Here is a 114,981-nt window from a genome sequence, read left to right as displayed (position 1 = left end):
TGGTTTCTACCTCGGTTTCTTGGGTTAAGAAATATGTAAAGGCGGAGAAAGCGAGTGTTTCTTCCACCGGAAGTTATAAAATTTCATTCTAAAAATACAAAAGCACTTTATTTTATTCAAGTGCTTTTTTTATTTCATTGATTCTATTGATAATGGGAAGTGCGAAAATTCCGCTGGTTTGAAGGTATAATTGATAAAAAACGATGGCTTTTTCTGAAAAATCTTTGTTTTCAGTTTCCTTTGCTTTCGCATAAAAAAGATGACCTAAAAGTTCAAAATACGGAACATGATGATTGCTTTCTTTTTCATGAATTGATTGTGTAATTTCTTCAGCAGATTTTGAAGAAAGTTCATCAAAACTCATCTTAAAAGTGTCGTTCATATTGGTGTCGAAAATTCTTTGCTGATCGGAAATTTTTTCTTCATTTTCACCTAAAATTCTTTTAGTAAGAAATTCAGAAAATTGTTTTACAATACGAAGAATGTAGTCTTTATCGTGTATCATATTTTTTTATTTTTAAATTTAAGCAAAAAACAAATATGCCAATCCAATTGCAGTAATCACACCCACCAAATCAGCCAAAAGCATGGCAATTACCGTGTATCTCGTATTCTTCACGGCTACAGCTCCGAAATAGATAGCAATCACGTAAAACGTCGTATCTGAGCTTCCCTGAAGAACGGCTGCCAATTTCCCTTGAAAACTATCTGCGCCGAAAGTCGCCATGGTATCAACCATCATTCCTCTTGCTCCTGAACCGGATAAAGGTTTGATTAAAGCGGTTGGAAGTCCGTCTACAAAACGTGCATCGAGATTTGCGGAATAAGCTACCCACTTCATCCCGTCAATTATCACATCAAAAACTCCTGAAGTTCTTAGTAAAGAGATTGCGATCAGCATTCCAACCAAATATGGAATAATTTTTACACACGTCCAGAAACCTTCTTTTGCACCTTCGATAAACGCATCGAAAACATTGATTTTTTTATAAACCGCTCCAAGAACAATCGCTACGAAAATGAATAAAATCAACCCGTTACTTAAAACCTTACTGAAATCATCGAGTTCATTTTTACTCAATTGAACCAAATAAACAACCAGAAGTGCAATCAATGCTGAAATTCCGCCTACATATGCAAGAACAATTGGTTTTAAAAGATTGATTTTTTGATATAACGAAACGATAATCATGGCTGCTAAAGTTGCCGCAAATGTCGCAATCATACACGGAAGGAAAATGTCGGTCGGTGTTTTTGATCCCATTGAAGCTCTGATTGCAATAATAGAAACGGGAATCAAAGTCATACCACCTGCATGAAGACAGAGAAACATAATCTGAGAATTACTCGCAGTATCTTTATTCGGATTTAAGGTCTGTAAGCTCTCCATTGCTTTTAAACCAAACGGAGTTGCCGCATTATCTAATCCCAAAAGATTGGCACTGAAATTCATCAGCATATGTCCGAAAGCAGGATGATTCTTAGGAATTTCAGGAAATAGCTTGGAGAAAAAAGGCTGAATAAATCGACTGAGTAAATTTATTCCGCCAGCTTTCTCTGCAATACTCATGAATCCCATGAAGAGCGTCATGATCCCGATCAAACCGATACATATTTTTACGGCAGTTTCTGAGGTACCAATTACGCCGTCTGCTTCCTGAACACGATAAACCGTTACATTCTGTTTTAAAGAATCGGTTTTGTAATGAATTCTACTGTCTGCAAAATCATTTTTTTTCATCAAACTGTCTCGGATAATAGGAGAGAGGGCGCTTGTTTTTTGTGTTGCAATCTGCACAGTATCACCACCTTTTCCAACAACCATATCATTGAAAATAGTTTTGTAGTGGCTTGACGAAATGTATTTTATACTTGCAATGGCAATGGCGATGATAATGAAAGCCGACCAAATTCTGCTGAGAACCATTTGATTAAATTAATTGTTTAAACTTAGTTAAAAAATACTATAAACTGCAAAAATTTAGAAAGGAAGAGTGAATAAGCAATCATGTTGTCATTCCGTAGGAATCTAGACTGTTTACTTTAAAAGAAAATTGTGCTGAGATTCCTGCAGAATGACAAACTATGCGAATAAAAAAGTTACTTTTCATCCAGATAAACCAACTCTCCTTCAAAATCATCCTCCAAGTTCTTCAAAATCTTTGCATTGGCTGTTTTCTTTTTCAATTCTTCAATAAAGAAGTTTTTTTCAAAAAACTGACGATGAATTCCCGGTAAAAGTTCCATGAAATAATCCATCCCGATTTTATTGTTGTGAAGATCCATTTTGGTTTCCAAAGGCTCATTGGGAAACAATTCTTCATGAAGGTCTGTGATTTTTTTGCAGAAATCTAATGCTTTTTCGGGCGAGGAAATTTTACAGCAATACATCATGATCAGACAACACCAAAGCGAATGTCTGAAAGCATTACCTTCACCGTTTTTGGATGCCGTTTTCGGATATAATTTCTGTGCGATAGAAAAAGCTTTTACTGTCGCATAGAAACTTAATACCGAAAACAGAGGATGAGGTAAAACAGCAGATAAGAGTTTAAGAATTTTCTTAAAACTCATGCTTCTGATGGTATTAAAAATTACTTTGAAAGTCCTCATAAAATAAAAATCTCTCCCGAAATAGAGAGAGATTGTATGCTTTTAGTTTAGATTTTACGCTTTTACGGTCAATAGATTCACTGTTTTAGAAACAATCTCTTTGATCTCAGTTCTTTTCACAATAAAATCTACGAAACCTTTTTCCTGAAGGAATTCTGATGTCTGGAAACCTTCCGGCAAATCTCTACCGATGGTTTCACGGATCACTCTTGGTCCTGCAAATCCGATCAAAGCTTTTGGTTCAGCCATGATGATGTCTGCAGTCATCGCAAAAGATGCAGTAATTCCGCCAAAAGTTGGGTCACAAAGATAAGCGATATATAAAAGCCCCGCTTCTGAAAGCTGAGCCAGTTTTGCCTGAACTTTTGCCAACTGCATCAGAGAATAGGTTGCTTCCTGCATTCTTGCGCCTCCGGATTGACAAATAATCATGTATGGAAGTCTTTTTTCAATACAGTAATCAATCGCTCTTCTGATTTTTTCACCCATCACAGAACCCAAAGATCCTCCGATGAAAGCAAAATCCATACAGGAAACTACCATTTCGGTTCCGTTTACGGTTCCTACTGCGTTTCTGATAGAGTCAGTCAGTTTTGTTTTAGCTTTTACCTCTTTCAGACGGTCTGTGTACGATTTTGTATCTTTAAAACTAAGGATGTCAATACTTTCAACATTCGCATCCAGCTCTTTGAATTTTCCTTCGTCAAAAAGGATGTCAAAAAATTCGGCACTTCCAATCCTTACATGAAATCCGTCTTCAGGAGAAACATAATTGTTTTTCTTAAGTTCTTCGTGTTCCACAACTTTTCCTGACGGAGTCTGATGCCAAAGTCCTTTTGGTACATCTTTTTTCTCGTCAGTAGAAGTGGTAATATTTTGTGCTTTTCTTTTAAACCAGTCGAATGCCATTTATGAAATTTTAGATTTTAGATTTCGGATTTTAGATTAAAACAATTTAAAATCTATAACCCGAAATTTATAATTTATTTAAGCGTATTTACGTTATTTAAATCCTCAAATGCTCTTACCAATCTTTTAGAGAAAGTTTCTTCACCTTTTCTTACCCAAACTCTTGGGTCATAGAATTTTTTGTTAGGCTTTTCTTCTCCTTCAGGATTTCCGATCTGAGTTCTCAGATATTCTACGTTATCTACCATGTAATCTCTGATTCCCTCTGTATAAGCGAACTGAAGATCGGTATCAATATTCATCTTAATTACCCCATAATCAATCGCTTCTCTGATTTCTTCTAAAGTAGAACCTGAACCACCGTGGAATACGAAATTGATCGGCTTATCAGCAGTCCCGAATTTCTCCTGAACAAATTTCTGAGAATTATCCAGAATTTTTGGAGTCAAAACTACGTTTCCTGATTTGTAAACTCCGTGTACATTTCCGAAAGCTGCTGCGATAGTGAAATTGTCAGAAATTGCTTTCAGTTTTTCGTAAGTGTAAGCTACGTCTTCAGGTTGAGTATATAATTTAGAATTGTCGATATCAGAGTTGTCAACACCATCTTCTTCTCCTCCTGTTACCCCGATCTCAACTTCTAAAGTCATCTGCATTTTTGCCATTCTTTCAAAATATTCAGCGGAAATCTCAAGGTTTTCTTCCAAAGATTCTTCAGAAAGGTCAAGCATATGAGAAGAATAAAGAGATTTTCCTGTCTGCTTGAAGAATTCTTCGTTAGCTTCCATCAAGCCGTCGATCCAAGGCAACAATTTTTTTGCAGCATGATCGGTATGTAAAATTACTGTTGCTCCATAAGCTTCAGCAAGGGTATGAATATGTCTTGCTCCTGAGATACCACCTAAAATAGCTGATTTCTGAGCGTCATTGCTTAGTCCTTTTCCAGCGTTGAAAGATGCTCTACCGTTAGAAAACTGAATGATGACAGGTGAGTTTAATTTTGCTGCAGTTTCCATTACTGCGTTGACGTTGCTCGAACCAATTACGTTCACTGCAGGCAATGCAAATTTATTTTCTTTTGCATACTGAAAAATATCTGTAACTAACTGACCTGTGGCAACTCCTGCCGGGAAAATTCTGCTCATGTTTTACTTTATTATTATATTAGGATGTTTTTTGAAAATTCTTGTAAAGATAATCAATTTTGAGAAATTACTAATTTCTTTTATCTCGTCCCCAAAGTAGCTTTTGGCGGATGGTTTCGTAGAAACTTAAATTATTTGGCTGTACCAACAGCAGCTGGAAACTTGCTCTTCTGATCACAATTTCTTTATCCGTTTCGATATGAATTAATCTTGAATCCAGTGAAAGGGAATACTGTGGAACTCGGCTTTCTACTTTAAATTTAATTTCTACTTTATCGTTGACAACCAAAGGTCTTACATTCAGGTTGTGCGGTGCAATCGGTGTGATGACAAAGTTTTCGTTGTTCGGAGAAATGATGGGTCCTCCACAGCTTAAAGAATAAGCCGTAGAACCTGTGGGTGTAGAAACAATCACGCCGTCACCCCAGAAAACATTCAGAAATTCATTATTGATATAAGAATCTACCGTCACCATTGAGGTGGTTTCTTTTCTTGAAATCGTCACATCATTTAAAGCGTACGGGAAAAATTCGTCAGATTTTGGTGAAACAACTTCGATCACTGATCTCCGGCTGGTCTTCACATCCCCTTTCAAAATAGAATCAAGTTCTTTAAAGGCTTCTTCTTTGGTAAAACTTGCCAAAAAACCAAGTCTTCCGGTGTTGACGCCTACAACGGGAATTTCAAGATCTTCAATGAAAGTCAATGAGTTGACAATCGTTCCGTCGCCTCCAAATGTGAAAAAAAGATCAACTTCTTTGTCGATGAGATCCTGTTTATTGCTAAAAGTCTCAAATATTTTTGAAAATTGAAGAGCTTCAGCCATTTCGCCAAACAAAACAGATTTTACGCCTCTGCTTTCCAGTTCAGAAATAAATTTGCTTAAATATAAAAAAGTATCAAGATCTTTTTTCTGAGAATATATGGCTGCCTTCATATTATATTTCGATAAATTTTTGTAAAAAACCTAAACGGTCTTTGAAAAGGTCTGTTTTCTCATCAGAATAATATTTTTCTACGATTCTGTAATCATAACGGTCAAAAGTAGCATCAATGGAAGCTAAGTTTTCGTTGCTGATTTTAATAGTGATGTGGATAAACTCATCTGACATGAAACTGATAAATCCTCCATAAAACTTAGAATTATTGCTCTCAACGATGTTGGCAATTTCGGTCATAGAATATTTTCTTGCCGGAGTTTCTATCGTAAGGATTGCGCCGGTTTCCGAAAACAGAGGGTATTTTGAAAAGGTCTGAAAAACATCATCACAACAGATATATCCCAGATATTTTTCACTTTTATTGATTACCGGGATCACATTGGCATTGAATGTATAAAACAATCGGATGCTGTCCATGATATTATTATCTTCAAGAATGGCAAAACGCTCGATCTGATGTTCGAGATTCTTCAGGGTTCCTTCTTCCTCGTAAAGAAATTCTTTGGCGATGGCTCCGTAAAAGTGGTGAGATTTTTTGATGAAAATATGCGTATATCCAAATGCTTCTAGGGTTTCTCTAGCTGATTCGATAGAGTCAGTCAGATGAAAACACGGAAAATCTTTCGAGATATAGTCCTTGATAAACATTGTGCTAATTTATAAAATTTTAAACGAAACCTTTCTCTAAAAATCAAGTTATTTTCATGAAAAACGAAAAAAAAGATTTAAAAATTTGTTTGTATAAAAATTTAAAGTATCTTTGTCGCCTTTCATTTTTACTTTTTATTAGATTTATTTCAAACTGCACTGTCTTTTGACAGACGCAGTTTTTTTATTTCAGGGCTTTTGCAAACTCCCACATTACAATTCCACCGCATACACTTACATTTAAAGAATGCTTCGTTCCAAGCTGCGGAATTTCAATAAAAGAATCAATATTCTGCAAAGCTTCATCGCTGATTCCTTCTACTTCGTTTCCTAAAATCACAGCATATTTTTTTGAGCTGTCAATCTTAAAATCAGTAATCATTATGCTGTTGGTGGTCTGTTCGATTCCCACGATATCAAATCCCTGACTTTTTAGATCATTGATGGTGATATTAATATCTGCTTCGTGCGACCAGTCTACACTTTCTGTTGCGCCTAAAGCCGCTTTGTGAATTTCGCGGTGTGGCGGTTGCGGCGTGATTCCGCATAGAATAATTTTCTGAACCAAAAATGCATCTGCCGTTCTGAAAGTCGCACCCACATTGTGCATACTTCTGATATTATCTAAAACAACCACCAACGGAATTTTCTCAACTTTTTTAAAAGTTTCTACATCAATTCTGTTGAGTTCTTCCAGTTTTAATTTATTTACCAAAATTTATTTATTTCTTATTACAATTTACGAATTCTTCTTTATGAACGGATTTAAAACATAGTCATTTATTTTTACCCCATGATCTGATATACATTTTTCTCAATATTCTGAGCAATTGTTTCCATCGGAATGTCATTTTCATCATTATTAAAAGGGTCTTCAATTTCTTCAGCAATCAATTCCAGACTCATCAAAACGTAATATACAAAAACCGTAAGCGGAATCATGAACAATCCTAAGTTGATGACATAGGCTATTGGTAGAGCCACCACATAAAGAATGATGAATTTCTTGATAAATGACGAATATGAATAAGGAATAGGAGTGTTTTTTATTCTTTCACACCCTCCGCAAACATCCAGAAAACCGGAAATCTGTGTATCTAAATACAGCATTTCGGTATCAGAAATTTTTCCTTCTTTTTTTAATTGATATAATTTATGAGTGAGAAGAATCACCAAGTCTGTCGGACCGTGATCTTTCAGAGATTTTTCGATTTCAGAATAATCTTCATCTAAGGCAAGTCTTGTTGATTCCTGCGAAAGATGTTTGGCTAAAAAATGCGGGAAATATTTCAAATAGCGGGCAATCTGGTTTGCAGATTGTCTGTCATCTGTAAGAATTGTATTGATTTTTACTGCGAAATTTCTCGTATCATTCACCAGTTTTCCCCAAAGTTTTCTTCCTTCCCACCATCTGTCATAAGCGGTATTTGTCCTGAAGACCAGTAGTAAAGACAAAACAAATCCTAATAAAGAATGGATAAGTCCGACATTACTGACTTTAGATTTTGCGGTTAAATGAAGATATTCAACTTCCAGATACAGGATTCCGTAAGAATAAACTGCCATCAAGACCATCGTTGGAAAAAGAATTTTCAGCGTATCACTTTTGTGTAAGCTGACCAATATTTTCAGGAAATTTTTGGTGTTGTAAACCCTCATGGCTGATTCGCTTTTTGCAAAGATAAAATATTCAGATTATTATTGTTCTTAGAAAGTTTTAATAAAACTTAATTGAGGGCTTTAAGCGGGCATTGCTTGTTTTTTTAAGTTTAAGAAAGATCTATGTGAATTAATTCATTCATAAAATTTCAGTAAAATTCAAAAAAACACTATTTTTATTTCGCATTAAATTACAAACTTATGATTCTCGAAAACGTAGATGTTGTCAATGATATCAGTAAAGAAGATTTTCAGGAAAATTATTTCAAAAAACAGAAGCCGCTCCTGATCAAAAACTACGCAAGCCGATGGGAAGCATTTGGAAAATGGAATTTTGATTTCATTAAAGAAAAAGCCGGCGAACAGGAAGTTCCTTTGTACGATAATAAGCCTGCGGATGCTAAAAAAAGTTCAGATGCACCGGTTACCAAAATGAAAATGAAGGATTATATTGACACGATAAGATCTAAACCTTCTGATCTGCGTATTTTCTTTTATATCATTACCGACCGGCTTCCGGAGTTACTCAAGAATTTCACCTATCCCGATTTGGGAATAAAGTTTTTTAAAAGACTTCCTACTTTATTTTTTGGCGGAAGTGATGCGCATGTCCTGATGCATTACGATGTGGATCTGGGAGATTTTATGCATTTTCATTTTGAAGGAAAGAAAAGAATTCTTTTGTTTGATCAGAAACAGTCGAAGTTTTTATATAAAGTTCCGTTGTCGGTTCATACGGTTTATGATATTGACTACGAAAACCCTGATTATGAAAAATTTCCGGCTTTAAAATATGCAAAAGGGATCGAGATTTTCATGGAACATGGTGATGCGCTTTTCATTCCCGGAGCATTCTGGCATTTCAACAGATATCTGGAACCCGGTTTTTCAATGTCGCTCAGAGCTTTACCGAATAAGCCAAAAGTTTTTGCCAATATGCTGTATCACGTTTTTATTATGAGATATACGGATAAGATTTTACGCAAATTATTTAAAGCTGAATGGGTTGATTATAAACAAAAGTGGGCGTATGAAAAAGCAACTGAAGCTTTGGAAAAGCACAATAAAAAGAAGAATTGAATCAGGGAATATTTGAATTTGCAATTTCCTGTTTCAGTTCACGACTATTTTGCAGAAATCAGTTTCCCATTTCTGTATATTTCTATTTTGTCCAGCGTTCCGTCTTGTTTGTAGGTTTTTCTTTCTCCTTCACGTTTTCCTTCTACAATATTTACCTCGGCAAATAATTTTCCGTTTTTATGAAAACCCTGCCATCTTCCGGTTGCAGCACCGTTTTTATAAAATCCTTTTTCTTCTACTTGTCCTGTGGGGTAGTAGAAAATATTTTCTCCTTCTAGCTTGCTCAAATTATTTTTATATAAAAAAGTTTCCATAGAGCTCATACTGCCGTCTTCTCTATAATAAGTCCATTTTTTATTTTTAAAACCTCTTTTGTATTCTCCTTCTGCTTTTTTCACTTCATTGGGATAGTAGTATGTGGTATGTCCTTCAAGTTTCCCATTATCCCAGTTAGATATTTCTTTGAGCTTTCCGTCGTTATAAAAAAACTTACAGGTACCCTCTTGCAAACCATTTTTAAATCCGCAAGGCTTGTTTTGGCAGGCGTAAAATGACGATATTAAAATAAAGGCGAATGTTATTTTTTTCATCAGAGTATTTTTTAATCTTCAAATTTACTATTTTAGTGGATAAAATATAAATAAAGCACAATGAGAACAAGTTTTTTTTTAATCATCTTCCTATTCACGGGAATTTTTTCTTTTGCACAAAAAGACACTTACTATCCACAGACTTTCTTCGACAAAAAACAGGCTCAGGAAATGATTTCTTACGGAAAAGCCACTATTGAAGGGGTAGCTTCTACCAAGCAGAAAAACGTATACGGTTTTAAAGCACCATTAGCCAAAAAGCAATATGCACGAGAAGGTACTGTGGTTATGCTTTTTCCGTGCACAGAGTATTTTAATGAATGGTACAAATTGAGAAGTAAAAAGGAAAACAGAAAAACACAGGTTTTAATGTCTGAAGATGCTTTCAAATATAGAATAGAAGCAACAACTGACGCTTATGGAAGATTCAAATTTGAAAAAATGAAACCCGGAAAATATTATTTAGAAGCAATTGTAAATTTTACAGCAACATGTTCTTACAGGCAGCAAACAGCAACTGAAACAGGCTATAATGCTTATGGACAGGCACTTTATTCTACGCCTGTGTACAGCACATTTTTCTATAATTATGATTCTGCAAACAGAGAAAGTAAATTTGTAGAAATCAAGGAAGACGGGCAACTTTTAGAAATAAAACTTTAAGAGATTCCACAAAACTTTGAAAGCCTAAATTTAATACATAAATTTGGGCTTTAATTTTTATATGGCAAAAGCGACGAAGAAAGAGACCCCGTTAATGACGCAGTACAACACCATCAAGGCGAAATATCCTGATGCGCTTTTACTTTTCAGAGTTGGGGATTTCTACGAAACTTTCGGGCAGGATGCCGTGAGAACTTCCCAGATTTTGGGCATTGTCTTGACGAAAAGAGCCAATGGTGACGGACATATCGAATTGGCGGGTTTTCCGCATCATTCGGTGGATTCTTATTTACCTAAATTGGTAAGAGCCGGAATTCGCGTTGCCATTTGCGATCAGTTGGAAGATCCGAAAACCGTCAAAGGAATTGTAAAACGTGGAGTAACTGAATTGGTAACGCCCGGAGTTACATTCAGCGATCAGGTTTTGACTTCCAAAAAGAACAACTTCCTGCTTTCTCTCCATAAAGAAAAAGAAAAATACGGAATTGCTTTGGTTGATGTTTCCACAGGAGAATTTTTGGTAAGTGAAGGAAATTTAGACAAAATCTTACACATCATCAATACATTTGATCCAAGTGAAATTATTTACCAGAGAAGTGTACAAATTCCGGATCAGCTGAAAAACAGGAATGTTTTTAAACTCGAAGACTGGGCATATCAATACAATTTTGCTTACGAAAAATTAACGAATCAATTCAGAACCAATTCATTAAAAGGTTTTGGTGTTGAAAATTTACCTTTGGCAATTACGGCTGCAGGAGCCATTTTCGCTTATCTTGTTGAAGATACCCATCACAAATTACTGGCGCACATCACCAAAATTCAGATTATCCCGCAGGAAGATTATCTGATGATGGATCATTTTACGCTGAGAAATCTTGAAATAGTATATCCAAGCAATCCAAAAGGAAAATCTTTGCTTGATATTATCGATAAAACTTCCACACCAATGGGCGGAAGATTATTGAGAAGAAGAATTATTCTTCCTTTAAAATCTGTTGAAGAAATCGGAAGACGACTTTCTTTAATTGACTTCTTAAACGAAAATGATCAGCTTAAATATGAAATTTCCCAATTACTGAGAGCGATTTCAGATTTAGACCGACTGATGGGAAAACTGGCGGCAGAAAAGATCTCACCAAAAGAATTGGGATATTTGCGTCAAAGTTTGATCAATATTCAGAAAATTAAAGGCTTGCTTCATCCACATGCCGATGTTTTAGCCTGGTTGGAACCATTAAATTCTCTAGATGAATTAATTGAATTGCTTGAAAATCATTTGAATGAAGAACTCCCGGTAAATCTTGCGAAAGGAAATGTCATCAAACAAAATATTTCTGAAGAACTCGACTATCTGAGAGGTTTACAAAATAAAGGTCGTGGCTTTCTTGACGAAATGTGTCAGCGTGAAGTTGAACGCACAGGAATTACCAGTCTGAAAATTGATTTTAATAATGTTTTCGGATATTTTATTGAAGTAAGAAACACTCATAAAGATAAAGTTCCGAGTGATTGGATCAGAAAGCAAACACTTGTGAATGCTGAAAGATACATCACGGAAGAATTAAAAGAATATGAAAGTCAGATTCTTGGTGCTGAAGAAAAAATCAGTGTTCTGGAAAATCAATTGTATCGAAAAGTCTGTTCGGATACGATGATTTATATGGACAGAATTCAGGAAAATTCGAATATCATTGCGCAGCTTGATGTTGCGGTTGGATTATCTGAGCTTGCGGTTTCTGAGAGTTACACAAAACCTGTTTTGAATGATGGTTTCGCCATCGATTTAAAAGAAGCAAGACACCCGATTATAGAAAATGCACTTCCTTTAGGTGAAAAATACATTCCGAATGACATTTTTTTAGATAAAGATTCTCAGCAGATCATTATGGTTACCGGACCCAACATGGCGGGTAAATCGGCGATTCTCCGTCAGACGGCAATTGTTTGCCTGATGGCGCAAATCGGAAGCTTTGTTCCTGCAAAACATGCCGAGATCGGAGTTTTAGATAAAATTTTTACAAGAGTTGGGGCAAGTGATAATATTTCAGCCGGAGAATCTACTTTTATGGTGGAAATGAACGAAGCTGCTTATATTTTAAATAATATTTCAGATCGCAGTTTAATTCTCTTAGACGAAATTGGTCGTGGAACTTCTACCTACGATGGTGTTTCTATAGCTTGGGCAATTGCTGAATACCTTCATCAACACCCAACGCAGGCAAAAACATTATTTGCAACGCATTATCACGAACTGAATGAAATGACCGTCAATTTTGATCGAATTAAAAATTTCCATGTTTCTATTCAGGAAAATAAAGGAAATATTATTTTTCTAAGAAAACTGATTCCTGGTGGAAGTGAGCACAGTTTCGGTATTCACGTTGCAAAGTTAGCCGGAATGCCGTCAAAAGTGGTCAACAGAGCCAATGATATTCTGAAAACGTTGGAAGCCAGTCGCTCACAAAGCGGTTCTTCTGAAAGCATCAAAAAAGTTACTGAAGAAAATATGCAGCTCTCATTTTTTCAGCTGGATGATCCTGTTTTAGAAAATATAAGAGAAGAACTGACTAAAATAGACATCAATACGTTGACGCCGATTGAAGCTTTAATGAAACTGAATTCGATTAAAAAAATGATTGGGAAGTAATTAAAACTTATTAGTCAAAGGAAAATACATCAGATAACGTACCGGTTCGCCATTGACGGTTGCGGGTTTCCAGCGGGCAAAAATTCTTTTTAAACCAAGTTCGGCGGCTTCTGCATGTTTTTTATTGGTTCCGACTGCTGCTACATTTCTTACATAACCATTTTTCTCAACGATGAAATAGAGCCGTGTATCTACTTTTTCTTTTATTTTCACATCCAAAGTTTCTATGCTTTCAAAATATTTTCTTTTAAAGGCTTTAATTCCACCTGGAAATTCCGGAACGGTATCTGCATTTGTGACTACGTCTTTCAGGCTCATCCTGGTCTGTACGACAGAATAATCAGGATAAGTTGTATTTTTCTGAATCACGGTTTTGGTTCCTGAAACCTGACAAAAAAGGGGATTGGTTAAAAACAATCCAAGCAATAAACAAGCTCTTTTCATTAATTTAATTCTTTATAATACTGATTCTGAAAAAGTTTCAGATATATAGCTATTCAGAAAATCAGCAAACATAATACCACAAATTACTATTATTTTGCGAAGTTTTGATGATGAAAAATTAAAACGATATATTTATTAACAAAGTTTAACAGATTGTCTTTCATGAAGTTGTTAATGCTTTTGCTAAATTTGAGAATGAAGAACTTTTTAGGATTTTTAATTTTACTGTTCGGATTGTCTTTCTACAATGCGCAGACACAGAATGATGTGATATTGGTAAATTATGAACAATTAGAAACGATGATTCAAAATAATAAAGATGAGCTTTTGGTAGTGAATTTCTGGTCAACAACCTGCGCTCCGTGTGTAAGAGAGCTTCCGGATTTTATGATCGTCAATGAAAAGTTTAAAAATAATCCGAAATTTAAAATGCTCTTGGTTTCATTAGATCGTGCAAAGGATAAAGAGAAAGTGATTCAGTTTATTAAAAAGAAAAACCTTACTGCTGAAGTGATTTTGCTGGATGACATCAAGCGGATGAATACCTGGATTCCGAGATTTGATAAAAATTGGGATGGAAATATTCCGGTAACAATATTCTATAAAAAGGGTGAAAAAATACATTTCAATGATGGCGAAATGAGTAAAGATGAACTTGAAAATACAATCAACAAAAATTTATAAAATAATATGAAAAGATTTAAAACATTATTGACCGCTTTTGTGATAGGCTTCAGCATAATGAGTTTTGCTCAAGCGGGAAAAGCTGCTTCAGAAGAAAAGGAAAATACCGATAAGAAAGGTTATGAGGTGGGAGACAGGGCAACTGATTTTCAGCTTAAAAATATTGATGGTAAAATGGTTTCGCTGAAGGATTTTAATGATGCAAAAGGTTTTATCGTTGTTTTTACGTGTAACCATTGCCCATACGCAAAGAGTTATGAAGAGAGAATCGTAGAACTAGACAAGACATATAAGCAGTATGGATATCCTGTGATTGCCATCAATCCGAATGATCCTAAAGTGCAGCCACAGGACGGTTTTAAGGAAATGATCACCAGAGCAAAAGAGAAAGGTTTTACTTTTCCTTATTTGGTAGATGAAGGACAAAAAATCTATCCTCAGTATGGGGCTACCAAAACCCCTCATGTATTTGTTTTGCAGAAGGAAGCTGATAAAAATGTTGTGAAATATATTGGTGCAATCGACAATAATTACGAAAATGCAGCTGAGGCAACTGAGCATTATGTGAAAGATGCAGTAGATGCTTTGATCAAAGGAGAACCCATAAAAACAACGAAAACTGTGGCAATCGGCTGTACAATCAAAAAGAAATAATATATTTGTAATAACACAATTCTCAATCGGGCAGGCTTTAGTCTGCTCTTTTTTTAGGCACAAAAAACAATGGCTTTAGCCAAAACTGAATAACATGAAATTTAAATTTAACCTAAAATATTTTCTTTTAACAATACTTCTTTTCTTAGTTGAGGTTTTAATTGCAACAGTTCTAAAGGATCAGTTTTTTATACGAGCTTATCTGGGAGACGTGATTGTGGTGATCTTGCTGTATACGTTTGTAAGAAGTTTTTTGATCATCAATGACGCCAAACTTATTCTTGGAATTTTTGTTTTTTCATGTCTGATAGAATTTGCCCAGTTTTTCAACATTGCAGAAAAATTAGGCTTCCAACCGGGAAGCCTGATGTATATCGTAATCGGAAATTCTTTCTCTTGGGTCGATATTTTATGTTATGCAGCTGGATGTTTGTTAGTATATCTTTTTGTGAAAATTAAATTTAATCAAAAAAATATGCGAGGTTCTACTAATCTGCAATAATGACTACCTTCCAAACTGGTCATATTTATCCTCTGCGTATTTGATAAAACGGTTCAGCAGAGCCACATTTTCTTTTTCCATCGGTGAAAGCTCACTGTCAACATTATTTGAAACCGGAATATACCAATCTGTCTGTTCAAAAAAGTGTCTGTAAGTTGCTTTTTTGAATGAATACCCATGTCTTGCAAAAACTGAATTCTTAATGATTTCCATATCCAGTTTTCGAAGATTCTTAAGATCTTTTTCTGTTAATCTCTGTTTAGAAGCATTAATTCTGAAAACGGCATCAGAAGCCACTCTGTTTTTAGAAGTAGTGTAAGTTTCTGTCTTTCCGGTTTCCTCATCGGTGTATTTTTCAACAAAATCTTTAGGATTTTCCCAGTCGATCAGATCATTATTTTCATTAAGCATGAAGTTTGGGTTGTACACAAACTCTTTTTTAATTAGTTTTAAAGTCTTATTGGGAGCTTTTACCGCTGATTTGTTGAATGCACTCCAGTTTCCGGTAAGGCTGTCATTGCTTAATCTGACTTCAAATCTCCCGTCTGTCTTATCATTTCCAGGTTCATCAAGAATAAATGATTTTGAAGATTCATTAAAGATTCCGCGAAATGGTCTTTGGTTTCCATCTACAATACTTTGTCCGTAGACGCTATCTCTTGTAATTCTATTGATTTTCAGGGCTATTCTTTTGTAAATGTCACCTTCATATTCTTCACCATCTTCGAATGTTATCATACCTTTCCCGGCAAAATCTCCCATATAAATTCCGTAAAATTCTTTATGAACTTCCGGCACAGTCACAGAATCATTTTTAGTGATCAGAGAATCTTCTGATGCTTTGGCAGTTGTTCCATCTTTTTTACAACCGGAAAGAATAAGGGTCAGCAGAGAAACAAAAGTAAATTTTAAAATTTTCATACGTTTTATAAGTGTTTTTTTGTGATTAAATATTCAATTAAAAGGATATTCGGAATCCAACCAAGCCATGCAATGATCTGATAAACATCCATCGGATTCGGTTGGAATAAATATACAATAAAAACTTTCCAAATTCTCAAAGTGATGGCAGAAACTGTAAATGCAAAACTCCTCCACATCCATTGCTTGTGTTGTTTAAATTTTGTCTGTCGGGCAAGTTGATATGCTTTATAAGTAGAAAACCACCACAAACAGCCTAAAATAACAAATGAAAGCTTAGATAAAAATCCACCATTTGCAAAAATCGCCATGTAAATTCCTGATGGTGCTGCGAGAAATAGAATCAGAAAAATATAAATTTTTCCAGCCGTTCGATGAAAATTTTTGAGTCCGAAATCTTTTCTGATTATTGCTAAAAACCCTGTAAATAAAACAAAAATGCTTGTGTAAACATGTGTATAGAAAAAATAAAGATATTCCGGTCTTTCAACAACTTCAGTTTGTTTGATCATTAAAAAACTGATATTGTTATCTGGAGGGATGTATTCTAAAGTGATTTTCAGCATGAGCCAAAAGAAATACCCGAATCCGATGATTAAAAGGATTTTAATTGTGTTCGAAATATTTTTTTTGACAGAAATCATTTATAAGATATATTTCTAATAATAAGAAATTACATAAAGTTTGTCATTCCGCAGGAATCTAAATTTAGTTTTTGAAAATGCGTTGTTGAGATTCCTGCGGAATGACAAACAGTGTATAATATTATTTCAAATTCAAATCCTGCGCAATCAACCACGCCTCGCTCCAGCAAGCCTGAAAATTAAATCCGCCGGTCACCGCATCAATATTTAATACTTCTCCGGCAACGTAAAAATTTGACAACAATTTCGAAGACATATTTTTAAAATTAATTTCCTTTAAATCTACGCCACCTGCTGTTACAAACTCATCTTTAAAAGTTGATTTTCCGGTTACCTGAAATTTCTTTTTACATAAATTTTCCAAAATCGTTTGCATTTCTTTTCCAGATATATTTGCGATCTGTTTATTTAAATCGACTTTTGAAACTTCCAAAATCCTTTGCCAAAAACGGTTCGTGACGTCAAAGATTTTCGATGATCCAATTAACTTTTTAGGATTTGAAATTTTAAAATTCTGGAATAATTCCTCGGCTTCGTCAATATCTTTTGAAATAAAATTTACCTGAATTTCAAAATTGTATTTCACTTTCGCCAAATTAATGGCTTCCCAGGCCGAAATTTTCAAAATAGCTGGTCCCGAAAGTCCCCAGTGCGTGATCAATAACGGTCCGCTTTCTTCGGTTTTCAATTTTGGAATCGAAGTTTCTGCCATTTCAAAACTTGTTCCCAAAAGATCTTTCAGCAAATCATCTTTGATATTAAAGGTAAAAAGAGAAGGAACCAGATCTATGATTTTATGCCCCAAACTTTCAATTAAATTTAAAGATTTTGGAGAACTTCCGGTTGTGTAGATGATATAATCTGCCAAAAAATCTCCCAGGCTTGTTTTTACCAGATATTTTTCATCCTGCTTATTGATTTCTTTTACCGAGCATTTGGTTTTTACATCAACATTTTTCTGCTGAATCTCATTTTGAAAAGTATTGATAATCGTCTGCGAAGAATTGCTTTCCGGAAAAACCCTGTTGTCATTTTCTGTCTTTAACGAAACTTTTCGTTTTTCAAACCAGTCCATCATGTCACCTGGCTGAAATTTAGTAAAAACACTCAGTAATTCCTTGTTTCCACGGGGATAAAACTGAACCAGTTCTTTAGGATCGAAACATGCATGGGTGACATTGCAACGTCCGCCTCCGGAAATTTTCACTTTCTGAAGGACATCAGAATTCTGTTCAAGAATGGTAATTTTATATTTCTTTTCGTCAAGATTTGCAGCGCAGAAAAATCCTGCTGCTCCACCTCCGATAATGATAATTTGCTTCATAAATATTTAATCTTATGCTGAAGATTATTTTTACAAAACTACAATTTTTATAAACCATCTTATTTGAGTAATTTTGAGGATTATAATTTTTGAACTTCAAAGCTCAAAATAACCATAAAAAATAACTTACTTTTTAATCCTTAACATCAATATTCAGTTAGTTTGTCATTCCGTAGGAATCTCAGCTGAGTTTTGATAACACTGTTTACATTCCTACGGAATGACAAACACGAGGTTAGATTTTTTAATTTTTTTGGTTAAAAAAAGAGTTCAAATTAAAACTATTATTAAAATGATTTTTTACCATACATTTGAAGTACGTTGGAGCGATCTTGACGCCAATAAACATCTTGCCAATTCGTCTTACGTGCAATATTGTGCACAAACCAGAATGGCTTTCATGAAAAAAGAAAAAATGGGAGTTACGCAAATGAGCCGATGGGGAATTGGCCCTGTAATCATGCATGAAAGATTTTCTTTTTTCAAAGAAATATTCGCAGACCAAAAAGTTATTGTGAGCCTTGAAATTGATGGATGTGCAGAAGATGCTTCAATCTACCGTTTTTTGCATAAATTTTATCTACCGGACGGTTCACACTGTGCTACTTCAGAAGCAACCGGAGTTTGGATCGATACGATGTTGAGAAAAATGACTTCGCCACCGGATGATGTCGTTGAAGCAATGAATAAATATAAAACTGCGGAAACAATCTTGATGACGAGAGAAGATTTCAAAAAACTCCCTTTCCGTCCGGAAAATATTGATCCGGCAATATTGAATGTCTAAAGTTTTTGAGTTCAAGTCTAAGATTACTCATTACCAATTACCCATTACTTATAATTAAAATATGTTTGAAGATAAAGAACCAGAATTGACACCCATTTCCAAATTAGGAGAATTTGGACTGATAAAACACTTAACGGAATTTTTTCCATTATCCAATGAATCTTCGGAGCTTGGAGTGGGAGATGATGCAGCCGTAATCAATCCGGGAAATAGAAAAGTAGTTTTAACGACTGATGTTTTGGCAGAGGGAGTTCATTTTAATTTGGGATATGTTCCATTGAAACACTTAGGTTACAAAGCAGTGGTGGTGAATCTTAGCGATATTGCAGCGATGAATGCAACACCAACACAGATTTTGGTTTCTCTTGCAGTTTCAAATCGTTTTCCGGTAGAAGCTTTAGAAGAATTATATTCAGGAATTCAGGCGGCTTGCGGAAGATATAAAGTCGATTTGATTGGTGGAGATACTACAAGTTCAAACGCTGGTTTGGTCATGAGTATTACCGCAGTCGGAATTGAAGATGAAGAAAATATTGTCAAAAGAAGTGGTGCAAAACCAAACGATTTGCTTGTTGTTTCAGGAGATTTGGGCGGTGCTTATATGGGACTTCAGATTTTGGAAAGAGAGCACGCTGTTTTCTTGGCAAACCCAAATATGCAACCCGAAATGGAAGGTTTTGATTATATTTTAGAAAGACAATTGAAACCGGAAGCAAGAACGGATGTAAAAGGGATTTTGGCACAGTTGGATATCAAACCAACGTCTATGATTGATATTTCAGATGGTTTGGCTTCAGAAATCCTGCATCTTTCTGACCAGTCAAAAGTAGGTTTCAGATTGTATGAAGAGAAAATTCCGATGGATAATCTGACGATTACAACTGCGGATGATTTGAATTTAAATCCTGTCATGACGGCATTAAGCGGGGGTGAAGATTATGAATTGTTATTTACAATTTCACCAAATGACTTTGATAAAATGATAAACCATCCTGATTTTACGATTATCGGTCACGCCGTTGAAAAAGAAGAAGGTAATTATATGGTGGCAAGAGGTTCTAACCAATTGGTTGCGTTGACCGCACAAGGTTGGGATGCTTTTTTAAGCAATCAGCAAAATGATTAAAATTTAATTTTAAATATTGTGAAGCCACTGCATTTTTTGTGGTGGTTTTTTGATTAAAAAAATGATTAAATTAGGACTGTGAAATTTTATAATTATTTAGCGTTTTCGATTTATCAAATTTTCCATAGAACCATAAAAAAAGATGGTCAATTCGCATTAATCATTAAGACATCATTTGTTTTAACTTTGATAATCACATATGTATTTTATTGTATATTATTCTATTTAGATTTAAAAGGATATCACCATAAGTTATTACCTAAACTGTATTTGTTTCTCATCATGTTAATAATTTGGTTGCCAAATTATTTCTATTTAAAAAAAGCAAAATTTTTAAATAGTGATTTTCTTTTTAGCTATAAAAATGTCCTTTGTTTTTTATTAATAATCTTCAGTTTAGGAAGTGTTTTTATATCTATATCAAACAAAAATAGGGAACGGATTTTCAGAGAGAGAGGTTATTCCCAGGAGATAATTGATAACGGAGGTGCAGAACCTTTTGATCCAAACAAAAAGTCAGAATCTCTAGAAGGGGATATCCGACTTTGGTATTATAATAATTTTAAAAAATAGAAACCCACTACAATCGCAGTGGGTTTCTATTTTTTAAAATCTTATGCTTTCACAATATTCACAATCACCTCCAGCGCCTTCTCCATACTTTCCAAAGCAACATATTCGTAAGGTCCGTGAAAGTTCATACCGCCCGCAAAAATATTCGGACAAGGCAATCCCATATACGATAACTGCGCTCCGTCTGTTCCGCCTCTGATCGCTTTGATTTTCGGCTCGATTCCTGCTTCTTTCATGGCTTTTGCTGCAAGATCAACAATGTGCATTTTGCCTTCAAACTGCTGCTTCATATTGCGGTATTGTTCTTTAATCTCCACTTCAGCGGTTTTTTCGCCGTGTTTCTGATTAAATTCAGCTACTTTTTCTTCCATGAATTTCTTTCTTGCTTCAAATTTTTCTTCGTCATGATCACGGATGATATATTGAAGTTTACACTCTGAAACATCAGAAGTTACATCCATCAAATGATAAAACCCATCAAAACCTTTTGTAGTAGAAGGAGTTTCATTCGCTGGCAAAGACTGAATAAATTCTGCTGCCAAAAGACTTGCATTCACCATTTTTCCAAAAGCATAACCGGGATGCACGCTCAATCCGTGGATTTTCACCACAGCTCCTGCTGCGTTGAAGTTTTCGTATTCCAATTCTCCAACTTCACTTCCATCCATTGTGTATGCAAATTCAGCCCCGAATTTAGCAACGTCAAATTTATGCGCCCCTCTTCCGATTTCCTCATCTGGAGTGAAACCGAGCGCCATTCTTCCGTGCTTGATTTCAGGATGAGCGATTAAGTATTCTGCTGCGGTTACAATTTCTGCACAACCGGCTTTATCATCAGCTCCGAGAAGCGTATTTCCGTCAGTTGTAATTAAAGTCTGACCGATGTGTTTTTTTAAACTTTCAAATTTTGAAGGAGAAAGAGTGAAGTTGCTTTCTTTGTTTAAAATTAAATCTTCGCCCTGATAATTTTCCCAGACCTGTGGTTTTACATTTTCACCACTGAAATCAGGTGAAGTATCGTAATGAGAAATAAATCCTATCGTTGGCTGACTGTCATTTTCCAAGTTAGAAGGAACATAAGCCATGATATAACCGTGATCATCAATCGAAACGTCTTCCAAACCAATCGTTTTCAGTTCTTCCACGATGTAATTGGCGATATCCCATTGTCTTTCTGTAGATGGTGTAGATTCGCTTTCTGCGTCACTTGTTGAATATATCTTTACATAGCTGAGAAAACGGTTCAGTAATTTTTCTCTCCACATTTCGTTGAATTCAATTGTACTCATTAGATGTCTAAAATTTTAACAAAGTTAGCAAATTTGATGCTGAGAATAGGTTTTTTGTATTTGAATATGAGGTATTGAAATTATAAATCAAATATAAATTATTGGTTATCAAAAGAATCTTAGCTTTGTTTTGTACAAAGAACTAATTGTTTTAGTTTTATTATATTTGAGAAAATCAAAAGTAAAAAATGTTTCTTACAGAATGTCCTAGAGATGCCATGCAGGGTTGGGGAGAATTTATCCCAACTGCCAAAAAAATCGATTATATCAACTCGCTGATGGAAGTGGGTTTTGATGTTCTGGATTGTCTGAGTTTTGTATCTCCGAAAGCAATCCCGCAAATGGCTGATTCTGCTGAGGTTGCCGAAAATATTGACAAATCTTTATCCAACACCAAAGTTTCTGCCATCATCGGAAATTACAGAGGAGCCGAGAAAGCTTTGATGCACCCGTCTGTAGATATTTTAGGCTTTCCGTTTTCTATTTCTGAAACTTTTCAGCACAGAAATACCAACAAAAATCAGGAAGAAGCTTTTAATGATGTGGTTAAAATGCTTGAACTGACGAGAAGTGAAGGCAAAGAATTAAATCTTTATTTCTCAATGGCATTCGGAAATCCTTATGGAGAAATGTGGAAATGGGAAGATGTAGATTTCTGGGCAAAACGTTTTTCTGAAATTGGTATTAAAAATATTTTATTATCTGATACTACGGGAGTTGCAACGGCTGAAACGATCTCTGTTTTATTCGAAAAAATTCCTTCAAAATATCCGAATATTGATTTCGGAGCGCATTTTCATAACCGCTACGAAGATTCTTATTCTAAATTAAAAGTTGCTTACGATAAAGGTTGCAGAAGATTTGATTCCGCGATTAAAGGAATTGGAGGTTGCCCTATGGCAAAAGATGACTTGGTAGGAAATATGCCGACCGAACAGGTAATCAATTTTATGAGCGTGGAAAAGGCGAAACATAAATTGAACTTACTCAATTTCGAAAGTTCTTATAACAAGGCTAAAGATATTTTTCATTTCTGAGACATTGTCTCTTAATTTTATTTTAACTAATATGACATCAAAAATTACATATATTGGCGGACTCAGATGCTCAGCAGAACATTTACAGTCAGGAACCATCATCGAAAGTGATGCACCAACAGACAATCACGGGAAAGGAGAGAAATTTTCTCCTACAGATATGTGTGCAACATCTTTGGCAGAATGTGCGTTGACAACCATCGCTATTTTAGGCAAAGATAAAGAGATCAATATTGACGGAGCGTATTGTACGCTTCAGAAGATTATGAAAACCGAGCCAAGAAGAATTGGTGAAATCGTTTGTAATTTTGTTTTTTCTGATATCTATACAGATAAAGAAAAGGCATTTATCGAAGAAACCGCTCACAATTGTCCGGTAGCAAGAAGTCTTCATCCGGAATTGGTACAGACGATGATTTTCATTTATCAATAAAAAAAACCGCAGAGATTTTGCGGTATTTTTTATTAATTTATTTTAATTTTAAATCATAAAAATAAGCAGGGTTTTTGTCATTCTGCAGGATCTAGGTTAGGTTTTAATATCATCGTAGAGATTTTCCGGAATGACAAACATTGTTTGACTCTTAAATTTTCAAAGTATTAAAGTTATCAATTAAATCCTTCAAAATGGCACCAATAATTTCACCTTCCGAATTTCAAAACATTCTTTCTGAAAGTTTGGTCATTCTTGATGCAAGAGCAGGGAAAGGTGCTTATCAAAAATATCTCGACAGGCATATTAAAAATGCAAGGTTCATCGATTTAGATAAAGATTTGGCTGAGATTGGTGATAACCCCGCTTTTGGAGGAAGACATCCACTTCCGACAGTTGAAAAGTTTGGTGAAACTGTTGCCCGATTAGGAATATCAGAAGTCTCTTATATTGTAATTTATGATGATAAGAATGGAGCAAATGCTGCAGCAAGAGCTTGGTGGATGTTAAAATCTTTTGGATTTGAAAGGGTGCAGGTTTTGGATGGAGGATTTGAGAATGCTGAAAAAAATAATTTTGAATTTTCATCAGGTGAGGAAAATTTTGAAAAAGCAGATTTGATTAAAAAAAAGAGTTGGCTTCTTCCTGTTTCTTCTCTGGAAGATGTTGAAATTGAAATCATACACAATTACTCAACGGTAATTGATGTGCGGGATTCTTACCGATACAAAGGAGAATCTGAACCTATTGATTCCGTTGCAGGTCATATTCCGGGAGCAATCAATATTCCTTTTTCTGAAAATCTAAATGAGAATGGAGATTTTCTGAACCCTGAGATTCTAAGAGAAAAATATTTAAAACTCTTAGAAAATAAAACTGAAAAATTAATCATTCATTGCGGTTCCGGAGTTACAGCGTGTCATACAATTTTAGCTTTGGTTTATGCTGGCTTCGAAATTCCCAATCTTTACGTCGGTTCATGGAGCGAGTGGAGCAGAAGAGAAGGAAAAGGAATCGCGAAGGATTTAAGATAATTCAGATTTTAGTTTTTTCTTAGCATAGAATCTGAATGTTTTTTTGATTTCTAATAAACAAAATGACCGATATTTTTTAGGTTTTATCAATTTTCAAAGTTTGAGCTTAGAAGCCTCGTAGTTTCAGAACCTGGTATGTTCCTTTCCTGAGCAGTTACGCTATAACAGTTTTCAATGTATTTTTCTGACAATTTGTTCATCATCAAAGATGCTAATTTGCATTAAATTAGGTCAATTTTGGAGATGACTTCTATCCACAATTATAGTTTCACACATAAATTACACTTTTAGGTAGGAGATAAATTCTAATAAATAAGAATAAAAACAAGAAAAATTATAAAAAAGCAGGAAAAACAAAAAATATCACTATTTTTGTAGTTATAAAAATGAATTTAACCTTTGTTTGAAAATTACATCTCTATAAAGTGTAACAAAAAAGCAATCCTAATAACTAATTACTCAAATAATAAATTCTGAAATCGCCGTGATCGGTAAAGTACCATCTTGAATTAAGGTTCTGCGATTTCATATGACCTTTTAAAAAAATAAATATAAACATATGAAAAGAAAAATCTCCTTATTTCTCATGGTGTTTTTTTCAGTTATTGCTTTCGCTCAGAAAACAGTTTCCGGAAAAATTACAGATGAAGACGGTGTTGCGATCCCAAGCGCAAGTGTAACGGTGGAAGAACCAGGAAAAGATGCTATTCTGGCTTATGGAATCACAAATTCTAAAGGGGAATATAAGGTGACCTTTACTTCTGCAGAATCAAATGTAGATTTAAAAGTAAAAGCTTTTAACCAGAAACCTTTAACAAAACAAATCAGCAATAGTGATCAGACATTGACTTTCAAAATGCAGTCTGAAGCAACGGAAATCAAAGAAGTTCAGCTGAAAACCAAAATGATTACCTCAAGAGGTGACACCATTGCATATGATCTGAAAGCTTTTGACAGTAAAAACGACCGTACTTTGGCAGACGTCATGAAAAAAATTCCCGGAATCGAAGTAAATGCAGACGGATCTATTCTTTACCAAGGAAATGCAATCAACAAATTCTACGTCAACGGAAAAGATTTAATGGAAGGTGGTTACGGAACGATCAACAATTCACTTCCAAAAGATGCTGTGCAGAAAGTTGAGGTTCTCGAAAATCACCAACCCGTAAAAATGCTTCAGGGAAAAATTCCTTCTGACGCCGCAGCAATCAATATTAAGCTTAAAAATGCCGTGACGATGACAGGTCGTGGGGAAGTGGGAACCGGTTTCGGAGATCCGTGGCTTTGGAATGTGAAGTTAACGCCCATGTTTTTTGGTCAGAAAAGCCAATGGGTGGTTAACTATAAGGCAAACAATGTCGGTGAGCAGGTAGAAAACGAAGGGAATATCATCGGTTTCGGAAGCAGCTGGGAAGGCAGAAGAGGAAATGCTTCGCAGAATAATTGGCTGAGTGTAGAAAATGCAAGTGTACCTAATCTTCCCGTAAGAAGGTATTTATTTAATAATGTTCATTACTTATCAGCAAATTATTTAACGAATATCGATAAGAAAAAAGAATGGGAATTGAAGGTAAATGCCAATTATACCAATAACTCAGTTGAAAGAGAATCAAATAGTGTTACAACAGATATCCAGCAGGGAACTGAGTATAGTACAAAGTTTCTGAACAATTTTTATACAGATAAATTAAAAGGAGAATTCATTTTCACTAAGAATGCTAAAAAAGGATTTTTTAAAAATACAACAACATTTTCTCAGTTTTGGAATGCAGACCGAGCTTTCGCAGAAAGAAATGACCAAACAGGGTACAGACAAGGAAATGAGAGTCTACAATCTCCAACTTCATCATTTCAAAACTCTTTAAGCACCATTATTCCTTGGAAAGAAAAAATGGTAAATCTGAAATCTTACATCAATTATCAGGACGATAGTCAGACTTTAGAAATCTCTCCTGCGAATTATTTACAATTCCCTTATAAAGAGCCGGGAAGTACAGCGATTTCTACAATTAATTTCGCACCTGGGACTTCAGCATTGCAAAGCTTCAGAATAAAAACATTAGATACATCGCATTCTGCAAACATCAGTTTTACAACCAAAGGATGGACATTTACTCCGCAAGTGGGAATTGATTTCTCAACAGATCAATTAAATACCAATTTTGACGGAAGTACGCTTACAAATTCTCCTGATTTTGCCAGCTTAGCGTATGAGAATGATTTGAAATTTACAGAAATTACACCTTCGGCTTCAGTAGGCATCAACTACAAATCTGACGCTTGGAGTGTATTTGCCAATGTTCCGGTTAATTTTAACAATATTAAAGCTGAGGATGCTTTCAGAACCGTATCTAAATCTTTAAATAAAACGACTTTTACACCGAATGCATTTGTCCAATATAGTTTTGCTTCATTTTTTAAAGCAAGTGTAAATGGAAACATCAGTAATAATTTTGGAGATATTCAAACCGCTTACGCAGGATATATTTTAACAAGTCCGGGAGGATTTAATGTGATGGATCCTAAAAACCCTATTCCACAGACAAACTCTAAGAGTGGAAACGCAAGATTGGAATACAGAAACCCATTAAACAATCTTTTCTTTAATGTAAACTATAGACTAAGTGATACTAAGAATAATTTATTGGCTTCGAGCGCAGTAAACGAATTAGGCTTTAGTGTAGTTGAATATATCGAAAGTGAAAACAAAAGATCAAGCAACGGTTACTATGTAGAAGTAGGAAAATATTTTCCGAAATTTAAGACGAACGCTTCAGTAACTTTTAATGATACAACATCGAAGTCTCAATCTAGAAGAAATGAGCAGGATATCAACACAAAAACAGATGCTAATTCTTTAGGATTTAAATTTAACAATACTTATTTCTCTTGGATGAGTGTAGATTTTAATTTCACAAAAACCTGGAATAAGCAATCAAACGGCATTATCAGCAGCGACCTTGGTAAAACAGAAAACTATACCCATAATCTAAATATATTTTTCTATCCTTTAGAAAATCATACGGTTGGTTTCTATTGGGATCAGATTAACTCAAATTTAGGTGATACCAAACTGAGTAATGGTTTCTTTGATTTGTCTTATCAATACACTTGGGCTGCAAAAAAAGTAGATTTCGAATTGAAATGGATGAATATTGCAGACAAAAAAGTATTTGAAAGAATCAGCGTTGGTGATGCTACGATTAGCAGAACAACAATGCAGTTGAGACCAAGCCAGGTTATGCTGGCAGTAAAGTTCAACTTTAAATAAAAACAAAAAACCAATCTCATGAAGATTGGTTTTTTTATTAAAATCACATATTTAAAAATTTTCCAGATCTGCAGTCGGGCCATAACTTCCGGGAAGCTGAATATCATTTAACCTATAATATACTCCCAATTGCGCTCGGTGATGGGTAATTTGGCTTAAACTATGACGTATTGCGCCATATTTCGTCCACGAAGAAAGCACATGACCATCGTTTTTTAAAGACCATGTTGGCTCAAGATCTTCTTCAGTTGCATTTTCCAAAGCTTCTTTGCTGACTTTGTAATTATCTTCAAATGTTTTGAGCAAATCTTCTTTTGTGGTGAGAAGTTTGGGTTGCATTCCTCCTTGAGCTAAGTCTATTTCAGAACTGTTGAGCATAAACCCAGCCCAGCCAAAAATTTCTGCAATATGAGTGACCAAATGTGCCATTTTCATGCTTTTTGGATGTGGCGCATAATCGTTTTTATCTTCAGGATAAATTTCAAAAAACTTTTTTGTCGTTTGATATTCGGCTTCTAGCTCGTCTCTGAATTGTTTTAATGTGTCCATACAATATTTGTTTTAGGTTACTTTAAATTTAAAAAAAATTGATAAAATAGATGTGAACAAAATTTTAATAAAAAAACTGTAACAAAAATGCACAACTGCTAACTAATTATGTAAACGTTATTAAAATGAAAAATTTATTTTCAATAGTATTGATTGCAGCTTTTGCAATTGCTAATGCACAGGAAACGGCAAACAGATTTTTTTATGAATTGACTTATGCGCCGAATAAAGATTCTTTAGAAAAAAAGAACAAGGAAATGACAATTCTTGATATTACGAAAGATAAATCCATTTATAGAGATTATCTTGCGGTTTCTCAAGACTCAATTTTAAAAGTTGAAGTTGAGGCAATGCAAAAAGCTGGAACATTTAAAGATCTTTCAAAGTCTGTAAAGCAGCCAAAATTCTCTCATATTATTACCAAGACTTACCCATCAATGAATGTTTCTTATGCAGATTACATTCTTCAGGATAAAGTAAGTTATAAAGACGACAAACCTCTGGATTGGAAAATTTCTAGTGATAAAGCTAAAATTGGAGAATACAATACACAAAAAGCAACAGCTTCATTTGGTGGTAGAAATTGGATCGCTTGGTTTACTACAGATATTCCTTTTCAGGATGGACCATATAAATTTAAAGGTTTGCCTGGTTTAATTATAAAAGTGGAAGACGATGCTAAAAATTATTCTTGGGAATTAAAAGGGAATAAAAAAATTGCAGATTACAATCCTGAAAGTTATTCAGAGAAATTGATGAAACAATTCGGTCAAGGAAGAAACAATCTCGAAGTAAACAGAGAAAAGTTTGAGCAAATGTATGCAGCATATAAAAAAGATCCTTTCGGAAGTATCAGATCTCAATTGTCACAAATTCCGGCAGACGCAAAAATGCCCGATGGAACTTCAATGTCTCAAATGATGAGAGACGCAGAAGATAGAATAAAAAAGCAGTTAAGTGAAAATAGCAATTCTATTGAAGTAAGTGCAACAACAGAAAAAACAAAAAGTAAAAAATAACATTCATATTTAACTCAGCTATATTGAAATAAACCCAAATGCAGGAATGTATTTGGGTTTATTGTTTTTCATGATAGTTTCTTTGAATATTTAAAATCACTCTTATTTAGATTAAATTTAAATAGAGTATATTTGCACGTACAAAAATATAGGTATTGAAAGATAACTATTCATATAAATTAAACCGCTTTCCTAAGAATAAGCTTGGGAAAATTTTGGGCTATGATAACGATCAGCTAAAAATGCCCAACAAAATCATAGAGATGGGGCTTTTGCCTGAAACTGTTTTCAGAATTCTGTATCAGGCTCCTTTCAATGGTCCTCTTTATGTAGAATTTGGCGAAGAAAAAAGCCGGATTGCATTACGTAAAGAAGAAGGAGAGTTTATTATTGTAGAAGACTGGAATTGATGCAGGAAAAAAATAAAAAACAGATACTTTTAGTAGGCAACCCAAACGTAGGAAAATCGACACTTTTTAACGCTTTATGCAACAAAAAGCAGAAGACAGGAAATTACGCGGGGGTTACCGTTGCAAGTCATTCAGGATCGTATATTTATAAAAATGAAGAGATTGAGGTTATAGATCTTCCCGGATCGTATAGCATTTATCCGAGTTCGGAAGATGAAGCTATTTTTTCTAAATTTCTTCTGGAAGCTCAAAAAGATTTTGCCGGAGTTGTTTATATTTTAGAGGCTTTAAGCTTAAAAAGAGGATTGCTTTTATTTCAGCAGATTCAGGATTTGGGTGTTCCGATGATTTTGGTCGTTAACCAAATGGATCAGGCTGAAAGAAGAGGAATCAACATCGATATCGAAAAGTTTTCCGAAGCTTTGAATATCAAAATTATTCAGACTAATGCGAAGGAACAGTTAGGAATTGAAGCGATTCAGGAAGCTGTTTTGAGTAATGATTTTGCTAAAACAGAGAAACCATCATTTGAAATTCCTGCCGAACATAAAGATTTTTTAGACAAAGTTGCTGCTCACAAACCGTTTGATAATCAGTATAAAGCATGGATGAGTCTTTCGATTGGCGCAGATCTAAATAAATTAGACTCCGCAACAGAATTAATTAACGATCCTGAATCTAAAAGTCTGGTTCCGAAAAGATTGCAGGTGCAGGAAGTTGTTAGGAGATACCAAAATATTGATAAAATTTTATCAAATGTTATTTCTAAAAAACCGCAGTTTAAAGAATTATTGACTGAGGAATTAGACAAAGTTCTTGTTCATCCGATTTTTGGTTATGTTGTTTTTATTGGGATTTTACTGATTATTTTCAACAGCGTTTTCTTCCTTGCAGAATATCCGATGAATTGGATTGATGAGTTTTTTGCGTGGCTTTCGGCGTTTAGTAAAGAGCATTTACCGGAAGGTCCAATCAATTCATTAATCTCAGACGGAATTGTTCCCGGGTTAGGGGGAATCATCATTTTCGCACCCCAAATCGGGATTTTATTATACTTCCTTTATCTTTTGGAAGATTCAGGATATATGGCAAGAGTTATTTTTCTGATGGATAGATTTTTGCGACCATTTGGGTTAAACGGGAAAAGTATCGTTCCGTTGGTTTCAGGAACGGCTTGTGCAATTCCTGCTGTGATTTCCACAAGAAATATTGAGAATTTCAGAGAACGATTACTTACGATTTTGGTGACACCTTTTATGACCTGTTCAGCGAGGCTGCCTGTTTACAGTATTATCATTGGACTGATCATTTCAGATAAAACTTTTTTTGGAATTCAATATAGAGCTTTGGTGCTTTTGGCAATGTATCTTTTAGGCTTTTTTGTAGCACTTCTTTCAGCAGCGATCTTGAAAGGTTTTATTAAAAATAAAGGAAAAACCTATTTGGTAATGGATTTGCCGACTTATAAAAAACCTCTTTTCGGATATGATCTGAAAATGGTCTTAGGGAAAGTCTGGGATTTTATTACCGGAGCGGGGAAAATTATATTTATCGTAAGTATCATTATTTGGTGTCTGAGTTATTTCGGACCGAAGCAAAATCCGGATCAGATGGTTGCTACAGATGTACATCTCGATCATTCATATTTAGCTAAAATGGGAAAAGCAATAGAACCCGCAATTGCACCTCTTGGATACGACTGGAAAATGGGAGTCGGAATTTTAACAAGTTTTGTGGCAAGAGAAGTTTTCGTGGGCACGATGTCTACTTTATATAGTTTAGATGATGACGCTCCGGAAGGTAAAGTAATCGATAAAATGCGAATGGATGTAAAACCAAATGGCGAAAAAGTCTTTAGTTTTGCGACTGGCATTTCGGTTTTACTGTTTTATGCGTTTGCAATGCAATGTGTTTCTACCATTGCAGTAGTTTACAGAGAAACCAAAAGCTGGAAATGGACTGGCTTTCAGGTGATAATGATGACTGGTTTGGCATATTTTGTGTCATTAATAGCTTATCAAATCTTAAAATAATGGATTCTTCCTTAATTTTTCAATACATAATTATCGTTCTTGTGGTACTTTTTGCCTGCTATTCTTTATTTAGATTAATCAGGAAAAGCTTTGCACCAAAGAAATTTGATTCTAAAAGATCGGGTTGCGATAAAGATTGCGGATGTTCTTAATACTTTTCCAAACCAAAAATTTAACAAAGAAAATGATGCCTTTACAGAAATAACAACTTACTAACGTTAAGCATATTTCATCAATCGATCTTTGTTTTATTCGTATTTTTGCAAAAACATTTTTAATAGTATGTCATTAATAAAAAGTATCTCCGGAATCAGAGGAACGATTGGCGGAAAAGTAAATGATAACCTGACGCCGCTTGATGTTGTGAAATTTGCTTCTGCATTCGGAACTTGGCTTCAAAATAATAAAAACAAAAAAGATTTAACATTAGTTATCGGTCGTGATGCAAGAATTTCAGGTTCAATGGTTAATTCTTTAGTTTGCGCAACTTTGCAAGGGTTGGGAATCCATGTTGTAGATTTAGGACTTTCTACGACACCAACTGTAGAAATAATGGTTCCTGAGCTGAATGCTGATGGCGGAATTATTCTTACAGCTTCTCACAATCCAAAACAATGGAATGCACTGAAGTTATTAAATGAAAAAGGGGAATTCATCAACGGAGAAAATGGTGCTGAGGTTTTAGCATTGGCAGAGGCTGAAGATTTCAATTATGCTGAAGTTGACGATTTAGGAAAATACGAAACAAGAAATGATGCTTTTGATATTCATATTCAGCAGATTCTTGATTTGCCGATGGTAGATGTGGAAGCCATTAAAGCTAAAAAATATAAAATTGTTTTAGATGCAGTAAATTCTACAGGTGGAATTGCAATTCCGATGCTTTTAGATAAATTGGGCTGCGAAACGGTAAAATTATATTGCGAACCAAACGGACAATTCCCGCACAATCCTGAGCCTCTGAAAGAACATTTAGGAGATATTTGCGAATTGGTGATTAAAGAAAAAGCAGATTTTGGCGTTGTAGTAGATCCGGATGTTGACAGATTGGCTTTAGTTGATGAAAATGGAGAAATGTTCGGTGAAGAATATACTTTGGTTGCGGTTGCAGATTATCTGTTGAAAAACAAAAACGGAGTTGCCATTTCAAATCTTTCTTCAAGCCGTGCTTTGAGAGATGTTGCAAAGACTCACAATTCAGAATACTTCGCAAGTGCTGTAGGAGAAGTGAATGTGGTGAATTTAATGAAAGAAAAAAAGGCCGTAATCGGTGGTGAAGGAAACGGTGGAATTATCTATCCTGAACTTCATTACGGAAGAGATTCTTTGGTAGGGGTTGCTTTGTTTTTGACGCATTTAGCAAAAGAAAACAAAACGGTTTCCGAGTTGAGAGCAGGCTACCCAAGTTACTTCATGGGAAAAAAGAAAATAGAACTGACTCCTGAAATAAATGTTGATGATCTTTTAACTAAAATGGAAAAAGAGTATCAAAATGAAGAGGTTTCTACGGTAGACGGAGTAAAAATAGATTTTGAAAACAAATGGGTTCACCTGAGAAAGTCAAATACAGAACCGATTATCAGAATTTATACAGAGGCTTTCTCACAAGAAGAAGCCGACAAATTAGGCGATGATATGATTGAAAAGATAAAAAGTTTGATTTAAATTCAGAATTTTTGTACATTTAATATAGAAAAATAGTACGATGACAATTACCATTAACCCTAAAAACAAGCAAGAACTCGCCAAAATTAAAGAAATTTTGAAAGCGGAGGACATTGATTTTGTAGAAGAAAATTCAGAGGAAGATTGGTATGATGAACTTTCGGATGCTGAAAAAAAATCAATAGAATTGGGATTAGAAGATATTGAAGAAGGTAGAGTAGTTGCCCATTCTGAAGTAAAAAAGCTTTATGAAAAGTGGTTATGAAATCGTTTGGTCTGATCAAAAATTAGATATTCGTAAAGTGGTGATAGCAAAGTTTAATACTTTGTACTATAAAATAGAAAATGAAAAGATTGAAATTATTTCATTTTTTTCAAATCGACAAAATCCTAACAATAGGAAATTTTAATTAAAAAAAGTTTTTTCGAAGTTTATAAAATAATTTTGAACTTTGAAAATAACGCTGAGATACTATATTGGAAGAATATTTTGGAAATGAACTGGTGAAAAAGTTCGAGGAAATGATGGAAAATAATGATGAATTCTACTTCGACACCGAAGAATTAGATGATATTATTGTTTATTATCTGGAGTTGGGAGATTTTAATTATGCCGATATGGCAGTCAATTACGGTCTCAAACTTCATCCCAATTCTTTGGATATCAAGATCAAAAAACTTGAAGTGCTCTTAGAATGGGAAGATTATAATACGGCGAAGGAAATGATCGACGAGTTAAAAGGTTCTTCTATGGAGAATACAGACTTTTTGGTATGCTACGCAAAGTATTATTCGAATTTAGGAAATCCTAGAAAATCTATTGAAATCTGCAAAAAAGCTTTAGAATTAAACGAAGAAGAAAACTTCCTGAATAATTTTATTGCAGACGAATATGTGAATTTGGGAGATCCTTTTAACGCTCTTAAACATTATCAGCAGGCATTGAAAGACGATCCTACGGATGAATATTCTCTGGAGAACGCAATGATCTGTTTCAATGAGCTGAATAAGAGTGAGGAAGCAATCGCTTTCCTGAATGACTATCTAGACAATTTTGCGTACTCAGAAGTAGCGTGGAGCGAGTATGGACAGTATTATTTCAACAGAAAAAACTATGAAGAAGCCATTAAAGGTTTCGACTATATGTTGGCAATCAATTCCGGCGCTGTTGGGGTGTATGCAAGTAAAGCAGCTTGTTATGAAGCTTTAAATCAATACAAAAAAGCAATTGAGGTTTATGAAGAAATGCTTGAGCTGGAATATACAAAAGCGTTTACATTTTATAAAATAGGATTGTGTTATAAGGCTTTAAAACAGCCGACAGTGGCTTTAAATTATTTTCAGAAATCATTGAGAGAAGATCCTCAGTTTTATCTGGCAATGATGGAGCAGTCTTATCTTTATGAAGAAATGGGCGGAATGCCGGAAGCTCTGCACTTCGCAAGGGAAGCTACTTTGCTGAATGACGGAAACCTTGAGTATCAGAAAAGACTGGCGTTCTTGTTTATCGATTCAGGTAAGTTTGAAGAAAGTCTTTCTTGTCTGAAGAAATTGGTAGATGCAGAACCTTCGAGATTTTATAATTGGTATGCCTATACTGAAGTTTTGATGTTGGTTGGTGAATATGAAGAAGCAGTCACTGTTTTGATTGCAGCCTTGGAACATCATGACCGTGCAGAATTGTATTACCAGCTGAGCAATTGCTATTTCAATCTAAAAAATAATAGCAAAGGTACTGAAACACTACTGAAAGCCTTAGAGCTAGATCCTTCGCTGATTACAGATATGCAGAAAAAATATCCATACATCAAAGACGAGGTGAAAAAAGTGAAAGCTAAAGTGAAGAAAAAAAATTAAGGTAGGAGCCTGAGAGCGAAGTTTTAATCTTTGCTTAAAATAGAAAAACCTTAATAGTTCTAATATTTTTTTGAATATCCGTTTTAATCTAAATTAATTGCAAGAATTAAAGTAGATAATCAAAATCAATTAAATAAAATAATCCTGCAGCAATGCGGGATTTATTTTTGAACAATAGTTTTAGCCCTTAAAAAGATCAGACCTGCAATAATGATACTAGCTCCCACAAATTGTAAAATCGTCAGTTTTTCACCGTCTAAAATCCCCCAAATGATCGCAACGATCGGCATCAGCAAAGTAACTGTTGACGCAAACAAGGGAGTTGAAACTTTCAATAAACGATAATTCATCATCATTGCCAATCCGGTTCCGAAAACAGAAAGTAAGCTTACAAACATCAATCCGATCATATTTTCTTTTGAAAAAGTAAATGTTGAAACAAAACCTGTAGATATTAATGCGATAAGTGAAGGTAAAAATAGAATGAAAGAAAACACAAATGCCGACAACACAGTCGAAGAAACCTCCATCAGCTTAGATTTGACCGTCGTTGTGCTGATTGCATAACATAATGTTGCCAAAAGCAAAAGCAAAATAGGAAATATTTTAAATTTGGAATCATCTCCGCCACCGAATGCGAGCAGACAAACTCCGGTGAAACTTATAAAAATTCCGGTCATCTGTCTTTTGGTTGTTTCGAATTTCCAGAATAATGTTCCTACAATAATTACAAAAATGGGCATCATTGAATTGATAATTCCTGCAATACTGCTGCTGATTTCGGTTTCAGCAATTGGAAATAAGAACATCGGGATAAAATTTCCTGTAAAAGCTGCTAAAATAAGCCATTTCAAATGTTTCTTCGGGAAAAGTTTATATTTTGATATTGCGATGGGCATTAGAATAATTCCTGCAATCAAAACCCTCAATGCTCCGACCTGATAAGGAGTGAAATGGTCTAATGATTTTTTGATTAAAATAAATGATGACCCCCAAATAATACTGAGGACGATCAGAAGAATCCATTTTTCTTTATCTGCGTTCATTGTTTTTATGTAGATTTTTTAAAAATTCCTTTTTGGGAATCATTCTTGCTCCTAAACTTTCAAGATGTTCGGTGTGAGATTGGCAATCGATTAAAGCAAGTTTGTTTTTATGAGCTTCCAAGAAATGAATGAATCCTGCTTTTGAAGCATTACTTACTTTGGCAAACATGCTTTCTCCGCAAAAGACATTTCCTATTTGTAAACCGTAAAATCCGCCAACCAGGTCACTGTTTTGCCAGACTTCGATGCTTTTCGCAAAGCCGAGCTCATGAAGTGTAATGAAAGATTCCATCAGTTCATCCGAAAGCCAGGTTCCGTCTTGCCCTTTTCTGTTGATTTCCTGACAGTTTTTAATGACGTCTTTAAAGTTTTTATTTTCGGTGAATGTAAAAACGTTGTTTTTCAAAATTTTCTTCATCGATTTTGAAATCTTCAGTTCGGCAGGAAAAAGAACAAATCGCGGGTCAGGACACCACCATAAAATCTCTTCATCAGGATTAAACCATGGGAAGATGCCATTCTGATAAGCAAACCAGATTCTTTCCACAGATAAATCTCCGCCAAAAGCGATGATGCCTTCATGGCCGTCATAATGAAGCGGATTAGGAAATGAAATTTCGTTTGGGTCCAGTCGGATCATAAGGTGAAAAAAATCCCACTTAAAAAGCGGGATTGTGTTTGATTGTATGCTTTAATTAAAAAGGTAAATCGTCATCGTCGTCTCCGGCAAAAGGATTTTCGTTAGAAACCGGCGCAGCAGATTGTTGAGAAGATGCCTGAGTTGGCTCTGAGCCTGTACCGCCATCCATCACTTTTTCTATTCTCCATCCTGTAATAGAGTTGAAATATTTCGTTTCCCCTTGTGGCGAAACCCATTCTCTACCTCTGATATTGATTCCTACCTTCACATTTTCTCCTTCTTTCAAAGCATCTAATAAATTTATTTTATCCTGTAAAAATTCGATGTTGATTGGCTGTGGATATTGCTCTTGTGTAAGAATAACCATTTCTCTTTTTTGGAAACCACTCGCAAATGTTTGAACATCAGTGATTTTCTTTACCGTTCCTTGTAATTCCATATCGTAAATATTAACTTTGTAAAAGTAGTAAATTGAAATGTAATAAAAACGCCTCCCAAAGAATTTTTGAAAAAAAATAATTTTTTTTGTGAAAACTCTTGCAAATACAAATTATTGCCCTATATTTGCACTCACAAAAACGAAAGAAGTTCTTTAAAATAACTCAATAATAATGCGGATGTGGTGTAATTGGTAGCCACGCCAGACTTAGGATCTGGTGCCGTGAGGCGTGGGGGTTCGAGTCCCTTCATCCGCACAAATTATGCGAAAATAGCTCAGCTGGTAGAGCACAACCTTGCCAAGGTTGGGGTCGCGGGTTCGAGTCCCGTTTTTCGCTCCACACCATGCCCTGGTGGTGGAATTGGTAGACACGCAGGACTTAAAATCCTGTATCCGCAAGGATGTACGGGTTCAAGTCCCGTCTGGGGTACTTAAAAAGACTGATAATCATTGATTATCAGTCTTTTTTGTTTTTAAACGTCTTCATTTTATATATATTGATTTAACGTCTTCATTGAATAATTCTTTTTGAATGTCCGCATCAATAATAATTTAGTCTTAACCGTATTCTTGTCATTGACACCATCGAATATTAGATTTCTGAAAGAATCTTAACATACGTAAATCGTTTAGATCCTTTCGGATGACAAAGAAGCGGACGTTCAGATAATTCTTTTTCCACTACAATATACAATTGAACCTCTTTCTTTTCTAAGTTTTTCATTCTCATACAAATATATTTTCCCACAAATTTCAAAAACAGTGTTTTTCCTCTTTTCTATATATGAAGAGTTAACTACTTTTGTTACATAACCTTATAAAATTTTATAAATGAAAACTCCTTTTTTATTTAAGAATGCAAATGCGTTTTTTCGTGTGCTTGTTTTAAGTGTATTTGTAATCGGCTTTATTCGATGTACACCGCCACCGCCAGAAACTCCTGTTGATAACAGTTATAAAAAGAAGCTGATTACGCATCGCGAAGCGCAGGTTCTTTTTGATGAATATACAAAAACAAACAATAGGATTCTCACAGCATCCAGAAACGGACAGCCCGATTCACGATGGTACTCATTCACTATTGAAGAGATGGAAGGATATATCAAATATGTGAAAGAAAATGCTAAAAGACAGAATCTTAAGAATGTCGGAATCAAAATCTATATGGGAAAATATCCTGCAAATCATCCTGTAAATAAAATGGCAAAACCGGAATATGCGGGTTACCAAACCATTTTTCTTATGCCTACTGCAAAAAAAGAGAGATCTTCTGATGCCAATATGAAAAGTCGTGGAACAACATCAGATGAAAATGAAAAAATAGAGTCTATCCAGCCAATGAATATGACGAATCTGGCTCCTCCGCCTAAAGCTGTTGTTGAGTCAATCAACTAAAATATCTGCTGATGGTTTGGGATGTTGAATTGAGCAAACAAATATCGATGATTATTTTGTTCATTGTGTTACTTCTGATTTGTTTTAAGTACAAAAAAATCGAAAAAGTTAATCTGATTTTTTTTATTGGATTCATTATGATATCTATAATTGATTTTTTTTGCTATTTCTATTATAAAATAACTAAAATATCAACAGATAAGTTTTATGTAATCGGAATATTTGTCATGTTTTTCCTCTATTTAATCTACTATTACAAATTACTGTATGTCTCATTATTAAGAAAGCTTCAGTTAATTATTTTGGTGCTTTTTGTTGTTAATGTGTTGATAATGTTTTGTGTAGAAAATGATATTTTGAAAAATTTTTCATTCAACAGTTTTTATGTAAATATTCTCCTGCTGACATTTTCGATTATATTATTTCTTTATCAGACTTTCAATTCGGATAAAGTATTTGATATTAAAAATTATTTGCCATTTTGGATCTCTGTTGGTTCGCTACTTTTTTATATAGGAATTATTCCCATATTATATTTCAGGGCTACGATTTCTTATGATATTTATTTCTTTTTTTTATTTTTATTAAATCTTATTAATAACGGAGTGATCGCTTTCGGAGTGTTTTGGAACCAACCCGATAAGGCAAAACAAAGTTGACTGTAAAGCATGGAAGAGAACAAATTGGTAATAATTTTTACAGTTACTCTGTTGATTATTGTTTTAACGATGATTTTCGTTTACGTCATTTTCATCCGGAAAAAAACGACACTGTTGATCGAGCAGAAAGAAAAAGACATGCGTTTTGAAAAAGAATTGGCAACCTCACAGGTCGAAATGAAAGAGCAAACGCTTAATTACATCGGGCAGGAATTGCATGATGATTTAGGTCAAAAGCTTTCTGTGGTTCGATTAAGACAAAATCAGCTGCTCACCAGACTCGATAATTCAGAAAAAGAAGAATTAAATGAATTAAATGAATTGTTGGGTGAATGCATTCAGGATGTCAGAAATTTATCTAAAACTTTGATCACCGAGCAGATCATTCATTTTGGATTGGTAGAATCTATTGAAAGAGAAATTCAGAGAATAAAAAAATTGCGTTTGTTGAAAATTGAATTCATTACTCAAAAGCATGACATTGATATTTCGCCAAAACACGGTTTAATTTTGTTCAGAATCATACAGGAAAGCATCAATAATATTTTAAAACATTCCAGAGCCAAAAATGTATCGATTGAGTTGGAAGATGATCATGAAAGATTGAAAATTACCATTTCAGATAATGGAAAAGGTTTTAATACCAATATTATGAGAGACGGTTCCGGATTGAAAAATATGGAATTGAGAGCAAAATTAATTCACGCAGAATTTTCTATCCAGTCAAAACTGGAAGAAGGAACGAAAACATCCATCATATACCATAAAAACTTATCATGAAAACAATTCCCATAGCTATTGTTGATGATCATACCTTAATGTCAAAAGCATTAGAAAACATGATCACAGAAAATCCAAAATATAAAGTAGTGATGAATCAACCCAACGGAGAAGATTTCATTAATGCTTTAGAAAACACTTCTGAACTTCCAGCCGTTGTTTTGATGGATATCAATATGCCCTACAAAAACGGGATCGAAACCACAGAATGGCTTACAGGGCATCATCCCGATATCAGAGTGATCGCACTTACAATGGAAGATGATGAAAAAGTATTAATTAAAATGCTGAAAGCCGGAGCAAAAGGATACTTGCTGAAAGATATGCAGCCTTCAATTCTTTTTCAGGCAATAGATACGGTTTTTGAAAAAGGAAGTTTTTACACCGATTTTGTGGCTCAAAAACTACTGAAAGTACAGACTGAAGATGCTAAAAATGCTTCCTTGCTTTCCGATTTAAAAGAACGGGAAAAAGAATTCATCAAATTGGCGTGTAGCGAACTGACCTACAAAGAAATCGCCGATAAAATGTGTCTGAGTCCAAAAACGATTGATGGTTACAGAGATTCTGTTTTCGTTAAGTTAGAAATAAAGAATAGAGTCGGTCTTGTTCTATTTGCTTTAAAGCATAATTTATGTTGAGATAATAATCCTGAATTCATGATAATAAAACAATGGTCAACTTTGCTCAGTAGGAACAACATTCATTTTCAGTTATAATCTAAAGTGTAATCAGGCGTTTTTCAGAAGCATTTTATTCATTAACATTATATCTATCCTTACCACTTCCGGTGAGGATTTTTTCTTTCAAAATCATTTACAATTTAAATTTCAATCAGACAAAGGTGATTTTCCTGTGATAATTCAGGTATTCTCCTCTGTTTTTATGTTATTGAAAATCAGAATTTTGCCATGTAGAATTAAAGATAATGGCGGAATCCGAAAAGCCAAAACAGAGTAGGGAAATTAAAAAACTAAAACAATGAAAAAAGCATTAATTGTAGGAATCAATGACTACGCACCCATCGGTTCTGGTGGTCCTGATCTTAACGGATGCATCAACGATGCCCGTGATATGGCAAACACTTTGGTGATTTGTGGTTTTGCACCGGCACAAATCAGAATTTTAACCAACCAGAATGCTACAAGAGCCAACATTTTAAAATATTTAAAATCACTGGTCAACAATAGCGTAAAAGGAGATTCTCTTGTATTTTATTATTCCGGACACGGAACACGTGTTGCCAACATCGGTGCAGATCTGGAAATTGACGGTCTGGATGAAGCAATTTGCCCGCACGATTATGCAAGCGCAGGTGTTATTCGGGATGATGATTTTAAAACGGTTTTTAGCAAACTGAAAGCAGGGGTAAATCTCGAAGTCATTTTCGACTGCTGTCATTCCGGAACGGGAACAAGAAAAATGGATTTAGGCTTGGATATGGATTTTTCCTACGAAGCAGCACGTTTTATTCCACCCATGCTTGAAGATGAATTTTATATGACTTATGCAAGTGAAATTCCGTTATCTAAAAGTTCGAAAAAAGAATCCTTTACAACCAAAGCTTTGGTTCCTGTTGCGGGTCTGAATCATACTTTATGGGCTGCATCCAAAGACAATCAGGTTTCAATGGAAGGAAACATGAGCGGACAAGTTCGGGGTTATTTTACCTATCATTTTTGTAAAATACTTCGGGCTACAAATGGAAATATCGTCAGAAAAACGCTCGACAAACAGATTGCTATGGCTTTAGTGGCAATGGGCGCTGCACAGATCAACCAGACAGAAAGCATTACCGCAGAATTTTCACAAAAAATATTTTTATAAAAACATTGGCGGAATCCGAAAAGCCATCCAAAGAGTAGGAAAAAACTGATTAAAACACCAAATAATCATGTCTAATATCGAAAACAACAACCCAATGTCCGCTGAAGAAGTTTTAAAACTTAAAACAATCAAAGCAAAGTCAGCTGAAAAATCAGCACATTTAAAATCAATCGACAAAGAACCTGAAATGGAAAACATCGACGGAAGAGTTTATCCGAAAGGAATGAAATCTGTCGGAATTACAATGAAAGAAAAATCTTTTGATGACGAAATTACGGAAACCGATCATTTTTATCCCACCCACGCAGATTTCGAATATCAGCCGAAGTTAGAGCCTAAAAAAGACCGAAAACCGAAATTTATTGAAAGAGAAACTTTCCTTACGGTTGAAGGTGCAAAAACCATATTCGGAATAGATCAGAGAAAAGTATTTAATTCAACAGCGTACCCGTGGTGTTGCGTAGGAAGAGTTGAAAGTCCTTTGGGAATTGCAAGCGGTGTGATGATCGGTCCGAGACATCTTTTAACTTGTGCCCATATCATAGACTGGAAACCCAATAACCAAACAGGATGGTTAAAATTCACTCCAATGTATTATAATGGAAGCGCACCTTACGGAACCGCATGGGGAATTCAAACCTATTACAAACATAAAGTTGCAGGTCCTACGATTGACGGTACTGAAGTGCAGTTTGATTATGTAGTTGTCGTTCTGGACCGACCAATCGGAAACAGTACAGGCTGGTTGGGTTCAAAGTCTTACTCAGATTCTTGGGACGGACAGGCTTCTTTCACTCACGCCGGCTATCCTGCAGATTTGACAGGAACTCAAAGACCAACTTATCAGACAGGTATTGCTTTAGATGGTGATTTTTGGAGTCCGGATGACAATCAGAGTATCAATCACAAAGCCGATATCTGGCCAGGACAAAGTGGCGGGCCATTCTGGGCATATTGGAATGGGGCTCCTTACGCAGTTGCTACTCAAAGTGCTCATAACCCAAGTATCAATTTTGCAAGTGGTGGTTCAGATTTAGTAGGTCTTGTTACGAGAGCGAGAAATGAATATCCTTAAACATTATTTCGTTTTATAAATGAGAGTCTGGTCTTTAAGATCAGGCTTTTTTTTTGGAATCATCTTAAAAAAAAACAGCACCTTAAAAAAGTGCTGTTCGGTATTATATTAAATTATTTCCTAAACATTTCTGTGTGCGGAATGTTGTCTTCCAGATATTTTTTTCCGGTATCTTCAAAACCAAATCCTGAATAAAATCTCAACAGATAATCCTGCGCAGAAATTCTCACTTCACTTGTGTGAAAACGGTTTTCAATAGTTTCAACTGCGTATTGTATCAGTTGTTTGCCTAAACTTTTACCTCTGGCTTTTTCTGTTGTTAAAACTCTTCCGATGGAAGTTTCAGGATACTTTATTCCTTTGTTGAAAATTCTGCAATATGCTAAAACACTATTTTCTTGTTCAGCCCAGATATGAATGGCTTGTTGGTCGTATCCGTCAAGATCTGGGTATGGACAATCCTGTTCAACCACAAAAACATCAACTCTCGCCTTTATAATTTCATAAAGTTCGGAAGTGCTAATTTCTTCAAAACTTTTTATTTTCCAGATAATATTACTCATTAAAAGTTACGCTGTTATTGGCTAAAAACTCATTTGTTTTTTGAATAAAACTTAAAATCTCATCAGTCCCTGTTTTCTTTTCGGCAGATGTTACATAAATTTCGGGCAGATCTTCCCATGTTTTGTGAAGCTCAACTTTATAATCTTCCACATTTTTTATGGCAATATTTGGTTTTAGTTTATCAGCTTTCGTGAAAACTATTGAAAACGGAACGCCACTTTCTCCACACCACTGGATAAATTCCAAATCGATTTTCTGTGGAGTATGACGAGAATCTATCAAAACGAAAAGATTCACAAGATTGTTTCTGTTTAAAATATAATTGTTGATCAGTTTCTCAAAGTCTCTTCTCATCACTTTTGAAACTTTCGCATATCCGTATCCGGGTAAATCGGTCAGATACCAGCTTTCATTGATGATAAAATGATTGATCAGCTGAGTTTTCCCCGGAGTTCCTGAAGTTTTTGCCAAATCTTTCCTGTTTAGCATTGCGTTGATTAACGATGATTTTCCTACATTTGAGCGTCCGATGAAAGCGTATTCAGGAATAGTTCCTTCAGGGCATTCCTGCCATTTTCCGCTGCTTTTTACAAACTCTGCTGTTTTTATAACCATTTTATCTTGATTTTATTTAGAAAAATAAACCATTAAGAAAGTCTTAATGGTTTAGTCTTAATTTTATATTTTATCTTTTACCCAATTGTAAAGAATTTCATTGAATTCATCTGGTTTTTCCATCATTGCAGCATGTCCGCATTTATCGATCCAGAAAAGATCTGAATTTGGGATAAATTTATGCATATCAATCGCAACTTCCGGTGGTGTCACATTATCCTGTTTTCCCCAGATCAAACACGTCGGACGCAAAATTTTTGGAAGATCATTCAGCATATTGTGTTTGATGGCGCTTCTTGCCAACATAACGGTTTTGATCCCTTTCATTCTGTCATTGACAACGCTAAAAACTTCGTCGACCAAAGCTTCAGTGGCTACAGCGGGATCATAAAAAACTTCTTCTGCTTTTTTTCTGATATAAGAACGGTCATTCTTTCTCGGAAAACTATCGCCGAATGCTCTTTCGTATAATCCTGAACTTCCTGTAAGAACTAAATTCTGTACCAGATCTGGTCTTGCCAATGTCAGAATAAGTCCCACATGACCACCCATAGAATTTCCGACTATGGTGACTGGTTTGCCAATTTCGCTCTCAATAAATTTGATCACATATTTGGCAATAGTGGTAAGATTGGTATTCAGTACCGGCAAATCGTAGATTGGTAATTGAGGCACATAGACCTTAAAACCTTTCTCTGAAAAAAAATTCACCATCTTATCAAAATTACTCAATCCACCCATCAAACCGTGCAAAAGCACCAATGGATGTCCTTCCCCAGCTTCAATGAAGGTATATTTCTTATCTTTTTTTGTACTAAATATCATAAAGTCGCTTTAATAAAGCATTGCAAAAATACAAATTATACACCAAAATTTTTTTGATATCTCTAATTTAAAATAAAAATAATATAATAATAGTAATCCATCCGGTTTTTTCAAAAATCTTTTTATTATTCACTGAATAACAAGGTTTGTAACTGTTTTTATATCAAATATTTAAACTGTGTTTATGAGTGACTGGGTAAAACTTATTAACATTAAGTCAAAAAGTGGGAAAAAGTGGGAGGTTTTAGAATTTTTTGTATAATTTTGTCCCAAATGAGAAATTTCATTGGAACATATGAGTGTAAAATAGACGACAAGGGTCGTCTCAAGGTGCCTTCATCGCTAATCAGGCAGATGGAAGACTTTGAGGACAAAACCTTTGTGGTAAAGCGCTCTGTGTTTCAACCGTGTCTCGAAGTTTATCCTATGAAAGCGTGGGATAAGCTTATGGAAAAAATAAATAAACTAAACAGATTCGTTAAAAAGAATGCTGATTTCATCAGAATGTTTACTGCAGGTGTGAAAACTGTGGAGTTAGACAGCGCCGGAAGATTGCAGATTTCAAAAGATCTTACGCATTTTGCTGATCTTACGAAAGATATTGTAATAACAAGTGCGGGTGAGCTTTTCGAAATTTGGGATAAAGATGCCTATGAAAAGGTAATTGCAACCAATGAAGAAGATTTTGCAAGTCTGGCAGAAGATGTAATGGGCGCTTTTGGTGAAGAATAAATAAGTACACAAATGAGCATATATCACAACCCCGTTTTATTGAAGCAAAGTGTGGATGATTTGGTGACGAATCCGGACGGAATATATGTGGACTGCACATTTGGAGGTGGAGGTCATTCGCAGGAAATTTTGGAAAGACTTTCTGACAATGGAAAATTATACGCATTTGACCAGGATTTGGATGCGCTTAAAAATACATTGAATGATCCGAAATTTACATTGATTAATCAGAATTTCAGGTTTTTAGAAAACTCTCTTCTGATGTACGGAGTTTCTAAAGTTGATGGTGTTCTGGCTGATCTTGGTGTTTCGTCTCATCAGTTTGATGAAGCTGAAAGAGGGTTTTCAACGAGAAACAATGCACCACTCGATATGAGAATGAATGTGATGCAAAGTCTTGATGCCAAAAAAGTGATCAACGAATATGAAGAAGAAGCTTTAGCTGATATTTTTTATTACTACGGCGAATTGAGGGAAGCGAGAAAACTGGCAAGAGATATCGTTCATCACAGAAAAATAAAAAGCATCAATACAACGGAAGACCTGAAAAAATTATTCAGTTTCCTTCCGCCGCACAAGGTGAATAAATTTTATGCACAGCTTTTTCAGGCAATAAGAATTGAAGTGAATCAGGAGCTTGAGGTTTTAAAGGAAATGTTGGTTCAGGCTTACAATATTTTGAAACCGGGAGGGAGATTGGTCGTGATTTCATATCATTCATTAGAAGACCGTTTAGTAAAAAGATTCCTGAAAAACGGAATGTTTGAAGGAGAGCCGCAACGTGATATTTACGGAAATTATGCAAAAGCTTTTGAATTGTTAAAAAGCAAAGCAATCATTCCTGATAATAAAGAAATTGAAGAAAACTCAAGAGCCAGAAGTGCTAAAATGAGAACAGGAATAAAATTATAAATAATAAACAATGGGTAATAAGCAATTTATGAATATTACACATTACCAAGTACATATTATTAATAAATAAAGTGGCAAAAAAAACAACATATCGTCCTCAAAAAAGACTCACTTTTATAGATATTATAAAAGGAAATTTTCTGAATCGTGATGAGTTGAAAATGCATTATAAATTTTTCTTATTAATATTTGTTCTGATGATGGCAATGATCTACTCTAACCATTTGGTAAACAAAAAAATAAAAATTGTAAACGCTTTAAAAGAAGAAACAGAAGAATATAAATCAAGAAATGCTTACGCACAAAGTAAGCTGATCAAAGTAAAAATGGAATCTGAATTGGGGAAACAAGTGGCAGCAGACTCACTAATGACCTTAGAAAGTCACCCTCATAAACTCTTAATAAAATTAGACAGTACAGATGCAAAAGCAAAATGAATACGACAACAAACGTAAAAAAACGTTACGATGGGGCTACCTCTTTGCAGTGGGAGCTTTGTGTGTTTTTGTGCTTTTCATTGCAAGAATTGTCATTCTTCAGAATACCAATGTTCAGGAGATTAAGGATGATTATATCAATAATAATTACCGTACAGCAACTCTAAAAGCTGCCCGCGGAAATCTTTATGCTTCTGATGGATCTATTTTGGCAACAACCGTAATGCGTTACGATGTCTTTCTTGATTTTAAAACGATAAAAGATACGGTTTATACTAACAATATTGGTCCGCTCACAGATTCTTTAAGTAAAATGTTCGGGAAACCGAGAGCTGAATTCAGAAAGAAATTTGATGAGCAGAGGAAAAAGAAAAACCAATATTATTCTTTGGTAAGAGGATTAGATTTCGATCAGTATGACAGGATCAGAAAGTTCCCGATTTTCAGAAGAGGTAAAAATAAAGGCGGTTTCATCATCGACCGAAATTACAAAAGAGAACTGGCAACTTCAGAAATCGGAGCCGGAACAATAGGAATTGATAATGGAGTCGCAAAAGCAGGTCTTGAAGGTGCTTTCTCAAAATTTTTAACAGGAACAGACGGTCAGCGACTTGAGCAAAGAGTCAACTCTTCACAATGGAAACCGATTGATTTCTGGAAAGTTAAAGAACCAACTGACGGACAGGATGTTTACACTACTTTAGATCTTAGGATTCAGGACATTGCCCATTCAGCTTTAGAAAAGCAACTGATCAATTTTGAAGCAAAACATGGAACGGTAATCGTGATGGAAGTTGCAACCGGAAAAGTTCGTGCAATGGTCAACCTGAGACAAACCGAGCCTGGAGTTTACGAAGATGCTTACAACTATGGTTTAAAAGATAATATTGAGCCGGGATCTACTTTCAAAACGATTTCTCTTTTGGCGGCAATGGACGACGGGTTTATCGATGAAAACACAACGGTAAACGTAGGAAACGGAGTCTGGGTTTACGCAAAACAAAGGATTTCTGATGGACACGGTGGCGGAACTTATGACATCAGTGATGTTTTGGCAAAATCGAGTAACGTAGGAACTGCGAAACTAATTACAAAATATTACGCAGACAAACCGGAAATTTTTCTTGACCACTTAAGAAGATGGAAATTATTCGATAAAATGGATATTGAACTTCCCGGAATTACAAAACCGAGAATTTTAACTCCAAAAAGCAAATCATGGAATGCAGCAACATTAGCCTCAATAGGTTATGGATATGCAACGAATATCAATCTGTTACAATTAGCAACATTCTATAACGGTGTTGCCAATAAAGGAAAAATGCTGAAACCGATTTTCATTGATAAAATAATGAAAGACGGAAAAACTATTTTTGAGGCCAAAGAAGAAGTAATGGTTAAAAAAATGGCTTCAGATAAAGCGATTCAGATGATGACGAGTGCTTTGACGAAAGCGGTTGAAAAAGGAACGGGAAGAAGTATTTTTACACCGAACCTGAAAATGGCAGGGAAAACAGGGACCGCAAGATTTGAATACTGGTTGCCTGGTCCGATGAAGTACAGAGCCTCATTTGCAGGATTTTATCCTGCAGATAATCCGAAATATACGTGTTATGTAATGATCAGTGAGCCAAATGTTTCAAAAGGATTTTATGGAGGAACGGTTTCCGCACCGGTTTTCAAAGAAATCGCCGGAAAAACTTTCCTGAAAACCCCTCAGAATGTTGAAAAAGAAATGCTTGTCGACAGAAAGGTGAATCTTAATAAAATGGTTGAGCCTAATGTGAAAGTAGCAGTCAATAATAAACAAATGCCAAGTGTGGTAGGATTGATTGGTAAAAATGCAATCCCACAATTAGAAAATTTAGGATATCGTGTAGACTTTAAAGGAGTTGGGAGAATAAAAGAGCAGTTTCCTCGTGAAGGTACAACAATCAGTAAAAATCAGAGAATTTATTTGACTCTGCAGAATTAAAGAAGAGTTCCGAAGGAACGATTTAATAAAGGATAGGAGGTAATCCTATTAATAAAATAAACATATTCAAATTAAAATAAACCGCATCAAAAAATGCAATTAATTGAATTATTAAACAGAATTCCAGTATTAGAAATTCACGGTGAAAACAACCGCGAGGTTTCTGAGTTGGTTTTTGACAGCAGAAAGGTTTCTGAAAACTCTCTATACATTGCATTGAGAGGAACGGTTGTAGATGGACATTCATTTATTGCAGCTTCTATTGAAAAAGGTGCAAAAACTGTCGTTTGCGAAGAGTTTCCTGAAAATTTGGACGAAACTATTACTTATGTTAAAGTGAAAGATTCTTCTAAAACTTTAGGACACTTAGCTTCCAACTTTTTTGGAAACCCTTCTGAAAAATTAAAATTGATCGGCGTTACCGGAACCAACGGAAAAACTTCTGTTTCCACTTTGCTGTTTGATGTATTTAAAAATTTAGGCTATGATTCAGCTTTATTGTCGACAGTAGAAATAAGAATTGGAGAAAAAATTATTCCGGCAACACACACCACTCCGGATGTAGTTACCATTAATAAAATTTTAGCTCAGGCTGTTGAGGAAGGTTGTGAATTTGCCTTTATGGAAGTAAGCTCTCACGGAATTGCCCAAAACAGAATTGAAGGGCTGACTTTCAAAATCGCAGGATTTACCAATCTTACTCATGATCATTTAGATTATCATAAAACGTTTGATGAATATTTGAAAATCAAGAAAAGATTTTTTGATGAATTAAATGAAAACGCAATCGCCATCACCAATGTTGATGATAAAAACGGAAACGTGATGCTTCAGAATACAAAGGCTGCAAAAAGGTCTTATGCTTTGAAGACAATGGCAGATTATCACGGAAGAACGTTGGAAGTTGATTTCAACGGAATGCTGTTAAATTTCAACGGAAAAGAATTTTGGACGACTCTAACAGGAAAATTCAATGTCTATAATTTGCTTTTAGTTTTCGGAATTGCTTCTGAATTAGGTTTTGAACAAGATGAAATCCTTCAGGCAATCAGTATTTTAAAAAGAGTTTCCGGAAGATTTGAAACGTTTAAATCCGATGGCGGAATTTTCTTCATCGTAGATTACGCCCACACTCCGGATGCATTGGAAAATGTGTTGGACAGCATCAACGACATCAGAACAAAAAATGAAAGACTGATCACTGTTTTCGGTTGTGGTGGCGACAGAGATCATTCCAAAAGACCTGCAATGGGAAATATTGCTTCAAAGAAATCGACTTTGGCAATCATCACTTCAGACAACCCAAGAACGGAAGATCCGAACCAGATTATAAAAGAAATTGAAGCAGGCGTTGAACCTCAAAACTTCAGCAAATACACTTCAATTCCGGACAGGAGAGAAGCTATCAAAATGGCTATTAAATTCTCAGAGCCGAAAGATATTGTTCTCGTAGCCGGAAAAGGGCACGAAAATTATCAGGAAATCAATGGTGTGAAATATCATTTTGATGATAAGGAAGTGATCAATGAGTTATGGAAGTTGATGAGTAAATAGAATAAAATGAAAGTATTAAAAATAACTTTAGCTATTTTTTTGATTCTAGGCTTAGGATTATTAATGCTTTACATTTTTACGAATAATTTTGAGAAAAAGATTAAGATTTTGGATTGTGAGGGAGTATATTATTCAAAAATCTTTAGCGAACCGGATTTTTATTATTTAAATAATGCTAAAGCAGATGTTGCAATGTGCTTGTGCGAAAAGTATATAAGCACTAAAGATAACGCTTATAAAAATGAAGTTTTAAAATGTTACAGTGATAGCACCTATACTCTTTTTAAAATCAGGCAATCTATAATTAATGTAGATAGCATTTGTAAAAATAGAAAAGATATATTTATCAAAGTGTACGATATGTAATCAACCAAAATAAGAGCTAAAATGTTATACTACTTATACGAATATCTAACGAGCCAAGGCATTCACATTCCTGGAATGGGAATGTTGAGATACATCTCTTTCCGTGCGGGGATGGCAGTTTTGTTGTCTTTGACTATAGCACTTATTTACGGAAAAAGCATCATCAATTACCTGAGAGGGAAGCAGATGGGTGAGCTGGTTCGTGATCTTGGTTTAGACGGACAAAAACAAAAAGAAGGAACTCCTACAATGGGAGGTTTCATCATCATTATTGCGACTTTGATTCCGGTTTTGTTGTTTACAAGAATTACCAACATTTATATTGTTCTTCTGATTGTGACCGTAGTTTGGATGGGAGCAATTGGTTTTTTAGACGATTATTTAAAGAAAATTAAAAAAAATAAAGACGGATTAAGCGGAAAATTCAAAATTGTAGGACAGGTCGGTTTAGGGTTAATTGTCGGAGTGACAATGTATTTCCATCCCGATATTACAGTTAAACGAAAATATGCAGATACCAAAGTGGTCAACAGAAACAACGTCGAGCAAAACTTCATGCCTGCCGAGAAAATCACCGTTTCTACCGTTCCTTTTGCTAAAAATAATGAATTTGATTACAGTGGAATTCTGTTTTGGATGAATGATGAAGATGCCCACGAATGGGCTTGGATTGTTTTCATTCCTATTGTGATTTTTATCGTGACAGCGGTTTCAAACGGAGCCAATATCACAGACGGAATTGATGGTCTTGCAGCCGGAACAAGTACAGTTATTTTGCTGACTTTGGCATTTTTTACTTACGTTTCCGGGAACATCATCTTTGCAGATTATCTCAACATCATGTTCCTCCCAAATATGGGCGAAACCACGATTTTTGTCGTCGCCATGGTAGGAGCCGTTATCGGATTTTTCTGGTACAATACTTATCCTGCTCAGGTTTTCATGGGAGATACCGGAAGTTTGATGTTGGGTGGTGTAATAGCTGTTTTGGCAGTTATTTTAAGAAAAGAATTAATGATTCCTGTGCTATGCGGAATTTTCTTAATTGAAAATGTTTCGGTAATGCTGCAGGTAGTTGTTTTTAAATACAGAAAAAGAAAATTCGGGTTAGAATATGCCCAGAATAATAGATTGTTTAAAATGTCCCCATTACATCATCATTATCAGAAAGATGGTTTTCACGAAAGCAAAATCGTCAACAGAATGATCATCATCGGTGTAATGTTAGCAATTGTATGTCTTATTACATTGAAAATGAGATAAAATTAGCAGTAAGCTTTAAATTTTAAAGCCTAATGCGTAAAGCAAATTTGTATGAAAATAGTTGTTTTAGGAGGTGGAGAAAGTGGTTGTGGTGCTGCTTATTTGGCTAAAAAGAAAGGTTTGGAAGTATTTCTTTCAGATAAAGGAGCCATTAAAGATAACTACAAGCAGTTTCTGACAGAAAATGAAATTGAATTTGAAGAAGGAAACCACGATGAAGCAAGAATCTTGAGCGCAGACTGGATCGTAAAAAGCCCAGGAATTCCGAAAAAGGCAGATATGATTCACAAAATTCACATGAAAGGAATCAGAATTTCTTCAGAAATAGAGTTTGCTTCAGAATTTACCAATGCCAAGATTATTGCCATCACCGGAAGCAACGGAAAGACAACGACAACGTCTCTAATTTACTACATCCTGAAAAATGACGGAATGAATGTAGGTTTAGGCGGAAACATTGGGTACAGCTTTGCAAAGCAGGTTGCCGACGAGAATCATGAATATTATGTTTTGGAGGTAAGCTCTTTCCAGTTGGATGATATTCAGAATTTCAGACCGTATATTTCTTTGTTGCTGAATCTGTCGAAAGATCATTTGGATCAGTACAATTACAACTATGAAGAATATGCTTTGGCAAAATTCAGAATAGCTGAAAATCAGGAGAATGATAATTTCTTTATCTACAATAAAGATGACGAAATGAGCAAGAATATTCTCGAAAAATTTGAAATAAAAGCGAAAATGATTCCTTTTTCTACCAAAGAAAAACTGAGTGAAGGAGGTTTTATTGATGATGAGCAATTAATTGTAAAACTGAAAGATAAATTTTCAATGAAATTGGAAGAATTGTCTTTGATGGGAAATCATAATGTTGCCAACAGTTTAGCGGCATCAATTGCAGGTAAGATATTGGAAATCAATAATGAAAGTATCAGAAATTCATTAATGACGTTTCAGGCAGTTGAACATAGATTGGAGTTTGTATCTGAAATTGACGGAGTAAAATTCATCAACGACAGCAAGGCAACCAACGTCAATGCAACGTATTACGCTTTGGAAAGTATGAAAACGCCGACTGTTTGGATTGTTGGCGGACAGGATAAAGGGAATGACTACTCGGAAATTGAAGATTTGGTTAAAAGAAAAGTAAAAGCAATTGTTTGTTTAGGTCTTGACAATCAAAAAATTATAGATTTTTTTAAAAAGAAAAAAGAATTTATTTACGATACTTCGAGCATGGCAAAAGCGGTAGAGATTTCAAAATCTCTGGCAAAAAAAGGAGATACGGTTTTGCTTTCTCCATGTTGTGCAAGCTTTGATTTATTCAAAAGTTATGAAGACAGAGGTCGTCAGTTTAAAGAACAGGTTTTAAAAGTAAATAGCTAATAGCCAGAAGCTAAAAGCAAAAGATATGAACGAACAAGACACAGAAAGCAGATTTGAATTTCTAAAGGGCGATAAAGTGCTTTGGATGGTCATCCTTGTGATCTCCATTTTCTCTATTTTCCCGGTATATTCTGCAAGTTCAAATCTTGAATATATTGTTAATAATGGGACTACAACTGGTCATGTTATCAAGCATATGTTCTTTGTAGTCTTAGGTTTGGGAATCATGAGATTGGTAGGAACGGTAAAATATGAATACATCGGAAAACTCAGCAGTATTTTGCTCGGTTTAATGATTATCTTATTGGTTGTCACTATGTTTACGGGACAGACTATCGACGGAGCGAGTGCTTCCCGATGGTTGAAAATTCCGGGGACACCGATTTCATTTCAACCTTCATCTTTTGCTTTTTTGATGTTGATTATTTATCTGTGCAGATATTTGACCAAGAAAATTACAAGAGAAAGGCTTCCGATTGAGAACATCATGTACATTTTCGGACCTATTTTACTGGTTTTTGTATTGGTGGCAAAGGATAATGGCTCTACAGCGTTGATGATTTTAATGGTTTCTGTTGTGGTTTTAATTATCGGACAACTTCACTGGAAATACATTGCAGGATTCATTTCCTCGTCATTGGTAGCGATTGTTTTGTTTTTAATTATTGCTTTAAACACCAATCTGATTGGCGGAAACCGTGTTCATACATGGATGAGCCGTATCGAAACATTTACATCAAGCAAAGCAAAAACTGCAGATGTAGATGATGAAAGCGTAAAGGCAAAAAACTATCAGGTAATGCAGGCAAAAGCCGCCATTGTTCATGGGGGAATTACCGGAATGGGACCAGGAAAAAGTGCTTTAAAGCAGATGCTTCCGCAGTCGGCATCTGATTTTATTTTTGCAGTAATTGTAGAAGAATATGGTGTGATCGGCGCAACATTTCTGATCAGTATGTATCTCATTATGATTATCAGAATTGTAATGATAGCCAGCAAAATGCCCGCGTTTTTCGGCTCTTTGCTTGTGCTCAGTCTCGGGGTGATGATTTTTATACAATTGGCGGTCAATATTGCAGTGGCAGTCAATCTGATTCCGGTTACAGGACAGCCATTGCCATTGATAAGTTATGGTGGAACATCAATGTTAGTCACCTATTTACAATTAGGAATTATTTTGAATATAAGCTCAAGAATCCAGATATATGATGAAGAAGGAATGGGCAAAAAACAAAGTATCGTCGAAATAAATGATATTGCTTAAAACAAAATACAATGGAAATAAGACAAATTACATTTACCGATAGCAAAAACTTAGAAAACTCAGTGGTTATTGACACAATTGAGAACATTGCCAATTTTCTTGAAACTTTCAGATTGGAAGCAGGTGAAGTTATCGAGCTCAACGATGCAATGTATACCGTGAAAAAGATATCGGAAAAAGAAGTTGATGGTAAAAATGAAATTTTGGTCGAGGTAGAATTTATTGATTTGATCGAAAACCAACCTACAGCTTAAAATTGATACAATGAACAAAAAATTGAAAGTATTATTATCAGGAGGAGGAACGGGTGGTCACATCTTTCCTGCGATTGCTATTGCAGACGAGATCAGGAAGAGATTTCCTGATGCGGAATTTTTGTTCATCGGAGCCAACGGAAAAATGGAAATGGAAAAAGTTCCGCAGGCAGGTTATCAAATCGAAGGAATTGATATTGCAGGAATCGACAGAGGAAATATGTTTTCCAATTTAGGGTTGCTTTTCAAAATTTTGAAAAGCTTATCTAAATCAAAAAGAATCATTAAAAATTTCGCTCCCGATTTTGCGGTCGGAACAGGCGGTTTCGCAAGCGGACCTGCTTTGTACGAAGCAAGTAAAATGGGAATTCCGATTTTTATTCAGGAACAGAATGCTCATGCAGGAGTGACGAATAAAATATTAAGTAAAAAAGCAAAAGCCGTTTTTACATCCTATCCTAAAGTAGAAGGTTTTCCGGCTGAAAAAATAAAGTTTCTGGGAAACCCGATTCGTGAAAATATCGTTTCAGGAATGCAGGAAACTTCTGTGGCAAAGGAAAAAATGGGTTTAGATAAAAATAAACTTACCATTCTTTCAGTTGGCGGTTCTTTAGGTTCAAGAACATTAAACAACGGCTGGAAAGACAATTTAGATCAATTAAAAGAAAGAGGCTACCAGTTAATCTGGCAAACCGGAAAACTGGATTATAAAGAGATAGTTGATAGTTGTCAGTTTTCAGTTGATGGAAGTTACGACAACCAACAACCAACAACCAACAACCAAATACAAATAAAGGAATTCATCAAAGACATGGAAACTGCATATTCAGCAGCTGATGTCATTGTTTCAAGAGCGGGTGCGATTGCCATTTCAGAGTTGGCTGTGGCTCAGAAGCCGGTTTTGTTGGTTCCGTTTCCGTTTGCGGCGGAAGATCATCAAACCAAAAATGCGATGACTTTGGTTGAGAAAAATGCAGCCAGAATGGTAAAAGACTCTGAAATGCAGGAAAAATTCTGGAATACATTATCAGAAATCTGCGAAAACGAAAGTGTAAGAAAAGAAATGTCAGACAATCTAAAGTATTTTGCCAAACCCAATGCGGCGACGGAGATTGTAGATGAGATATTTAAAATAATAGTGTAAATGAAAATGGTTTCCACAGGCTCAGCATGACAGCGAAGAATAAAAGCAGTTAGTATTAGAGATGTCACACTGAACTTGTCGAAGTGCTACTGAAAACGATATAAAATATGAAGCGTTACTATGTTTATATTGTGAAATGTTCTGATAACTCCTACTATACGGGAGTTACAAATGATTTGGAACGCAGGATAAATGAACATAATGATGGTTTAAAACCTGATAGCTATACTTATAAAAGAAGACCTGTAGAATTGGTTTTTTATTATGAATTTAATGATATAAACCAAGCCATAGATTTTGAAAAACAAGTTAAAGGCTAGAGCAGAAAAAAGAAAGAAGCAATAATAAATGATAATTGGGAATTGCTCCCTGAGTTATCAAAAAATAGAATGAAAAAATAAAAAGGCTTCGACAAGCTCAGCCTGACACTATAAATTAAAAGCAGTTAGTATTAGAGCTGTCACCCTGAGCTTGTCGAAGGGTTATTGAAACAAAAACGATTGTATGTAATGATACTCAAATAGTGTTTTACATAATATTAAATATGATTGCTTTATAAGCAAATAGGATAATTATAATGAACAATTTAGAAAAATATCAAAATTTTTACTTCGTTGGAATCGGAGGTATCGGGATGAGTGCTTTGGCTCGTTACTTCCATGCTTCGGGCAAGAATGTTTTGGGCTATGATAAAACCAACACAAAACTGACTCAATTGCTGATGAGCGAGGGAATTGATATTGTTTTTGAAGATGTGATTGATGAAAAAATTACGTCACTTCAGAAAGAAAATACATTGGTGATCTACACTCCGGCAATCAAAAAGCTTGGAATTTTGGATTATTTTAATGAAAATCATTTTGAAGTTTTAAAACGTGCAAAAGTTTTAGGTTTAATTACCGAAAACACAGATTGTATCGCTGTTGCAGGAACTCATGGAAAGACAACGACATCTACTTTAGTTTCGCACTTATGCAAAGAAGCAGATTTGCCTTTTTCATGTTTTTTAGGGGGAATTTCTGAGAATTTCAAATCAAATTTCCTGTACAACGGAACTCAGTATTCTGTGGTAGAAGCCGATGAATATGACAGAAGTTTCCTCAACCTTTCTCCGGATTGGGCGGTGATTACGTCTACAGATGCTGATCATTTGGATATTTATGGAGATAAAAATACCATTGAAGAAGGTTTCAGACAGTTTGCGGCATTAGTTCCTGAAGGCAAACAGCTTTTTGTAAGAAAAGGAATTGAAATCGGAAGAGCCCACAAAACCTATGCTGTCAACGAAGAAGCTGATTATTACTCAGACAATCTTCGTATGGATTATGATAAAATCTATTTTGATTTTCATACTCCGACAGAAACGGTAAAAGATTTTGTCTGGGATATTCCCGGAATTCACAATGTGGAAAATGCGACGGTTGCTTTGGCAATTCTGCATAATCTGGGAGTCGATTTTGAAACGTTAAAGAAAGCCATTGCCAATTTTAAAGGCATAAAAAGGAGATATACAAAACATATTTATCCAAGTGGTAAAATTTATATTGATGATTATGCACATCATCCTACAGAAATCAATGCAGTAGTTGGTTCGATCAAAACATTTTATCCGGATAAAAAGCTTTTAGTTGTTTTTCAGCCGCATCTCTTCAGCAGAACGAGAGATTTTGCGGATGGATTTGCTGAAAGTTTAAGCAATTCTGAAGAGTTGATTTTGCTAGATATTTATCCGGCGAGAGAGCTTCAGGAGAATTTTGAAGGCATCACTTCAGATTGGCTTTTAGAAAAAGTGAGTTTAGATAAAAAGGAAATTTCGGGTTTGTCTGAAGCTTTTAATAAAATTAAAGAAAAAGAATTTGATATTTTGCTAACAGTCGGTGCAGGAAATATTGATACGTTGTATGATCCGATTTGTGAGTGGTTAGGAAATAATTAAAAATAAATTTTAAAACAGTTTTAAATGTCTGAAATCTGACGTCTAAAATCTGTCATCTTAAAACAATGAAAAACAAATACAGAATTTTAAAAATTGCCATCACAGTAATTATTCTTGGATTCCTGCTGAGTTTCTCTTTGAAGAAATTCAGTGGTCAGAAGATTACGGATGAGAAAATTTCTGTAAAAATGAATGAGAAAACTCCGGTGTACTTTATTGACGAAAAAGATATCAAACAAATCGTCATTAAAGAAAATCCGTCAGGAAAAGTAGGCGATTTGAATATTCCGGAACTGGAGAAGAAAATCAATGCACTTCCAGCTGTTGACAGTGCCAATGTGTATTTAAATTTAAATGGAAAATTAAATTTAGACATCAAACAACGTGTTCCGGTTTTCAGATTAAATTATAATGGAAACGATTTTTATGTAGATGAAAAAGGGACAGAATTTCCGATCTCCAAAACCTATTCTCATCCATGTATGTTGGTGACAGGAGATGTGAAAAAAGACGAATACCAAAAGCTGGCTGAGCTGGTTGATAAAATTGACAAAGATGATTTCAGTAAAAAATATTTTATCGGAATTTCAAAATATAAAGACAGCTACAATCTCCTTACAAGCGAAGGCAATTATAAAGTTGAGATTGGAGATTTAGATAATATTGAGTTAAAAGTAAAAGGCTTTAAAACCTTTGTTGAGAAATATCTTGTGTTTCAAGACCCGGAGAAGTACAGTATGGTTTCGGTAAAATATCAGAATCAAATTGTAACGACTTTGAATCCTTATTTTAAAGAAAACGACAGTGTTTTAAAAGCAGGGCATAAAGATTTGGCTAAAACTCCGGTTGCAACAGCTCCTGTTAAAAAAGCAGAAGTCAATCTGAAACCAACGGTGAAAAAGGCGAGTTCAACTTCTTTAAAACCAAAAGAATCGAGTAAGCCAAAAGCAGTCGTCAAACCAAAGGAGAAAAAGAAAACTCCCGAAAAGAAACCGACAGCAAAGCCCAAGACGAAAGCAAAGGTTAAAATTGAATAGAAAAAAGAGTCCCGAAGGGACGACTTAAAAAAGGATAGGATAAAATCCTACCAAATCAAAAAAGAAGAATAGGCAAGCCTATTAAATTAAATAAGTAATTAAATCAAATCGATATACACAATGGAAAATCAAGAGTATTCAGTAGGTCTTGACATCGGGACAACCAAGATTGTCGCCATTGTCGGAAGGAGGAATGCACACGGGAAAATAGAAATTCTCGGTGTTGGTAAGGCCAAAAGTCTTGGAGTTCATAAAGGAATTGTGAATAATATTTCACAAACCATCAACTCCATCAAAGCAGCTGTGGCAGAAGCACAGTCAAGTGCAGGTGTACCTATTCATAAGGTCACGGTGGGAATTGCAGGCAAACACATTCGTTCACTGCAGCATTCGGATTACATTATGCGTGAGAATCCAGACAGATTCATTACGGATGATGACATTGAAGCATTGAAAGATCAGGTAAAAAAACTGGTGATGTTACCGGGCGAAGAAATTATCCACGTTCTTCCGCAGGAATACAAGGTTGATTCTGAAGGCGAAATTCAGGAGCCTGTCGGGATGCACGGAAAACGTCTGGAAGCTAATTTCCATGTTGTAGTTGGGCAAATGGGAAGCATCAGAAACATCGCAAGATGCGTAAGAGAAGCAGGTTTGGAGATGGAAGCACTTACTTTAGAGCCTTTAGCATCTTCTGAAGCTGTTCTTACGAAAGAAGAAAAAGAAGCAGGAGTAGCAATTGTAGACATCGGTGGTGGAACTACGGATATTGCTATTTTTAAAGATAATATCATCCGTCATACTTGCGTCATCCCTTACGGAGGCGGAATTATCACAGAAGACATCAAAGAAGGTTGTTCAATTATAGAAAAGCACGCCGAGCAATTAAAGGTTAAGTTTGGTTCTGCAGTTCCTGAGTTGGAAAAAGACAGCACATTTGTAACGATTCCCGGACTTCACGGAAGACCTGATAAAGAAATTTCATTAAAAACTTTAGCACAGATTATCAATGCAAGAGTAGAGGAAATTTTGGAAATGGTCAACACTGAATTAAAGGCTTACGGAGCATTTGAGCAAAAGAAAAAACTGATTGCAGGAATTGTTTTGACGGGTGGTGGCTCCAATCTGAAACATCTCCGTCAGTTGGCAAATTATACCACAGGATTTGATAGTAGAATTGGTTTCGCAAATGAATATATTGCAAACGATAAAAATCAATATCTTAAAGGACCGGAATTTGCAACGTCTATCGGTTTGCTGATGGAAAGTTTGAAAATCAGAGATAAAAAAACGGTTGCTGTAGAAGAAATTGAAATCGAGATTGAAACGAAAGCTGAACAAACTGAGCAGCAAACGGTTTCTAATATTGAATCTCAGTCTCAAACTCAAATCTCTCAACAGTCTGAGCAGGAATATGAAACTCCGGCTCAGCAGCAACAGAGAAAAGTAAGGCTGACTTTCGGACAGTCTCTGATGGAAAAAGTAAAAAAATTCTTTGAAGAAGTAGAATAATTAATAGAAGTGATGAATGATAAGCGATGAATGATTTTTCTCATCAACTATCATAGTCGTTTATCAAACATAAAAAAATATACGTATGGAAAATATAGGGACACAAGGATTTTCATTTGATTTACCAAAGGGAAATTCCTCGATCATCAAAGTAATCGGTGTTGGTGGCGGTGGAAACAATGCGCTAAAGCACATGTACGAAAAGGGTATTCACGGGGTAGATTTCGTGATTTGCAATACCGATGCGCAGACTTTAGATAATAATCCGGTTTCAAACAAAGTTCAGTTGGGAGTTACCATCACTGAAGGACTTGGAGCGGGTGCAGATCCTGAAGTTGGAGAAAAAGCAGCGATTGAAAGTATCGAAGACATCAAAGCTTCAATGGGGCAAAATACCAAGATGGTTTTTATTACCGCAGGAATGGGTGGTGGAACAGGAACCGGTGCAGCTCCCGTTATTGCTAAGGTTGCCAAAGATATGGGGATTCTTACGGTAGGTATTGTTACCGTTCCTTTCAGTTTTGAAGGGAAAAGAAGATTGGAACAGGCAGAATTGGGTCTTGAAAAATTAAGAAATAATGTTGATTCATTAATTGTAATCAATAACGATAAATTGAGACAGCAGTTTGGAAATTTAGGTTTCAAACAAGGATTTTCAAAAGCCGATGAAGTTTTAACCAATGCTGCAAAAGGAATGGCAGAAGTTATTACCGGTTATTTTGATGTAAACATTGACTTTAGAGATGCTAAATCTGTACTTCAGAATTCAGGTACAGCTTTGATGTCTACAGGAATGGCTTCAGGTGAAAATAAGGCGGAAGAAGCGGTAAGAAAAGCATTGGATTCTCCGTTATTGAACGACAACAAAATTACAGGTGCAAGAAATGTATTGTTATTGATCAGAAGTGGCGTAGAAGAGGCTACAATGGATGAGATCGGAATCATCATGGATTATATCCAGAAAGAAGCGGGTCACACAGCAGACATTATTTTTGGTGTTGGAGCTGATGAAGAATTAGGTGATGCAGTAAGCGTTTTGGTGATTGCTACCGGTTTTTCTAATGACAACCAAAAGTTTGCAGGACCTACTGAGAAAATCAGAATCGGTTTAAATGATGCTTTGGAAACTCCGAAAGCTTCGCCTTTTAAAACAAGAGACGAGAGAGAAGTTACTCCTGAACAGGGATATGATTTTGGCGGAAAAAATCTTTTCAGACTGGATGATGAAGATCAGGCAACGCCACAATTTAAAGTGACGTCTACTGAAAAAAAAATGATTATTGAGGATGAAGATGTAAAAACTGAAATAAAGTTCTCTGATAGAGAGGAAGATACATTAGAAAGCCCAATTCAGAGCTGGAGAAACGAAGATGTAGGTCAGGAAGAAAATGTCAATTTGTTTTCTTTTGAAGATGACCCGAATGATCTGGAAATTCAGTCTTTTTCTTTCGATTTTGAAAATAAAAAAGAAGAGCCGAAAGGAAGTTCTTTCAGCAATAATTATTCAGACGAAAAAGCGGTTGAATTTAATTTTACTGTTAACGAACCTATTGTTGAGCCTAAGTATGATTTCGAACAGCCAAAAAATGAGGTTGAAACTTCTTCAGTCATTGAGATGAAGATAGAAGAAACAACTCACAAGGTTGAAACGTTCTATCAAACTCCTGAACAGCCAAAAGTAGAAGAAAAGCCTGTTGTTGAAAGAAGAATAGAAGTAGAAACTACGAGACATACAGAATCTGAATTTACCTTCGTCAACAAACCTGCAGATCAGGAAAGAGCAACCGAAAGAAGAAACAAGCTGAAAGAATTCAACTCCCGTTATCAGAATTTTGATCATGTGAATGAATTTGAATCTGTACCTGCGTTCAAGAGAAAAAATATCTCAATTGACGGTTCCAATGCTTCAGACCAAAATATAAATACCTATTTGTCTGACAACAACGGGAATATGCAGATCAGAGAAAACAGATTTTTAAATAAAGACGTAGATTAAATTGCGATTTGCTGTTGGCTTTTAGCAAATGGCTTTGATAACCATTAAAAAAAGCTATTAGCCAACGGCCAATTGCCAAAAGCATAAAGTATGAGTTTAGAACTTACCATAAGCGAAGCTATAAAAACAGCAATGAGAGCAAAAGACAGAGTTGCTTTAGACTCTTTACGTGCTGTAAAATCACAAATTTTATTGCTGAAAACTGAGGCTCGTGGAGCTGAAGTTTCACCTGAACAGGAAATTGCAATTTTGCAGAGAATGATTAAGCAGCGTAAAGATTCTTACGAGCAGTTTACTGCACAAGGGAGAAATGATTTGGCAGAAGTAGAAGAGGCTCAGATGAAAGTCATTGAGAAGTTTTTACCTGCACAATTATCTCCTGAAGAATTAGAAGTTGAAATAAAGCAGATTATTTCCGAAACAGGTGCTGAATCTATCAAAGATTTAGGAAAAGTAATGGGAGTTGCTTCAAAAAACTTAGCCGGAAAATCTGACGGAAAAAGTATTTCCGAGATGGCTAAGAAGTTACTTTCATAGTTGATTGTTGAAGGTTATTAGTTGACAGCTTTGATATGATCAACTGAGAAGCTGAACCGTCAATTATTTTTACAACGGATATTCAACCTTTGCATATCGATTTGATTAAAGAAGCCGGAAACTTTATGTTTCGGGCTTCATTTTTATCAAAAACCTTTTAAAATTACCATTTAAATTATTCTAAAAAACTTACGCATGGGCAATTATTAAAAGGATAAGGGGAACTGCAATTCACATCATATTTAATCTGATATGTCCTAAAAATTTATTAATAAAGTTTTTTTCATGGAAGTCGTTTTTAGAATTATTTCAAATTTAATAAAAAAATATTGTTTATGGATTATTTGGTTCAATAAAATAAAGGTTTTTGTATTATATAAATAGATAATGGCTTGGTTTAATTTTGTTTCACGAATTCACCAATAGTTTTTATTAATTGAGATAAATTTATAAATGTTGTAAATTTGTATACAATTAAAAATTACAAGAAATGTATCCATCAGATTTAGTAATGCCAATGAAGGCTGAACTTACAGATAAAGGTTTTCAGGATTTAGAAACTCCTTCACAAGTAGAAGATGCTTTGAAGCAGCCCGGAACCACTCTTTTAGTAATCAACTCTGTTTGCGGATGTGCGGCAGGAGCAGCAAGACCGGGAGTTGTTTATTCTTTGACTGGAGAGAAAAAACCAGATCATTTGACGACTGTTTTCGCAGGTTTTGATAAAGACGCGGTTGACGCAGCAAGAAAGCATTTAGCTCCATTTCCTCCAAGCTCACCATGTGTAGCACTTTTCAAAGACGGAGAATTGGTTCACATGTTAGAAAGACATCACATTGAAGGTAATCCTGCAGGAGCAATCGCTGCAAACCTTCAGGCTGCTTATGACGAATATTGCTAGTTTTTGGCATCAAATAAAAAATATAACCGTTGAAATTTTTTCAACGGTTTATTTTTTTAACGATTTATTTTTTTAACGATTTATCGTCATTAAAGCTTCTTCCGAAACTTTATATTCACCTTTTTGATATACATCCTTAGTGGAAAGTAAAACCTCATAAGTATAAATACCTTTCGGTAAATTGTAAGTACACTCTTTCTCGTCTTTTTGAATGACGAATTCCTTTTTTACTTCCTCATCTTCTATTTTCCCGTTGAGCTTTATGGTAATTTTCTCATCCATTTTGTTTTTGAAACAAAAACTATCAACTGTTTTGGCGTTAGGATCAACAGGCTTTGTTCCGTTTCCTTTGAAAGCCATATAACCTTGAACCAAGATATTACCGATTGCTAAACCTTTATCTAAACCGGACATTGTTGTTTGAGATTTCAATGGTAGATAGAGTAGCATGATGAAAGTAATAATGATTTTTCTTAGCATCAATTTTCTAAAATTGATTATAAATAATAGAAATATAATATTAATGTTAATAAAATGAAAAAACTCAATATCAATATCCTTGGTGTTGTGAGAATAATTTTTTTATCAATAATCAATTTTATTGTTGAAATTAATATGAATAAAGAAGCAATAATGGATACTATTATATTTGTAGTTTCATTTTTTATGAGTTGGCTTCCTGCCATTAATACAATCACTGCCAATAATATTAGTTTTTTCATTTCAAATTTATTTTTTACAGCCTCTTAAACAAACTCCTTTTTGATTATCACACTCGTCTATCTCAGCTATAAAAGCAGCTTGTACAGCAGCATGACAAAGTAAACCAATCCCGAAACTATCTATCGCAGCACATCCTAAATGGGACACTACGGCTAATGATGTAGTTTTTACTAAACAATTGTTCCCTGTTCTTACACAACTTTTAGAACAATCATCACCATTTACTTCTGTTATGGGTTCAGTTATAGGTTCAAGAATAGGATAGATTTCAGGAGAGTCAATTACTAAAATTAAATCGTTAAGCGAAGCTGTAGAAAGATTATAATCTTTATTCAATTTTTGTAATGATTTGTTTTGTTCCGCAATAAAACTTGAATAATTTTCAAAGTTTTCAAATCCAATATATTTTGCAAAATCTTCTTTTTCATACTCAGAAATTTCCTTGTCACTAATGAGACTTGCTATCTTTTCATGATTTTGTGGATCTACTTTGTTAATTACTTCAATCTCTTTTTTTAGATAATTAATAAATATCGGATCTTTTTTCAAAACCTTCAAATCTTGTCCAAAACAGAATCCAGTTAATAAAAAGTTCAAAATAAAGACAAATTTAAATAAATTTTTCATAAAATTTTAATTGTTAAATGATTTTTAATTAATTTTTTTTACATATTTATGTTTTCGCGAGAACATATTGCGAATTTATAAAAGTGATTTATTAGATTCTAATACAAAAGTTTTAATATCAAACACAAAAGTTTTAATTTTAAAGTATAAAATATAGTACATTAGCTAAAAAAATTAAGTCATGTCTTTAGGAACGAAACTTTATGAATTAAGACAAAAGAAAAATTTATCTCAAGCACAGGTCGCATTAGAATTAGATATTTCTCAAGCAGCTTATGGAAAATGGGAAAGTGATCTTTCAAAACCAGGAATTGATAATTTATTAAAAATTTCTAATTTTTACGAAACGGATATTTACGAACTTTTATTGGATTCTTCTGGAGATAGCTTCTCAAATAATAGTTTTGATAGTTCTTCAAACTCTTCAAACTATATAAGTAAGCAAATTTCAACTATAAATAACTATTTTTCTGAAAAGTTAGAGCAACAATATGAAGAAAGACTTAAACAAAAAGACGAAGAAATCGCTTTTTTGAAAAGTCTTTTAGACAAGTAATAATTTAAACTTTAATTTTAGAATAACATATAAGAATCCTCTTTCAATTTTTGAGAGAGGTTTTTTTTGTTTATTAAGTTTATATTCCTCCGGAATTACAAACATTGAGATTCTTTTTAAGGATGTAATAAAATGTTCTGTTTGTTATATGAAAAATGAAAACATAAATTCTTCGTTTCTTATAATTTTTCAATACGTTTTCTACTAAAACAAAATATGATTATATTTGTTGAAATGGCAACGAAAGCACTTTTCAATACGGTAGTCAATTGGTTTATCCGCCAAAGGATAGATCAGATACAGAATTTTATGGATCATCCTATCGAAACGCAGAACGGAATTCTGTTTTCTCAGTTGTTTCATGCAGAAGATACAGAGTATGGTAAGCGATATGGTTTTAATACCATCTCAAGCTATCAGGATTTTAAAAATAAAGTTCCGGTAGTTACTTACGAGGATTTCGAATCTTACATTGAAAGAGCAAGACAGGGACATAAGGACGTAAGCTGGCCTGGTTACATCAAACATTTTGCTAAATCTTCCGGAACCACGAATGCCAAAAGCAAATTCATTCCTATTTCAGCAGAAAGCCTCGAATACTGCCACATGAAAGCCGGGAAGGACATGGTTTCCATTTATGCCAATAATCATCCCGAAAATCAGCTTTTCACGAATAAAAATTTACGTTTGGGTGGAAGTTCAGAATTATACGCAGATTTCAATACCAAATTTGGCGATCTTTCAGCAATTTTAATTGACAATCTTCCTTTTTGGGTTGAAATTACTACAACTCCGAGCAAGAAAGTTTCTCTGATGGGAGAGTGGGAAAGCAAGTTGAAGGCCATCACTTCTGAAGTTAAAAACGAAGATGTAGGAAGTATTTTGGGTGTTCCAAGTTGGATGATGGTGCTTTTGCAGAGAGTTTTAAAGGAAACTGATGTGAATAGTATTTCAGAACTATGGCCGAATCTTGAAGTGTTTTTTCACGGCGGAATCAGCTTTAAGCCCTATAAAGATCAGTACAAAAAAATCATCGGAAAAAATATCAATTATTACGAAATTTACAATGCTTCTGAAGGTTTTTTCGGAATTCAGGACCGACCGGATAGTGACGAAATGCTTCTGATGCTCGATTACGGTATTTTCTACGAGTTTATTCCAATGGAGCAGTTTCATTGTTCAAATCCTAAAATCATCAGTCTTGAAGATGTGGAAACAGGAAAGAATTATGCAATGGTTATCACGACCAACGGAGGCTTATGGAGATATTTAATCGGAGATACTGTGATTTTCACTTCAACTAATCCTTTCAGAATAAAAATTACGGGAAGAACAAAACATTACATCAACGCATTTGGTGAAGAACTGATGATTACCAACGTAGAATCTGCATTGACGAAAGCTTGTGAGATCACAAAAGCCGCCGTGAAAGATTTTACAGGAGCCCCCATCTTTATGAAAGAGAACGAAAGCGGCGCTCATGAATGGATCTTTGAGTTTAGTGAAAAACCGGAAAATCTCGATGAGTTTACAGATATTTTTGATCAGCAGCTAAAAGCGATCAATTCAGACTACGAAGCCAAAAGATATAACAATATTACGCTGAAAAAGCCTGTGATCCATTTGGCAAAGCCAAACTTATTCTATTGTTGGCTAGAATCTAAAGGAAAACTGGGCGGACAGAATAAAGTGCCCCGCCTCAGCAATGACAGAGAATATATTGATTCTTTATTAGAGATGAATCAATCATAAAAAAACAGCAGAAAATATTTTTCTGCTGTTTTTATTTTACTTTTTAAGATCTTCTTTTAGTTTTTTCGCACTTTCTTCTACTTTTTCGGCTCCTTTTACTGCGGCATTTTTAACATCTTCTCCCACTTCTTTGGCTCCTGTTTTAATGTCTTTTCCTACCTTATTGGCCTCCTCTTTAATATCTTTACCGGCTTCATTGATTTTTTCACCCGTTTTACTGACCGTCATTTTGACATCAGATTTTGCTTTATCAACTTTCGCTGTATCCACAAAGCCGGTGCGACTTTCAGTAGTTGTCGTTGTTGTCACAGATCCGTCAGGATTCTCTACTTTTTCCGTCTTTGAAGTAGATTGTGTGCAGCTTACTATGAATGCTGAGACAGCAAATGCTGTGATAATTTGTTTTTTCATTTTGTATATTTATATTAATTATTGTGTTGCGGGAGTAGAAACTGTTGCATTTTCATTAGACTTTTGTTTCTTTTCTTCTTCTTGTTTTTTCTTATTCTCTTTTTCTAGTTCAGCCTCGATTCGCTGTTCTTCCTGTTCTAGTTTTATGGCTTCTTTTAAAGAATCCTGATATTTTTGAGATGAAATTCTGATTTGGCGGACGACATCAACGGATGTGGCACCTGCCGAAAACGAATCAATAGCTGTTGTATCATAATGGGGTTGTAAAGATTGGGTTTGATCAGGATTTGCAGATTCCCGCTTTGAACATGCAATCAGAAAAACAAAACTTATACATCCTGCTGACAATACTTTTTTCATACAACTAATTTAAAAGAAATTCTGCAATTACAGGATAATGATCAGAAAGTTTTACCGAGCGGTCAACATGATAGCTGACAGGCTTTATGGAAGGTGATGCGAAAATAAAATCGATTCTTAATGGATATTTGTAATCGTGAAAACTGGTGCCGCTCCCTTTACCTGCTTCAAAAAAAGCATCATTTAACCCATTTCCCAAATGATAATATTCATAAGAATTGGGAACAGAGTTTAGGTCCCCTGCCAAAATCACAGGATAAGGCGATTCGTCAATGCTTTTTCTAATGATTGCTACCTGCTCCTGATGCATTTTAAAAGTAGGAATCAGTCGTTTAATGATGTCTTTTACCTTTTTCTCATCTTGCTCACTGTTTCCGTTGAGTTTTACCATACTTTTTTCAAACTTAAAAGGCTGCATATAAGTATTGATAATACGATATGTTTTCCCTTTGATTTCAATATCTGTATATTCGGAATATGCATTGAATTCTTCGCTGTACATACCGGCAAATAATTCTTTGTGCCCTACAGTTTTATATTTTGAATATGTACCAACAACAGGGTTTTTGTACTCTTTTTTTAAATAATTAAATCCATATTCAAAATCTGCATCTTCCTGAATAAGGACAATATCTGCATTTTGCTCATTAATAAATTTCTCAATGTTTTCTGGACCAAATTTTCCGCCTTTTACATTGAAAGAAACTATCTTTAAATTAGCTGCTTCTTTTTTGTCCGTAGAATAATTGATCCATCTTTTTACAGGGCTTAAGAAAAATAATCCCAAAAACATAAAGGCAAACGCTCTTTTTTTCCATGAAAAAATCCAGAAAAATGTAAGCAAAACATATCCTAAAATGAGTACAGGAAAACCTAAAGACAGCAGATTAAACCAAGGGAAAACTTTTGGCGGAATATAAGCATTCAATAAAACACCCGTCAATAAAAATAATATTCCCAGGTGCAGGATAAAAAAGATGATTCGGACGATCTTCACAATGTTTTAATTAAATCGATATAAATGTTTTCTCCAGATTCTTGCTAAAATGAATCCTACAATTGCTCCACCTACGTGAGCTAAATGGGCTATACCATCATCTTTTCCACTATATCCAAGATAAATGGAAATTACAATGGTGAAAATTAATAAATGCTTTGCTTTTATAGGAAATGGGATGAATAAAATACCCAATTTTTCATTTGGATAAATTGTTGCAAATGCGGCCAAGACACCAAAAAGAGCACCTGAAGCTCCTACTAATGGTGTAGATATGATTTTAATAATATTAGATAATAATTTTTTTTGAGTGATAATTGATTCTTGAGACCCTTTGAAAACCGGGTCTGTTCCTGAAAAATAATCATAAATATTAAACCCTAAATTTTCCAGTTGTCTGGCAAATATTTCAACTTGAATAAATTCCCAAGCATTAAATAAAGCATAAGCACCAATCCCACTCAAAAAATATAGGATAAGAAACCTTTTGCCGCCCAAAATATTTTCCATAAAAGAAAAATTATAGAGCATAAACATGTTAAAGAAAATATGCATTAATCCGGAGCCATCACCGATAGGAGCATGCATGAACATTGAAGTTATGATCTGCCAAGATTTAAAAAAAGGAGAAAAAGGATAGAATGAAGCAAGTGAATAATAAAATTCTATATTATTAAAAGCATACATTATGATGTTTGTAACTATATAAACAACAATATTTATAATGATAATATTCTTCGTTAAAGGCGGTATATTATTAAACATCTTCTTAAAATTTATTTTTTAAATCATTAAAAGGAACTTCGTAAAAACATCTTTTTCCGTTGGGTAAAAACTCAGGAAAACCTAATGCGGTAAAGTCTTTGATCACTTGCTCGGCATCTGCTTTATAAATAAAATCAAATCTTGATTTTGATTGCATTTTTGCCCATTGATTGTGATAAAACTGCATAAATTCGTCTTCGGTTTTGTATTCCAGAATATCAAAAAGATTTTCAAGAAATTTCATGACCTGTGTTTCTTTCAGCCCTTCAGGAACGGTATCAATTCTCAGGACATTTTCATGTGCAATTTTCATGTCAAACCCCAGTTCGGGCAAGAATTTTTTGATTGATCTGTATTTATTTTTCTCAATTTCGTTCATATGATACTCAAGTGAGAAAAGAAGGGCGTGGCTTGTATTTCCTTTTTTAATGTTTTTATTGTTCTCTGCGACCAGCAGGCGGTGCATTCTTCCGAGATCAAGCATCAATGTTTTGTCGCCTTTGTTAAACAGCCAATATCCGTTGGGAAGTCTCATCAGATCTTCATCAAAATCTTCATCTTCAAAAAGGTTGATCTTAGAAGGCTCGGCAGAAATATTCTGATGATACATTTCTGTAAGATTATGAATTTCTGTTTTTGTAACTTCTTTTTCCTCTAAAAAAGGATTATAATCACGGTCAACAATAATTTCAGGCATTTTTAGATTGCCGGAATTATTGCTTTTGCTCGGGAAACTTTTCTGCATCATTTCGTCAAGCTGCGGATCTCTTTCAAAATCCAAGCTTGGTGCAATATTGTAAATTCCTAATGATCTCTTGATTGTAGAACGGATCAACGCAAAAATCAAATGTTCATCTTCAAATTTCACCTCTGTCTTTTGCGGATGAATGTTGACATCAATTTTCTCCGGATCTAATTCCAGAAAGAGAAAAAATGTCGGAATATATCCAGGTAAGAGAAGCCCTTCAAAAGCTTCCTGAACCGCTTTGTTGAAATACGGACTTTTAAAGAATCTTCCGTTGACGAAAAGAAACTGTTCGCCACGTGTTTTTTTTGCGCCTTCCGGTTTAGCAACAAAACCGTGAAGTTTGCACCAAAGAATATCTTCTTTAATAGGTATCAGTTGCGGATGCAATTTTCTTCCGAAAACATCTACAATCCTTTGCATCTGTGTTCCCTTTCTGAGTCTGAAAACAGGCTCGTCATCATGAAACATAGAAAATTCTAAATTCTCATGAGCCAAAGCTACACGTTGGAATTCATCAATGACGTGTCTGAATTCTATATTATTGTTTTTGAGAAATTTTCTTCTTGCAGGAACGTTATAGAAAAGATTTTTAACTAAAAAGTTAGATCCTTCTGCGGTCTGCACCGGTTCCTGAAACTGAAAAATTCCGCCTTCTATATAAATATTAGTTCCTAAGGGTGATTCCGGCTGTTTTGTTCTTAATTCTACCTGAGAAACTGCGGCAATTGACGCTAAAGCTTCACCACGAAAACCTTTTGTGGCAATTTTGAAAATATCTTCAGTTGCCCGTATTTTTGAAGTGGCATGTCTTTCAAATGCCATTCTTGCATCGGTTTCAGACATTCCTTTCCCGTCATCTACTACCTGAATGAGATTTTTCCCGGCATCTCTTATGATCAGTTCAATTTTTGAAGCTCCTGCATCGATTGCGTTTTCGAGAAGTTCTTTCACGATGGATGCGGGGCGCTGTACCACTTCACCTGCTGCAATTTGGTTGGCTACATGATCCGGTAAAAGCTGAATAATATCTGACATAAAATGATAAATGAACTTACAAAAATAGTCAAAGCAAATAAGAATTAAAATAAATAGACGATGAATTAAAAATTAAGTCTGATTAAAATTCATATATCTAAACAAAGGAAATAATTGAATCTAATAAAAAAAGCCTCCATTTGCAAAACAAACAGAGGCTACAAAACTAAGTATATACGATTAATGCTTTTATTTTTTTAATATGATTAAGTTTCTTCCAGGACAAGCTTAGATTTTTCTTTCCTGGTTTCTTTCACCATTACTTCTCCGCTACCGTGAATTTTATCGTACATAAATGCCATAAAATTTGGCTTGTTATAAATTTTTGCATATCGGTAATTGGTTCTGAAGTGCCTGATATTAATTTTATAAAAATCATAGCCAATCACTACCAGCAGACACAAACTGATGATGTAGAACACGCTGAATTCTAATGAATAGTAAACGAGTCCGGAGAAAATAGCTCCTAAAACATACGCAAACATGATGCTTGATAAAAGTTTTGCTCTAGCGATCAGTTCAGGGTTTTTTCTGTATTTTTTGTGAGTAAACATAGACATCAAAATTCCCAGATCGGTTGTTGTTCCTGTGAGGTGAGTGGTTTTCACCAAAAAGTTGGATATACTCGCTGTCAAACCATTCTGCAGACCTGTTGCAAAAAGCATTAAGGCTACCAGAACTTCTGCTTCTTCCAGCGTTTTCCGATAATAGAACTGTCCGTAAAAACCAACACCAACGAGACATAAAATCTCCAGGATAAGCGGCATTGCGTGGGCAAAATATTTACTTTTTTTATTAAAGTTGATCACAAAAAAGTTTGCCGTAAAACTTCCGAAGAAAAACAAAAAGATCCATGCGCCAACAACAGCGACCTGCGACCAGTTTCCTTTGCTGATCTCGGCTGCAAATACAGCGTAATGCCCCGTTACGTTTGAGGTAAAAGAAAGAAATATCAATAGAGATGCAATGTTTATAGTTCCTGCCGTGAAGGCAGTCAGCGTCCCCAGTTTTATATTGTCTCCCAATGTCCTGCTGTTACTATAATTTCTTAACATTTTTCTGATTTTTAAGAGTTAATATTTAAGCTTAAACTTCAACAAAAACTTCTGCAAGCCTTCCTCTTTCAGGCATGAATTCTGGAGTGTCGAGCGCAATTTCTCGTGCTTTGATATCTTTGGCTTTTTTGATATAAGGAGCCAGATCAAATTTTCCTTTGCTGTTTTTGTCTTTTAAAGATGATGTGTAATAAGCTTCCTCAATGTTTTCCGCTTTCAGGTAATTGTTGAAGGCTCTCTGGAAGCTTCCGGTGAACACATCGCAAACGATTTTATTAACCAAGTGCGGATACTTGTTTTTTATAATGCCGTATGCATCGCAAAACTCTTTTGATCTTATTTTGTTGAAAATCGTTCCTTTGGTATTGAATAAAAGATCTCTGATAGAATCTCCCATATCATAACCTGATACAAGCAAAATGTTGTATTTAGTATCTTCATCCTGAGAATTTTTCTCTTTCAGTACTTTCTTTAATATGTTTAAAGATTCAAGAGAAAAGTCTGTTGCAATTAAAATGGTCTTGATCATATCTTTTAGATTTAGTGATTACCTATTTTGACAATACAAAACTATAACTGCAAGATTAGAAGACCTTTGGAATCAAATTAAAATGTAATTAAAGAGATTAAAATGAGATTAAAATTTCATTCTAAAAAATGCTTTGTTTGAAGCTAAGATTGTTTTTCTACCAGCTGAGTACTGTAAATAGTAGGAAAACGAAGCTGTACAGTTGTTCCCTGATTTTCGTGTGAACTTACAATCAGTTCACCATTGTGCATTCTTACAATATTTCTGGCGAGAGGAAGACCGATACCGTACCCTTCGTAATTCCGGGTGTTGGAAGCTCTGAAAAAGGGATCGTAAATTTTGTCCATTTCAGATTCCGGGATGCCGATTCCGGTGTCTTTTACAATGATGTACACATCTGTATCTGTGGCGCCTAACGAAACTTTTACCTGCTGGAAATTAGAATATTTACAACCATTATTTACAATATTGGCAACGGCGAGATGAAGAAGCTGCTCATTCCCCTGAACTTTCAGTTTTTTAGGATTATCGGGAAGCATGCTTATATCCAGATAAATATTATTGCGTGAATCAATTTTTCTGATGGTCTCAATAACGTCCCATAGAAGTTGATCGATTCTCACCTTGTCGATCTTCTGAATTTTCCCGTCAAAACCGGTCTGAGCAATAATTAAAAGGGCTTTGATCTTTTTGTCGAGCTTTTCGGCTTCGTCCAGAATGATTTCCAGAGTTTCTTTGTATTCTTCTGCAGTTCTGTTGATAGAAAGTGCTACGTCAGCTTCGCCCATAATCGAAGTAAGGGGAGTTCTGAGCTCGTGAGAAACGTTTCCGATCAGGTGATTTTGAGTTTCAAAAGAGGTTTCAATTCTGGTCAGCATGGTGTTGAAGGTGTCAACCAGTTCATTAAGCTCCTTATTGTCGGGTTGAGGTTCCAGTCTTAAATGTAAATTTTCTGAGCTGATCTGTTTCACTTTTCCGGTGATTTTCAGGATCGGTTTAAATAAAGTTTTAGACAGGTAAAAAGAAAAAATCATACTGAAAAAAATGGCAAGAACCATACATGTAATGATGGTTCTCTTAAGGAAACCAAGATAATAAATCACGTAATGATTTTGTGCAGAGGCAATCGCAATATACTCTTTATTATTAAACTTAAAAGACTGCCCAATGTAGTAAAACTCTTTATCATTATAATTAGCTTCACCTTTTCTGATGATATTTTTAAAAAAAGTATCAGGAATATGTACTTCCTTCGAAATATTTTTAAAGTTTGAATCTTCAGGCACAGCAAAAACATAATCGCGTTCCATCGGAAGCTCTTCATCGTTCAGACCGTTGAGAATATGATTTTCAGGAAGATCAAGATGTTCTTTGCTTTTCTCGATCTGAACAATCGTTGTTGTTCTGATTTTCAATAATTCATAAAATCTCTGATGCGAAAAATTCACAATAGAAAAGTAAACCAATCCCCCGAAAAGCGAAATGACGGTTATAAAAACAACCATCAAAAGCACCATCGTTTTGGTCTGATTTGTCATTACTTTGCCAGTCATTTTTCTAAGGTTTTTTCAGCACATATCCCATTCCGATTACGGTGTGAATGAGTTTTTTGTCGTCCTGATTATCAATTTTCTTTCTTAAATAATTGACGTAAACATCCACAACATTGGTTCCCAATTCATAGTTTACTCCCCAAACTGCATCCAGAATTTCGGCTCTTGAGATTACTTTTTCAGGATTGTTGAGAAAGTACATCAAAAGTTTGTATTCTGTAGTCGTCAGTGAGATTTCTTCTCCGGCGCGGGTCACTTTCTTCGTATAATCGTTCACTTTGAGATCTGAAAACTGAAAAAGATATTCGTTAAATGTTTCATCTTCTGTAATTTCCGGAGTTGAAATAGGCACACTTCTTCTCAATAATGACTTAATTCTGGCAACCAGTTCGATAAATTTAAAAGGTTTCACAAGATAATCATCACCACCGCTTTCCAAGCCTAGAACAATATTTTCCGAACTTCCCAAAGCCGTGAGGAAGAGAATCGGAACGTGTTTGTTGGTTTTTCTGATCTCTTTGCAGACATCCAGTCCGTTCATTTCAGGAAGCATGATATCTAAGATGACCAGATCAAAGTCATTTTCCTGCACCAGAGTGACCCCGGTGCGACCGTCAAAAGCCACCGAAACTTCATAACCCTTTTCCTGAAGTCCTTTTTTAATAAAAGAAACTACGCTGGTTTCATCTTCGATCAGAACAATTTTTTTCATAATGCAACGAGTTTCACAAAAATAAGGAAAAGAATATTAATGAGGATATGTGAAAATAGAGTTACTAAGATTGGTTTAAAAGTTAAGAAAAGATTCAAGTTTTAAATTTTCATATCATTTTATTAGGCCAAAAAACAAAGTCTTCTTCACTCCGAGGAGTCTTAACATAGCAATTTTAAACTTATCAGATTTTGCAGAATAACAAATAACTGTAATTTTACAAATTGAAGTGAAAAAATTTAGGAAATAGCAAAAAAAAGCTGCCAAAATTGACAGCCTCATTTATTTTTAAAAGAAATTTAAAGCATTCCCAGCTCAAATTTTGCCTCTTCACTCATCATATCTTTGTTCCAGCTTGGCTCGAAAGTGAGCTCTAAATCTACGGATTTTACATTTTCTACATCCGCCACCTTATCTTTCACTTCCTGTGGTAAAGTTTCAGCAACCGGACAGTTAGGAGTCGTTAAGGTCATGATGATTTTAACATCTGCTTCTTCCGAAATCTGAACGTCATAAATCAACCCCAATTCGTAGATATCTACCGGAATTTCCGGGTCGTAAACAGTTTTCAGTACTCTTATAATTTCTTCACCAATATCGGCAATCTGGTCGTCTGTAAAGTTCATTTGTTAATCTAAATTGATATTTCTCTGCAATAAATCTTCCTGACGCATACGCCGGAAAATGTTTGCCAAAGTTAAGACATCTTTTTCACAATAGTCAACTATTCGCTGCAAGTCTTTTTCTATGTAGTAGATTGATGAAACCATTGAGCCGTCAATATCATCTTTCGGGGTTGGGATTCCGAAAACATGAGCCAGTAATTCTAGTGAAACATAGCTTTTGTAATCTCCGAATTTCCAGAGTTCCATCGTATCAAGATGTGGGATTTCCCAGGGTTTTTTTCCGAACATCTGAAATGGAGCAGGGGGCTGCATTCCATTGATCAGAAATCGTCTTGCAATCCACGGGAAATCAAATTCTTTTCCGTTGTGGGCACAGAGAATGACATCGCGGAGTCTCGGGCTGTTAAAAATTTCTCCAAACTCCTGCAGTATTTTTTTCTCGTCATGTCCTGCAAAACTTTTGATCTTTAAAGTATCATTTTTTTCGACCATTCCTATGGTGATGCAGATGATTTTCCCAAATTCTGCCATGATTCCCGCTCTTTCATAAAAATCTTCAGCAGAAATTTCGTCCTTACGTTGATGTCTTGTTTTTTTGTCCCAAAGTTTTTGTTCAGTTTCAGATAATTCTTCCCATGACCCTGAATTTGGAACTGTTTCTATATCAATGAATAATACCTTATCTAAAGGAATGTTCTGTATCATTTATGTGTTTTAAATAATTAATTGACTGCGTTCCGTCTTTCGAAACCGAATACGTTTTTCACGACTTATCCTACCTGCAATCCATTTTTTGTTAGCAGTGAAGGTGAAAGAAGTGTCACATCTTTTTTGTCTTCACCATAAACTCCCAAAACCAGACATTCACTGAAAAAATTGGCAATCTGCTTTTTAGGAAAATTGACAACCGCTAAAATCTGTTTGCCAACCAATTCTTCTTTTTTGTAGAGCGTTGTGATCTGGGCTGCAGATTTTCTGATTCCTACATCTCCAAAATCAATTTCAAGCTGATAAGAAGGGTTTCTTGCCTTTTCAAAATCATTTACTGAGATTATTGTTCCGCATCGGATGTCTATTTTTTCAAAATCTGTCCAGGATATTTCAGGTTTGATATTCATTACAGGTTATTTTGATTTAAAAAAAATAATTGACTTTAAACAAAAGTATTAAAATTTTAAAATAAAATTCTACCAAAATATATAAATAAACTAAGGATTTTTTTTAATTTTACCCAAAACATAACTGATGCTGATAAAAATTTACGGTAGCGCAATTCATGGCGTTTCAGCCCAAACCATTACAATTGAAGTCAATATAGACACAGGTGGAGTAGGATACCATCTCGTTGGTCTTCCCGACAATGCCATCAAAGAAAGCAGTTACAGAATTTCAGCCGCGCTCAAAAATGTAGGTTACAAAATCCCCGGTAAAAAAATAACGATCAATATGGCTCCTGCCGATTTGCGTAAAGAAGGAGCCGCTTATGATCTGAGTATTGCCATTGGAATTTTGGTCGCTTCGGATCAGATTATTGCCAAAAACGTGCATGATTATATTATCATGGGTGAGCTTTCTCTTGATGGAAGTCTACAGCCGATCCGTGGAGTTTTGCCGATTGCAATCCAGGCAAGAGAAGAAGGTTTCAAAGGAATCATTTTACCTAAACAAAATACACGGGAAGCTGCGATTGTCAATAATCTTGATGTTTACGGAGTTGAAAACATCAAAGAAGTTATTGATTTTTTTAACGAAGGAAAACCTTTGGAAAAAGTAGTTTTAGACACCCGAAAAGAATTTCAGGAGAAAATAAATAATTTTCCTTTTGATTTTTCTGAAGTGAAAGGTCAGGAAACTGCAAAAAGAGCAATGGAAGTCGCTGCAGCAGGGGGACACAATATCATTCTCATCGGACCTCCGGGAAGCGGAAAAACGATGTTGGCAAAAAGAGTTCCCAGTATTTTGCCGCCGCTTACTCTAAAAGAAGCTTTGGAAACCACAAAAATCCATTCTGTTGCAGGGAAAATGGGAACTGAAACTTCTTTGATGACCGTTCGTCCGTTTCGTTCACCTCATCATACCATTTCAGATGTCGCACTTGTAGGCGGAGGAAGTTATCCTCAACCAGGAGAAATTTCTCTCGCTCACAACGGAGTTTTATTTCTTGACGAAATGCCTGAATTTAAAAGAACGGTTCTGGAAGTGATGCGTCAACCTTTGGAAGATCGTGAAGTAACGATTTCGAGAGCGAGGTTTACTGTCAATTATCCTTCGAGTTTTATGTTGGTGGCTTCGATGAACCCAAGTCCGAGCGGATATTTCCCCGATGATCCGAATAATACATCATCAGTTTTTGAAATGCAGCGATATATGAATAAACTTTCGGGACCACTTTTAGACCGGATTGATATTCATGTCGAAGTGCAGAAAGTGGAGTTTGAGCAGTTGGCTGAAAAAAGAAAAGGTGAAAAAAGTGAAGATATCAGAAAGCGGGTTCTGGTTGCGCGCGAGATTCAGAATGAGAGGTATAAGGATTTGTCAATCAGTTATAACGCTCAAATTGGTTCACGCGAAATAGAGCAGTTTTGTGAATTGGATGATGCGTCTTTTAGCCTTATCAAAATGGCTATGGAAAAGCTCAATCTTTCAGCCAGAGCATATGACCGGATTTTGAAAGTCGCAAGAACGATTGCTGATCTGGAAGAATCTGAACGGATTCTTTCTCATCATATTTCTGAAGCAATACAGTACAGAAGTCTGGATAGGGAATTTTGGAATGTTTAAAATGAAAATATTATTTTGGAGCTAGACTATTAGATAAATCTGATAACATATATATATGAGAAATTAATCTATTTCTTCAGCCACCACTGACTGTCTTTACGGTCAGAACGCTTCACGCCATTATCAATATTGTAGGCAAAACCAATCCCCAAAGTTTGTTTCAACTGCGTTTTCTGAATCTGATTATGATCGTACATCAAATCTAAAGTAACGATTGATGAAACAAACCTATTGATTTTCATATTTAATAACATATTGTAAGACAATACCATATGATCAGGTTTGTCAAGATAATTTGAGAAAATAGAACCGGTGTTGGTCATTTCAATATTTTCCATCAGTTTTACTTTATAAATGGCAGAACCCAGAAAACCGATCTGCATCAGGAAAAAATCTCCGTCAGCTTTTAAACCGTAATTTCCCGCCAACTGTAGTTCTTTATCCAAAACGAAGGTAAATCTTCCGTTGGCAGGTCTTAAAGTCACCGTAAGATTCTCATCGGGTCTGTAGGTAATACCTAAACCGGCATTCACATAACCCGGAGCCATAAAATTGGATATTTTCTTGGCTTCAGGATTATTACCATCTTCAAAGCCACCGGAAAACTGAGATAAAACACTTGCTCCGGTAGAAAGATACCAGCTTTTTGAGAATTGTCGTCCATAGTTTGTAGAAAGATTCAAAACGTCCTGAGTTTTTCTGGTTCCCAAACCTTTTGTAGTATTTTGCCCGTAGTTAAGGATAATAATATTTTCCCAAAGGTGACGCCCATTTTCATAAACCAGATTATAGTTTGCACTTGCAAGCCAGCCGACATTGTTTGCTCCTCCGCCGACCCAGTTTGAGAAGGCTGCCTGATTAAACATTACACTGTTTTTTGCAGTCACAGACCAGTGTCTTGGTTTTTTGATGGTGTCAACCGCAGCAGAATCGCTGATAACTACTTGTGCAAATGAATACATACTCAGATACATAAAAAATAAAACGAAAATCTTTTTCATAAATCTCAATTTTTTCAGATACAAAAATAGGATATATTGTCAAATTGAGATTTCAACCATTTTCAGAGTTTTGTAACAAAACAGATTTACGTCATTATTTTGAAAAATTAAATACCAAAAACATTACTTTTTGTCTCAAATAATTTATTAAAATTAAAATCATCGACAAATTTTCCGAAATTTATCATTGGCTTTTGATTTGACAGTTTTCAGATATGTTTAAAAATGTAATTTACAAAAATGCTATCATCAATCCTCTTCTTATGTTGGGAGCAATGTGGTTGGGATACTTTTTACAGATGCAGGGCTTTTTTGCAAGTTGCTTTGGAGCAATTATTCCTTTATTACCGGAAGGCTTGTTGGGCATTATAACATCGCCTCTCCTTCACGGAAGTATAGATCATATTGTTGGAAACTCAATTCCTATTGCCGTGTTGATGGGTCTCTTGTACCAGTTTTATCCATTGGTTGCCAATAAAGTTTTTATTTTAGGCTGGCTTGCAACGGGACTTTTACTTTGGATGCTTCCACCTATTGATATTCTGACGGGGCAATATTTATATACATGTACAATCGGAGCAAGTGGTGTTGTTTATGTGCTTGCATTTTTCCTGTTTTTCAGTGGAGTTTTTAAATGGAATACAACCTTGCTGACCATTTCACTCTTAGTTGTTCTTTATTATGGAAGTTTGATTTGGGGAATGTTTCCTGAAGAGCTTTTTTACAATATGCAGGAGCCGAGCAAGATTTCCTGGCAGGCACATTTGTCGGGTGCAGTTGTAGGAAGCATTTTAGCTTTTGTTTTTAAAAATGTAGGTGATAAAAAGAAAAAATACATTTGGGAATTCCCCAATTATTACAGCGAGAAAGACGATAAATTGTGGCAGGAATACAAAGAAAACCATCCCGAAGATTTCCTTGAATTACCTTATAAGAAAAATGAAGATATTTGGGATCATTTAGAAGAAATAAGGAAAAAATAATTCTGAATTTTATTACATTTGAAGAAAATAAAACACAAATGTACTCTGAAGAACATCTCTATTCTATTGCGTTGCGTGAATGTAATTTTATTGGTGATATTAATTTTTTTAAACTTGTCCGCAGTTTCGGAAGCGCAAAAAACGTTTGGGAAACATCAAAAAAAGACCTCAGTAAAACTGACGGAATCGGAACCAAAACAGTTTCTGACATCGGAAATCCTGAACATCTGAAATTTGCCGAAAAAGAGCTTCTTTTCTGTGAAGCTAAGTGTATAAAAATCAATTTAAGGCATCAGAACGAATTGCCTTTTTTATTAAAGGAATGTGATGACGCACCTGCAATTTTGTATCAGAAAGGAAATTTTGACAAAAATTTAAAACCTGTAAGCTTAGTCGGAACAAGAAACATTACAGCTTACGGCAAAAAATTTATTGAAGATTTTTTCGAAGAAGCAAAATCACATCAGTTTATTTCAGTTAGCGGATTAGCTTTAGGCGTTGACAAGGAAGTTCATGAATATTCTTTAAAACATCAAATTCCTACGGTGGGAGTTTTGGCGCATGGTTTTCACACCTTATATCCTTCTAAAAATAAAAAGCTTTCTGAAAAAATCATTGAAGAAAACGGAGTTTTGCTGACAGAATTTAATTCATCCCGAAAACCTGACCGTGAAAATTTTATTCAGCGGAACAGAATTGTTGCAGGTATTTCATCTTCTACTATTGTTGTTGAAACGGCTTTCGGAGGCGGCTCGATAAGTACTGCAACGTTTGCAAATACTTACAATAGAGATGTTTTTGCTTTACCCGGAAAAATTACAGACAAATATAGTCAGGGTTGTAATCAGCTTATTTTTCAGAATAAGGCAACAGCAATTTCTACGATAAAAGATTTGCTTGATTTAGTTGGATTTAATGATCCTAAAGAAAAAACGGCAGAGCTCTTCCCTCATAGCGAAATAACCGTTCAATTGTCTGAAAGTCAGGAATTAATATATATAAAAATTGCAGAAAATCCTCATGTATCGCTGGACGATCTGGCGGAGAAAATCTCGGTGGCTTCACACAAAATTCTGCCTGTAATTTTAGAATTAGAGCTTTTAGGTAAAGTAAAATCATTTTCCGGGAGACAATTTATTGCGATTTGAAAATTAACGATTTCTTAATATTTCATTATTTCACATATAACATTTAATTTTTAACAAAATTTAAATCATAATTATCAATTTAATAATATTCTGTTTCATTATTATTGAATTATCAGCAAATATTAAATAAGCTATTGTGAATCTTGAAAAAAAAATTAAATTTGTTGACATAATATTCAACCTTACCTAATATGGAACAATATAATATTGACCAGAAAATACAGGAATTTATCGCTAAAATTGAGGCGAAAAATCCTAACGAACCGGAATTTTTACAGGCAGTAAAAGAAGTTGCCGTAACAGTAATTCCGTTTATCCTGACAAGAAAAGAATATACCGGCATGAAGCTTCTTGAAAGAATGGCCGAAGCTGAAAGAATTATTATTTTCAGAGTTCCATGGGTTGATGACAAAGGAGAAATTCAGGTAAACAGAGGTTTCAGAATTCAGATGAACTCTGCGATCGGACCTTATAAAGGGGGAATCCGTTTCCATCCTACGGTAAACCTTTCTGTACTTAAATTCTTAGCTTTCGAGCAGGTATTTAAAAACTCACTGACGACTCTTCCGATGGGAGGTGGAAAAGGAGGTTCAGATTTTGATCCGCAAGGAAAAACCGATATGGAAGTGATGCGTTTTTGTCAGGCTTTCATGACAGAATTGTGCAAGCACATTGGTCCGGAAACCGACGTTCCTGCGGGAGATATCGGTGTTGGAGCAAGAGAAATCGGATATTTATTTGGTCAGTATAAGAAAATCAGAAATGAATTTACCGGAGTTCTTACAGGAAAAGGTCTTGCTTACGGTGGTTCATTGATCCGTCCTGAAGCTACAGGATATGGTGTTGTTTACTTCGCTGAGCAGATGCTGAAAACGATCGGCCAGACTTTTAAAGACAAAACAGTAACGGTTTCAGGTTTTGGTAACGTTGCTTGGGGGGTTATCAAAAAAGTACATGAATTGGGCGGAAAAGTGGTTACACTTTCAGGTCCTGACGGTTATGTTTATGATAAAGATGGTATCGACGGAGAGAAAATTGATTATTTATTAGAATTAAGATCTTCAGGGAATAACAGAGCTGAAGATTATGCTAAAAAATACCCGTCTGCAGTATTTCACGCTGGAAAACGTCCTTGGGAAGTTAAATGTGATGTTGCAATACCTTCTGCAACTCAGAATGAATTGGACTTGGAAGATGCTAAATTACTGGTAGAAAATGGTTGCCTTTGTGTAACAGAAGCTGCGAATATGCCTTCTACATTAGATGCTATCAATTATTTCCTTGACAACAAAGTGTTGTTCTCTCCTGGAAAAGCTTCTAACGCAGGTGGTGTTGCTACTTCAGGTTTGGAAATGACTCAAAACTCAATCAGATTAAACTGGACTTCTGAAGAAGTTGATGCAAGACTGAAAGAGATCATGATCGGAATCCACAAAGCTTGTAGAGACTACGGAAAAGAGGAAGATGGCTATGTGAACTACGTAAAAGGTGCCAACATCGCCGGATTCGTAAAAGTTGCAGAAGCAATGCTTGCTCAGGGTGTAGTATAAAAATATCAGGGTCGGGAAGTTTTCCTGACCTTTTTTCTTACAGCCTGTCCCGGGACTATAAATGGGAAAATAGTAATAGTGAAAGAGGAAAGCGTTGAATTTATTCAGCGCTTTTTTTATCTTTATGAAAAGGATTCAAGATGAAAAATACATTTGAAAAAATTGAAGAATATTACCTTTTATTTCCGGAAGATATCCAGGAGAAATTTGAAAGTATAAGAAAAACAATTCATACTCAGGATTCTGACATCGAAGAATATATTGGTTATCAGATGCCTGCTTTCAAATATAAAGAAAAGCCTTTGGTTTATTTTGCTGGATATAAAAAGCACATTGGCTTTTATCCTGGTGCCGAAGGAATCAAAAAATTTGAAAAAGATTTTAAAGAAAGAAAATTGAAATTTTCAAAAGGAGCAGTACAGTTTCCTGTGACCGAAGATTTACCTTTAGATCTGATAGAAATGATCATACAATTCAGAATGATGGAAATTGATCAGAAAAAATCCTGAAACATTCTATTTCAGGATTCCATTTTTACTATCTAAAAACTACTTCTTGCTGCAAATCAATTGGGGATTGATTTATTTATGAAACGCACCCTTTTGAAATAAATTATCTGCGAAGGTGGTTTTAACGAAACTTTATAACATTTTGCAAACATTTAAGATTCCGAATTACTTATTCAGATTCTTCATCAGATTCTCTACAAACTCAAAAGCCGCCGGACAAATAACGGTATTCTGTATCATCAAGTTATTAATCTGATAAATTTTTTTTCTATCGGTGTGCGGATATTCTCTGCACGCTTTTGGGCGAACATCGTATATTGAGCATGTATTATCATTGTTTAAAAAAAAGCATGGAAGATTCTGCAAAACTTTATCATTGTCTTCATCAACACGAAGAAATTTTGCTTCAAAATCTGATTGTTTCATTCTCAGATGTTTCGATATGCGTTCAATATCTTTTTCAGTATACAATGGTCCTGTCGTTTTACAGCAATTGGCACATTGAAGGCAGTCAATCTTTTCAAAAACTTCTTCATGCGTTTCCTGAACAATATAATCGAGATTTTTAGGAGGCTTTTTTTTCAAACCTTCTAAGAATTTTTTATGCTCTTTTTGCTTCTGTAAAGCCTGTTTTTTGTGTGATTCTAAATTCATTATAATCTTTCTGTCTCAAAAACAGGAAGTTCTGCTTTCTGGTATTCATTAATTTTATCAAGATCCAAAACAGTAGAATCTTTTTCTTCGTCAGGATAGTACATGGGTGAAAATTTTGCTCCGTATATAATTTCTCTTGACACATATGATGATCTCTGAACAACTGTGTTTGAAAATACTTCGTCAAATGCTCTTACATGAACGATGATTTCAATATTCGTATTTGCAAAATCATCTGCAGAAAACCCGGCAAATGGAGAATTTTCATCAATTTTATGCACTATCGTCCAGTTAAGAGACAAAGTGTTGATTTTACTTAATTGAGTTTCCAACCGGTAAAAATTACTTTTTGTTGCACCATTTTCGTTGATCTCAATTGCCGTTGAAAGTGTAACATCCGCATCTGTCAAAGCATTATTTTTATATGGAGCCAACCTGAACATCAACGCTGTAACACCCTGAAAAGGAGCAATCACCGCAATATCTGAAAACTTAAGGTAAGCTCTCGGTCTGGAAAATCTTCCGTAAAAAAGACCCGTTGCAATTGCAAAGGTAAGCAATCCCAGGAATGCCTCAAAAGTAGCCACCAAACTTGCCATAAATCCTACCGGAGCAATTCTTCCGTAGCCAACCGTTGTAAACGTCTGAGAACTGAAGAAAAACACATCGATAAACTCATCCGTCGGATTACTCTTGTTGATTCCGGTAAGATGCTCTACACCGATCAGATAATAAATACACGCAAAAACGAGATTGATCAGAATGTACATCACCACCAAATAGGTAATAAACCGGAACGATGATAAATTCAGCATGGTGTGATACCAGCTCAATCTGTTAAAAATATTAACACCTTTTCTTCTCACATTCGGAAGCCCGTCTTTATTGATAAATCTTCCCGAAGCCCTGCTTCCGAAACCACTGTTTTCTGTGTTTTCCTGGCGAATTCTTTTTCTGAAACCTTTTGCCATATCAGTTTGTATTATTTCATCATTAAAAGAACAATAATTTGCAAAGATAAAATATTGTTCTTATGAAATTTATCAATTTTAAAATTGAATTCCGCATTTAAATTTAAGCTAAATTTGATGTATGAAAAAGCTGGAATCAAGAGAAGACATCGAGCTTCTTGTCAATAGTTTTTACGCAAAAGTAGTTAAAGATGAAACAATTGGTTTTTTCTTTAAAGATATTGTGAAAGTAGACTGGGACAAACATTTACCAAAAATGTATTCTTTCTGGGAGACCATTCTTTTCGGACAGATGAGCTATAAAGGAAATCCTATGCAAATGCATTTTCCAATCAACGAAATAAAAGCAATGGAAAAACAGCATTTCGCAAAATGGTTAGAACTCTGGAAACAGACCATTGAAGAAAATTTCACTGGTCAAAACGCTTCAATGGCCATTACAAAGTCTGAAAATATCGCCAATTTAATGGCTTACAAAATGGAAATGGCAAGAAAACTTTAATCATTTAAAATTTTAATTAAAATTTAGGGAACGATAACGGTAAAAATATAAGCTGCTAAATTTACCAAGAGAACAGTTCCGTACAGAATATTTGTCTTTCCGCGGCTTAATGAAAGCATAACGATGAAAACAGATAAGGTGAGAAGGATAATATCTTTTTTATCTAATCCCAAAACCAGCGGAATATCATACATGATACTTACTACGGAGATCGCAGGAATACTCAACCCGATACTTGCAAGAGCAGATCCTAAAGCTAAATTTAAACTCGATTGTATCTGGTTATTTCTCGCTGCACGAATCGCCGCAACTCCTTCCGGAAGCAGTACAACCGCTGCAATAATAACTCCTACCAAAGATTTTGGTGCTCCCATACTTTGTACCATGTCTTCAATAGTTTTTGAAAGACCTTTCGCCATCAAAACCACAATAACCAAACACACCACCAAAAATAAAAAGCTCACAATTGCCTGCGTTCTGTTTGGAATAAAATGCTCCTCTGCATTTCCATCTGCAGGTACAAAATAACTTCTGTGTCTTACCGTCTGAACCATCAGAAAAACGCCATAAATCACAAGACAGGCAATCGAAACAAAGATCAATTGGGCATTGTTATAATAAGGTCCGTTAACGCTTGAAGTAAAGTTCGGAAGAACCAAAGTAATCACAAGAATGGAAACAATACTTACCAGATAAGTCGTTGCCGAAGTACGTGCAAAAAACTGCTCAAAATATTTAACTCCGCCAACTAAAATACAAATGCCTATAATTCCGTTTAAAATAATCATTACCGCTGCAAAAACGGTATCTCTCGCTAACGTAAGAGCCTGCTCACCACCCGCAACCATCAGAGAAACAATGAGTGCAACTTCGATAATCGTGATACAGAGCGCCAAAATAATCGTTCCGTAAGGTTCGCCAACTTTATGGGCAACAACTTCTGCGTGATGTACAGCAGAAAGCACACTTCCTGTCAGTAAAATTCCGGCAATGATATCAAAAATAACTCCTGTTCCCATCAAACCCGTGAAGTAATAAATCACTGCAAGGATGGGGAAAATATAGGTGTAGTTTAAAAATTCTTTTGGTTTCATAAGTGTCCCTAAAATACAAAAAATCTATGGGTATTCAATTATCAAAAGAAAATATTAATCGTATTTTAATGATTCCACAACACAAAATCCAGAAAATCTGTCAACATATGAAAAAGGAGACCAATACCGATTATTCTTAAATTTCCTTTGAAAAATAGCAGCAAAAAATACACCGCAATAGCATAATAAGAATGTAAAAAATGAAAACCAACACTCATTCTATCGGGATCAAAAATAGGATCAGCAAAGAGATGATCTAGATCGACGAGCATTGTTGCCAGGAGAATCAAATAAACTTTCTTCCAGCTTTTTCTGTAAAATACCAACGCAATAAACACCGGAAACACCAAGTGTAAAAAATAATGAGTGAATGTTTTCAAAACAGCAAATTCAGATGTACCCATTGTTTATCTTAAAATTAAAGGTAATTTTTCTTTTTTAAATTTAATTTTTACATTATAATCATACTCTTTGTTTGCGAAAAAAATATATTCGATGTTTGAAAGTATCTTTTTCTGAGCGGGATTTAACTGATGAAAAGATGAAGATAGCAATTTACTGTTCTTGAGAAAAATATAGTTTTTGTATTGTTTATGAGGTAGTTGCAAAGGCTTTCTTGTTGACTGAATGATAACTTCTTTACCTCTCGCCTCAATACGATTTGGCTGAAACGGAATCGCTGTAAACTGATTCTGATCATTAATCCACTTATTATTTTGGAATATTTTCCATGTTTTATCAGGATTTAAACTTTGAAGAGAAATGGTGAAGTTGGGTTGAATAATTTTCTGATAACTCACCTTTTCAATTTCATTAAAATTGTCATCGTAACCGTAACTGATGATTGTATCATTCACTTCTTCAAGATCTGCATTGGCTCTAAAATAGCTGATCTGAAGAGAATCTTTCAAGGCTTTATTGAAAAACTGAAGCCCGTTTTTCACATTTTTCTCATCCAATTCCGCACTCAAAAACTGATTTTTTTGTTGAACTTTTAAAAGTAATGATGCAAAATCACTTACGTTTTCGGGGTTTTTTACCTCAATTTTATCTGAATTTAAACTGATCAGAAAATTGGTAATTTTTGATTCTGAAATGTAAGAAATGCTTCCCGCAGAATTTTCGATGAACTGATCTGCATTCAGAATATTGGTTTCTGATTTTGATAAAAACTCATTTCTGATATTTTCAAAAGTAGCATTTGAAGTTCCGACAATACAGGTTTTTTCTTTAATATCAATAAAAACACCGTCTCTAAAGAAAAGATTTTCTCCGTTTTTGATGAATTTATTTTGTTTTAAATAGTGTAAAAATTGAGTTTTATCCTCAATTTCCAAAATGGTATACCAATCGCCCAACCGAGTGTCTTTCAGGTGAAAAATCTGAATAAAATCCGGAATTTTAATCCCGGATTTATAGATAGAAATTCTGTCTTTATTTTTCCCATCACTTTTAAACCATTCTGAAGGATGAGTCACCAAAGCAGAAATATATTGTCTCATGACTTTTTTCACATCAACTAAAACCACGACATCTGCATTTTTGGGGATAAATTTCAATGTTTTATCCTTCTGAAATAACAGAACATAAATTCCAGTTGCAATTAGAAATACGATTGCAAGAAAGATATATTTCTTCTTCATTACACTTTCAAATTAATTAAAATTTTATTTAAATCTAAAAGCAATTTAAAGTGTCTGCGCTTTTTTGTCTGCTTCCTTGTTTTTGAAAATTTCATCAAACAGATCGAAGAAATACATCAAACTGTTTTCAGAATCAGGATTGGTGTTGTAATTCATTTCGGTTTGGATGCTTCCGCTTTTTGCTTCTGTCTTAAAGTACATTTCACCAACATTTTTTTTCAGCATATCCAAAGTTTTTCTTTCAGACGGTGACTTGAATTCTTTTTCAAGACCAACCAAAAGTTTTTTGAAATCCAATCTTCCGGACAAAGGATATTTTGCGGAATCTTTCATCGATTTTTCAGATTCTGAAGATTGATTTTTAGTATTTAAATTTTCCGTTGAAGTGGTAAGATAAACAATTCCGTCTTTTACAGTGAAAAATAACTGATCAACGTAACCATTTTTACCATCTTTAAGAGAATAAAAATCTCCGTTTTTTGTAAACTTTTTCGCAAATTCTTTATTGGTTGACAGTACGTCAAAAATACGTTTCCAATATCCTTCATTTTCGGTTGCAAAAGCAAAAGTAAAATCGGGAACCATCACATCTTTGGTTTTTTTGATTTCTTTTTCGTTGTAATCATCATCGTATTCAAAATCTGTGTATTCTACTTTTTTAGATTTCAATTCGTTTAAAACAAAGATTCCGTTTCCTGGTGCGATTTTAGAGATGGCTTCTTCATCAAGAACGATTTTCATAGTTTCCATTACCAACTGTGCTTCTTTCTGATATTCTTTTTCTCCCGCATCCTGAAGAAAACTGTACATCATATCAAAATATTTGAATCCGTTGACGTTCATTGCGTAATAACCGATGCTTTTGTCGTTGATCAAAGCAGTCAGTTTCTTGTTTTTCTTTCCTTTATAAACAGCCGAGATGTTCTTTTGGGTTTCCGGATCTTTATGCTGATAATTATTGACAAGTCTTACTTTATCTTTGTCGAAATACAGATTGTAAGCCGAGTTCGAATTATACATTTTCCCTAAAAACTGTGTAAAATCATAGCGACGATACATATTTTTGTAAAGTCCTTCATTCAGAATTTTACCGTAATCAGCATACACGAAAACATCAGAATCGGCATCACGGAAATTCAGCATTTCTGCGGGAGCTTCAATTTCAAGATTAGAATTGAAATATTTATCGAAATCACTTTCCGCAATTCCTTTTACGATTTTGAATTTTTCGGCATTCAGAGAATCCATTTCTTTCTGATATTGAGAATCTAAAGGATAAGCTTCAGTTTCTACATAATCGTCCTGAGAAATCGGTGGTGGCATCGCCTCAACAGTTTCTTCTGGATATGCAGAGTCGACTACCGCTTCTGGCTCTTTCTTTACTTCCGGATATTTATGATGCTTTTCAAGATATTTGATGTCTTTTTCATATTTGGAGATGTCTGCATTGTATGACTTGATATCTGATTTAAGGTATTTGATTTCTTCTTTCAGATATTTAATCTCTTCTTTATAATCAAAAGGCTTTTCTTCTTCTTCATAAGCAATATCGGCACTGTCGACAGGCACGGCAATGCTATCCACCATTACTGCGACTGTATCAGTCACCAGCTCTTCGTTCCAAATATCTTTTGAGCGTTTGTTATAGTCAATCAATGTAATCATGGCGTGCTGATCGTTCCATGCAACGAAAAGATCTTCATCAAGATCAACATAAGAATAACTGTTTTTCTTAGAAATTTCTAATCCTTTTTTCTTGCTTGAGTTGATAAATTCCTGAAATTTTTCTTTGTTGTCTAAAACAAAATGTGCTGTGTAAGACTTTACAGAATCGGAAATTCTCGCATAATGCTTTTGAGTTGCATCGTATTTTATTCCGGTTTTAGAATAGTCATTCCAGGAAGGCTTTCCTTTTTCTTTTTTGTCAATCTGCTGCAAAAAGGGATTAAATTTTTCCCAGTTGATTTTTTTATCAAGCTGCCTTCCGTTGATTTCCATGTAGAAAACTGCATCGGAAGGAACTTTCATGTTGTTTTGTGCAAATGCAAACGCAAAACCAAAAAGCAGAAAAGCGATTGTTTGTGTTTTTAGTAGAATAGATTTCATATATAAAATGATGATTTACTGGAATAAAATGGTGTTTTGAATCTGTTTTTTCTGAAGAATAAAATCGAGAATGTTTCCGTCAAGCTTCATCGCTTTTTTGTTGGGCGAAAGCTGATAGGCAGTATTCGACTGAGATTTTACCGTGTTTTCAAACTGGAGAACCGAAGTGTATTTAGCATTGTTAAAAACTTCTTTATCTGCCGTACTCAGTTTTTCGTACTCACTTTTGAAGGTGTTGATTTTATTTCTTACAAATGATTTCTTTGCAGGATTATGATTGTACATCTGTGTCGGGATCATTTTTCCGAGAATATTTTTGGCTTTCAACTGTTCTAATCCCGCATTTACATTTTCGATTTTTTTAAAATTACAGCTTAGCTTAAGGATGTAATTATCAAAGTCCATTGAAGTTTTTACATTTGAAATTCCTGGAACACTTTTGAAAATTCTCGCTGCTTCATTGATTTTAGACTCAATTTCGGCTTTTTTCGGAACTTTCTTGCCGTTGATGGTTTCCATTTTTGATATGGAAGCTAAACGTGTTTTGCTTTTACTGGCATTGAGAATAAGTGAATATTCACCACTTCCGTCAGCTTTTACATTGACTTTGTCTAAAATATCAAAACAACTCGTGAGAAACAGTAAAGGGAATAGCAACAAAAGCTGCTTAAAAGAAATTTTCATGATTTAGAATTAGAATGCTAATTTACTTAAATTTAGTTTTAATAATCTCGTTTTGAAGACATTTCCCTCAACTAAATTCTGCCTTTGAGGTAATCTTGTCTCAGCTCTTCATCTAACTTTTCAATGGCATACCGAAGGCAGGTTCTCGGCATTTTTTTATAATATTGATTGAGATATTTTATGAGCTCAGCTTCGTTTTTATTTCCCATTTCTCGCAAAAGCCAACCATTCGCTTTATGCATAAGATCATGCGAATGTTGTAAATTTTGAGTCACAAATTCTTTGGTCAGTTCAAACGAGCCTTTTTTTATATAGTACATTGTTCCTACAACAGCAATTCTTTTGTGCCACATCTGATCAGAATTTGCAAGGTTTCTCAGAAGGCTTTCTTTCTGATTTTCAAAAGTATACCTGCCCAAAATCTTGTAACAGCTTGTGTCAACCAGATCCCAATTGTTGACGTATTGAAGATGATTTAGATAAAATTTAACGATCTCATCTTTTACATTCTGCTCTTTTGCTTTTTCAAACTTCGAAATGAGCATAAACAATGCAGTTAATCGATGTTCGTGGATCTCTGAAGAAAGCAGCTCGCTCAATTCTTTCAAAGAAATTTTTGAAAAATATTCTTTTGCCACTTTTCTCTGCTCAGGAACAATAACTCCGATGAATTTGTCGCCTTCTCCATATTCTCCTTTTCCTGTTTTGAAAAATCGTGGAAAAAAGGCTGCCTTTTCCGGAATCGAAAGAAGACTGAGCGCTTCTTCTATTTCTTTTACAATATGATTCATTGGCTATCAGTCATTTATTTTCCCTGATCTAAAGCAAAACTTTCCTGTTCCTGTTCTTCTTTTGCAATTTGATTCGGATTGGCAACTTTAGCAATGGTAAGTCCCTGAACAATAATCGAAAACACAACCACACAATAAGTAATACTTAAAATAGCATTGCTGTATTCATTTTTCGGAATCGACATTGCCAAAGCGATGGAAACACCGCCACGAATTCCTCCCCAAAATAAGACTTTGATGGTTTGCGGACTAAATCTCGTTCTGAAAGACATGAATTTTGTAGGTCCCCAAATTGAAATAAATCTTGCAACCAAAACCACAACAATCGCCAAAAGTCCTGGTATCACATAATGGTTTAAATCTTTGATCATCAGCAATTCAAAACCTATAAAAAGGAACAGAACGGCATTCAGAATTTCATCGATGAGTTCCCAGAATTTAATTAAATAATCCTGAGTGATCGATTTCATTTTGAATTTAACATTAAAATTTCCCATAAACAATCCTGCAGCAACCATCGTCAAAGGACCGGAAACGTGCATCTGTCTTGCAACAAGATAACCTCCCATCACAACAGCAAGTGTTACCAGAACCGAGATAATATAATCATCAACTTCACGCATCAATCTTGATGTAACCCAACCTAAAAGAACTCCTAAAAGCAATCCTCCGCCGGCTTCTTTTATCAATAGAATCATAATATTTTCTACACCCAAATCGACTTCGCTACCAATTGCAAGCTGTAAGACAACCGTAAAAACCACCACTGCCATACCATCATTAAATAATGATTCTCCGGCAATTTTTGTCTCTAATGATTTTGAAATATTAGCTTGCTTTAAAATACTCAATACCGCAACCGGATCGGTAGGTGAAATCAATGCTCCAAAGACCAGACAATAAATAAACGGAATGTGTAACCCAACAAAAGGCAACAAATAAAACATTCCAAATCCTACGATAAAGGTGGAAATAATCACACCTGCGGTTGAAAATATGAGGACAGGACGGAACTGCTCCTTTAAATCATTAATATTAATATGAATTCCTCCTGCGAAAAGAAGAAAATTAAGCATTGCTCCCATCAGAACTTCGGTGAAGTCGATACTGTTCATCAAACTACTCAGATGACCGAATGTTTTTGGAAATGAATTTTCACCAAATAAAACCAAAATGATAGAGATCACGATGGCAATGACCATAATCCCGATGGTGCTCGGAAGTTTTAAAAATCTGTAGTTGATATATGCAAAAATAGATGCTAATACGATAAGTGCTGAAAATGAATAATATAATTCCAATCAATTGTTGTTTAAAAAATTAAGTCTAAATAAAGTACCTTGATATAAATTTTGTTGTCGCCCTTTTCCCAAACGTCAACCACACCGTCTTTCTGAGGTCTTGAACCTCTTGTGTAATCCTGTCCGATATTCATGACATTCAGGAAAATGTATTCATCACCAACACTATTTACTTTGAAAGCAGTTTTTTCAGATTTCCCGTCACCGGAATTTTTGATAGCATTTGTAAGAAGTCTCAATTGCGAAAGATGATGCGAAAAATTGCTTATATCTTTGGTCTGATCATAGGCTCGAAGCAGAATAAGAATAACATCAAGATTGGTGGGATCTTTTGCGTAAAGAATCTTCCCAAGTCTTATGCATTCTGCAAAATTATTGTTTTTGAAAGCTTCGGCCAGACTTTTGAACTCATCGCCAGTCTGGGAAACTTTATCTTTTATGAAATTTCTTCCGTAGTACAAATGCTGCGCTTCTATACTGTCGAGAGACTTTGGAAGTCCTTTAAATTTAAATATAAGCTTTTCTGAATTGTAAGGTGAGCCGGAATTGCTGAGGTTTTTCTCAATACTTTTCAAATCTAGCTTTGTCTTTTGGCTAAATCCAAAAAACGGAAGAACAAGCAGAAAAAAGAGTATTCTGTAATTCATTAATCTTCTTTTTCTGATGCTTCGTCTTCGTCATTATCAAAATATTCGAAAAGAAAATCGTTGTATGGGAATCTTGAGATGTGAATTTTCATCACCTCATCGTAGATCAGCCTTTTCATTTCAGGGAAGTTTTCTTTCTTTAAAGCAGAAATGAAGACTGCGGGATGCTTAGATTTGTTCATCCAGGTTCTTTTCCATTCTTCAAGAGAAACATTTTTGTTTGAACCCGGTGTAAGATCGTCTTCGTCTTTTTTCTCGTAGCTGAAGTCATCAATTTTGTTGAAAACCATGATCATCGGTTTTTGATGCGCATTGATTTCCATCAAAATCTGGTTTACTGATTCGATATGATCTTCAAAACTTTCGTGCGAAATATCTACCACATGAATCAAAAGATCTGCTTCTCTTACCTCATCCAAAGTAGATTTGAAAGATTCTACCAACTGAGTCGGCAATTTTCTGATAAATCCAACGGTATCGGTCAAAAGGAAAGGTAAATTTCCGATCACCACTTTTCTTACGGTCGTATCAAGTGTTGCAAAAAGTTTATTTTCAGCAAAAACTTCAGATTTAGAGATCGCATTCATCAGTGTAGACTTTCCTACATTGGTATAACCCACCAATGCCACACGAACAACCTTTCCGCGGTTGTTTCGCTGAGTTGCCATTTGTTTGTCAATGACTTTCAGTTTATCTTTTAATAATGAGATTCTGTCACGGATGATCCTTCTGTCGGTTTCGATTTCCGTTTCACCGGGACCACGCATCCCGATTCCCCCTTTCTGTCTTTCAAGGTGGGTCCACATTCTGGTTAGTCGCGGAAGAAGATATTGATACTGAGCCAATTCTACCTGAGTTCTTGCGTAAGAAGTCTGCGCTCGTTGTGCAAAAATATCAAGAATAAGATTGGTCCTGTCGAGAATTTTTACTTCAATTTCTTTTTCAAGATTTTTTAGCTGAGAAGGAGACAATTCATCATCAAAAATAATGGTTCCTATCTCGTTTTCTTTTACATATTCTTTTATTTCCTGAGCTTTTCCGCTTCCTACAAAAGTCTTGGAATCCGGCTGAGTTAAATTCTGAGTAAAACGTCTGTCAACCGTAGCACCTGCTGTGAAGGCTAAAAACTCCAGCTCATCCATGTATTCCTGCAACTTTTCCGCATTTTGATTTTGGGTGACAACGCCCACCAAAACTGCCTTTTCGTAATTATGTTGTTTCTTTTCTAGCATTAAATTCTATATAATTTATAAGATTTACAAGATAACATTTTTAATTAATAAATGCAAACCGCTCTCCAAATACAGTTGTTTTCCCCTTTTATTTCTAGTCCTTTTCCTCTGGTTTACCTCTTTCGTCTGCTCTTACCTTTACACCGTAAAAATCTCAGTGACAGATCATAACATAAAACATTTATTAACCAGAAATTATCTTAATATGAAAAGAATTTTTATCTACAGCTTCTTTTTGATTTTTTTCTCGGTGTCGGAAGCCAATGCACAAAAAGCACTTCTCGCAACAGGATCAAACGCAACAGGAGGCAACGGCTCTGTTTCTTACAGTCTAGGACAGATTGATTTTACCAGCAAAGGTACCAACAATCAAATCATGGAAGGCGTACAACAAGCCTACGAAATTATTACGCTATCCACGACAGAAACTCAAGGCTCAGACAAGAAAGACATTTTATTGTATCCGAATCCATTCAAAGATTTTTTATTTGTGGATTTCACTACAAACGACTACCGAAATTCTGAATTTCAACTATTTGATTCTTCCGGGAAACTTTTGAAAGAGGATAAAATAAAAGAAACAAAATCAGAATTTAATTTTTCAGAGCTTCCTTCTGCGATGTACATCATCAGAATCAATCAGAACGGAAAAAACATTAAAACATTTAAAATCATTAAAAAATAATCATCATGAAAAAAATTTTACTCACCGTAGGAATGTTGCTTGGCTTTCACTTAGTTTCAGCCCAGGCTCCGGAAAAAATGAGTTACCAGGCTGTAATGAGAAATACATCCGGACAATTGCTTGCCAATCAGAATATAGGAGTGAAAGTAAGTGTACTGCAAGGCTCACCCGCCGGGACAGTTGTTTATTCTGAAAGATTAACAGGAACAACAAACGTAAACGGACTCATCAGTCTGGAAATCGGAACCGGAACTGTACTTTCAGGAACATATTCTACAATTAACTGGCCTTCAGGAAACTTTTATTTAAAAACAGAAACAGATCCTACAGGCGGAACATCTTATACAATTACAGGAACAAGCCAACTATTAAGTGTACCTTATGCGATGTATGCAAAGTCATCAGGAAGTTCAGGAGGCAGTTTTACTTTACCTTATGCAGCAACTGTTAATAATGCTTCAAATCTTTTCACCATAACAAATGATGGTGACGGAACTTCTCTTGAAGGAAACAACAATACCACAACTTCAAGTATTGCAGCAGTAAGAGGAATTGTTACCAATGTAGCTCCGGGAGGATTTTCTTCAGGTGTCAGAGGAATCAACAATGGTACCGGAGGTTTGGGCGTTGGTGTTTGGGGAAGCCAAAATGGAAGCGGATGGGGTGTCTACGGAGTTACTCCCAACGGACTAGGAGTCTATGGAAACTCTTCAGGATCAGGATATGGTGTTTATGCTAACAGCAATACCGGAACAGGGTTAAATGCAACAAGTACAAATGGTATTGCTGCCAATATTTCAATCTCAAATAATGCCAATTCCAACACTGTTCTTACAGCAAGTACTTTAGGAAACGGAAATGTCATTAATGTTTCATCTTCAGGTTCCGGAGCGGGCGTGGTGAGCAATACAGGAACCGGCTTTGCCATCCACGGAATTACTACCGCACAAAGTTCTGCCGGAGTTATCGCCGATAATAACGGCGCTGGTGAAGCAGTGGTAGGCAGAAATACCAGTGATATTGCAGGAGCTGTAGTAGGAAGAAATGACGGTGGAGGATATGGTGTTCATGGGTTTCTTGCCACCAATACCACCGGAACAGGGATAGGGGTGTATGGAAGAGTAGGGGTGAGCGGAAGCACTGGCAGAGCGGGAAGATTTCAAAATTTCAATACTGCAAATGACAGAAATACTTTTGAAGTAGAATCAAACAGCACAGGAAATATACCCGATAATACACAAGGAAATGTTGCCTCTTTTTTATCTAATAATACCAATAGCGTAAGTGCCGCAGTAAGAGGAGAAACCAAAACAATATTTGGAAATTTCGGTGCAGCAGGTGTTTTCGGTGTTTCATCAGGAACAGGAGGTTTTGGCGGATTATTTTATTCTTCAAACGCCACTGGAAACGGACGAGCTTTAGTTGCTCTTACCGACGGAAACGGCGATGCAATTGTAGCCAATGCGGGCAAAGACGGTGATGCAATCGAGGCAAATGTTGACGGAGCAGGACGTGCAATCTACGGTTGGGTTCCTACCTTCAGCACAGGTAAAGCTGCAGAATTTAAAAATTTCAACACGGCAAATACATCTACAGCACTTTCTTCAACAACATTAGGAAACGGTATTGCAGGAGACTTTTTTGTAGATAATACAAATGGAACTTCTCCGGCAGTCAAAGGAAAAGTAAATTCTCAGTTCGCCAACTTCGGAACCGCGGGTGTTTATGGTGAATCTGCAGGAACAGGAGGTTTTGGAGGTTTATTTTATGCAAGTAACGCTTCAGGAAACGGACCTGCATTAATTGCTCTTGCCAACGGAAACGGAAACGGGATCACTGCCAATGCAAAAAACTCCGGTGACGGTGTGGAAGCAACGGTAGATGGAACTGGTAGCGCAATCTACGGCTGGGTTCCTAATTTCGGAACGGGTCGTGCAGCCTATTTCAGAAATTTCAATACTGCAAATTCTCAGGCAGTAGTATCTGTGACTAATGCAGGAACAGGAACGGGAGTTTTTGTAAATCATACCGGAGCTTCAGGAAACCTCGCAGTTTTTCAAAGTGCAAGTGCCAATGTTGCCAGAATCAATAAAACAGGAACAGGTTTCTTTAACGGCGGTACACAAAATAGCGGTGCCGACTTAGCCGAAGCATTTGACGTAGAAGGAAATATTTCTGAATATGAAATGGGTGATGTTTTAGTAATCTCCACTTCAAGCGACAGAGCGGTAGAAAAATCATCAAAACCCTATTCTACATTAGTTTCAGGAGTGTATGCTACAAAACCGGGAGTTCTTTTGACTGAAGAAAATGTAGACGCTGATTTGTCAGGGAAAGTTCCGATGGGTGTGATTGGTGTTATCCCAACGAAAGTATGCCTTGAAGGAGGAAAAATCAAAAGAGGCGATCTTTTGGTAACCTCATCAAAAGCCGGAGTTGCCATGAAAGCCAATCCTAAAAAAGTAAAAATAGGACAGGTGCTCGGAAAAGCGCTTCAGGACTATGACCAAAACTCAATCGGAAAAATAAAAGTATTTGTTAACATTAAATAAAATTATCATGAAATCATTATATATCATCCCATTTTTACTTTTAAGTGTAACTTTTTACGCGCAGGAAAAAAAATCTCCAGAACTTCAGGATCAGGAACAGGTTTTGAAAGATGCCAAAGCATTTGAAAAGAAAATGCAGACACAAAACGAAGTCAATTTCCCTAAAAAAGAAAAAGAAAAGCAAAACGTTTTAGCATCCGAACAGGGTCTGGAAATGAAGCAAGAAACTCAGAAAACCGGGAAGCAAAGTAACAATCAGGATAAATTATTACCCAATACGGCAAGTTTTGATGAAATTTTAGCCACAATTCCCAACAGACAAAATGCAAGAAAAGCTAACGTTTCTGCAAATCAAGCTGTAAAAGTTCAGGGTTTGCCCAATACCGCGACTTTAGAGGAAATAAAAAAAACGATTCCTAAAAATTAAACTGATAACCATTTAAAAAAGGAAGTCCGCAAATAGTTTTTGTGGACTTCTTGATTTTTATCTTGAAAATTTAATCCCAATCTGCAGCAATAAATTTCATTTGATTTCCATTGTCGTCAGAAAGTGTCAATCGATGTCCTTCGATCAAATAATTTTTCATGTTGCCGATTTTTTTCATAAAAGCATTTTCGAGTTCCATATTTTTACAGATCATTTCTGTGCTTTCAATTTCTGAAATTTTCATTTTGCTGTTATTTTTTAATTCGGCTGTAAAGAAAATTTGGTTGCAACCCATTGTTGCAGTTCCTTTTATCTGATTGCCTGTTTTTTCTCCTGTCAAATTAATTTCAGCTTTGTTTTCAATGAGTTGTTGTTTAGAAAATTGATCAAACGAAATCATCATCCATTCTCTCTGAAAATATTGGTTATTAACCTTTGATGCTGAACAATTTAAAGCCATTGTGAAAATGAAAGCAGAAAAAAGACTTAAAATAATATTTTTCATACCACTCAGCCACCCATTTTCATACCAATAACCGATGGATTATCGTAAAAATTAGTAAATTAGCCCCACAATAATTATTTTAAAAATGAAAAGAATATTTTTACTATTCACTTTCTTGTTAGGTTTTGCTCAAATGAGAGCAGACGAAGGGATGTGGCTCTTGATGCTCATCAAAAGGCTTAACGGTGTTGATATGCAGAAAGAAGGTCTGCACCTTACGCCTGAAGAGATCTATTCTGTGAACAATTCAAGTCTTAAAGATGCTATCGTAAGCTTCGGAGGATTTTGTACAGGAGAGATCGTATCAGACAAAGGTTTGATCTTTACCAATCACCACTGTGGTTATGGTGCAGTTGCAGCAGCCTCTACACCGGCAAAGGATTACCTTAAAAACGGTTTCTGGGCGATGAAAGAAAAAGATGAGTTTAATGCAAAAGATCTTTACGTAAGATTTTTGGTGAGAATGGATGACGCATCGCAAAGAATCAATTCTAAACTTAATAACAATATGACTGCAGCTGAAAGAAAAGCTGTAATCGATGCTGAAACAAAAGCAATTCAGACAGAAAATTCTGAAAACGGAAAATATACTGTTGTCGTAAGAGATTTCTTCAACGGAAATGAATTCTATTATTTTGTTTATCAGGACTATAAAGACATCAGATTAGTAGGTGCGCCACCATCAGCTTTAGGTAAATATGGTGGAGATACAGATAACTGGGAATGGCCACGACATACTGCAGACTTCACGGTTTTCAGAGTATACGCAGATGCAGCAGGAAATCCTTCTGAATATAAGCCAACCAACGTGCCTTTGAAACCTAAACATTTTTTACCGGTTTCACTTAAAGGAATCAAGCCTGGTGATTTCTCCATGATCTTGGGTTATCCGGGAAGAACAAACCGTTACCTGACTTCTTACGGAATCAACCAAATGGTTTCTAAAGATTATCCGGCTTGGGTAGAAACTTCTAAAATGGCAATGGATGTGATGAAAAAGTATATGGATAAAGACAAAACCACTCAGTTAGGTTATGCTTCTCAATATGCTTCTGTAGCCAATTATTGGAAAAACAGACAAGGAACAATTGACGCTGTTGAAAAAAACGGAACCATTGCAGACAAACAAAATATCGAAAGAACGTTCAGACAGTGGGCTTCTCAGCCGGGTAACGAAATGTATGATGGTGTTCTAGAACAGATCGCAACATATTACAAACAGGTTACTGACAGAAATGTTGAAAGAAATTATGCTTCTTTATTAACAAGAAATGCCAAATATCTCGCTTTGGCTTACCAATTGGCTCCTGCTCTTGATGCTTATGCAAAACAGGATATGGCAGGAAGACTTGCTATGAAACCTAAAGTAGAAGCAGCGATTAAAGATGCTTATGACAACATCAATCCTGAATTGGAAGGAGAAATGCTTAATTCTTTGGTAAACCTTTACAAAACAAGAGTAAAAGCTGATGTTGCTTCACCAACAATTATGGCTTTAGATGCTAATAACTTGTCAACTGTTGCATTCTCTTCATTATTTGCAAACAAAACATCGGTAACGAACTACGTGCTAAACCCAGACCGTTTAAAATTAGATGCAGATCCGTTGCTAAAAATAGCAAGAGGTATTGCAGAAGATCAGAGAGTATCTGGCGAAAGATTTGTAAAAATCGATGATAATTTTGCTAAAAACAACCGTCTTTTCTTAGCTGGTTTAATGAAAGCAATGCCGGAGAAAAAATTCTATCCGGATGCAAACTCTACCATGAGATTGACGTACGGACAGATTGACACTTTACCAATCAGAGAAGACAGAAATTATTTTGGTGTTACTGATAACTACTACACAACTATGGAAGGTTTGGTAGGTAAATATAAAGCGGGTGACGAAGAATTTGATCTTCCGCAAAGAGTAATTGCTCTTCAGAATGCTAAAGATTATGGTCAGTATGCTGATAAAGCAGGTTATCTTCCGGTAAACTTCCTGTCAAACAACGATATTACAGGTGGAAACTCAGGTTCTCCGGTAATCGACGGTAACGGAAACCTTATCGGTATCGCATTCGATGGAAACAGTGAAGCTCTTAGCGGTGATATTGTTTTCGAAGATAAATGGCAGAAAACAATCAGTGTAGATATCCGTTTTGTTCTTTGGACAATCGACAAATATGCGGGTGCAAGAAGATTGGTCGATGAGTTGACATTAGTAAGAGATGAAAATACTCCAGCTGATACAGGTGCATCTAAAATCAAAACTGCAACACCTGCAAAAAAGAAAAAGAAATAATTTTTCTAAATCATATTTAAAAACCGTGGAATTTATTTCACGGTTTTTTATTTTTGATAATTCAACTCCCGATTATAAATATTACGCTAAAGAGCAATTGAATTAAATTAAACTTCATGGCTGATTTCTTTTTTTTGATATTTTTACGACTTCATTATTCAATTCTAATATATAAACAAAAAGGGGGGCAACTCAGCCTCCGGTTCTTTTTTCTGTGGTTCTTGAGTTTTTCCAATGGTTTCTGCTGCCTCTTTTTCAAATTTTATCAATCCTACATTCAACCCCGTTATCAATTGACGTTCTAAATGTTTTGATAGTTCTAAAGCCATTAAAGTTATTAACCAATTTGGACCAACTGCAAGGTTTTTAGCAACTTCTATTACTTTTTTCGTTCATTGCATCCTATCTTTATTTCCCCAAACCAAATCATACTTTTCACAGATATAATTTCCGCCTTTTTGCTCAATTTTCTGCTCCTTCGCCACAGCCGGAGATTTCTCTTCAGGTTTCTATACAGTTGGTGTTTTGTCTTTGGTGGCAATTCCTTTACTTTCTCCCCAATCCCATAGTTCTTTTCCCTTCTCTGTTATTATTTCTCCAATTCCCTTTTCCTCTTTTTTGCTGGCAGGTTTACTTTCAGCAGGTGAACCTTTAGCTTTTGGAATAGCTGCAGGTTTTGATGGTGATTTCGTAGAAGTAGGAGGAGTTTGTGGTTTAGGTTGTGGCTTTTGTGTTTGTGGAAAAGGATTGTTTATCTCTATATTATCTGTTGCATGCTTTTTATTAACATAATATTCTACCGTCACATAAAACTTTAACTGCTTAGGATCGGCTTCTCCCAATGCTGCTTTTAGGCAGTAGAGTTTCAATCACCTATAATAAAGTTTCAAAACCCTATATCAATTTATTTAGAAACAATAACGTCTAAATCTAATTTTTCAAGGCTTGAATCTACCAAAATCTCCTTAGTTTGCCATTCATTATTTCCTGTCTTCGCACTAATACCAAAATTTGCTATGAATATTTTTTTAACGAGAAATATGTCCCTTTCATAAAATACAGGAATTACAACTTTCCGAAAAACTTTTTGATATTGATCAACATATTCAAACTTCAAATTAAATATTTGTTTATTTTTTACATTTGTATCGATATCAAACGAATCGCAGTTAAAGATTTTAGTAAATAATGGTTTATGAGATTGTTCAATTTCAAGAGTATAAGCGGAATTATTTTTTTTAATGATTAATAAATCAGAAATACCATCTTTATTAAAATCTACTTCATATTTTTTACTATTGGAATTATTTTCAATATCATTTTCCGATTCTTCCATATTTTCTTTAGGCAACAAAAAAAACTTGCTACATTGCGGAGAATCACAACCTAATATCATTGTTTTTTTACCATCAAAAAGAGAAACATAAGACCCTCCGTTTAATTGTAAATCATATTTTTTTCCTTTATAAAAATAATTTTTAATCTCAATATTACACGGTGTAATAGGATAAGAAAAATGCCATTCATTCTCGTCTATTTCTGAAGATAATTTTAAAATTTCTTCTACGTCCCACTTATTTAAATTCCAATTATCTCCTTCTTGAATTTTTTGTCCTGTTGAAAGAAGATTACTCGTACATTTTGCATAATAAACATCATTTTTAGTAATTTCTTTTTTTATGGTCTCCTTCTGTTTATTGTTTTCACTCTGCCCATTACAACTTATAATTATGAGTAAAAACAAAAATTTAAAAAATTTCATAACTTATTTTAAATATGGTTCAATTGCTTTTATGATATATTTATTTTCTCTTTTATGGTTCAAAAATCATTACATATCTAATCCAATTATCAAATTTTCATCAATCTATATTTTTCTGCTGCTTTAATTCTATTTTCAGTTTATCAATTTCTTCATATATATTTTCTTTCTTTCCAAGGTAGAAAATACATATAAAGAGCCATGTGTTGAGAAATAGTTTTTCCCTCAAACGAATCTCCATAACTAGCATTTTTATAAAAAGTATATACTGCGTTTAAAGATTTTATTCTTTTATATGGATAGCTCCAATCTGATTCCAATTCATTTTCAGGAACTATTTGAGAAAAATCAAGAACATCATTACATGTTTCCCATATTTCTAAATTAGATTTTGAAATAGTATTATCAATTATTTTAGACTCTCTTTCAAAAAAGGAAGGTTGAAAAAAATCTTCTTGATAACTATAGTTTCCAATAATGCTTTCAATTGTCAATTTCGTTTTTTCAGAAAGTACATCCTTGGAGTTTATTCCATTTCTTAAATAATCATATAGAAGAATATAAAGGTATTTATTATAGGGTGAAATTATTTGTTTTTCATTCTTGGAAAAATCCCACGTTTGTAAGGTTTTGCCGTTATCCAAAAAAGAAACTATATATTCTCTATTATTTTCCTCAGTTTTAATTTTATCATAGTTTTCAAAATTAAGAATATCTATAATTTGAAATTTTTCTTTATCATCATTTGAAAGAAATTTTTCGAGACTGAAAACAAATTGATTTGTACCATTTCTCTGATAGATTGAGTATGTGATGCTGTCATTTGCGATAACTTCAGAAGAATAAATAAATGTATAATCATTTAATTCATCTCCGGAGTAAAATATTTTACCCTTATAAAGTTCATCATTTAATTTTTTGTTTTCTGTTATATGTGAATCAATATTTTGGGGTAATTTGATGTGATTACTATTTTGCCTTTTGCACCCGACTATAAATATTATGCTAAAGAGCAATTGAATTAAATTAAACTTCATGGCTGATTTTCTTTTTTTGGTTTTTTTACGACTTCATTATTCAATTCTGATATATGGATAAAAGGGTCAACTCTGCCTCCAGTTCTTTCTTTTGTGGTTCTAACCTCAAAATGTAAATGCACTTGATTTGGTTTCAGTGCTGCGGCTGAAGAGCCTGTTTTTCCACTTTTTCCAATTTTATCTACTGCTTTAACTTTAGTTGGATTTCCAGAACTGTCTTTACCTTTTATTGAAACTTCACTTAAATGCGCATAAAAAAACCAGTATGTTTTGCCATTATACTCTCCTTTGATATTAATGCAATTTCCATAAGTTTCAGATACATATATCTCATTTATTTCCCCATCAACACAAGCATATACTTGAGTAGGTTGAGGAGCATACAAATCAATTCCATCATGTTTTCCTTTAGTTCTTCCTGCAATATTGCTAGCATGAATGCTTCTCTCCGGAGCCCATATTGCATACCAACCCCTTAATTGAGGGTTTTTTATTGGATGATGCCATTCTATTTTACTTGAAGAATTGCCATCAATATAAGTAGGTGTTGACTCTGATTCACATTCTTCTGATTGAGCTTTATTTTCCGATTTTACTCCAAGATAATTAATTATTCCTTCTGCTATTACAGTCCCAATTTTTTCTGCATTCGCTTTACAAAAATTAACATTTGTTTCAGTCATATTTCTATGTTCAATTAGGATTGCCGCATTTTCTGCTGAATCAGGATCCCTTAAAACACCAACAGATCTTGCCCTATAATCAGGATATGTAGCAGGATAAGGTCTTATTTTCCTTCCATCATTAAAAATTTTTGCAAGTTCCACTTTTAAACATTCTAAAAGTTTTTGCGAATTTTTATAATATTGTTCTGATGCTCCCGTACTTGTATTCCCTTTTTCATCCTTTAAAATTTTTGGATGATACATCAATAATATATCATTACTTGAATTTGCAGAATTAAAATGGTGGCTAACTAAAACTTTTGCTTTGTTATTTTTAAAAATATTTACTCTATATGCTACTTGACCAACATTATTTATTTCGGCAGAAGTCAAATATTTTGTACGAGTCCTTACAGTATTGACTCCTTTGGTTTTAAGAATATTTGCTGTATTTGTTTCAATGGTTAATGCCATATCTGCCTCATTTATATCTGTTCCAGGTGCCCCACTTTCACCTATCCCATGCCCTGCATCAGTAACCACTACTGCATCAGAATCAGTTTTACTATCTGCATTATTCTTTTTTCCTTTTCTAAAAATTTCCGGCAATCCTTTTGTGAAAAATGGCTGTACGGACAAAGCTATTTCTGATTTATATAGCTTCTCATCTTTATTAATGTCCATTCCGGAATTTTTAGCATATTTATCAATTCTTTTCTGTTTTACAGAATCACTGTCAGTTGATAGTCCAATCTGATCTCTATACTTTTCAGTTCCAAAAACAATGTGTTCAGGTTGTCCACTTGAGACAGGAAATAAAACTTGTAAATAAAAATCTACAAAGTCTAATTTTTCCCTTTCTGATCTTCAAAATATTTTTTCACATAATCTAACTGATCTTCTGCTTTCATCTGAGCAAATTCTTTAATTCTAGGAAGATTATGAAGTTTTGCATCTTTAGAATTGAAATAATTAGGAACAGTTTCCATAGTTGCCTTATGACCAAAATATATATCAACTTTATCGGGCATAAATTGAATAAGTCCAGTCGCACCTGAACCTGCTCTATTTGGGACATCTGGCTTAAAGGTTTCTCCGGTTTCCCACGCAAAAACAGCCATTAGATTATTAGCCATATTTTTAAAGTCATCTGGCCATAACTCTTTTGCAATAGCAACTACTTTTTTTCTAAATTTACAACTTACTTTATTTCCCCAAATTAAATTGTATTGTTCACATTCACATACAGAATTTGTTTTTGGTAATTCAATACTTTCTTTCTTAGCAGCAGACTTTTTATCTATTGGTTGTTGAGTAGGTTTTTGTTCTTTTTTAATTGTTCCCTTACTTTCCCACCAATCCCATAGTTCTTTTCCCTTTTCTATCACTATTTCTCCTATTCCTTTTTCCTCTTTTTTGCTTGCAGGTTTACTTTCAGCAGGTGAACCTTTGGCTTTTGGAATAGTTGCAGGTTTTGACGGTGGTTTTGTAGAAGCAGAAGAAGTTTGTGGTTTTGGCTTTTGTGTTTGTGGAAAAGGATTGTTTATCTCTATATTATCTGTTGCATGCTTTTTATTAACATAATATTCTACCGTTACATAAAACTCATGATTTTTACCCTCGTCCTTATCTCCTTTCATTGTATGTTTATTAGCAATGCTTTTTAGAATGCTTTCAAAGAACTTCTTAATAATAAAGACTATATTTTTCCATTTCAGCATCTAAAGATTCATCCAAATAATATAGAGAATCGAGTTTAATATTTCCATTAGGAGTGATGCTACTTTCTGTATAGGAAATTATGTCTACAGATTTATTATTAGATAAAAGAAAATACTTTATCTGCCAAATTTTATTGCTTTTTTCATCAAAATAAGACATACAATTATATTGTCCAAAACCATCATTTGAAATATTTCTGTAAAAGTCTAAAGAATCTATTCTTTCATTGTTTTTATAAACATATAAATTGATTTTAATTTTTGTAGAATTATTTATATTTTCTTTAATTAATTTAAGCGAAATATTTTCAATTTTTATTGATTTTAAAACACCTTCATTAAAACTTGAAAATTGTTTAGAATATGTTCTATTCTGCTTTTCCAAAATAGAATATCCCTCTTCAGAAGCTATTGCTCTGAAATAATTTTTCTTTTTTAAGGATGAATCGCCTAAAAAAAAAAGAAGAATTATTTAATAGGATTTCATGTGATAACCTTTCTTGCTTACAACATAATCCTAATGCTAGGAAAAAGAAAACAAAACAAGAAAATAATATATTTTTCATTTTAATAACAAAAATTTAATTTTATTAATTTATAATTCTTATATTTCCATTTTATCCATATGTTAACATTTTTATAGTTTTCAATATAGTCACAATTGGTTTTTGGAACAGATTGAATTAGCATTGAATCATTATTTATTCTAATTGTTTTATACCAATATTCTTTTTCATCTTTATTTATATTCTCTACGTCGGATGTCAATTGAATAAAAGCCGATTTAATATAATCATCCCAATTTAAAAAATTGAATTTTAGTTCTTTTTTGGCTATCAACTTTTTTTCTCTATTAATATAAATAATCAAATATTCTTTATCTACATCAGGTAATTCTGCATCAAAACTGAATATTTGAAACTCAGAATCAGGAATAACTTCTCTTGCAATAATTTTTGAAGGAAAAACTATCTCATAGGAATCTTCTTTAAAATCGATAGTTCCAAAAATTGTTTTGTCAGAGTTCAATATTGTCATTTTATTATTTATATACAATTGTATTACTCCTTTTCCTCGCATAATATTTTCGGTATAAAAACTAATGCCTTTAAACTCTGAAGTTTGCATATTTAGAGAATCTATAGGACAATCTTCTAAGATGTCAAGTGGATTTTGTGATTTTAAAACCATACTCGAGTTGGCTGGTTTTGGTTCATTTAATAATTCCAGTTCTGTATTTTTCTTACAAGAAGAAAAAAAAACGATGATAAAAACGATATATAATAATTTCATGACTTATGCTTTTACTTCTTTGAATTTTGGCTTATAGCCTTCTTTTCTTATATGCAAATGATGATGATGATCTGCCATAGGTGTAGAATTTTTTAAAATGAATGATTTTCTATTGAGTGTTATAGTCACACTATAAAACTTTGAATAGCCAAATTTTATTAATGCATCAATAAATTTTTCCTCCCTATTCACATCCAAATCATTTGGACGATCGTTAATATACAAGTTATTTCCGGTTTTATCTTTTCTTAAATATCTAAAATCAAAAGAAACGCCATTAACGTGTGTAACACTTGGTGCTCCAGTTCCATCTTCAGACGTAGAACCATTGAAATTAAAATCTGAGTAACCACATTCTGCGACAGCTCCTAACATGGAAGCAAAGGCTGTAGGATTAATATATTCTCTGTCGGTATTATCCCCAATTTTTATAATGATCCCATCTTTTTGATAATTAATTGGAACGGGGACTTTAATTAACTCCGCTTTACCCTCTCCTTTTTGAAAATAACGTGTTTTTCCAGCTGTTCTTTTTTCCCATCCAGGTCCTCCATCGATTTTAGATCCCTGTAGCCAATTTTGGGTTGTGTGCATATCTACGGTACAGATGTCATGTTCTTTATTATTTTTATCATGATAAACATATTTGTAATTTTTTTCATAACCCGCTTTAATCTTCTTTGGAATATGTTTTTCAATATTACCATCATGATATATATGAAATGTAATTATATCTTTGGCATTTACTGGCATACTTTTACCCCCATGATAATAATCATACTTGAAAATAAAATTTCTTAAATGATCATATGCTGCTTTTCTTTCTTCCCAACCATTTGGCATTTTTGTTTTTTCATTTCTTCCATTTAGTAAAGCTGAAATAAGCTCTATATATTTGTCTCCATATAACGCTAACTGATTCAGGGATTTTCCTGCTGTTTCTTCACCCCATCTTTTTACAGCTTGAGAATTTTTGTCCGAAGGCATTTTTTTAAATTCACTCCATGTCCAACATCCGGAATCAACTGTTAAATGTAAATTTTCCGCTATTTTTTCAGGCTTTGCTACTAAGTTTTTATTTTCCTTAGCATCATATTTTTCATAGCAGCTTCTTTTGTTAGTTGCAATAATCCATGACCTCTCCACGGATCATAACTTAAATCTGTTCCACCTTCTCTAGCCTTTGAAAAGGCTCCGGTCTCTACACAAGCATGGGCTAAAAAGTGCATTTTCTGAGAACAGGTTTTAATATTATAATGATTGAAGTTTGCATTAAGCTCTTTAACAAAGCCTGCTAAGCTTTTATCATCCATTTTGGGAGTTGTCTGCTTATACCATAGATTAACAGTATCTTTATGGCCAGTTAAAATTCTAAGTTGCTTAATTATATTTGCAACCTCTTTATCTTCGAATTCTCTATTACAAAAACATTCACCTTTTTGCGGTTCCTGCTTTGGCAACTTCTTCACTTTCGCCGTAGCTTTCTTATATTCAGGAGATTTGTATTCTTCTAGAACTTCTACTTTTAGACTTGTAGACTCTTTTGAAATATCTGAAAATATAATCTCTGCGAATAGCTCCTGATGGTCTGTCCACTCTGCTCTGTATTCCCCGCTGTCGGGATTTTTAGGGTCATTTCCTATTTCACCAATTTGCTGACGATCTTTGGTCAATGCGAACGTTACCCATTGAGTATCATACTTAATAACATGATCGCCTTCATACAAAAGATCGTGTTCTCCAATAGTATCATCTTCCCATATTTTTAACTTATAGGGTTTCCCTATGGCATTTTTACTCAGGATTTCAACGATAATGGTTTCTCCAAATTTAGGAGTCGTTGCAAATTTTTTACCCGCTCTATTCTTGAAACTGACATCAATAATTCTACCTTCTTTGTCTGATTGATTATTTTTGCCTATAGCAGGTTTATTATTTGGAAGTGACTTTTTATAGGAAGTTTTAGCAGGAGCAGGCTTAGCAGCTGGTTTTGTAGGATTAGGATTCGCAACATCTACATTTACCTGACTCGAATTCTTAATTTTTCCGGAATAACTTGCCGTTACATAATACTCATGGTTTTTACCCTCGTCCTTATCTCCTTTCATTGTATGTTTATTAGCAATGCTTTTCAGAATACTTTCATGTGAAAGTAATTTTATCTGCACCTCGGCGATGCCTTTTTCATTTACTTTTGCAGGAAACGGAATATTGTATCTGTTATGTTCATTAATTGTGGGATTATGTCCTCCTTTTGGTGCATCATCCTCCCATAAATGAAATTCAACCGTCTGATTAAACATTGCCGTACAATATGCCCTTGCTGTTAAGGTATCTCTATAATGCGCTTTGTTGACATCGCTTGCACCTCCGTTAAATAAAACGACACGCTCTATCTGTGGTATCTTTTTGCTGCTGGGAACAATAAAAAGTTCTGCAAATAGTTTTGCATCGAATTTTTTTGTTAGCACATTTTTCGTGGCTTTATATACTTGTATTTTGAACTGTATTCCCAAAAAAGTTTCTCCAAATTTGTAAGAAACATTTTTACCTTTTTTAGGTCCCTCTTTTTTGGTTATATTAAGCCAAGTTCCGTTTTTCTGCTTGCGAAAGAGATACCAGAGATATTGGGTATCATTATTGAGTAAAGAGCCTATCTGAAAATCGCTGATCTGGTAATATTCTTCAACACCAACAACAGGATTTTGTTTTCCTATAATCATAATCTGTTTTTTTTAGTTATTGGTTTTTATTCATAATCGTATAGATAAGTTTCGTCATTTTCCTCTTGGAACTCTCCGAAATCCATCACCGGATTATAAACCTGCTGTTCTCTTGCATCTGCTTTTTTCACATTACTCTTCCCCGCTTCACTCTGCTGACCATGTTTGAAAATTGTAATCTTTCCTCCGGTACTGCACATCAATTCAGAGATTTCTGTGACACAGCTTTTGTCCATAACCTTTACTTTTTCATAGGTTTTGGTCCATTTTCCTACGGGTGCATAAGCACAGGGAAGATAGCCTCCGGATGAAGGTTTTAGTTTGCATTGCCCAAAAGGTTGTGCAGGAGGATCTAGTTGGGTGTCATCTTCCGTTACGGCAAGATAATCGGCTTTTCCATCTGCATCGTTCCAATAATGTTTTTGATGACTGGTTACTTTAAATTTAGGAAATTTAAAACCCTGATTGCATTGGCACATTCCTTTCTGAACAACGAAATATTTTCCGTCGTGTTCACTAGAACCACTTTCAGATTGTTGCTCCTTTTTCTTGTCCTCTTTTTTGTCTTCCTCTTGAGATTCTTCTTCCTGATTATCTTCGGAAGATTCTTCTATTTCTTCCGCTTCATCGTCATAACCGTTCATAGGATCGGTTACTTCATCGTCTTCTTTAAGGTATTTAGAGTCTTCAGGAATCAGAAGCTCTTTACCGGGAACTACCTCATGTCCCAACAGATCATCCAATGGGCAATAGATATTATGATATGAACGGAGGGTTTGCCCGTCTTTCACACCGAATTGCTGTGCAATAGAGTTTAAAGAATCTCCTTTTTGTACTGTATATTTTTTCATCAGAATGTGTTTTATTCTTCTACTAAAGTACTGAATTTTTTAAATTCTTTTTCTTGTTTTTTTTCTACAAGTGTCAATATATGTTTACTATATATTTCGTCTTCGTGCCATAAAGTGACTTCGGCATAGGTATGCAAAAGCTGTTTGGTTTTCTTATCTGTAATGTACTTGATCTGAATTTTTCCTGACACCTTTTCTTCCCGTATTTCTTCAAACCTATTACCTTTAATGAGTTCCTGAAGGCTGCAATCATCAACACTATTTCCATGAATGGTCGTCTCAACCGCATCCGGGTTATCGTGATTATATTCAATCTCAAATGTACATTTTAGGGGAAATGAATTTGGGATAAAATAAAAATTCTCTTGCCATTCTTTTTTTCTGCGAAACCAATCCATTTCCGTGAATAAAACCTGATATAATAGCGTGGAAGAAAATACTTTTAATAAATATGCTTCATTTGTAATACAGACATGAAATTTATCAAAATAAGATGTAGCCACTTCTCCAACAAAAAAGTCCTCCAAATCAGATCTTTTGCTTTCGAATTTTTTAATTATTGATTTATGGTCATAGAAGCCTTTTATTTTTCCCTGTGCAGGAATTAAAAACGAAATAGGGGATATGCTTTCCATACAGGCAAGCGAGAGCAAACTTATTTTATCATCGGAATCTTGATTATTTTTCTTGAAATCGGTATTTTTTAATTCTGCTACAAATCCTTTATCTATTGTTTCACGAAGCTTAACAGAAATTGAATAGTTAATTTCCATATCTTCTTTATTATACTGCTCAAATCGTTCAATAACTTCATAGTTTGAAGCATAGAATTTAGGAGTCAGATAAACTGAGGGGAGATTTTGGGTTTGTACTATTTCTTTTTGGTTTTCTTTGATTTCCTTAATTTTTTCGGAAGGAGGAATTAAAATTTCGTGAATCCCATTAAGATTATGCCCAATGAGATTTTTCAAATCGCAATAGGTATTGTGATAACGTTTCAATGCTTCCGCAGAAATGCCTAATTTCTCCGAAACAGACTCAAGGGTGTCTCCGCTTTTTACCGGATATGTGGATATGCTGATGTTCATATTTTCTTTGCTCTTCTACTTTTCACAAATTCTGTTTTTTTTCATAAATTACATTATACGACCGTATTCAAAAGGTATATTGAAATTGATATTAGATCCTTTTTCGGGTCTTACAGGCTTATCCTAACTTATATTTCCTTTAAACTCTTTTATACAAGTGATTTTTAAAAAATGGTTTGTTGCCTAGTAAATGCTGGCGGATAAACAAAGAAATACTAAAAAGTTAATAGCATTTATTGATAATAGTATCAATTCTTGTAGATCTGCTTCCATTTGTAGATAATCCTTTATAATATAACTCTCCAATAAATTTTGATGAATCATTCTTGCATCTAATAAAAAAAACTTTTGCAATATTATAATCTTCTATATCTTCTAGTTCATTACTTGAAAAGCCTCCTGGATCAGGGAGATGATTTAAAAAATATTTCGTGTCTGAATTGTCTGAATAAAAATGAATTGATGAATCACTTGGGATTTTAGGATTTTTTACTATAAAATTAACTAGTTGTTTTTGTAGTAAAAAGTCCTCCTTAGGAGGATTTTTTACTACAAAAAATCCTTTAATAACTTTAGATTCTACGAACTCTATTTTTTTTTCTTTACAAGAAATTAAAAAAAAACACATTATGAGCAAAACTATTATTTTTTTCATTTGTTAAAATTTAGGACTTGTCCAAATATCTGTTTGTATTTTTTCATTTAATTCTTTTGCATTTTCTTTCCTTTGCTTTTCGCGTTCCGCATCTAATTCTGCCTTTCCTTTCTGCAGATTTCCTGTAAATTCTTTAGTAATATTAATTACACCTACCAACAATCGTATCCGGTCTGTAATAGCTACCATATTTACTGTTAAAATATCTTAAAATTCCTACTTTTTTTGTAGTGTCCTTTTTGCATTTTGCGAAATAAAAAGAGGCAATTCCATCTTCATCCCGATAACGATATAATTCTTCACTAGAAAATCCGCCTGGATCTTCTCGATTTGTTAGAAAATATTTTGTATTAGTTGAGTAATTATATAATTCCACTTCTTGCTTCTTATTATTTTTCAAAAAATCTATAATGATATTTTTTGCAATTGAATCGTTTTGTGGCAAATTTTCAATCAAAA

The 114,981-nt window shown here is 34.7% G+C and carries 119 protein-coding genes, 3 tRNA genes and 1 pseudogene (2 of these 123 running past the window's edge); 57 read left to right on the top strand and 66 right to left on the bottom strand.

Annotated features, from left to right (window positions below; translation table 11 throughout):
• Window positions 1–92 carry the 3' portion of a ferric siderophore ABC transporter substrate-binding protein gene (locus tag AC4FQ5_RS03495; RefSeq protein ID WP_491141113.1) on the top strand. Its footprint begins 790 nt before the window's first position, so 92 of the gene's 882 nt are visible here — the last part of the coding sequence; the start codon falls outside the window, past its left edge; it ends in the stop codon at window positions 90–92.
• 20 nt (window positions 93–112) lie between these two features.
• Here the strand turns inward: AC4FQ5_RS03495 and AC4FQ5_RS03490 are convergent, their stop codons facing one another.
• From AC4FQ5_RS03490 to AC4FQ5_RS03450, 9 genes are all read right to left on the bottom strand, one after another.
• Complete coding sequence (locus tag AC4FQ5_RS03490) at window positions 113–505, bottom strand: hypothetical protein (RefSeq protein WP_491141112.1); 393 nt, start codon at window positions 503–505, stop codon at window positions 113–115.
• 18 nt (window positions 506–523) lie between these two features.
• Entirely contained in the window at window positions 524–1,927 is a 1,404-nt protein-coding gene (locus AC4FQ5_RS03485; RefSeq protein ID WP_491141111.1) for a nucleoside recognition domain-containing protein, read from the bottom strand.
• 173 nt (window positions 1,928–2,100) lie between these two features.
• Window positions 2,101–2,613: a DUF6973 domain-containing protein gene (locus tag AC4FQ5_RS03480; protein ID WP_491141110.1), complete on the bottom strand. Its 513-nt coding sequence runs from the start codon at window positions 2,611–2,613 to the stop codon at window positions 2,101–2,103.
• Window positions 2,614–2,667: 54 nt separating this feature from the next.
• A complete protein-coding gene (gene accD / locus AC4FQ5_RS03475; RefSeq protein WP_491141109.1) occupies window positions 2,668–3,522 on the bottom strand; it encodes an acetyl-CoA carboxylase, carboxyltransferase subunit beta in 855 nt (284 codons plus the stop codon).
• Between the two features lie 74 nt (window positions 3,523–3,596).
• Window positions 3,597–4,667, bottom strand: coding sequence for a class II fructose-bisphosphate aldolase (gene fbaA, locus AC4FQ5_RS03470; protein WP_491141108.1), 1,071 nt, complete (start codon window positions 4,665–4,667; stop codon window positions 3,597–3,599).
• A gap of 70 nt (window positions 4,668–4,737) precedes the next feature.
• Complete coding sequence (locus AC4FQ5_RS03465; RefSeq protein WP_491141107.1) at window positions 4,738–5,604, bottom strand: NAD kinase; 867 nt, start codon at window positions 5,602–5,604, stop codon at window positions 4,738–4,740.
• A gap of 1 nt (window position 5,605) precedes the next feature.
• Window positions 5,606–6,256 carry a CBS domain-containing protein gene (locus AC4FQ5_RS03460; RefSeq protein WP_491141106.1) on the bottom strand — a complete coding sequence of 217 codons (651 nt, stop codon included), beginning with the start codon at window positions 6,254–6,256 and terminating at the stop codon, window positions 5,606–5,608.
• Between the two features lie 184 nt (window positions 6,257–6,440).
• Window positions 6,441–6,971 (bottom strand): RNA methyltransferase, encoded by a 531-nt coding sequence (locus AC4FQ5_RS03455; RefSeq protein WP_491141105.1) that lies wholly within the window; start codon window positions 6,969–6,971, stop codon window positions 6,441–6,443.
• A 71-nt stretch (window positions 6,972–7,042) separates the two neighbouring features.
• Complete coding sequence (locus tag AC4FQ5_RS03450; RefSeq protein ID WP_491141104.1) at window positions 7,043–7,915, bottom strand: bestrophin family protein; 873 nt, start codon at window positions 7,913–7,915, stop codon at window positions 7,043–7,045.
• Between the two features lie 201 nt (window positions 7,916–8,116).
• Between AC4FQ5_RS03450 and AC4FQ5_RS03445 the strand changes: the two genes are divergently transcribed.
• Complete coding sequence (locus tag AC4FQ5_RS03445; protein WP_491141103.1) at window positions 8,117–8,995, top strand: cupin-like domain-containing protein; 879 nt, start codon at window positions 8,117–8,119, stop codon at window positions 8,993–8,995.
• Window positions 8,996–9,039: 44 nt separating this feature from the next.
• On the opposite strand, the gene AC4FQ5_RS03440 is transcribed toward AC4FQ5_RS03445, so the two are convergent.
• A complete protein-coding gene (locus tag AC4FQ5_RS03440; RefSeq protein WP_491141102.1) occupies window positions 9,040–9,585 on the bottom strand; it encodes a toxin-antitoxin system YwqK family antitoxin in 546 nt (181 codons plus the stop codon).
• A gap of 60 nt (window positions 9,586–9,645) precedes the next feature.
• Here AC4FQ5_RS03440 and AC4FQ5_RS03435 point away from each other — a divergent pair, with 60 nt between their 5' ends.
• Entirely contained in the window at window positions 9,646–10,248 is a 603-nt protein-coding gene (locus AC4FQ5_RS03435) for a hypothetical protein (RefSeq protein WP_491141101.1), read from the top strand.
• 61 nt (window positions 10,249–10,309) lie between these two features.
• The gene (mutS, locus tag AC4FQ5_RS03430; protein ID WP_491141100.1) at window positions 10,310–12,898 is read left to right on the top strand and encodes a DNA mismatch repair protein MutS; all 2,589 of its coding nucleotides are present in this window, start codon (window positions 10,310–10,312) and stop codon (window positions 12,896–12,898) included.
• Here mutS and AC4FQ5_RS03425 read toward each other — a convergent pair whose 3' ends face one another.
• A complete protein-coding gene (locus AC4FQ5_RS03425) occupies window positions 12,899–13,342 on the bottom strand; it encodes an energy transducer TonB (protein ID WP_491141099.1) in 444 nt (147 codons plus the stop codon).
• Window positions 13,343–13,537: 195 nt separating this feature from the next.
• Between AC4FQ5_RS03425 and AC4FQ5_RS03420 the strand changes: the two genes are divergently transcribed.
• The 3 genes from AC4FQ5_RS03420 to AC4FQ5_RS03410 all read left to right on the top strand — a co-directional run bounded on the left by AC4FQ5_RS03420 (window position 13,538) and on the right by AC4FQ5_RS03410 (window position 15,182).
• A complete protein-coding gene (locus AC4FQ5_RS03420; RefSeq protein ID WP_491141098.1) occupies window positions 13,538–14,026 on the top strand; it encodes a TlpA family protein disulfide reductase in 489 nt (162 codons plus the stop codon).
• Between the two features lie 6 nt (window positions 14,027–14,032).
• Window positions 14,033–14,680 (top strand): thioredoxin family protein, encoded by a 648-nt coding sequence (locus tag AC4FQ5_RS03415; RefSeq protein ID WP_491141097.1) that lies wholly within the window; start codon window positions 14,033–14,035, stop codon window positions 14,678–14,680.
• A gap of 94 nt (window positions 14,681–14,774) precedes the next feature.
• The gene (locus tag AC4FQ5_RS03410) at window positions 14,775–15,182 is read left to right on the top strand and encodes a ribosomal maturation YjgA family protein (RefSeq protein WP_491141096.1); all 408 of its coding nucleotides are present in this window, start codon (window positions 14,775–14,777) and stop codon (window positions 15,180–15,182) included.
• 3 nt (window positions 15,183–15,185) lie between these two features.
• On the opposite strand, the gene AC4FQ5_RS03405 is transcribed toward AC4FQ5_RS03410, so the two are convergent.
• The 3 genes from AC4FQ5_RS03405 to AC4FQ5_RS03395 all read right to left on the bottom strand — a co-directional run bounded on the left by AC4FQ5_RS03405 (window position 15,186) and on the right by AC4FQ5_RS03395 (window position 18,071).
• Entirely contained in the window at window positions 15,186–16,103 is a 918-nt protein-coding gene (locus tag AC4FQ5_RS03405) for a YARHG domain-containing protein (protein ID WP_491141095.1), read from the bottom strand.
• A gap of 5 nt (window positions 16,104–16,108) precedes the next feature.
• Complete coding sequence (locus AC4FQ5_RS03400) at window positions 16,109–16,747, bottom strand: DUF2306 domain-containing protein (RefSeq protein ID WP_491141094.1); 639 nt, start codon at window positions 16,745–16,747, stop codon at window positions 16,109–16,111.
• A 121-nt stretch (window positions 16,748–16,868) separates the two neighbouring features.
• Entirely contained in the window at window positions 16,869–18,071 is a 1,203-nt protein-coding gene (locus AC4FQ5_RS03395) for a BaiN/RdsA family NAD(P)/FAD-dependent oxidoreductase (protein WP_491141093.1), read from the bottom strand.
• Between the two features lie 292 nt (window positions 18,072–18,363).
• Here AC4FQ5_RS03395 and AC4FQ5_RS03390 point away from each other — a divergent pair, with 292 nt between their 5' ends.
• Window positions 18,364–18,858, top strand: a complete 495-nt coding sequence (locus AC4FQ5_RS03390) for an acyl-CoA thioesterase (RefSeq protein ID WP_491141092.1) — start codon at window positions 18,364–18,366, stop codon at window positions 18,856–18,858.
• A 61-nt stretch (window positions 18,859–18,919) separates the two neighbouring features.
• The gene (gene thiL / locus AC4FQ5_RS03385; RefSeq protein WP_491141091.1) at window positions 18,920–19,984 is read left to right on the top strand and encodes a thiamine-phosphate kinase; all 1,065 of its coding nucleotides are present in this window, start codon (window positions 18,920–18,922) and stop codon (window positions 19,982–19,984) included.
• Between the two features lie 614 nt (window positions 19,985–20,598).
• Here thiL and pepT read toward each other — a convergent pair.
• Window positions 20,599–21,846, bottom strand: a complete 1,248-nt coding sequence (pepT, locus tag AC4FQ5_RS03380) for a peptidase T (protein ID WP_491141090.1) — start codon at window positions 21,844–21,846, stop codon at window positions 20,599–20,601.
• 188 nt (window positions 21,847–22,034) lie between these two features.
• On the opposite strand from pepT, the gene AC4FQ5_RS03375 reads away from it, so the two are divergent.
• From AC4FQ5_RS03375 to AC4FQ5_RS03360, 4 genes are all read left to right on the top strand, one after another.
• Window positions 22,035–22,883 (top strand): hydroxymethylglutaryl-CoA lyase, encoded by an 849-nt coding sequence (locus AC4FQ5_RS03375; protein WP_491141089.1) that lies wholly within the window; start codon window positions 22,035–22,037, stop codon window positions 22,881–22,883.
• Window positions 22,884–22,914: 31 nt separating this feature from the next.
• The gene (locus tag AC4FQ5_RS03370) at window positions 22,915–23,316 is read left to right on the top strand and encodes an OsmC family protein (protein WP_491141088.1); all 402 of its coding nucleotides are present in this window, start codon (window positions 22,915–22,917) and stop codon (window positions 23,314–23,316) included.
• A gap of 194 nt (window positions 23,317–23,510) precedes the next feature.
• Window positions 23,511–24,350, top strand: coding sequence for a sulfurtransferase (locus tag AC4FQ5_RS03365; protein WP_491141087.1), 840 nt, complete (start codon window positions 23,511–23,513; stop codon window positions 24,348–24,350).
• A gap of 559 nt (window positions 24,351–24,909) precedes the next feature.
• Window positions 24,910–27,621 (top strand): TonB-dependent receptor, encoded by a 2,712-nt coding sequence (locus tag AC4FQ5_RS03360; RefSeq protein WP_491141086.1) that lies wholly within the window; start codon window positions 24,910–24,912, stop codon window positions 27,619–27,621.
• A 51-nt stretch (window positions 27,622–27,672) separates the two neighbouring features.
• Here the strand turns inward: AC4FQ5_RS03360 and AC4FQ5_RS03355 are convergent, their stop codons facing one another.
• Window positions 27,673–28,170 carry a DinB family protein gene (locus AC4FQ5_RS03355; RefSeq protein ID WP_491141085.1) on the bottom strand — a complete coding sequence of 166 codons (498 nt, stop codon included), beginning with the start codon at window positions 28,168–28,170 and terminating at the stop codon, window positions 27,673–27,675.
• A 125-nt stretch (window positions 28,171–28,295) separates the two neighbouring features.
• Here AC4FQ5_RS03355 and AC4FQ5_RS03350 point away from each other — a divergent pair, with 125 nt between their 5' ends.
• From AC4FQ5_RS03350 to AC4FQ5_RS03325, 6 genes are all read left to right on the top strand, one after another.
• Window positions 28,296–29,189 (top strand): GLPGLI family protein, encoded by an 894-nt coding sequence (locus tag AC4FQ5_RS03350; RefSeq protein WP_491141084.1) that lies wholly within the window; start codon window positions 28,296–28,298, stop codon window positions 29,187–29,189.
• Between the two features lie 155 nt (window positions 29,190–29,344).
• Window positions 29,345–29,599, top strand: a complete 255-nt coding sequence (locus tag AC4FQ5_RS03345) for a FeoA family protein (RefSeq protein ID WP_491141083.1) — start codon at window positions 29,345–29,347, stop codon at window positions 29,597–29,599.
• Window positions 29,599–31,632, top strand: a complete 2,034-nt coding sequence (gene feoB / locus AC4FQ5_RS03340) for a ferrous iron transport protein B (protein WP_491141082.1) — start codon at window positions 29,599–29,601, stop codon at window positions 31,630–31,632. The genes AC4FQ5_RS03345 and feoB overlap by 1 nt, the downstream gene beginning before the upstream one ends.
• 282 nt (window positions 31,633–31,914) lie before the next feature.
• On the top strand, window positions 31,915–33,297 hold the full coding sequence (gene glmM / locus AC4FQ5_RS03335) for a phosphoglucosamine mutase (RefSeq protein ID WP_491141081.1): 1,383 nt from the start codon (window positions 31,915–31,917) through the stop codon (window positions 33,295–33,297).
• Window positions 33,298–33,337: 40 nt separating this feature from the next.
• A complete protein-coding gene (locus AC4FQ5_RS03330; RefSeq protein WP_491141080.1) occupies window positions 33,338–33,562 on the top strand; it encodes a hypothetical protein in 225 nt (74 codons plus the stop codon).
• 212 nt (window positions 33,563–33,774) lie between these two features.
• The gene (locus tag AC4FQ5_RS03325; protein ID WP_491141079.1) at window positions 33,775–35,154 is read left to right on the top strand and encodes a tetratricopeptide repeat protein; all 1,380 of its coding nucleotides are present in this window, start codon (window positions 33,775–33,777) and stop codon (window positions 35,152–35,154) included.
• 161 nt (window positions 35,155–35,315) lie between these two features.
• Here the strand turns inward: AC4FQ5_RS03325 and AC4FQ5_RS03320 are convergent, their stop codons facing one another.
• The 3 genes from AC4FQ5_RS03320 to AC4FQ5_RS03310 are packed head-to-tail and all read right to left on the bottom strand — an operon-like array spanning window position 35,316 to window position 37,279.
• Window positions 35,316–36,200 carry a DMT family transporter gene (locus AC4FQ5_RS03320; protein WP_491141078.1) on the bottom strand — a complete coding sequence of 295 codons (885 nt, stop codon included), beginning with the start codon at window positions 36,198–36,200 and terminating at the stop codon, window positions 35,316–35,318.
• The gene (aat, locus tag AC4FQ5_RS03315; protein WP_491141077.1) at window positions 36,187–36,840 is read right to left on the bottom strand and encodes a leucyl/phenylalanyl-tRNA--protein transferase; all 654 of its coding nucleotides are present in this window, start codon (window positions 36,838–36,840) and stop codon (window positions 36,187–36,189) included. Before aat ends, AC4FQ5_RS03320 begins: the two co-directional genes overlap by 14 nt.
• Before the next feature lie 55 nt (window positions 36,841–36,895).
• Window positions 36,896–37,279 (bottom strand): DUF3127 domain-containing protein, encoded by a 384-nt coding sequence (locus AC4FQ5_RS03310; protein WP_491141076.1) that lies wholly within the window; start codon window positions 37,277–37,279, stop codon window positions 36,896–36,898.
• 174 nt (window positions 37,280–37,453) lie between these two features.
• Here AC4FQ5_RS03310 and AC4FQ5_RS03305 point away from each other — a divergent pair.
• From AC4FQ5_RS03305 to AC4FQ5_RS03295, 3 genes are all read left to right on the top strand, one after another.
• A tRNA-Leu gene (locus AC4FQ5_RS03305) sits at window positions 37,454–37,535 on the top strand.
• 8 nt (window positions 37,536–37,543) lie between these two features.
• Window positions 37,544–37,619, top strand: a tRNA-Gly gene (locus AC4FQ5_RS03300).
• A gap of 6 nt (window positions 37,620–37,625) precedes the next feature.
• Window positions 37,626–37,709, top strand: a tRNA-Leu gene (locus AC4FQ5_RS03295).
• A 162-nt stretch (window positions 37,710–37,871) separates the two neighbouring features.
• Here AC4FQ5_RS03295 and AC4FQ5_RS03290 read toward each other — a convergent pair.
• Window positions 37,872–38,009, bottom strand: coding sequence for a hypothetical protein (locus tag AC4FQ5_RS03290; RefSeq protein WP_491141075.1), 138 nt, complete (start codon window positions 38,007–38,009; stop codon window positions 37,872–37,874).
• A 101-nt stretch (window positions 38,010–38,110) separates the two neighbouring features.
• Here AC4FQ5_RS03290 and AC4FQ5_RS03285 point away from each other — a divergent pair, with 101 nt between their 5' ends.
• The 5 genes from AC4FQ5_RS03285 to AC4FQ5_RS03265 all read left to right on the top strand — a co-directional run bounded on the left by AC4FQ5_RS03285 (window position 38,111) and on the right by AC4FQ5_RS03265 (window position 43,015).
• Window positions 38,111–38,674 carry a hypothetical protein gene (locus AC4FQ5_RS03285; RefSeq protein ID WP_491141074.1) on the top strand — a complete coding sequence of 188 codons (564 nt, stop codon included), beginning with the start codon at window positions 38,111–38,113 and terminating at the stop codon, window positions 38,672–38,674.
• 668 nt (window positions 38,675–39,342) lie between these two features.
• Window positions 39,343–40,113, top strand: coding sequence for a sensor histidine kinase (locus AC4FQ5_RS03280; protein ID WP_491141073.1), 771 nt, complete (start codon window positions 39,343–39,345; stop codon window positions 40,111–40,113).
• Window positions 40,110–40,754 carry a response regulator transcription factor gene (locus tag AC4FQ5_RS03275; RefSeq protein ID WP_491141072.1) on the top strand — a complete coding sequence of 215 codons (645 nt, stop codon included), beginning with the start codon at window positions 40,110–40,112 and terminating at the stop codon, window positions 40,752–40,754. Before AC4FQ5_RS03280 ends, AC4FQ5_RS03275 begins: the two co-directional genes overlap by 4 nt.
• 340 nt (window positions 40,755–41,094) lie before the next feature.
• The gene (locus AC4FQ5_RS03270; RefSeq protein WP_491141071.1) at window positions 41,095–41,940 is read left to right on the top strand and encodes a caspase family protein; all 846 of its coding nucleotides are present in this window, start codon (window positions 41,095–41,097) and stop codon (window positions 41,938–41,940) included.
• A gap of 67 nt (window positions 41,941–42,007) precedes the next feature.
• Complete coding sequence (locus AC4FQ5_RS03265) at window positions 42,008–43,015, top strand: trypsin-like serine peptidase (RefSeq protein WP_491141070.1); 1,008 nt, start codon at window positions 42,008–42,010, stop codon at window positions 43,013–43,015.
• Window positions 43,016–43,128: 113 nt separating this feature from the next.
• Here AC4FQ5_RS03265 and AC4FQ5_RS03260 read toward each other — a convergent pair whose 3' ends face one another.
• From AC4FQ5_RS03260 to AC4FQ5_RS03250, 3 genes are all read right to left on the bottom strand, one after another.
• Window positions 43,129–43,578, bottom strand: coding sequence for a GNAT family N-acetyltransferase (locus tag AC4FQ5_RS03260; protein ID WP_491141069.1), 450 nt, complete (start codon window positions 43,576–43,578; stop codon window positions 43,129–43,131).
• Window positions 43,571–44,194 (bottom strand): ribosome biogenesis GTP-binding protein YihA/YsxC, encoded by a 624-nt coding sequence (yihA, locus tag AC4FQ5_RS03255; RefSeq protein ID WP_491141068.1) that lies wholly within the window; start codon window positions 44,192–44,194, stop codon window positions 43,571–43,573. Before yihA ends, AC4FQ5_RS03260 begins: the two co-directional genes overlap by 8 nt.
• Before the next feature lie 63 nt (window positions 44,195–44,257).
• Window positions 44,258–45,019 (bottom strand): alpha/beta fold hydrolase, encoded by a 762-nt coding sequence (locus tag AC4FQ5_RS03250; protein WP_050377820.1) that lies wholly within the window; start codon window positions 45,017–45,019, stop codon window positions 44,258–44,260.
• A gap of 273 nt (window positions 45,020–45,292) precedes the next feature.
• On the opposite strand from AC4FQ5_RS03250, the gene mraZ reads away from it, so the two are divergent.
• The 18 genes and pseudogenes from mraZ to AC4FQ5_RS03160 all read left to right on the top strand — a co-directional run bounded on the left by mraZ (window position 45,293) and on the right by AC4FQ5_RS03160 (window position 64,225).
• Entirely contained in the window at window positions 45,293–45,751 is a 459-nt protein-coding gene (gene mraZ / locus AC4FQ5_RS03245; RefSeq protein ID WP_491141067.1) for a division/cell wall cluster transcriptional repressor MraZ, read from the top strand.
• Between the two features lie 18 nt (window positions 45,752–45,769).
• Window positions 45,770–46,663: a 16S rRNA (cytosine(1402)-N(4))-methyltransferase RsmH gene (gene rsmH, locus AC4FQ5_RS03240; RefSeq protein ID WP_491141360.1), complete on the top strand. Its 894-nt coding sequence runs from the start codon at window positions 45,770–45,772 to the stop codon at window positions 46,661–46,663.
• A 71-nt stretch (window positions 46,664–46,734) separates the two neighbouring features.
• Complete coding sequence (locus AC4FQ5_RS03235) at window positions 46,735–47,100, top strand: FtsL-like putative cell division protein (RefSeq protein WP_491141066.1); 366 nt, start codon at window positions 46,735–46,737, stop codon at window positions 47,098–47,100.
• Window positions 47,084–49,075, top strand: a complete 1,992-nt coding sequence (locus tag AC4FQ5_RS03230; RefSeq protein ID WP_491141065.1) for a penicillin-binding transpeptidase domain-containing protein — start codon at window positions 47,084–47,086, stop codon at window positions 49,073–49,075. The genes AC4FQ5_RS03235 and AC4FQ5_RS03230 overlap by 17 nt, the downstream gene beginning before the upstream one ends.
• 93 nt (window positions 49,076–49,168) lie before the next feature.
• Complete coding sequence (locus AC4FQ5_RS03225; RefSeq protein ID WP_491141064.1) at window positions 49,169–50,629, top strand: UDP-N-acetylmuramoyl-L-alanyl-D-glutamate--2,6-diaminopimelate ligase; 1,461 nt, start codon at window positions 49,169–49,171, stop codon at window positions 50,627–50,629.
• A 6-nt stretch (window positions 50,630–50,635) separates the two neighbouring features.
• Window positions 50,636–50,995 (top strand): hypothetical protein, encoded by a 360-nt coding sequence (locus AC4FQ5_RS03220; RefSeq protein ID WP_491141063.1) that lies wholly within the window; start codon window positions 50,636–50,638, stop codon window positions 50,993–50,995.
• A 21-nt stretch (window positions 50,996–51,016) separates the two neighbouring features.
• A complete protein-coding gene (gene mraY / locus AC4FQ5_RS03215; RefSeq protein ID WP_491141062.1) occupies window positions 51,017–52,258 on the top strand; it encodes a phospho-N-acetylmuramoyl-pentapeptide-transferase in 1,242 nt (413 codons plus the stop codon).
• Window positions 52,259–52,309: 51 nt separating this feature from the next.
• Window positions 52,310–53,644 carry a UDP-N-acetylmuramoyl-L-alanine--D-glutamate ligase gene (gene murD / locus AC4FQ5_RS03210; protein ID WP_491141061.1) on the top strand — a complete coding sequence of 445 codons (1,335 nt, stop codon included), beginning with the start codon at window positions 52,310–52,312 and terminating at the stop codon, window positions 53,642–53,644.
• 25 nt (window positions 53,645–53,669) lie between these two features.
• Entirely contained in the window at window positions 53,670–54,908 is a 1,239-nt protein-coding gene (locus AC4FQ5_RS03205) for an FtsW/RodA/SpoVE family cell cycle protein (RefSeq protein ID WP_491141060.1), read from the top strand.
• A gap of 11 nt (window positions 54,909–54,919) precedes the next feature.
• Complete coding sequence (locus AC4FQ5_RS03200) at window positions 54,920–55,162, top strand: hypothetical protein (RefSeq protein WP_491141059.1); 243 nt, start codon at window positions 54,920–54,922, stop codon at window positions 55,160–55,162.
• Between the two features lie 10 nt (window positions 55,163–55,172).
• Window positions 55,173–56,306, top strand: coding sequence for an undecaprenyldiphospho-muramoylpentapeptide beta-N-acetylglucosaminyltransferase (murG, locus tag AC4FQ5_RS03195; protein ID WP_491141058.1), 1,134 nt, complete (start codon window positions 55,173–55,175; stop codon window positions 56,304–56,306).
• Between the two features lie 107 nt (window positions 56,307–56,413).
• Window positions 56,414–56,707: pseudogene (locus AC4FQ5_RS03190) on the top strand (GIY-YIG nuclease family protein).
• Window positions 56,708–56,883: 176 nt separating this feature from the next.
• Window positions 56,884–58,242, top strand: coding sequence for a UDP-N-acetylmuramate--L-alanine ligase (gene murC / locus AC4FQ5_RS03185; RefSeq protein ID WP_491141057.1), 1,359 nt, complete (start codon window positions 56,884–56,886; stop codon window positions 58,240–58,242).
• Window positions 58,243–58,307: 65 nt separating this feature from the next.
• Window positions 58,308–59,279: a cell division protein FtsQ/DivIB gene (locus AC4FQ5_RS03180; RefSeq protein ID WP_491141056.1), complete on the top strand. Its 972-nt coding sequence runs from the start codon at window positions 58,308–58,310 to the stop codon at window positions 59,277–59,279.
• Between the two features lie 120 nt (window positions 59,280–59,399).
• Complete coding sequence (gene ftsA / locus AC4FQ5_RS03175) at window positions 59,400–60,791, top strand: cell division protein FtsA (protein WP_491141055.1); 1,392 nt, start codon at window positions 59,400–59,402, stop codon at window positions 60,789–60,791.
• 85 nt (window positions 60,792–60,876) lie between these two features.
• Window positions 60,877–62,787 carry a cell division protein FtsZ gene (gene ftsZ, locus AC4FQ5_RS03170; RefSeq protein ID WP_491141054.1) on the top strand — a complete coding sequence of 637 codons (1,911 nt, stop codon included), beginning with the start codon at window positions 60,877–60,879 and terminating at the stop codon, window positions 62,785–62,787.
• Between the two features lie 90 nt (window positions 62,788–62,877).
• Window positions 62,878–63,324 (top strand): GatB/YqeY domain-containing protein, encoded by a 447-nt coding sequence (locus AC4FQ5_RS03165; RefSeq protein WP_491141053.1) that lies wholly within the window; start codon window positions 62,878–62,880, stop codon window positions 63,322–63,324.
• A gap of 490 nt (window positions 63,325–63,814) precedes the next feature.
• Window positions 63,815–64,225, top strand: coding sequence for a BrxA/BrxB family bacilliredoxin (locus tag AC4FQ5_RS03160; protein ID WP_491141052.1), 411 nt, complete (start codon window positions 63,815–63,817; stop codon window positions 64,223–64,225).
• A 72-nt stretch (window positions 64,226–64,297) separates the two neighbouring features.
• Here AC4FQ5_RS03160 and AC4FQ5_RS03155 read toward each other — a convergent pair whose 3' ends face one another.
• Genes AC4FQ5_RS03155 through AC4FQ5_RS03145 form a run of 3 tightly spaced genes read right to left on the bottom strand, consistent with a single transcriptional unit; the run spans window position 64,298 to window position 65,575 of the window.
• Window positions 64,298–64,705 carry a hypothetical protein gene (locus AC4FQ5_RS03155; RefSeq protein ID WP_491141051.1) on the bottom strand — a complete coding sequence of 136 codons (408 nt, stop codon included), beginning with the start codon at window positions 64,703–64,705 and terminating at the stop codon, window positions 64,298–64,300.
• A gap of 17 nt (window positions 64,706–64,722) precedes the next feature.
• Window positions 64,723–64,947 carry a hypothetical protein gene (locus AC4FQ5_RS03150; RefSeq protein ID WP_491141050.1) on the bottom strand — a complete coding sequence of 75 codons (225 nt, stop codon included), beginning with the start codon at window positions 64,945–64,947 and terminating at the stop codon, window positions 64,723–64,725.
• A 7-nt stretch (window positions 64,948–64,954) separates the two neighbouring features.
• The gene (locus AC4FQ5_RS03145; protein WP_491141049.1) at window positions 64,955–65,575 is read right to left on the bottom strand and encodes a hypothetical protein; all 621 of its coding nucleotides are present in this window, start codon (window positions 65,573–65,575) and stop codon (window positions 64,955–64,957) included.
• A gap of 181 nt (window positions 65,576–65,756) precedes the next feature.
• On the opposite strand from AC4FQ5_RS03145, the gene AC4FQ5_RS03140 reads away from it, so the two are divergent.
• Together AC4FQ5_RS03140 and AC4FQ5_RS03135 are read left to right on the top strand one after the other, a co-directional pair.
• On the top strand, window positions 65,757–66,131 hold the full coding sequence (locus AC4FQ5_RS03140) for a helix-turn-helix domain-containing protein (RefSeq protein WP_491141048.1): 375 nt from the start codon (window positions 65,757–65,759) through the stop codon (window positions 66,129–66,131).
• A 234-nt stretch (window positions 66,132–66,365) separates the two neighbouring features.
• Window positions 66,366–67,883, top strand: a complete 1,518-nt coding sequence (locus tag AC4FQ5_RS03135; protein ID WP_491141359.1) for a GH3 auxin-responsive promoter family protein — start codon at window positions 66,366–66,368, stop codon at window positions 67,881–67,883.
• Between the two features lie 36 nt (window positions 67,884–67,919).
• On the opposite strand, the gene AC4FQ5_RS03130 is transcribed toward AC4FQ5_RS03135, so the two are convergent.
• From AC4FQ5_RS03130 to AC4FQ5_RS03075, 12 genes are all read right to left on the bottom strand, one after another.
• Entirely contained in the window at window positions 67,920–68,294 is a 375-nt protein-coding gene (locus AC4FQ5_RS03130) for a hypothetical protein (protein WP_491141047.1), read from the bottom strand.
• A gap of 18 nt (window positions 68,295–68,312) precedes the next feature.
• The gene (locus tag AC4FQ5_RS03125; protein ID WP_491141046.1) at window positions 68,313–68,654 is read right to left on the bottom strand and encodes a hypothetical protein; all 342 of its coding nucleotides are present in this window, start codon (window positions 68,652–68,654) and stop codon (window positions 68,313–68,315) included.
• 4 nt (window positions 68,655–68,658) lie between these two features.
• Complete coding sequence (locus AC4FQ5_RS03120; protein ID WP_491141045.1) at window positions 68,659–69,651, bottom strand: endonuclease/exonuclease/phosphatase family protein; 993 nt, start codon at window positions 69,649–69,651, stop codon at window positions 68,659–68,661.
• A 6-nt stretch (window positions 69,652–69,657) separates the two neighbouring features.
• A complete protein-coding gene (locus AC4FQ5_RS03115; RefSeq protein ID WP_491141044.1) occupies window positions 69,658–70,416 on the bottom strand; it encodes a rhomboid family intramembrane serine protease in 759 nt (252 codons plus the stop codon).
• A 4-nt stretch (window positions 70,417–70,420) separates the two neighbouring features.
• Entirely contained in the window at window positions 70,421–72,199 is a 1,779-nt protein-coding gene (mutL, locus tag AC4FQ5_RS03110; protein WP_491141043.1) for a DNA mismatch repair endonuclease MutL, read from the bottom strand.
• A gap of 206 nt (window positions 72,200–72,405) precedes the next feature.
• On the bottom strand, window positions 72,406–73,254 hold the full coding sequence (locus tag AC4FQ5_RS03105) for a YoaK family protein (protein WP_491141042.1): 849 nt from the start codon (window positions 73,252–73,254) through the stop codon (window positions 72,406–72,408).
• 31 nt (window positions 73,255–73,285) lie between these two features.
• The gene (locus tag AC4FQ5_RS03100) at window positions 73,286–73,783 is read right to left on the bottom strand and encodes a hypothetical protein (RefSeq protein WP_491141041.1); all 498 of its coding nucleotides are present in this window, start codon (window positions 73,781–73,783) and stop codon (window positions 73,286–73,288) included.
• A 143-nt stretch (window positions 73,784–73,926) separates the two neighbouring features.
• A complete protein-coding gene (locus AC4FQ5_RS03095) occupies window positions 73,927–75,336 on the bottom strand; it encodes a sensor histidine kinase (protein ID WP_491141040.1) in 1,410 nt (469 codons plus the stop codon).
• A 4-nt stretch (window positions 75,337–75,340) separates the two neighbouring features.
• Complete coding sequence (locus tag AC4FQ5_RS03090; RefSeq protein ID WP_491141039.1) at window positions 75,341–76,048, bottom strand: response regulator transcription factor; 708 nt, start codon at window positions 76,046–76,048, stop codon at window positions 75,341–75,343.
• A gap of 299 nt (window positions 76,049–76,347) precedes the next feature.
• Window positions 76,348–76,674: an SUF system Fe-S cluster assembly protein gene (locus AC4FQ5_RS03085; RefSeq protein WP_491141038.1), complete on the bottom strand. Its 327-nt coding sequence runs from the start codon at window positions 76,672–76,674 to the stop codon at window positions 76,348–76,350.
• A 3-nt stretch (window positions 76,675–76,677) separates the two neighbouring features.
• Window positions 76,678–77,379 carry a 3'-5' exonuclease gene (locus AC4FQ5_RS03080; RefSeq protein ID WP_491141037.1) on the bottom strand — a complete coding sequence of 234 codons (702 nt, stop codon included), beginning with the start codon at window positions 77,377–77,379 and terminating at the stop codon, window positions 76,678–76,680.
• Between the two features lie 65 nt (window positions 77,380–77,444).
• Window positions 77,445–77,792 (bottom strand): tRNA-binding protein, encoded by a 348-nt coding sequence (locus tag AC4FQ5_RS03075; protein WP_491141036.1) that lies wholly within the window; start codon window positions 77,790–77,792, stop codon window positions 77,445–77,447.
• Window positions 77,793–77,919: 127 nt separating this feature from the next.
• On the opposite strand from AC4FQ5_RS03075, the gene AC4FQ5_RS03070 reads away from it, so the two are divergent.
• Window positions 77,920–79,455, top strand: coding sequence for a YifB family Mg chelatase-like AAA ATPase (locus AC4FQ5_RS03070; RefSeq protein ID WP_491141035.1), 1,536 nt, complete (start codon window positions 77,920–77,922; stop codon window positions 79,453–79,455).
• Between the two features lie 68 nt (window positions 79,456–79,523).
• On the opposite strand, the gene AC4FQ5_RS03065 is transcribed toward AC4FQ5_RS03070, so the two are convergent.
• Complete coding sequence (locus AC4FQ5_RS03065) at window positions 79,524–80,456, bottom strand: DUF3078 domain-containing protein (RefSeq protein WP_491141034.1); 933 nt, start codon at window positions 80,454–80,456, stop codon at window positions 79,524–79,526.
• 215 nt (window positions 80,457–80,671) lie between these two features.
• Here AC4FQ5_RS03065 and AC4FQ5_RS03060 point away from each other — a divergent pair, with 215 nt between their 5' ends.
• The 4 genes from AC4FQ5_RS03060 (at window position 80,672) to AC4FQ5_RS03045 (ending at window position 84,646) form a co-directional block, all read left to right on the top strand.
• Window positions 80,672–81,439, top strand: a complete 768-nt coding sequence (locus AC4FQ5_RS03060; protein WP_491141033.1) for a rhomboid family intramembrane serine protease — start codon at window positions 80,672–80,674, stop codon at window positions 81,437–81,439.
• A gap of 38 nt (window positions 81,440–81,477) precedes the next feature.
• Window positions 81,478–82,587 (top strand): DNA-processing protein DprA, encoded by a 1,110-nt coding sequence (gene dprA / locus AC4FQ5_RS03055; RefSeq protein ID WP_491141032.1) that lies wholly within the window; start codon window positions 81,478–81,480, stop codon window positions 82,585–82,587.
• A 191-nt stretch (window positions 82,588–82,778) separates the two neighbouring features.
• On the top strand, window positions 82,779–84,137 hold the full coding sequence (gene gdhA / locus AC4FQ5_RS03050; protein WP_491141031.1) for an NADP-specific glutamate dehydrogenase: 1,359 nt from the start codon (window positions 82,779–82,781) through the stop codon (window positions 84,135–84,137).
• Window positions 84,138–84,277: 140 nt separating this feature from the next.
• Window positions 84,278–84,646 carry an iron chaperone gene (locus tag AC4FQ5_RS03045; RefSeq protein WP_491141030.1) on the top strand — a complete coding sequence of 123 codons (369 nt, stop codon included), beginning with the start codon at window positions 84,278–84,280 and terminating at the stop codon, window positions 84,644–84,646.
• Between the two features lie 165 nt (window positions 84,647–84,811).
• On the opposite strand, the gene AC4FQ5_RS03040 is transcribed toward AC4FQ5_RS03045, so the two are convergent.
• Both AC4FQ5_RS03040 and AC4FQ5_RS03035 read right to left on the bottom strand, forming a co-directional pair.
• Complete coding sequence (locus AC4FQ5_RS03040) at window positions 84,812–85,300, bottom strand: YkgJ family cysteine cluster protein (protein ID WP_491141029.1); 489 nt, start codon at window positions 85,298–85,300, stop codon at window positions 84,812–84,814.
• Window positions 85,300–86,271, bottom strand: a complete 972-nt coding sequence (locus AC4FQ5_RS03035) for an ion channel (protein ID WP_491141028.1) — start codon at window positions 86,269–86,271, stop codon at window positions 85,300–85,302. Before AC4FQ5_RS03035 ends, AC4FQ5_RS03040 begins: the two co-directional genes overlap by 1 nt.
• A 121-nt stretch (window positions 86,272–86,392) precedes the next feature.
• Here AC4FQ5_RS03035 and AC4FQ5_RS03030 point away from each other — a divergent pair, with 121 nt between their 5' ends.
• The gene (locus AC4FQ5_RS03030) at window positions 86,393–86,773 is read left to right on the top strand and encodes a group III truncated hemoglobin (RefSeq protein ID WP_491141027.1); all 381 of its coding nucleotides are present in this window, start codon (window positions 86,393–86,395) and stop codon (window positions 86,771–86,773) included.
• Window positions 86,774–86,796: 23 nt separating this feature from the next.
• Here AC4FQ5_RS03030 and AC4FQ5_RS03025 read toward each other — a convergent pair whose 3' ends face one another.
• The 9 genes from AC4FQ5_RS03025 to hflX all read right to left on the bottom strand — a co-directional run bounded on the left by AC4FQ5_RS03025 (window position 86,797) and on the right by hflX (window position 96,271).
• A complete protein-coding gene (locus AC4FQ5_RS03025) occupies window positions 86,797–87,867 on the bottom strand; it encodes a calcium:cation antiporter (protein WP_491141026.1) in 1,071 nt (356 codons plus the stop codon).
• Between the two features lie 65 nt (window positions 87,868–87,932).
• A complete protein-coding gene (locus AC4FQ5_RS03020; protein WP_491141025.1) occupies window positions 87,933–88,271 on the bottom strand; it encodes a DUF6122 family protein in 339 nt (112 codons plus the stop codon).
• Window positions 88,272–88,274: 3 nt separating this feature from the next.
• On the bottom strand, window positions 88,275–89,510 hold the full coding sequence (locus AC4FQ5_RS03015) for a hypothetical protein (RefSeq protein WP_491141024.1): 1,236 nt from the start codon (window positions 89,508–89,510) through the stop codon (window positions 88,275–88,277).
• A gap of 45 nt (window positions 89,511–89,555) precedes the next feature.
• On the bottom strand, window positions 89,556–91,616 hold the full coding sequence (locus AC4FQ5_RS03010; RefSeq protein WP_491141023.1) for a hypothetical protein: 2,061 nt from the start codon (window positions 91,614–91,616) through the stop codon (window positions 89,556–89,558).
• Window positions 91,617–91,631: 15 nt separating this feature from the next.
• The gene (locus tag AC4FQ5_RS03005; protein ID WP_491141022.1) at window positions 91,632–92,300 is read right to left on the bottom strand and encodes a hypothetical protein; all 669 of its coding nucleotides are present in this window, start codon (window positions 92,298–92,300) and stop codon (window positions 91,632–91,634) included.
• 71 nt (window positions 92,301–92,371) lie between these two features.
• A complete protein-coding gene (locus tag AC4FQ5_RS03000) occupies window positions 92,372–93,091 on the bottom strand; it encodes a DNA alkylation repair protein (protein ID WP_491141021.1) in 720 nt (239 codons plus the stop codon).
• Between the two features lie 14 nt (window positions 93,092–93,105).
• The gene (locus tag AC4FQ5_RS02995) at window positions 93,106–94,392 is read right to left on the bottom strand and encodes a cation:proton antiporter (RefSeq protein WP_491141020.1); all 1,287 of its coding nucleotides are present in this window, start codon (window positions 94,390–94,392) and stop codon (window positions 93,106–93,108) included.
• An 11-nt stretch (window positions 94,393–94,403) separates the two neighbouring features.
• The gene (locus AC4FQ5_RS02990; protein WP_491141019.1) at window positions 94,404–95,039 is read right to left on the bottom strand and encodes a DUF4919 domain-containing protein; all 636 of its coding nucleotides are present in this window, start codon (window positions 95,037–95,039) and stop codon (window positions 94,404–94,406) included.
• Window positions 95,039–96,271 (bottom strand): GTPase HflX, encoded by a 1,233-nt coding sequence (gene hflX, locus AC4FQ5_RS02985; protein ID WP_491141018.1) that lies wholly within the window; start codon window positions 96,269–96,271, stop codon window positions 95,039–95,041. The genes AC4FQ5_RS02990 and hflX overlap by 1 nt, the downstream gene beginning before the upstream one ends.
• 205 nt (window positions 96,272–96,476) lie before the next feature.
• Between hflX and AC4FQ5_RS02980 the strand changes: the two genes are divergently transcribed.
• From AC4FQ5_RS02980 to AC4FQ5_RS02970, 3 genes are read left to right on the top strand one after another with little or no spacing between them, the layout of a single operon-like run.
• On the top strand, window positions 96,477–96,956 hold the full coding sequence (locus AC4FQ5_RS02980) for a T9SS type A sorting domain-containing protein (protein ID WP_491141017.1): 480 nt from the start codon (window positions 96,477–96,479) through the stop codon (window positions 96,954–96,956).
• A 5-nt stretch (window positions 96,957–96,961) separates the two neighbouring features.
• Complete coding sequence (locus tag AC4FQ5_RS02975) at window positions 96,962–99,508, top strand: beta strand repeat-containing protein (protein WP_491141016.1); 2,547 nt, start codon at window positions 96,962–96,964, stop codon at window positions 99,506–99,508.
• Between the two features lie 7 nt (window positions 99,509–99,515).
• A complete protein-coding gene (locus tag AC4FQ5_RS02970; protein ID WP_491141015.1) occupies window positions 99,516–99,935 on the top strand; it encodes a hypothetical protein in 420 nt (139 codons plus the stop codon).
• A 70-nt stretch (window positions 99,936–100,005) separates the two neighbouring features.
• Here AC4FQ5_RS02970 and AC4FQ5_RS02965 read toward each other — a convergent pair whose 3' ends face one another.
• A complete protein-coding gene (locus AC4FQ5_RS02965) occupies window positions 100,006–100,440 on the bottom strand; it encodes an META domain-containing protein (protein WP_491141014.1) in 435 nt (144 codons plus the stop codon).
• An 85-nt stretch (window positions 100,441–100,525) separates the two neighbouring features.
• Between AC4FQ5_RS02965 and AC4FQ5_RS02960 the strand changes: the two genes are divergently transcribed.
• Window positions 100,526–102,727, top strand: coding sequence for a S46 family peptidase (locus tag AC4FQ5_RS02960; RefSeq protein ID WP_491141013.1), 2,202 nt, complete (start codon window positions 100,526–100,528; stop codon window positions 102,725–102,727).
• 164 nt (window positions 102,728–102,891) lie between these two features.
• On the opposite strand, the gene AC4FQ5_RS02955 is transcribed toward AC4FQ5_RS02960, so the two are convergent.
• From AC4FQ5_RS02955 to AC4FQ5_RS02885, 15 genes are all read right to left on the bottom strand, one after another.
• The gene (locus AC4FQ5_RS02955; RefSeq protein WP_491141012.1) at window positions 102,892–103,056 is read right to left on the bottom strand and encodes a hypothetical protein; all 165 of its coding nucleotides are present in this window, start codon (window positions 103,054–103,056) and stop codon (window positions 102,892–102,894) included.
• 180 nt (window positions 103,057–103,236) lie between these two features.
• Complete coding sequence (locus tag AC4FQ5_RS02950) at window positions 103,237–103,596, bottom strand: hypothetical protein (RefSeq protein ID WP_491141011.1); 360 nt, start codon at window positions 103,594–103,596, stop codon at window positions 103,237–103,239.
• Between the two features lie 35 nt (window positions 103,597–103,631).
• A complete protein-coding gene (locus tag AC4FQ5_RS02945; protein WP_491141010.1) occupies window positions 103,632–104,489 on the bottom strand; it encodes a hypothetical protein in 858 nt (285 codons plus the stop codon).
• A gap of 152 nt (window positions 104,490–104,641) precedes the next feature.
• Entirely contained in the window at window positions 104,642–105,526 is an 885-nt protein-coding gene (locus tag AC4FQ5_RS02940) for a hypothetical protein (RefSeq protein WP_491141009.1), read from the bottom strand.
• On the bottom strand, window positions 105,523–106,875 hold the full coding sequence (locus tag AC4FQ5_RS02935) for a peptidoglycan DD-metalloendopeptidase family protein (RefSeq protein ID WP_491141008.1): 1,353 nt from the start codon (window positions 106,873–106,875) through the stop codon (window positions 105,523–105,525). Before AC4FQ5_RS02935 ends, AC4FQ5_RS02940 begins: the two co-directional genes overlap by 4 nt.
• 161 nt (window positions 106,876–107,036) lie before the next feature.
• Window positions 107,037–107,831, bottom strand: a complete 795-nt coding sequence (locus tag AC4FQ5_RS02930; RefSeq protein WP_491141007.1) for a hypothetical protein — start codon at window positions 107,829–107,831, stop codon at window positions 107,037–107,039.
• A gap of 46 nt (window positions 107,832–107,877) precedes the next feature.
• Window positions 107,878–108,297: a hypothetical protein gene (locus tag AC4FQ5_RS02925; RefSeq protein WP_491141006.1), complete on the bottom strand. Its 420-nt coding sequence runs from the start codon at window positions 108,295–108,297 to the stop codon at window positions 107,878–107,880.
• 182 nt (window positions 108,298–108,479) lie between these two features.
• Window positions 108,480–109,205, bottom strand: coding sequence for a hypothetical protein (locus AC4FQ5_RS02920; protein ID WP_491141005.1), 726 nt, complete (start codon window positions 109,203–109,205; stop codon window positions 108,480–108,482).
• 3 nt (window positions 109,206–109,208) lie between these two features.
• Window positions 109,209–110,351 carry a hypothetical protein gene (locus tag AC4FQ5_RS02915; protein WP_491141004.1) on the bottom strand — a complete coding sequence of 381 codons (1,143 nt, stop codon included), beginning with the start codon at window positions 110,349–110,351 and terminating at the stop codon, window positions 109,209–109,211.
• Window positions 110,273–111,928, bottom strand: coding sequence for a hypothetical protein (locus AC4FQ5_RS02910; protein WP_491141003.1), 1,656 nt, complete (start codon window positions 111,926–111,928; stop codon window positions 110,273–110,275). Before AC4FQ5_RS02910 ends, AC4FQ5_RS02915 begins: the two co-directional genes overlap by 79 nt.
• A 26-nt stretch (window positions 111,929–111,954) precedes the next feature.
• Window positions 111,955–112,779: a DUF4280 and LysM peptidoglycan-binding domain-containing protein gene (locus AC4FQ5_RS02905; RefSeq protein ID WP_491141002.1), complete on the bottom strand. Its 825-nt coding sequence runs from the start codon at window positions 112,777–112,779 to the stop codon at window positions 111,955–111,957.
• An 11-nt stretch (window positions 112,780–112,790) separates the two neighbouring features.
• Window positions 112,791–113,750, bottom strand: a complete 960-nt coding sequence (locus tag AC4FQ5_RS02900; RefSeq protein WP_491141001.1) for a hypothetical protein — start codon at window positions 113,748–113,750, stop codon at window positions 112,791–112,793.
• Window positions 113,751–114,090: 340 nt separating this feature from the next.
• Window positions 114,091–114,522 carry a hypothetical protein gene (locus AC4FQ5_RS02895; RefSeq protein ID WP_491141000.1) on the bottom strand — a complete coding sequence of 144 codons (432 nt, stop codon included), beginning with the start codon at window positions 114,520–114,522 and terminating at the stop codon, window positions 114,091–114,093.
• Window positions 114,523–114,525: 3 nt separating this feature from the next.
• Window positions 114,526–114,711, bottom strand: coding sequence for a hypothetical protein (locus tag AC4FQ5_RS02890; RefSeq protein ID WP_491140999.1), 186 nt, complete (start codon window positions 114,709–114,711; stop codon window positions 114,526–114,528).
• Window positions 114,665–114,981: the 3' portion of a hypothetical protein gene (locus tag AC4FQ5_RS02885; protein WP_491140998.1), read on the bottom strand. 97 nt of this gene lie beyond the right edge of the window; the window shows 317 of its 414 coding nt (coding positions 98–414); its start codon lies off the right edge, out of view; it ends in the stop codon at window positions 114,665–114,667. Before AC4FQ5_RS02885 ends, AC4FQ5_RS02890 begins: the two co-directional genes overlap by 47 nt.

This window comes from Chryseobacterium sp. DT-167, assembly GCF_058310155.1.
This window is presented reverse-complemented; position numbering and strand designations above follow the sequence as displayed.

Bases quoted from the DNA above. Each gene is read 5' to 3' on its own strand.
- AC4FQ5_RS03490 (WP_491141112.1), bottom strand. From the start codon at position 505: ATGATACACGATAAAGACTACATTCTTCGTATTGTAAAACAATTTTCT.
- AC4FQ5_RS03485 (WP_491141111.1), bottom strand. From the start codon at position 1,927: ATGGTTCTCAGCAGAATTTGGTCGGCTTTCATTATCATCGCCATTGCC.
- AC4FQ5_RS03480 (WP_491141110.1), bottom strand. From the start codon at position 2,613: ATGAGGACTTTCAAAGTAATTTTTAATACCATCAGAAGCATGAGTTTT.
- accD (WP_491141109.1), bottom strand. From the start codon at position 3,522: ATGGCATTCGACTGGTTTAAAAGAAAAGCACAAAATATTACCACTTCT.
- fbaA (WP_491141108.1), bottom strand. From the start codon at position 4,667: ATGAGCAGAATTTTCCCGGCAGGAGTTGCCACAGGTCAGTTAGTTACA.
- AC4FQ5_RS03465 (WP_491141107.1), bottom strand. From the start codon at position 5,604: ATGAAGGCAGCCATATATTCTCAGAAAAAAGATCTTGATACTTTTTTA.
- AC4FQ5_RS03460 (WP_491141106.1), bottom strand. From the start codon at position 6,256: ATGTTTATCAAGGACTATATCTCGAAAGATTTTCCGTGTTTTCATCTG.
- AC4FQ5_RS03450 (WP_491141104.1), bottom strand. From the start codon at position 7,915: ATGAGGGTTTACAACACCAAAAATTTCCTGAAAATATTGGTCAGCTTA.
- AC4FQ5_RS03445 (WP_491141103.1), top strand. From the start codon at position 8,117: ATGATTCTCGAAAACGTAGATGTTGTCAATGATATCAGTAAAGAAGAT.
- AC4FQ5_RS03440 (WP_491141102.1), bottom strand. From the start codon at position 9,585: ATGAAAAAAATAACATTCGCCTTTATTTTAATATCGTCATTTTACGCC.
- AC4FQ5_RS03435 (WP_491141101.1), top strand. From the start codon at position 9,646: ATGAGAACAAGTTTTTTTTTAATCATCTTCCTATTCACGGGAATTTTT.
- mutS (WP_491141100.1), top strand. From the start codon at position 10,310: ATGGCAAAAGCGACGAAGAAAGAGACCCCGTTAATGACGCAGTACAAC.
- AC4FQ5_RS03425 (WP_491141099.1), bottom strand. From the start codon at position 13,342: ATGAAAAGAGCTTGTTTATTGCTTGGATTGTTTTTAACCAATCCCCTT.
- AC4FQ5_RS03420 (WP_491141098.1), top strand. From the start codon at position 13,538: ATGAAGAACTTTTTAGGATTTTTAATTTTACTGTTCGGATTGTCTTTC.
- AC4FQ5_RS03415 (WP_491141097.1), top strand. From the start codon at position 14,033: ATGAAAAGATTTAAAACATTATTGACCGCTTTTGTGATAGGCTTCAGC.
- AC4FQ5_RS03410 (WP_491141096.1), top strand. From the start codon at position 14,775: ATGAAATTTAAATTTAACCTAAAATATTTTCTTTTAACAATACTTCTT.
- AC4FQ5_RS03405 (WP_491141095.1), bottom strand. From the start codon at position 16,103: ATGAAAATTTTAAAATTTACTTTTGTTTCTCTGCTGACCCTTATTCTT.
- AC4FQ5_RS03400 (WP_491141094.1), bottom strand. From the start codon at position 16,747: ATGATTTCTGTCAAAAAAAATATTTCGAACACAATTAAAATCCTTTTA.
- AC4FQ5_RS03395 (WP_491141093.1), bottom strand. From the start codon at position 18,071: ATGAAGCAAATTATCATTATCGGAGGTGGAGCAGCAGGATTTTTCTGC.
- AC4FQ5_RS03390 (WP_491141092.1), top strand. From the start codon at position 18,364: ATGATTTTTTACCATACATTTGAAGTACGTTGGAGCGATCTTGACGCC.
- thiL (WP_491141091.1), top strand. From the start codon at position 18,920: ATGTTTGAAGATAAAGAACCAGAATTGACACCCATTTCCAAATTAGGA.
- pepT (WP_491141090.1), bottom strand. From the start codon at position 21,846: ATGAGTACAATTGAATTCAACGAAATGTGGAGAGAAAAATTACTGAAC.
- AC4FQ5_RS03375 (WP_491141089.1), top strand. From the start codon at position 22,035: ATGTTTCTTACAGAATGTCCTAGAGATGCCATGCAGGGTTGGGGAGAA.
- AC4FQ5_RS03370 (WP_491141088.1), top strand. From the start codon at position 22,915: ATGACATCAAAAATTACATATATTGGCGGACTCAGATGCTCAGCAGAA.
- AC4FQ5_RS03365 (WP_491141087.1), top strand. From the start codon at position 23,511: ATGGCACCAATAATTTCACCTTCCGAATTTCAAAACATTCTTTCTGAA.
- AC4FQ5_RS03360 (WP_491141086.1), top strand. From the start codon at position 24,910: ATGAAAAGAAAAATCTCCTTATTTCTCATGGTGTTTTTTTCAGTTATT.
- AC4FQ5_RS03355 (WP_491141085.1), bottom strand. From the start codon at position 28,170: ATGGACACATTAAAACAATTCAGAGACGAGCTAGAAGCCGAATATCAA.
- AC4FQ5_RS03350 (WP_491141084.1), top strand. From the start codon at position 28,296: ATGAAAAATTTATTTTCAATAGTATTGATTGCAGCTTTTGCAATTGCT.
- feoB (WP_491141082.1), top strand. From the start codon at position 29,599: ATGCAGGAAAAAAATAAAAAACAGATACTTTTAGTAGGCAACCCAAAC.
- glmM (WP_491141081.1), top strand. From the start codon at position 31,915: ATGTCATTAATAAAAAGTATCTCCGGAATCAGAGGAACGATTGGCGGA.
- AC4FQ5_RS03330 (WP_491141080.1), top strand. From the start codon at position 33,338: ATGACAATTACCATTAACCCTAAAAACAAGCAAGAACTCGCCAAAATT.
- AC4FQ5_RS03320 (WP_491141078.1), bottom strand. From the start codon at position 36,200: ATGAACGCAGATAAAGAAAAATGGATTCTTCTGATCGTCCTCAGTATT.
- aat (WP_491141077.1), bottom strand. From the start codon at position 36,840: ATGATCCGACTGGACCCAAACGAAATTTCATTTCCTAATCCGCTTCAT.
- AC4FQ5_RS03310 (WP_491141076.1), bottom strand. From the start codon at position 37,279: ATGGAATTACAAGGAACGGTAAAGAAAATCACTGATGTTCAAACATTT.
- AC4FQ5_RS03290 (WP_491141075.1), bottom strand. From the start codon at position 38,009: ATGAGAATGAAAAACTTAGAAAAGAAAGAGGTTCAATTGTATATTGTA.
- AC4FQ5_RS03285 (WP_491141074.1), top strand. From the start codon at position 38,111: ATGAAAACTCCTTTTTTATTTAAGAATGCAAATGCGTTTTTTCGTGTG.
- AC4FQ5_RS03280 (WP_491141073.1), top strand. From the start codon at position 39,343: ATGGAAGAGAACAAATTGGTAATAATTTTTACAGTTACTCTGTTGATT.
- AC4FQ5_RS03275 (WP_491141072.1), top strand. From the start codon at position 40,110: ATGAAAACAATTCCCATAGCTATTGTTGATGATCATACCTTAATGTCA.
- AC4FQ5_RS03270 (WP_491141071.1), top strand. From the start codon at position 41,095: ATGAAAAAAGCATTAATTGTAGGAATCAATGACTACGCACCCATCGGT.
- AC4FQ5_RS03265 (WP_491141070.1), top strand. From the start codon at position 42,008: ATGTCTAATATCGAAAACAACAACCCAATGTCCGCTGAAGAAGTTTTA.
- AC4FQ5_RS03260 (WP_491141069.1), bottom strand. From the start codon at position 43,578: ATGAGTAATATTATCTGGAAAATAAAAAGTTTTGAAGAAATTAGCACT.
- yihA (WP_491141068.1), bottom strand. From the start codon at position 44,194: ATGGTTATAAAAACAGCAGAGTTTGTAAAAAGCAGCGGAAAATGGCAG.
- AC4FQ5_RS03250 (WP_050377820.1), bottom strand. From the start codon at position 45,019: ATGATATTTAGTACAAAAAAAGATAAGAAATATACCTTCATTGAAGCT.
- mraZ (WP_491141067.1), top strand. From the start codon at position 45,293: ATGAGAAATTTCATTGGAACATATGAGTGTAAAATAGACGACAAGGGT.
- AC4FQ5_RS03230 (WP_491141065.1), top strand. From the start codon at position 47,084: ATGCAAAAGCAAAATGAATACGACAACAAACGTAAAAAAACGTTACGA.
- AC4FQ5_RS03225 (WP_491141064.1), top strand. From the start codon at position 49,169: ATGCAATTAATTGAATTATTAAACAGAATTCCAGTATTAGAAATTCAC.
- AC4FQ5_RS03220 (WP_491141063.1), top strand. From the start codon at position 50,636: ATGAAAGTATTAAAAATAACTTTAGCTATTTTTTTGATTCTAGGCTTA.
- mraY (WP_491141062.1), top strand. From the start codon at position 51,017: ATGTTATACTACTTATACGAATATCTAACGAGCCAAGGCATTCACATT.
- murD (WP_491141061.1), top strand. From the start codon at position 52,310: ATGAAAATAGTTGTTTTAGGAGGTGGAGAAAGTGGTTGTGGTGCTGCT.
- AC4FQ5_RS03205 (WP_491141060.1), top strand. From the start codon at position 53,670: ATGAACGAACAAGACACAGAAAGCAGATTTGAATTTCTAAAGGGCGAT.
- AC4FQ5_RS03200 (WP_491141059.1), top strand. From the start codon at position 54,920: ATGGAAATAAGACAAATTACATTTACCGATAGCAAAAACTTAGAAAAC.
- murG (WP_491141058.1), top strand. From the start codon at position 55,173: ATGAACAAAAAATTGAAAGTATTATTATCAGGAGGAGGAACGGGTGGT.
- murC (WP_491141057.1), top strand. From the start codon at position 56,884: ATGAACAATTTAGAAAAATATCAAAATTTTTACTTCGTTGGAATCGGA.
- AC4FQ5_RS03180 (WP_491141056.1), top strand. From the start codon at position 58,308: ATGAAAAACAAATACAGAATTTTAAAAATTGCCATCACAGTAATTATT.
- ftsA (WP_491141055.1), top strand. From the start codon at position 59,400: ATGGAAAATCAAGAGTATTCAGTAGGTCTTGACATCGGGACAACCAAG.
- ftsZ (WP_491141054.1), top strand. From the start codon at position 60,877: ATGGAAAATATAGGGACACAAGGATTTTCATTTGATTTACCAAAGGGA.
- AC4FQ5_RS03165 (WP_491141053.1), top strand. From the start codon at position 62,878: ATGAGTTTAGAACTTACCATAAGCGAAGCTATAAAAACAGCAATGAGA.
- AC4FQ5_RS03160 (WP_491141052.1), top strand. From the start codon at position 63,815: ATGTATCCATCAGATTTAGTAATGCCAATGAAGGCTGAACTTACAGAT.
- AC4FQ5_RS03155 (WP_491141051.1), bottom strand. From the start codon at position 64,705: ATGCTAAGAAAAATCATTATTACTTTCATCATGCTACTCTATCTACCA.
- AC4FQ5_RS03150 (WP_491141050.1), bottom strand. From the start codon at position 64,947: ATGAAAAAACTAATATTATTGGCAGTGATTGTATTAATGGCAGGAAGC.
- AC4FQ5_RS03145 (WP_491141049.1), bottom strand. From the start codon at position 65,575: ATGAAAAATTTATTTAAATTTGTCTTTATTTTGAACTTTTTATTAACT.
- AC4FQ5_RS03140 (WP_491141048.1), top strand. From the start codon at position 65,757: ATGTCTTTAGGAACGAAACTTTATGAATTAAGACAAAAGAAAAATTTA.
- AC4FQ5_RS03135 (WP_491141359.1), top strand. From the start codon at position 66,366: ATGGCAACGAAAGCACTTTTCAATACGGTAGTCAATTGGTTTATCCGC.
- AC4FQ5_RS03130 (WP_491141047.1), bottom strand. From the start codon at position 68,294: ATGAAAAAACAAATTATCACAGCATTTGCTGTCTCAGCATTCATAGTA.
- AC4FQ5_RS03125 (WP_491141046.1), bottom strand. From the start codon at position 68,654: ATGAAAAAAGTATTGTCAGCAGGATGTATAAGTTTTGTTTTTCTGATT.
- AC4FQ5_RS03115 (WP_491141044.1), bottom strand. From the start codon at position 70,416: ATGTTTAATAATATACCGCCTTTAACGAAGAATATTATCATTATAAAT.
- mutL (WP_491141043.1), bottom strand. From the start codon at position 72,199: ATGTCAGATATTATTCAGCTTTTACCGGATCATGTAGCCAACCAAATT.
- AC4FQ5_RS03105 (WP_491141042.1), bottom strand. From the start codon at position 73,254: ATGTTAAGAAATTATAGTAACAGCAGGACATTGGGAGACAATATAAAA.
- AC4FQ5_RS03100 (WP_491141041.1), bottom strand. From the start codon at position 73,783: ATGATCAAGACCATTTTAATTGCAACAGACTTTTCTCTTGAATCTTTA.
- AC4FQ5_RS03095 (WP_491141040.1), bottom strand. From the start codon at position 75,336: ATGACTGGCAAAGTAATGACAAATCAGACCAAAACGATGGTGCTTTTG.
- AC4FQ5_RS03090 (WP_491141039.1), bottom strand. From the start codon at position 76,048: ATGAAAAAAATTGTTCTGATCGAAGATGAAACCAGCGTAGTTTCTTTT.
- AC4FQ5_RS03085 (WP_491141038.1), bottom strand. From the start codon at position 76,674: ATGAACTTTACAGACGACCAGATTGCCGATATTGGTGAAGAAATTATA.
- AC4FQ5_RS03080 (WP_491141037.1), bottom strand. From the start codon at position 77,379: ATGATACAGAACATTCCTTTAGATAAGGTATTATTCATTGATATAGAA.
- AC4FQ5_RS03075 (WP_491141036.1), bottom strand. From the start codon at position 77,792: ATGAATATCAAACCTGAAATATCCTGGACAGATTTTGAAAAAATAGAC.
- AC4FQ5_RS03070 (WP_491141035.1), top strand. From the start codon at position 77,920: ATGCTGATAAAAATTTACGGTAGCGCAATTCATGGCGTTTCAGCCCAA.
- AC4FQ5_RS03065 (WP_491141034.1), bottom strand. From the start codon at position 80,456: ATGAAAAAGATTTTCGTTTTATTTTTTATGTATCTGAGTATGTATTCA.
- AC4FQ5_RS03060 (WP_491141033.1), top strand. From the start codon at position 80,672: ATGTTTAAAAATGTAATTTACAAAAATGCTATCATCAATCCTCTTCTT.
- dprA (WP_491141032.1), top strand. From the start codon at position 81,478: ATGTACTCTGAAGAACATCTCTATTCTATTGCGTTGCGTGAATGTAAT.
- gdhA (WP_491141031.1), top strand. From the start codon at position 82,779: ATGGAACAATATAATATTGACCAGAAAATACAGGAATTTATCGCTAAA.
- AC4FQ5_RS03045 (WP_491141030.1), top strand. From the start codon at position 84,278: ATGAAAAATACATTTGAAAAAATTGAAGAATATTACCTTTTATTTCCG.
- AC4FQ5_RS03040 (WP_491141029.1), bottom strand. From the start codon at position 85,300: ATGAATTTAGAATCACACAAAAAACAGGCTTTACAGAAGCAAAAAGAG.
- AC4FQ5_RS03035 (WP_491141028.1), bottom strand. From the start codon at position 86,271: ATGGCAAAAGGTTTCAGAAAAAGAATTCGCCAGGAAAACACAGAAAAC.
- AC4FQ5_RS03030 (WP_491141027.1), top strand. From the start codon at position 86,393: ATGAAAAAGCTGGAATCAAGAGAAGACATCGAGCTTCTTGTCAATAGT.
- AC4FQ5_RS03025 (WP_491141026.1), bottom strand. From the start codon at position 87,867: ATGAAACCAAAAGAATTTTTAAACTACACCTATATTTTCCCCATCCTT.
- AC4FQ5_RS03020 (WP_491141025.1), bottom strand. From the start codon at position 88,271: ATGGGTACATCTGAATTTGCTGTTTTGAAAACATTCACTCATTATTTT.
- AC4FQ5_RS03015 (WP_491141024.1), bottom strand. From the start codon at position 89,510: ATGAAGAAGAAATATATCTTTCTTGCAATCGTATTTCTAATTGCAACT.
- AC4FQ5_RS03010 (WP_491141023.1), bottom strand. From the start codon at position 91,616: ATGAAATCTATTCTACTAAAAACACAAACAATCGCTTTTCTGCTTTTT.
- AC4FQ5_RS03005 (WP_491141022.1), bottom strand. From the start codon at position 92,300: ATGAAAATTTCTTTTAAGCAGCTTTTGTTGCTATTCCCTTTACTGTTT.
- AC4FQ5_RS03000 (WP_491141021.1), bottom strand. From the start codon at position 93,091: ATGAATCATATTGTAAAAGAAATAGAAGAAGCGCTCAGTCTTCTTTCG.
- AC4FQ5_RS02990 (WP_491141019.1), bottom strand. From the start codon at position 95,039: ATGAATTACAGAATACTCTTTTTTCTGCTTGTTCTTCCGTTTTTTGGA.
- hflX (WP_491141018.1), bottom strand. From the start codon at position 96,271: ATGCTAGAAAAGAAACAACATAATTACGAAAAGGCAGTTTTGGTGGGC.
- AC4FQ5_RS02980 (WP_491141017.1), top strand. From the start codon at position 96,477: ATGAAAAGAATTTTTATCTACAGCTTCTTTTTGATTTTTTTCTCGGTG.
- AC4FQ5_RS02975 (WP_491141016.1), top strand. From the start codon at position 96,962: ATGAAAAAAATTTTACTCACCGTAGGAATGTTGCTTGGCTTTCACTTA.
- AC4FQ5_RS02970 (WP_491141015.1), top strand. From the start codon at position 99,516: ATGAAATCATTATATATCATCCCATTTTTACTTTTAAGTGTAACTTTT.
- AC4FQ5_RS02965 (WP_491141014.1), bottom strand. From the start codon at position 100,440: ATGAAAAATATTATTTTAAGTCTTTTTTCTGCTTTCATTTTCACAATG.
- AC4FQ5_RS02960 (WP_491141013.1), top strand. From the start codon at position 100,526: ATGAAAAGAATATTTTTACTATTCACTTTCTTGTTAGGTTTTGCTCAA.
- AC4FQ5_RS02955 (WP_491141012.1), bottom strand. From the start codon at position 103,056: ATGGCTTTAGAACTATCAAAACATTTAGAACGTCAATTGATAACGGGG.
- AC4FQ5_RS02945 (WP_491141010.1), bottom strand. From the start codon at position 104,489: ATGAAATTTTTTAAATTTTTGTTTTTACTCATAATTATAAGTTGTAAT.
- AC4FQ5_RS02940 (WP_491141009.1), bottom strand. From the start codon at position 105,526: ATGAAGTTTAATTTAATTCAATTGCTCTTTAGCATAATATTTATAGTC.
- AC4FQ5_RS02935 (WP_491141008.1), bottom strand. From the start codon at position 106,875: ATGGACATTAATAAAGATGAGAAGCTATATAAATCAGAAATAGCTTTG.
- AC4FQ5_RS02930 (WP_491141007.1), bottom strand. From the start codon at position 107,831: ATGAAAGGAGATAAGGACGAGGGTAAAAATCATGAGTTTTATGTAACG.
- AC4FQ5_RS02920 (WP_491141005.1), bottom strand. From the start codon at position 109,205: ATGAAATTATTATATATCGTTTTTATCATCGTTTTTTTTTCTTCTTGT.
- AC4FQ5_RS02910 (WP_491141003.1), bottom strand. From the start codon at position 111,928: ATGATTATAGGAAAACAAAATCCTGTTGTTGGTGTTGAAGAATATTAC.
- AC4FQ5_RS02905 (WP_491141002.1), bottom strand. From the start codon at position 112,779: ATGAAAAAATATACAGTACAAAAAGGAGATTCTTTAAACTCTATTGCA.
- AC4FQ5_RS02895 (WP_491141000.1), bottom strand. From the start codon at position 114,522: ATGAAAAAAATAATAGTTTTGCTCATAATGTGTTTTTTTTTAATTTCT.
- AC4FQ5_RS02890 (WP_491140999.1), bottom strand. From the start codon at position 114,711: ATGGTAGCTATTACAGACCGGATACGATTGTTGGTAGGTGTAATTAAT.